At 71.3% G+C, this 110,516-nt stretch carries 120 protein-coding genes and 2 pseudogenes (1 of these 122 running past the window's edge); 47 read left to right on the forward strand and 75 right to left on the reverse strand.

Annotated elements, in window-relative coordinates:
- Window positions 1–201 (reverse strand): hypothetical protein (locus M3666_RS14485; protein ID WP_066657251.1); only part of this gene is annotated, 201 nt, incomplete at its 3' end.
- 154 nt (window positions 202–355) lie between these two features.
- Here M3666_RS14485 and M3666_RS14490 point away from each other — a divergent pair.
- The 3 genes from M3666_RS14490 to M3666_RS14500 are packed head-to-tail and all read left to right on the forward strand — an operon-like array spanning window position 356 to window position 4,379.
- Window positions 356–1,621, forward strand: a complete 1,266-nt coding sequence (locus tag M3666_RS14490; protein ID WP_251155583.1) for an ABC transporter ATP-binding protein — start codon at window positions 356–358, stop codon at window positions 1,619–1,621.
- On the forward strand, window positions 1,618–2,520 hold the full coding sequence (locus M3666_RS14495; protein WP_209684848.1) for a hypothetical protein: 903 nt from the start codon (window positions 1,618–1,620) through the stop codon (window positions 2,518–2,520). The genes M3666_RS14490 and M3666_RS14495 overlap by 4 nt, the downstream gene beginning before the upstream one ends.
- Window positions 2,517–4,379 (forward strand): methyltransferase domain-containing protein, encoded by a 1,863-nt coding sequence (locus tag M3666_RS14500; RefSeq protein ID WP_251155584.1) that lies wholly within the window; start codon window positions 2,517–2,519, stop codon window positions 4,377–4,379. The genes M3666_RS14495 and M3666_RS14500 overlap by 4 nt, the downstream gene beginning before the upstream one ends.
- 148 nt (window positions 4,380–4,527) lie before the next feature.
- On the opposite strand, the gene M3666_RS14505 is transcribed toward M3666_RS14500, so the two are convergent.
- The 5 genes from M3666_RS14505 to M3666_RS14525 form a co-directional block, all read right to left on the reverse strand.
- Window positions 4,528–4,713 (reverse strand): hypothetical protein, encoded by a 186-nt coding sequence (locus tag M3666_RS14505; protein WP_251155585.1) that lies wholly within the window; start codon window positions 4,711–4,713, stop codon window positions 4,528–4,530.
- Between the two features lie 84 nt (window positions 4,714–4,797).
- A complete protein-coding gene (locus tag M3666_RS14510) occupies window positions 4,798–6,513 on the reverse strand; it encodes a serine/threonine-protein kinase (protein WP_251155586.1) in 1,716 nt (571 codons plus the stop codon).
- Window positions 6,514–6,523: 10 nt separating this feature from the next.
- Window positions 6,524–7,408: a phosphatase PAP2 family protein gene (locus M3666_RS14515; RefSeq protein WP_251155587.1), complete on the reverse strand. Its 885-nt coding sequence runs from the start codon at window positions 7,406–7,408 to the stop codon at window positions 6,524–6,526.
- 94 nt (window positions 7,409–7,502) lie between these two features.
- Entirely contained in the window at window positions 7,503–9,197 is a 1,695-nt protein-coding gene (locus M3666_RS14520; protein ID WP_251155588.1) for a bifunctional 3'-5' exonuclease/DNA polymerase, read from the reverse strand.
- A gap of 100 nt (window positions 9,198–9,297) precedes the next feature.
- Entirely contained in the window at window positions 9,298–9,546 is a 249-nt protein-coding gene (locus M3666_RS14525) for a hypothetical protein (RefSeq protein ID WP_245172042.1), read from the reverse strand.
- 116 nt (window positions 9,547–9,662) lie between these two features.
- Between M3666_RS14525 and M3666_RS14530 the strand changes: the two genes are divergently transcribed.
- Window positions 9,663–9,884, forward strand: coding sequence for a hypothetical protein (locus M3666_RS14530; RefSeq protein ID WP_251155589.1), 222 nt, complete (start codon window positions 9,663–9,665; stop codon window positions 9,882–9,884).
- A gap of 55 nt (window positions 9,885–9,939) precedes the next feature.
- Here the strand turns inward: M3666_RS14530 and M3666_RS14535 are convergent, their stop codons facing one another.
- Window positions 9,940–11,313: an L-serine ammonia-lyase gene (locus M3666_RS14535; RefSeq protein WP_066657280.1), complete on the reverse strand. Its 1,374-nt coding sequence runs from the start codon at window positions 11,311–11,313 to the stop codon at window positions 9,940–9,942.
- Window positions 11,314–11,400: 87 nt separating this feature from the next.
- On the opposite strand from M3666_RS14535, the gene M3666_RS14540 reads away from it, so the two are divergent.
- Window positions 11,401–12,219, forward strand: coding sequence for a shikimate 5-dehydrogenase (locus tag M3666_RS14540; RefSeq protein ID WP_251155590.1), 819 nt, complete (start codon window positions 11,401–11,403; stop codon window positions 12,217–12,219).
- 53 nt (window positions 12,220–12,272) lie between these two features.
- Here the strand turns inward: M3666_RS14540 and M3666_RS14545 are convergent, their stop codons facing one another.
- The 3 genes from M3666_RS14545 to M3666_RS14555 form a co-directional block, all read right to left on the reverse strand.
- Window positions 12,273–12,716, reverse strand: coding sequence for an SRPBCC family protein (locus M3666_RS14545; protein WP_066657286.1), 444 nt, complete (start codon window positions 12,714–12,716; stop codon window positions 12,273–12,275).
- 3 nt (window positions 12,717–12,719) lie between these two features.
- Complete coding sequence (locus tag M3666_RS14550) at window positions 12,720–14,165, reverse strand: NAD(P)/FAD-dependent oxidoreductase (protein WP_251155591.1); 1,446 nt, start codon at window positions 14,163–14,165, stop codon at window positions 12,720–12,722.
- 212 nt (window positions 14,166–14,377) lie between these two features.
- Window positions 14,378–15,064: a hypothetical protein gene (locus M3666_RS14555; protein ID WP_066657291.1), complete on the reverse strand. Its 687-nt coding sequence runs from the start codon at window positions 15,062–15,064 to the stop codon at window positions 14,378–14,380.
- A 116-nt stretch (window positions 15,065–15,180) separates the two neighbouring features.
- On the opposite strand from M3666_RS14555, the gene M3666_RS14560 reads away from it, so the two are divergent.
- Entirely contained in the window at window positions 15,181–15,456 is a 276-nt protein-coding gene (locus M3666_RS14560; protein WP_209684843.1) for a hypothetical protein, read from the forward strand.
- A 48-nt stretch (window positions 15,457–15,504) separates the two neighbouring features.
- On the opposite strand, the gene M3666_RS14565 is transcribed toward M3666_RS14560, so the two are convergent.
- The 8 genes from M3666_RS14565 to M3666_RS14600 all read right to left on the reverse strand — a co-directional run bounded on the left by M3666_RS14565 (window position 15,505) and on the right by M3666_RS14600 (window position 22,729).
- Window positions 15,505–16,032 (reverse strand): GNAT family N-acetyltransferase, encoded by a 528-nt coding sequence (locus M3666_RS14565; protein ID WP_251155592.1) that lies wholly within the window; start codon window positions 16,030–16,032, stop codon window positions 15,505–15,507.
- A gap of 273 nt (window positions 16,033–16,305) precedes the next feature.
- Complete coding sequence (locus M3666_RS14570) at window positions 16,306–17,409, reverse strand: glycine betaine ABC transporter substrate-binding protein (RefSeq protein WP_081985153.1); 1,104 nt, start codon at window positions 17,407–17,409, stop codon at window positions 16,306–16,308.
- The gene (locus M3666_RS14575) at window positions 17,406–18,185 is read right to left on the reverse strand and encodes an ABC transporter permease (protein WP_374109592.1); all 780 of its coding nucleotides are present in this window, start codon (window positions 18,183–18,185) and stop codon (window positions 17,406–17,408) included. The genes M3666_RS14570 and M3666_RS14575 overlap by 4 nt, the downstream gene beginning before the upstream one ends.
- On the reverse strand, window positions 18,182–19,459 hold the full coding sequence (locus M3666_RS14580; protein ID WP_251155593.1) for an ATP-binding cassette domain-containing protein: 1,278 nt from the start codon (window positions 19,457–19,459) through the stop codon (window positions 18,182–18,184). Before M3666_RS14580 ends, M3666_RS14575 begins: the two co-directional genes overlap by 4 nt.
- Window positions 19,446–20,093: an ABC transporter permease gene (locus M3666_RS14585; protein ID WP_251155594.1), complete on the reverse strand. Its 648-nt coding sequence runs from the start codon at window positions 20,091–20,093 to the stop codon at window positions 19,446–19,448. The genes M3666_RS14580 and M3666_RS14585 overlap by 14 nt, the downstream gene beginning before the upstream one ends.
- A 298-nt stretch (window positions 20,094–20,391) precedes the next feature.
- Window positions 20,392–21,012 (reverse strand): hypothetical protein, encoded by a 621-nt coding sequence (locus M3666_RS14590; RefSeq protein ID WP_251155595.1) that lies wholly within the window; start codon window positions 21,010–21,012, stop codon window positions 20,392–20,394.
- A gap of 57 nt (window positions 21,013–21,069) precedes the next feature.
- Window positions 21,070–21,948 (reverse strand): aminoglycoside phosphotransferase family protein, encoded by an 879-nt coding sequence (locus M3666_RS14595; protein ID WP_251155596.1) that lies wholly within the window; start codon window positions 21,946–21,948, stop codon window positions 21,070–21,072.
- 115 nt (window positions 21,949–22,063) lie between these two features.
- Window positions 22,064–22,729: a ScbR family autoregulator-binding transcription factor gene (locus M3666_RS14600; protein ID WP_066657319.1), complete on the reverse strand. Its 666-nt coding sequence runs from the start codon at window positions 22,727–22,729 to the stop codon at window positions 22,064–22,066.
- A 79-nt stretch (window positions 22,730–22,808) separates the two neighbouring features.
- On the opposite strand from M3666_RS14600, the gene M3666_RS14605 reads away from it, so the two are divergent.
- Window positions 22,809–23,240, forward strand: a complete 432-nt coding sequence (locus tag M3666_RS14605; RefSeq protein WP_251155597.1) for a hypothetical protein — start codon at window positions 22,809–22,811, stop codon at window positions 23,238–23,240.
- 49 nt (window positions 23,241–23,289) lie between these two features.
- Here the strand turns inward: M3666_RS14605 and M3666_RS14610 are convergent, their stop codons facing one another.
- Both M3666_RS14610 and M3666_RS14615 read right to left on the reverse strand, forming a co-directional pair.
- The gene (locus M3666_RS14610; protein ID WP_251155598.1) at window positions 23,290–24,441 is read right to left on the reverse strand and encodes a GAF domain-containing SpoIIE family protein phosphatase; all 1,152 of its coding nucleotides are present in this window, start codon (window positions 24,439–24,441) and stop codon (window positions 23,290–23,292) included.
- Window positions 24,438–25,214 (reverse strand): ThuA domain-containing protein, encoded by a 777-nt coding sequence (locus M3666_RS14615; RefSeq protein WP_200884121.1) that lies wholly within the window; start codon window positions 25,212–25,214, stop codon window positions 24,438–24,440. The genes M3666_RS14610 and M3666_RS14615 overlap by 4 nt, the downstream gene beginning before the upstream one ends.
- 98 nt (window positions 25,215–25,312) lie before the next feature.
- Between M3666_RS14615 and M3666_RS14620 the strand changes: the two genes are divergently transcribed.
- Window positions 25,313–25,765, forward strand: coding sequence for a DUF3817 domain-containing protein (locus M3666_RS14620; RefSeq protein ID WP_209684836.1), 453 nt, complete (start codon window positions 25,313–25,315; stop codon window positions 25,763–25,765).
- A 192-nt stretch (window positions 25,766–25,957) separates the two neighbouring features.
- On the opposite strand, the gene M3666_RS14625 is transcribed toward M3666_RS14620, so the two are convergent.
- Together M3666_RS14625 and M3666_RS14630 are read right to left on the reverse strand one after the other, a co-directional pair.
- Window positions 25,958–28,168 (reverse strand): NADP-dependent isocitrate dehydrogenase, encoded by a 2,211-nt coding sequence (locus M3666_RS14625; protein ID WP_251155599.1) that lies wholly within the window; start codon window positions 28,166–28,168, stop codon window positions 25,958–25,960.
- 113 nt (window positions 28,169–28,281) lie between these two features.
- On the reverse strand, window positions 28,282–28,770 hold the full coding sequence (locus M3666_RS14630) for a hypothetical protein (RefSeq protein WP_251155600.1): 489 nt from the start codon (window positions 28,768–28,770) through the stop codon (window positions 28,282–28,284).
- Between the two features lie 162 nt (window positions 28,771–28,932).
- On the opposite strand from M3666_RS14630, the gene M3666_RS16875 reads away from it, so the two are divergent.
- From M3666_RS16875 to M3666_RS14645, 3 genes are all read left to right on the forward strand, one after another.
- The gene (locus M3666_RS16875; protein WP_285841412.1) at window positions 28,933–30,021 is read left to right on the forward strand and encodes a M23 family metallopeptidase; all 1,089 of its coding nucleotides are present in this window, start codon (window positions 28,933–28,935) and stop codon (window positions 30,019–30,021) included.
- 207 nt (window positions 30,022–30,228) lie between these two features.
- Window positions 30,229–31,545 carry a hemolysin family protein gene (locus M3666_RS14640; RefSeq protein WP_251155601.1) on the forward strand — a complete coding sequence of 439 codons (1,317 nt, stop codon included), beginning with the start codon at window positions 30,229–30,231 and terminating at the stop codon, window positions 31,543–31,545.
- Window positions 31,546–31,657: 112 nt separating this feature from the next.
- Window positions 31,658–32,563: a helix-turn-helix transcriptional regulator gene (locus M3666_RS14645; protein WP_209684832.1), complete on the forward strand. Its 906-nt coding sequence runs from the start codon at window positions 31,658–31,660 to the stop codon at window positions 32,561–32,563.
- Between the two features lie 39 nt (window positions 32,564–32,602).
- On the opposite strand, the gene M3666_RS14650 is transcribed toward M3666_RS14645, so the two are convergent.
- Window positions 32,603–32,860: a hypothetical protein gene (locus tag M3666_RS14650; RefSeq protein ID WP_251155602.1), complete on the reverse strand. Its 258-nt coding sequence runs from the start codon at window positions 32,858–32,860 to the stop codon at window positions 32,603–32,605.
- Window positions 32,861–32,907: 47 nt separating this feature from the next.
- On the opposite strand from M3666_RS14650, the gene M3666_RS14655 reads away from it, so the two are divergent.
- The 4 genes and pseudogenes from M3666_RS14655 to uraH all read left to right on the forward strand — a co-directional run bounded on the left by M3666_RS14655 (window position 32,908) and on the right by uraH (window position 35,203).
- On the forward strand, window positions 32,908–33,546 hold the full coding sequence (locus tag M3666_RS14655; protein ID WP_251155658.1) for an SAM-dependent methyltransferase: 639 nt from the start codon (window positions 32,908–32,910) through the stop codon (window positions 33,544–33,546).
- Between the two features lie 241 nt (window positions 33,547–33,787).
- Entirely contained in the window at window positions 33,788–34,270 is a 483-nt protein-coding gene (locus M3666_RS14660; RefSeq protein ID WP_209684830.1) for an FBP domain-containing protein, read from the forward strand.
- A gap of 135 nt (window positions 34,271–34,405) precedes the next feature.
- Window positions 34,406–34,864 (forward strand): annotated as a pseudogene (uraD, locus tag M3666_RS14665) (2-oxo-4-hydroxy-4-carboxy-5-ureidoimidazoline decarboxylase); the annotation flags it as partial.
- A complete protein-coding gene (uraH, locus tag M3666_RS14670) occupies window positions 34,865–35,203 on the forward strand; it encodes a hydroxyisourate hydrolase (RefSeq protein ID WP_251155659.1) in 339 nt (112 codons plus the stop codon). It abuts the pseudogene before it with no gap.
- A gap of 204 nt (window positions 35,204–35,407) precedes the next feature.
- Here the strand turns inward: uraH and M3666_RS14675 are convergent, their stop codons facing one another.
- Both M3666_RS14675 and M3666_RS14680 read right to left on the reverse strand, forming a co-directional pair.
- Complete coding sequence (locus tag M3666_RS14675) at window positions 35,408–36,811, reverse strand: nucleobase:cation symporter-2 family protein (RefSeq protein ID WP_251155603.1); 1,404 nt, start codon at window positions 36,809–36,811, stop codon at window positions 35,408–35,410.
- A gap of 197 nt (window positions 36,812–37,008) precedes the next feature.
- Window positions 37,009–37,995 (reverse strand): aldo/keto reductase, encoded by a 987-nt coding sequence (locus M3666_RS14680; protein ID WP_251155604.1) that lies wholly within the window; start codon window positions 37,993–37,995, stop codon window positions 37,009–37,011.
- Between the two features lie 95 nt (window positions 37,996–38,090).
- On the opposite strand from M3666_RS14680, the gene M3666_RS14685 reads away from it, so the two are divergent.
- The 8 genes from M3666_RS14685 (at window position 38,091) to M3666_RS14720 (ending at window position 45,693) form a co-directional block, all read left to right on the forward strand.
- Window positions 38,091–38,324, forward strand: a complete 234-nt coding sequence (locus tag M3666_RS14685; RefSeq protein WP_066657355.1) for a hypothetical protein — start codon at window positions 38,091–38,093, stop codon at window positions 38,322–38,324.
- Between the two features lie 118 nt (window positions 38,325–38,442).
- On the forward strand, window positions 38,443–38,991 hold the full coding sequence (locus tag M3666_RS14690) for an acyl-CoA thioesterase (protein WP_251155605.1): 549 nt from the start codon (window positions 38,443–38,445) through the stop codon (window positions 38,989–38,991).
- Window positions 38,992–39,033: 42 nt separating this feature from the next.
- Window positions 39,034–39,618: a YdeI family protein gene (locus M3666_RS14695; RefSeq protein ID WP_066657359.1), complete on the forward strand. Its 585-nt coding sequence runs from the start codon at window positions 39,034–39,036 to the stop codon at window positions 39,616–39,618.
- A gap of 83 nt (window positions 39,619–39,701) precedes the next feature.
- The gene (locus M3666_RS14700; protein WP_251155606.1) at window positions 39,702–40,583 is read left to right on the forward strand and encodes an aldo/keto reductase; all 882 of its coding nucleotides are present in this window, start codon (window positions 39,702–39,704) and stop codon (window positions 40,581–40,583) included.
- Window positions 40,584–40,738: 155 nt separating this feature from the next.
- Window positions 40,739–41,320, forward strand: coding sequence for a PadR family transcriptional regulator (locus M3666_RS14705; RefSeq protein ID WP_251155607.1), 582 nt, complete (start codon window positions 40,739–40,741; stop codon window positions 41,318–41,320).
- Complete coding sequence (locus M3666_RS14710; protein ID WP_251155608.1) at window positions 41,317–42,051, forward strand: ABC transporter ATP-binding protein; 735 nt, start codon at window positions 41,317–41,319, stop codon at window positions 42,049–42,051. Before M3666_RS14705 ends, M3666_RS14710 begins: the two co-directional genes overlap by 4 nt.
- Entirely contained in the window at window positions 42,048–44,828 is a 2,781-nt protein-coding gene (locus M3666_RS14715; protein WP_251155609.1) for an FtsX-like permease family protein, read from the forward strand. Before M3666_RS14710 ends, M3666_RS14715 begins: the two co-directional genes overlap by 4 nt.
- Before the next feature lie 100 nt (window positions 44,829–44,928).
- Window positions 44,929–45,693, forward strand: a complete 765-nt coding sequence (locus M3666_RS14720; protein ID WP_251155610.1) for an SGNH/GDSL hydrolase family protein — start codon at window positions 44,929–44,931, stop codon at window positions 45,691–45,693.
- Window positions 45,694–45,841: 148 nt separating this feature from the next.
- Here the strand turns inward: M3666_RS14720 and M3666_RS14725 are convergent, their stop codons facing one another.
- Window positions 45,842–46,507: an SDR family oxidoreductase gene (locus M3666_RS14725; RefSeq protein ID WP_251155611.1), complete on the reverse strand. Its 666-nt coding sequence runs from the start codon at window positions 46,505–46,507 to the stop codon at window positions 45,842–45,844.
- 131 nt (window positions 46,508–46,638) lie between these two features.
- Here M3666_RS14725 and M3666_RS14730 point away from each other — a divergent pair, with 131 nt between their 5' ends.
- A complete protein-coding gene (locus tag M3666_RS14730) occupies window positions 46,639–47,790 on the forward strand; it encodes a PQQ-dependent sugar dehydrogenase (protein WP_251155612.1) in 1,152 nt (383 codons plus the stop codon).
- Window positions 47,791–47,828: 38 nt separating this feature from the next.
- On the opposite strand, the gene M3666_RS14735 is transcribed toward M3666_RS14730, so the two are convergent.
- Window positions 47,829–48,800, reverse strand: coding sequence for an NAD(P)-dependent oxidoreductase (locus tag M3666_RS14735; RefSeq protein WP_209684822.1), 972 nt, complete (start codon window positions 48,798–48,800; stop codon window positions 47,829–47,831).
- A 144-nt stretch (window positions 48,801–48,944) separates the two neighbouring features.
- The gene (locus M3666_RS14740) at window positions 48,945–49,430 is read right to left on the reverse strand and encodes a DUF4126 family protein (protein WP_066657411.1); all 486 of its coding nucleotides are present in this window, start codon (window positions 49,428–49,430) and stop codon (window positions 48,945–48,947) included.
- A 98-nt stretch (window positions 49,431–49,528) separates the two neighbouring features.
- On the opposite strand from M3666_RS14740, the gene M3666_RS14745 reads away from it, so the two are divergent.
- The 6 genes from M3666_RS14745 to M3666_RS14770 all read left to right on the forward strand — a co-directional run bounded on the left by M3666_RS14745 (window position 49,529) and on the right by M3666_RS14770 (window position 55,598).
- Window positions 49,529–50,170, forward strand: coding sequence for an SDR family oxidoreductase (locus M3666_RS14745; protein WP_251155613.1), 642 nt, complete (start codon window positions 49,529–49,531; stop codon window positions 50,168–50,170).
- Window positions 50,171–50,324: 154 nt separating this feature from the next.
- Window positions 50,325–51,569, forward strand: coding sequence for a DUF2254 domain-containing protein (locus tag M3666_RS14750; RefSeq protein WP_209684821.1), 1,245 nt, complete (start codon window positions 50,325–50,327; stop codon window positions 51,567–51,569).
- A gap of 33 nt (window positions 51,570–51,602) precedes the next feature.
- Window positions 51,603–53,450, forward strand: coding sequence for a BCCT family transporter (locus M3666_RS14755; RefSeq protein ID WP_251155614.1), 1,848 nt, complete (start codon window positions 51,603–51,605; stop codon window positions 53,448–53,450).
- Between the two features lie 142 nt (window positions 53,451–53,592).
- Window positions 53,593–53,970, forward strand: coding sequence for a hypothetical protein (locus M3666_RS14760; RefSeq protein WP_251155615.1), 378 nt, complete (start codon window positions 53,593–53,595; stop codon window positions 53,968–53,970).
- A complete protein-coding gene (locus tag M3666_RS14765) occupies window positions 53,967–54,740 on the forward strand; it encodes an RES domain-containing protein (protein WP_251155616.1) in 774 nt (257 codons plus the stop codon). Before M3666_RS14760 ends, M3666_RS14765 begins: the two co-directional genes overlap by 4 nt.
- Window positions 54,741–54,893: 153 nt before the next feature.
- On the forward strand, window positions 54,894–55,598 hold the full coding sequence (locus M3666_RS14770; RefSeq protein WP_251155617.1) for an alpha/beta fold hydrolase: 705 nt from the start codon (window positions 54,894–54,896) through the stop codon (window positions 55,596–55,598).
- 9 nt (window positions 55,599–55,607) lie between these two features.
- On the opposite strand, the gene M3666_RS14775 is transcribed toward M3666_RS14770, so the two are convergent.
- Complete coding sequence (locus M3666_RS14775; RefSeq protein WP_209684819.1) at window positions 55,608–56,309, reverse strand: SDR family oxidoreductase; 702 nt, start codon at window positions 56,307–56,309, stop codon at window positions 55,608–55,610.
- 93 nt (window positions 56,310–56,402) lie between these two features.
- Here M3666_RS14775 and M3666_RS14780 point away from each other — a divergent pair, with 93 nt between their 5' ends.
- Both M3666_RS14780 and M3666_RS14785 read left to right on the forward strand, forming a co-directional pair.
- Entirely contained in the window at window positions 56,403–56,789 is a 387-nt protein-coding gene (locus M3666_RS14780) for a MerR family transcriptional regulator (protein WP_251155618.1), read from the forward strand.
- Between the two features lie 41 nt (window positions 56,790–56,830).
- The gene (locus tag M3666_RS14785; protein ID WP_209684818.1) at window positions 56,831–57,655 is read left to right on the forward strand and encodes a DNA-formamidopyrimidine glycosylase family protein; all 825 of its coding nucleotides are present in this window, start codon (window positions 56,831–56,833) and stop codon (window positions 57,653–57,655) included.
- Here the strand turns inward: M3666_RS14785 and M3666_RS14790 are convergent.
- Window positions 57,613–58,164 (reverse strand): AAA family ATPase, encoded by a 552-nt coding sequence (locus M3666_RS14790; RefSeq protein WP_209684817.1) that lies wholly within the window; start codon window positions 58,162–58,164, stop codon window positions 57,613–57,615. The genes M3666_RS14785 and M3666_RS14790 overlap by 43 nt on opposite strands.
- 176 nt (window positions 58,165–58,340) lie before the next feature.
- Between M3666_RS14790 and M3666_RS14795 the strand changes: the two genes are divergently transcribed.
- Window positions 58,341–58,742, forward strand: coding sequence for an arsenate reductase ArsC (locus M3666_RS14795; RefSeq protein WP_209684816.1), 402 nt, complete (start codon window positions 58,341–58,343; stop codon window positions 58,740–58,742).
- A gap of 21 nt (window positions 58,743–58,763) precedes the next feature.
- Here M3666_RS14795 and M3666_RS14800 read toward each other — a convergent pair whose 3' ends face one another.
- The 11 genes from M3666_RS14800 to M3666_RS14850 form a co-directional block, all read right to left on the reverse strand.
- On the reverse strand, window positions 58,764–59,150 hold the full coding sequence (locus M3666_RS14800; protein WP_209684815.1) for a DUF1304 domain-containing protein: 387 nt from the start codon (window positions 59,148–59,150) through the stop codon (window positions 58,764–58,766).
- Between the two features lie 22 nt (window positions 59,151–59,172).
- A complete protein-coding gene (locus tag M3666_RS14805; RefSeq protein WP_251155619.1) occupies window positions 59,173–59,430 on the reverse strand; it encodes a VanZ family protein in 258 nt (85 codons plus the stop codon).
- 27 nt (window positions 59,431–59,457) lie between these two features.
- The gene (locus M3666_RS14810) at window positions 59,458–60,174 is read right to left on the reverse strand and encodes a CoA pyrophosphatase (RefSeq protein WP_374109593.1); all 717 of its coding nucleotides are present in this window, start codon (window positions 60,172–60,174) and stop codon (window positions 59,458–59,460) included.
- Window positions 60,171–60,911 (reverse strand): copper resistance CopC family protein, encoded by a 741-nt coding sequence (locus tag M3666_RS14815; protein ID WP_251155620.1) that lies wholly within the window; start codon window positions 60,909–60,911, stop codon window positions 60,171–60,173. Before M3666_RS14815 ends, M3666_RS14810 begins: the two co-directional genes overlap by 4 nt.
- Before the next feature lie 79 nt (window positions 60,912–60,990).
- On the reverse strand, window positions 60,991–61,428 hold the full coding sequence (locus M3666_RS14820; RefSeq protein WP_066657448.1) for an ester cyclase: 438 nt from the start codon (window positions 61,426–61,428) through the stop codon (window positions 60,991–60,993).
- Window positions 61,429–61,593: 165 nt separating this feature from the next.
- Window positions 61,594–62,379 (reverse strand): DUF4097 family beta strand repeat-containing protein, encoded by a 786-nt coding sequence (locus M3666_RS14825; protein ID WP_251155621.1) that lies wholly within the window; start codon window positions 62,377–62,379, stop codon window positions 61,594–61,596.
- A gap of 57 nt (window positions 62,380–62,436) precedes the next feature.
- On the reverse strand, window positions 62,437–63,099 hold the full coding sequence (locus M3666_RS14830; protein ID WP_209684806.1) for a response regulator transcription factor: 663 nt from the start codon (window positions 63,097–63,099) through the stop codon (window positions 62,437–62,439).
- Window positions 63,087–64,295 carry a sensor histidine kinase gene (locus M3666_RS17180; protein ID WP_251155622.1) on the reverse strand — a complete coding sequence of 403 codons (1,209 nt, stop codon included), beginning with the start codon at window positions 64,293–64,295 and terminating at the stop codon, window positions 63,087–63,089. The genes M3666_RS14830 and M3666_RS17180 overlap by 13 nt, the downstream gene beginning before the upstream one ends.
- A 142-nt stretch (window positions 64,296–64,437) precedes the next feature.
- Window positions 64,438–65,289 (reverse strand): LamG domain-containing protein, encoded by an 852-nt coding sequence (locus M3666_RS14840; RefSeq protein ID WP_209684803.1) that lies wholly within the window; start codon window positions 65,287–65,289, stop codon window positions 64,438–64,440.
- Window positions 65,286–66,167 (reverse strand): S26 family signal peptidase, encoded by an 882-nt coding sequence (locus M3666_RS14845; RefSeq protein WP_209684801.1) that lies wholly within the window; start codon window positions 66,165–66,167, stop codon window positions 65,286–65,288. Before M3666_RS14845 ends, M3666_RS14840 begins: the two co-directional genes overlap by 4 nt.
- Window positions 66,168–66,461: 294 nt before the next feature.
- Entirely contained in the window at window positions 66,462–67,115 is a 654-nt protein-coding gene (locus M3666_RS14850) for a hypothetical protein (protein ID WP_209684798.1), read from the reverse strand.
- 164 nt (window positions 67,116–67,279) lie between these two features.
- Between M3666_RS14850 and M3666_RS14855 the strand changes: the two genes are divergently transcribed.
- Together M3666_RS14855 and M3666_RS14860 are read left to right on the forward strand one after the other, a co-directional pair.
- On the forward strand, window positions 67,280–67,732 hold the full coding sequence (locus M3666_RS14855) for a MarR family winged helix-turn-helix transcriptional regulator (RefSeq protein WP_308301856.1): 453 nt from the start codon (window positions 67,280–67,282) through the stop codon (window positions 67,730–67,732).
- A 75-nt stretch (window positions 67,733–67,807) separates the two neighbouring features.
- Window positions 67,808–68,791, forward strand: coding sequence for a TerC family protein (locus tag M3666_RS14860; protein WP_209684796.1), 984 nt, complete (start codon window positions 67,808–67,810; stop codon window positions 68,789–68,791).
- 45 nt (window positions 68,792–68,836) lie between these two features.
- On the opposite strand, the gene M3666_RS14865 is transcribed toward M3666_RS14860, so the two are convergent.
- Genes M3666_RS14865 through M3666_RS14880 form a run of 4 tightly spaced genes read right to left on the reverse strand, consistent with a single transcriptional unit; the run spans window position 68,837 to window position 73,392 of the window.
- Complete coding sequence (locus M3666_RS14865) at window positions 68,837–69,937, reverse strand: AI-2E family transporter (RefSeq protein WP_209684795.1); 1,101 nt, start codon at window positions 69,935–69,937, stop codon at window positions 68,837–68,839.
- Window positions 69,934–71,058 carry a Brp/Blh family beta-carotene 15,15'-dioxygenase gene (locus M3666_RS14870; RefSeq protein WP_251155623.1) on the reverse strand — a complete coding sequence of 375 codons (1,125 nt, stop codon included), beginning with the start codon at window positions 71,056–71,058 and terminating at the stop codon, window positions 69,934–69,936. The genes M3666_RS14865 and M3666_RS14870 overlap by 4 nt, the downstream gene beginning before the upstream one ends.
- The gene (locus M3666_RS14875) at window positions 71,055–72,485 is read right to left on the reverse strand and encodes a lycopene cyclase family protein (protein ID WP_251155624.1); all 1,431 of its coding nucleotides are present in this window, start codon (window positions 72,483–72,485) and stop codon (window positions 71,055–71,057) included. The genes M3666_RS14870 and M3666_RS14875 overlap by 4 nt, the downstream gene beginning before the upstream one ends.
- Window positions 72,472–73,392, reverse strand: a complete 921-nt coding sequence (locus M3666_RS14880) for a bacteriorhodopsin (protein WP_251155625.1) — start codon at window positions 73,390–73,392, stop codon at window positions 72,472–72,474. Before M3666_RS14880 ends, M3666_RS14875 begins: the two co-directional genes overlap by 14 nt.
- A gap of 191 nt (window positions 73,393–73,583) precedes the next feature.
- Between M3666_RS14880 and M3666_RS14885 the strand changes: the two genes are divergently transcribed.
- Genes M3666_RS14885 through M3666_RS14895 form a run of 3 tightly spaced genes read left to right on the forward strand, consistent with a single transcriptional unit; the run spans window position 73,584 to window position 75,304 of the window.
- Window positions 73,584–74,237 (forward strand): response regulator transcription factor, encoded by a 654-nt coding sequence (locus M3666_RS14885; RefSeq protein ID WP_251155626.1) that lies wholly within the window; start codon window positions 73,584–73,586, stop codon window positions 74,235–74,237.
- A gap of 9 nt (window positions 74,238–74,246) precedes the next feature.
- Window positions 74,247–74,726 (forward strand): MarR family transcriptional regulator, encoded by a 480-nt coding sequence (locus M3666_RS14890; RefSeq protein ID WP_251155627.1) that lies wholly within the window; start codon window positions 74,247–74,249, stop codon window positions 74,724–74,726.
- A gap of 23 nt (window positions 74,727–74,749) precedes the next feature.
- Window positions 74,750–75,304: a GNAT family N-acetyltransferase gene (locus M3666_RS14895; RefSeq protein ID WP_251155628.1), complete on the forward strand. Its 555-nt coding sequence runs from the start codon at window positions 74,750–74,752 to the stop codon at window positions 75,302–75,304.
- Between the two features lie 55 nt (window positions 75,305–75,359).
- Here M3666_RS14895 and M3666_RS14900 read toward each other — a convergent pair whose 3' ends face one another.
- The gene (locus tag M3666_RS14900; RefSeq protein ID WP_251155629.1) at window positions 75,360–75,716 is read right to left on the reverse strand and encodes a hypothetical protein; all 357 of its coding nucleotides are present in this window, start codon (window positions 75,714–75,716) and stop codon (window positions 75,360–75,362) included.
- 245 nt (window positions 75,717–75,961) lie between these two features.
- Between M3666_RS14900 and M3666_RS14905 the strand changes: the two genes are divergently transcribed.
- The gene (locus M3666_RS14905) at window positions 75,962–77,626 is read left to right on the forward strand and encodes a putative Ig domain-containing protein (RefSeq protein ID WP_251155630.1); all 1,665 of its coding nucleotides are present in this window, start codon (window positions 75,962–75,964) and stop codon (window positions 77,624–77,626) included.
- 114 nt (window positions 77,627–77,740) lie between these two features.
- On the opposite strand, the gene M3666_RS14910 is transcribed toward M3666_RS14905, so the two are convergent.
- Window positions 77,741–78,475 carry an SDR family NAD(P)-dependent oxidoreductase gene (locus tag M3666_RS14910; RefSeq protein WP_251155631.1) on the reverse strand — a complete coding sequence of 245 codons (735 nt, stop codon included), beginning with the start codon at window positions 78,473–78,475 and terminating at the stop codon, window positions 77,741–77,743.
- A gap of 77 nt (window positions 78,476–78,552) precedes the next feature.
- On the opposite strand from M3666_RS14910, the gene M3666_RS14915 reads away from it, so the two are divergent.
- Window positions 78,553–79,131 carry a TetR/AcrR family transcriptional regulator gene (locus M3666_RS14915; RefSeq protein WP_251155632.1) on the forward strand — a complete coding sequence of 193 codons (579 nt, stop codon included), beginning with the start codon at window positions 78,553–78,555 and terminating at the stop codon, window positions 79,129–79,131.
- Window positions 79,132–79,167: 36 nt separating this feature from the next.
- Here M3666_RS14915 and M3666_RS14920 read toward each other — a convergent pair whose 3' ends face one another.
- Together M3666_RS14920 and M3666_RS14925 are read right to left on the reverse strand one after the other, a co-directional pair.
- Complete coding sequence (locus tag M3666_RS14920) at window positions 79,168–79,551, reverse strand: VOC family protein (RefSeq protein WP_251155633.1); 384 nt, start codon at window positions 79,549–79,551, stop codon at window positions 79,168–79,170.
- A gap of 132 nt (window positions 79,552–79,683) precedes the next feature.
- Window positions 79,684–80,376, reverse strand: a complete 693-nt coding sequence (locus M3666_RS14925; protein ID WP_251155634.1) for a YafY family protein — start codon at window positions 80,374–80,376, stop codon at window positions 79,684–79,686.
- A 238-nt stretch (window positions 80,377–80,614) separates the two neighbouring features.
- Here M3666_RS14925 and M3666_RS14930 point away from each other — a divergent pair, with 238 nt between their 5' ends.
- Window positions 80,615–81,046 (forward strand): hypothetical protein, encoded by a 432-nt coding sequence (locus M3666_RS14930; RefSeq protein WP_144411402.1) that lies wholly within the window; start codon window positions 80,615–80,617, stop codon window positions 81,044–81,046.
- Window positions 81,047–81,294: 248 nt separating this feature from the next.
- Here the strand turns inward: M3666_RS14930 and M3666_RS14935 are convergent, their stop codons facing one another.
- The 10 genes and pseudogenes from M3666_RS14935 to M3666_RS14975 all read right to left on the reverse strand — a co-directional run bounded on the left by M3666_RS14935 (window position 81,295) and on the right by M3666_RS14975 (window position 92,255).
- Complete coding sequence (locus tag M3666_RS14935) at window positions 81,295–81,984, reverse strand: hypothetical protein (RefSeq protein WP_251155635.1); 690 nt, start codon at window positions 81,982–81,984, stop codon at window positions 81,295–81,297.
- Between the two features lie 138 nt (window positions 81,985–82,122).
- On the reverse strand, window positions 82,123–82,731 hold the full coding sequence (locus tag M3666_RS14940; protein ID WP_251155636.1) for a hypothetical protein: 609 nt from the start codon (window positions 82,729–82,731) through the stop codon (window positions 82,123–82,125).
- Between the two features lie 498 nt (window positions 82,732–83,229).
- A complete protein-coding gene (locus tag M3666_RS14945) occupies window positions 83,230–83,844 on the reverse strand; it encodes an ImmA/IrrE family metallo-endopeptidase (protein ID WP_251155637.1) in 615 nt (204 codons plus the stop codon).
- Between the two features lie 279 nt (window positions 83,845–84,123).
- Window positions 84,124–84,357, reverse strand: a pseudogene (locus M3666_RS17255) (helix-turn-helix domain-containing protein); the annotation flags it as partial.
- On the reverse strand, window positions 84,347–85,087 hold the full coding sequence (locus M3666_RS14950) for a hypothetical protein (RefSeq protein WP_251155638.1): 741 nt from the start codon (window positions 85,085–85,087) through the stop codon (window positions 84,347–84,349). The pseudogene M3666_RS17255 and the gene M3666_RS14950, both read right to left, overlap by 11 nt.
- Before the next feature lie 310 nt (window positions 85,088–85,397).
- Window positions 85,398–87,527, reverse strand: coding sequence for a TniQ family protein (locus tag M3666_RS14955; RefSeq protein ID WP_175326776.1), 2,130 nt, complete (start codon window positions 87,525–87,527; stop codon window positions 85,398–85,400).
- Window positions 87,528–87,603: 76 nt separating this feature from the next.
- On the reverse strand, window positions 87,604–88,668 hold the full coding sequence (locus M3666_RS14960; protein WP_251155639.1) for an ATP-binding protein: 1,065 nt from the start codon (window positions 88,666–88,668) through the stop codon (window positions 87,604–87,606).
- An 83-nt stretch (window positions 88,669–88,751) separates the two neighbouring features.
- Window positions 88,752–90,800, reverse strand: coding sequence for a DDE-type integrase/transposase/recombinase (locus tag M3666_RS14965; RefSeq protein ID WP_175326774.1), 2,049 nt, complete (start codon window positions 90,798–90,800; stop codon window positions 88,752–88,754).
- Window positions 90,797–91,648 (reverse strand): TnsA-like heteromeric transposase endonuclease subunit, encoded by an 852-nt coding sequence (locus M3666_RS14970; RefSeq protein ID WP_175326773.1) that lies wholly within the window; start codon window positions 91,646–91,648, stop codon window positions 90,797–90,799. The genes M3666_RS14965 and M3666_RS14970 overlap by 4 nt, the downstream gene beginning before the upstream one ends.
- Before the next feature lie 340 nt (window positions 91,649–91,988).
- Window positions 91,989–92,255 (reverse strand): helix-turn-helix domain-containing protein, encoded by a 267-nt coding sequence (locus M3666_RS14975; protein ID WP_175326772.1) that lies wholly within the window; start codon window positions 92,253–92,255, stop codon window positions 91,989–91,991.
- Between the two features lie 695 nt (window positions 92,256–92,950).
- Between M3666_RS14975 and M3666_RS14980 the strand changes: the two genes are divergently transcribed.
- Window positions 92,951–93,397: a hypothetical protein gene (locus M3666_RS14980; RefSeq protein WP_251155640.1), complete on the forward strand. Its 447-nt coding sequence runs from the start codon at window positions 92,951–92,953 to the stop codon at window positions 93,395–93,397.
- Between the two features lie 190 nt (window positions 93,398–93,587).
- On the opposite strand, the gene M3666_RS14985 is transcribed toward M3666_RS14980, so the two are convergent.
- Together M3666_RS14985 and M3666_RS14990 are read right to left on the reverse strand one after the other, a co-directional pair.
- Window positions 93,588–94,172, reverse strand: a complete 585-nt coding sequence (locus tag M3666_RS14985; protein WP_175327031.1) for a uracil-DNA glycosylase family protein — start codon at window positions 94,170–94,172, stop codon at window positions 93,588–93,590.
- On the reverse strand, window positions 94,169–95,326 hold the full coding sequence (locus M3666_RS14990; protein ID WP_251155641.1) for a TDT family transporter: 1,158 nt from the start codon (window positions 95,324–95,326) through the stop codon (window positions 94,169–94,171). The genes M3666_RS14985 and M3666_RS14990 overlap by 4 nt, the downstream gene beginning before the upstream one ends.
- A gap of 70 nt (window positions 95,327–95,396) precedes the next feature.
- On the opposite strand from M3666_RS14990, the gene M3666_RS14995 reads away from it, so the two are divergent.
- Complete coding sequence (locus M3666_RS14995; protein ID WP_251155642.1) at window positions 95,397–96,323, forward strand: LysR family transcriptional regulator; 927 nt, start codon at window positions 95,397–95,399, stop codon at window positions 96,321–96,323.
- Here the strand turns inward: M3666_RS14995 and eno are convergent.
- The 6 genes from eno to M3666_RS15025 form a co-directional block, all read right to left on the reverse strand.
- Window positions 96,308–97,642 carry a phosphopyruvate hydratase gene (gene eno, locus M3666_RS15000; protein WP_251155643.1) on the reverse strand — a complete coding sequence of 445 codons (1,335 nt, stop codon included), beginning with the start codon at window positions 97,640–97,642 and terminating at the stop codon, window positions 96,308–96,310. The genes M3666_RS14995 and eno overlap by 16 nt on opposite strands.
- A gap of 134 nt (window positions 97,643–97,776) precedes the next feature.
- Window positions 97,777–98,262: an inorganic diphosphatase gene (locus tag M3666_RS15005; protein ID WP_251155644.1), complete on the reverse strand. Its 486-nt coding sequence runs from the start codon at window positions 98,260–98,262 to the stop codon at window positions 97,777–97,779.
- Window positions 98,263–98,309: 47 nt separating this feature from the next.
- Complete coding sequence (locus M3666_RS15010; protein ID WP_251155645.1) at window positions 98,310–98,681, reverse strand: CrcB family protein; 372 nt, start codon at window positions 98,679–98,681, stop codon at window positions 98,310–98,312.
- Complete coding sequence (locus tag M3666_RS15015; protein WP_251155646.1) at window positions 98,678–99,181, reverse strand: CrcB family protein; 504 nt, start codon at window positions 99,179–99,181, stop codon at window positions 98,678–98,680. The genes M3666_RS15010 and M3666_RS15015 overlap by 4 nt, the downstream gene beginning before the upstream one ends.
- Window positions 99,178–99,924, reverse strand: coding sequence for a 2,3-diphosphoglycerate-dependent phosphoglycerate mutase (locus tag M3666_RS15020; RefSeq protein WP_251155647.1), 747 nt, complete (start codon window positions 99,922–99,924; stop codon window positions 99,178–99,180). Before M3666_RS15020 ends, M3666_RS15015 begins: the two co-directional genes overlap by 4 nt.
- Window positions 99,921–100,427, reverse strand: a complete 507-nt coding sequence (locus M3666_RS15025) for a universal stress protein (protein WP_175324845.1) — start codon at window positions 100,425–100,427, stop codon at window positions 99,921–99,923. The genes M3666_RS15020 and M3666_RS15025 overlap by 4 nt, the downstream gene beginning before the upstream one ends.
- Before the next feature lie 391 nt (window positions 100,428–100,818).
- Here M3666_RS15025 and M3666_RS15030 point away from each other — a divergent pair, with 391 nt between their 5' ends.
- Entirely contained in the window at window positions 100,819–102,003 is a 1,185-nt protein-coding gene (locus M3666_RS15030) for a permease (RefSeq protein ID WP_251155648.1), read from the forward strand.
- Window positions 102,004–102,037: 34 nt separating this feature from the next.
- Here M3666_RS15030 and M3666_RS15035 read toward each other — a convergent pair whose 3' ends face one another.
- Window positions 102,038–102,514 carry a DUF4396 domain-containing protein gene (locus M3666_RS15035; RefSeq protein ID WP_251155649.1) on the reverse strand — a complete coding sequence of 159 codons (477 nt, stop codon included), beginning with the start codon at window positions 102,512–102,514 and terminating at the stop codon, window positions 102,038–102,040.
- A 228-nt stretch (window positions 102,515–102,742) separates the two neighbouring features.
- On the opposite strand from M3666_RS15035, the gene M3666_RS15040 reads away from it, so the two are divergent.
- The 3 genes from M3666_RS15040 to M3666_RS15050 all read left to right on the forward strand — a co-directional run bounded on the left by M3666_RS15040 (window position 102,743) and on the right by M3666_RS15050 (window position 104,998).
- Window positions 102,743–103,195: a hypothetical protein gene (locus M3666_RS15040; RefSeq protein ID WP_251155650.1), complete on the forward strand. Its 453-nt coding sequence runs from the start codon at window positions 102,743–102,745 to the stop codon at window positions 103,193–103,195.
- A 107-nt stretch (window positions 103,196–103,302) separates the two neighbouring features.
- The gene (locus tag M3666_RS15045) at window positions 103,303–103,899 is read left to right on the forward strand and encodes a DUF305 domain-containing protein (RefSeq protein ID WP_251155651.1); all 597 of its coding nucleotides are present in this window, start codon (window positions 103,303–103,305) and stop codon (window positions 103,897–103,899) included.
- Between the two features lie 142 nt (window positions 103,900–104,041).
- Window positions 104,042–104,998, forward strand: coding sequence for a peptidoglycan DD-metalloendopeptidase family protein (locus M3666_RS15050; RefSeq protein WP_251155652.1), 957 nt, complete (start codon window positions 104,042–104,044; stop codon window positions 104,996–104,998).
- Between the two features lie 78 nt (window positions 104,999–105,076).
- Here the strand turns inward: M3666_RS15050 and M3666_RS15055 are convergent, their stop codons facing one another.
- The 7 genes from M3666_RS15055 to M3666_RS16895 all read right to left on the reverse strand — a co-directional run.
- The gene (locus M3666_RS15055) at window positions 105,077–106,000 is read right to left on the reverse strand and encodes a cytochrome c oxidase assembly protein (protein WP_175325089.1); all 924 of its coding nucleotides are present in this window, start codon (window positions 105,998–106,000) and stop codon (window positions 105,077–105,079) included.
- A gap of 165 nt (window positions 106,001–106,165) precedes the next feature.
- The gene (locus M3666_RS15060; protein ID WP_175325090.1) at window positions 106,166–106,894 is read right to left on the reverse strand and encodes a cytochrome c biogenesis CcdA family protein; all 729 of its coding nucleotides are present in this window, start codon (window positions 106,892–106,894) and stop codon (window positions 106,166–106,168) included.
- A gap of 40 nt (window positions 106,895–106,934) precedes the next feature.
- Window positions 106,935–107,519 (reverse strand): signal peptidase II, encoded by a 585-nt coding sequence (locus tag M3666_RS15065; RefSeq protein WP_175325091.1) that lies wholly within the window; start codon window positions 107,517–107,519, stop codon window positions 106,935–106,937.
- Window positions 107,516–108,106 (reverse strand): TlpA disulfide reductase family protein, encoded by a 591-nt coding sequence (locus M3666_RS15070; RefSeq protein WP_251155653.1) that lies wholly within the window; start codon window positions 108,104–108,106, stop codon window positions 107,516–107,518. Before M3666_RS15070 ends, M3666_RS15065 begins: the two co-directional genes overlap by 4 nt.
- Window positions 108,107–108,129: 23 nt before the next feature.
- Window positions 108,130–108,807, reverse strand: a complete 678-nt coding sequence (locus M3666_RS15075) for a thioredoxin domain-containing protein (RefSeq protein ID WP_175325093.1) — start codon at window positions 108,805–108,807, stop codon at window positions 108,130–108,132.
- Between the two features lie 15 nt (window positions 108,808–108,822).
- Window positions 108,823–110,055, reverse strand: coding sequence for a M23 family metallopeptidase (locus tag M3666_RS17185; RefSeq protein WP_251155654.1), 1,233 nt, complete (start codon window positions 110,053–110,055; stop codon window positions 108,823–108,825).
- A 23-nt stretch (window positions 110,056–110,078) separates the two neighbouring features.
- Window positions 110,079–110,516 carry the 3' portion of a copper resistance CopC family protein gene (locus tag M3666_RS16895; protein WP_175325095.1) on the reverse strand. The gene runs 159 nt beyond the window's last position, so 438 of the gene's 597 nt are visible here — the last part of the coding sequence; its start codon lies off the right edge, out of view — the gene reads right to left on this strand; the stop codon is at window positions 110,079–110,081.

Below are 110,516 nucleotides of genomic sequence, written 5' to 3' on the forward strand. Positions count from 1 at the left end.
GTCGTCGGTGGTCGGGGCGCTCGGCACCCGCACGTCGACGGGTGAGACCCGTGACGGGTCGGCCGACGCGCCGCCGACGACGTCGAACGAGATGCCGAGCTCGGCGGCGGTGTCCTCGTCGAGCTCGAGTCCGTCCTCGGTGACCTGGTCCTCTGGGATGGCGCGACCCTTCGACGGGTCCCACGCGTTCGCGAACGACATGCGCACGAGCTTGCCGTCCCCGACCGACAGGACGCCGTGAGCGCCGTCGGCGGCACCGGCACCCCCTCCCCAGAGCGGGGGACACGCCTGACATTTCATCGTATCCGCATTACGATCCTCCTCGGTTTCGGAACGCAACACAGAGGAGTCCTGATTGGACGAGCGGCAGGGCAGCCGAGCAGCAGGACTCCGCGGACGGTCCGAGGAGGTCAGGGGCGGCCCCGGCGCACCCGTGGTCGTCTCCGTGCGGGACGTGTCGAAGCGGTTCACGATCCGCAAGGACAACTCGCTCAAGGAGCGGGTGGTCACCTTCGGCCGTGCAGGCCGCCGGCACAGCGAGGACTTCTGGGCGCTCCAGGGGGTCGACCTCGAGATCCCGGCCGGCAGCACGGTCGGCCTCATCGGACCGAACGGTTCCGGCAAGTCGACGCTGCTGAAGATGATCGGCGGCATCCTCGAGCCCACGACCGGCGTCGTCGAGCGCCGCGGTCGCCTCGCCGCCCTCATCGAGCTCGGCGCCGGGATGCACCCCGACCTGACCGGCCGCGAGAACGTCTACCTGAACGCCTCGGTGCTCGGCATCCCCCGCGACGAGGTCGACGCCCGGTTCGAGGCGATCCTCCAGTTCTCCGGCATCGGTGACTTCATCGACACGCAGGTGAAGTTCTACTCGTCGGGCATGTACGTCCGGCTCGCCTTCGCCGTCGCGATCAACACCGACCCCGACGTGCTGCTGGTGGACGAGGTGCTGGCCGTCGGCGACGAGCAGTTCCAGAAGAAGTGCATCGACAAGATCAAGGAGTTCCAGGCGCAGGGCCGCACGATCGTGCTCGTGTCGCACTCGCTCGGCCAGGTCCAGGAACTCTGCGACACCGCGGTCGTCCTCCACCACGGTGAGGTCAAGTACCACGGGCCCGCCCGCGAGGCGGTGCAGAACTTCCGCGAGATCCTCGAGGGCCGCCGACTCGCCGAGGCCGAGGCCGAGGACCCCGACCAGGACCCCACGCCGGGCAGGGTCACGGACGTCGACGTCCGCGTCCCAGGACGCGAGCCGCAGGAGATCGTCCGCCCGGGAGATCCGCTGCGCATCACGGTCCGCTACGAGCACGCGACGCCGCTCGACCGCTGGAACGCCGGGTTCCTCATCGAGAACTCGCTCGGCAACCTCGTGTACGGCACCGACACGGGTCGCGTGGAGAAGGTCCTCTCGCCGCTCGACGGCTCCGCGACGGTCAGGTTCGACCTGGACGCCGTCGTGTTCGGGAACGGACCGCACTTCGTGCACGCCTTCCTGTCGGACGAGCGCGGTGAGTACATCGCCCTCCGACGCGACGCCGCCCGGTTCGTCATGGAGGACGACCCGACCCACCTCGGCACCCACCGCATCCCGACCCTGATCAGCGAGGACCACACCGCATGACCCGACCGATGGTGACCATCCAGTCGGTGCTCTACCACTCCGACACGGAGCGGGTGGAGCGCGCACTCGAGAGCCTCGACAACGCCGCACGCTGGGCACGGTTCGACGACCGCGTCGCCGGGGTCCGCGTGCGCTACGGCGACTGCTCACCGGCGGCGACCGTCGACCCGGCCCTGCTCGAGCGCTGGCGCCGGGCGACGCCGAACCTCGCCTCGCTCGACTACGTGTCCTTCGGCGAGAACCTCGGGCACGGCGGCGCGCAGAACCGCCTCGCGGCCGAGGACGACTCCGAGCTGCGCATCATGGCGAACCCCGACGTGATCATCACCGGGGACACGCTCAGCCAGTTGGTCGAGCGCATGGACGACACCACGATCGGCGCGGTCGAGGCGAAGCAGCTCCCCCTCGAGCACCCCAAGGACTACGACGTCCGGAGCGGCATCACCTCGTGGGTCGCCGGTGCCTTCTGCATGGTCCGCTCCGCGCTCTTCGACGAGCTCGGCGGGTACGACCACGAGTCGTTCTTCATGTACTGCGACGACGTCGACCTGTCCTGGCGCATCCGGGAGCGCGGCTTCGGCGTGGCGATCGTCCCCGCAGCCCTCGCGTTCCACGACAAGCGCATCGGGTCGACGAGCGGCGTCCTCGAGCCGACGTCCGCCGAACGGTACTACTCCGTGGAGTCCGCCCTGCTGCTCGCCGACAAGTGGTCCCGGCCCGACATCAGCGAGGACATCCTGCGGTTCTTCGACGCGAACCCGGAGCCGGAGGCCACGCGTGCGTGCGCCGAGTACCGGCGCCGGCGCGACGACGGTCTGCTCGCGGACCGCCACGACCCCGACCACACGACCGCCGAATTCACCGGCGGCAACTACGCGGAACACCGGTACGGACTGTGAACGACGAGGCACGCTACGACAACGCCTACTCCGAGGAGAACACCTACGGGGCCGTCCTCCGCCTCCTGCGACGCTCCGTGGTCACGTCGGGCGAGCCGGCGGTCCTCCTCGACCTCGCCTGCGGCTACGGGGCCATCGCCGCGGCGGTCGAGGACCAGCTCGGCGCGACGTACGTCGGGGTCGACGTCGACGCGGACGCCGTGACGGCGCTGCGCGACGGTGGCTTCGAGGCCCACGTCGGCGACGTCGGCGATCCCGAGGCGGTGCGCGTGCTGCTGCGCGACGTCGTCGGCGACCGCCGCGTGCTCGGGGTCACCATGCTCGACGGGCTCGAGCACCTGCCCGCCGGACGGGCCGTGCTCGCCGAGGTGTCGACGTTCCTCCGCGACCACAGCGCTCCGCTCGTGCTCAGCGTGCCGAACAACACCCACCGCGACGTCGGGTTCAAGCTGGCGTTCGGCGCATGGGAGTACACCGACACCGGGCTGCTGGACGACACCCACGTCCACCTCTACAGCGAGCCCGAGCTCGAGCGCACGCTCCGTGCCGCCGGTCTGCACCGCACGGACCGCGAGGACTTCCTGCTGAGCAAGAGCGACCAGCACTTCCCGCTCGACCACCCGGCGCTCATGCGTGGCACCACCGTCAACCAGTGGATGAACGCGCTGCGCGACCAGGCCGCGCCGAACGCCCGCGTGAACCAGTTCGTCTGGGCCTGCCTGCCCGGGCCGGTCCCCGCCGCCGCGGTCACCCGGACGTCGACCGAGGACGACCCGTTCCTCACGGTCGTGATCCGGACGCAGGGGCGTCGTCCGCAGCAGCTCGCCGAGGTGTTCTCCTGCCTGGCGGGCCAGACGGACCAGGACTTCGAGGTGCTCATCATCGGCCACCACGTCGACGTCGCGACGCAGATCGTGCTCGAGCGGTTGATCGAACGCCAGCCGCCGTCGATCGCCGGCCGCACGCGCTTCGTCAAGGTCGACCACGGCTCGCGCGCCACGCTCCTCAACGAGGGCTTCCGACTGGCGACCGGGCAGTACGTCGTGGCGCTGGACGACGACGACCTGGTCTTCGCGCACTGGGTCTCGGCCTTCCGGGACGTGCACCGCAAGCACCCGGGGATGGTGCTCCGCAGCGTCGGGTCCCTGCAGGCGGCCGACGTCGTCAGCACGAGCGGCCACTGGGGCGTCCGTACCGAGGGGCCGATCACCCGGCCCTACGACGCCGAGTTCTCGATGGTGAAGCACCTCGTGCTGAACCAGACGCCGTTCATGACGGCGGCGTTCCCGCGCGGGCTCTTCACGAACCTCGGACTGCGCTTCGACGAGTCGCTGACCACGACCGAGGACTGGGACTACCTGCTCCGTGCCGCGTCGCTCGTCGGTGTCGCGGACTCCCTGCAGCTCACCGCGATCTACCACACGTGGGTGTCGCAGGACGGCTCGCGCACCGACCACGACATCGCGGAGTGGCTGCTGAACCAGTACTCCGTCGACCGCAAGATCGACGCCCTGCCGATCCTGCTGCCGGCCGGCGAGACGCGGCGCATCCGAGAGCTGGTGAAGCTCGCCGAGCAGCCGGCTCCGCTCCCCGCACCCGTGGCGCAGGAGTCGTCCGTCGACCACGGTGAGCGCTTCGCCCTGGCGCAGCGGCTCATCTCCCTGCTGGAGTCGCGGTCGTGGCGCGTGAGCGCTCCGCTCCGGGCCGTCTCGCGCCTCCGCGGGACGAGCGGCCCCGTGCGGGCGTCGGCCTTCGTCGACCCGGCCACCGACGAGCAGATCCTGCGCGACGCGATCGACGCGGTGCTGCGGTCGCGCTCGTGGCGGTCGACCCGCTGGCTCCGGCGCGGCGGCGTCTGAGCCGAAGCACCACGACGGGCTGCCCCTGGATCGTCCGGGGGCAGCCCGTCGTCGCGTCAGCGGTCGTCAGCGGTCGTCAGCGGTCGTCAGCGGGTCGTCCGTCGTCCCCCTGCGGGCCGTCGGGGCGAGATCGGTCAGCCGTCTCGGGTCACCGGGCGACCGGGCCGCCGCCCGCCTCGTCCTCGTCCTCGTGCGGGGCCGGCGAGATCGACGGGTCGACCGAGTCCGGGCCGACGTCGGCGCCGCGGTCCTCCTCGACCTCGATCTCGGTCTGGTCGTCGCCGTCCACGGGGAGATCGGCGCCGGGCTGCTGCGGATCGAACGGTGTGCTCATCGACATACTCCGAGCGTGCTCCCGCGACGGTGGGCGTCGGCTCGACGCTGTCCGTCCACCGCGCCGGGGTCGGCAGCGACCGCGTCAGCCGCGGCCGGGGCCCGTCGCCGGCCCCTGGGTGAGCGACCCGACGGTGGTGTCGACCGTCGTGTCCGCCGCACCGGATCCCTTGCCCTTGCCGCTGTTGCTCCCGGGACCGTTGCCGTTGCCGTTGTTGCCCGCGCCGCCCTGCGGGGCCTCGACGGGGTTGGACGCCGGACCGCCCGGCTCGGGGCCGACGCTCGGATCGTCGGCGGGCTGGCTCGGCTCCTGCGCTGGCTCGCTCGGCTGCTGCTGCTCCTGGCTGGGCTCCTGCGCCGGCTCGCTCGGCTCCTGCGCGGGTTCGCTCGGCTGCTGCTCCTCCTGGCTGGGCTGCTGCTCCGGCTCGCTCGTCTGCTGCTCCGTCGGCGACGAGGGCTCGCTGGAGTCGGTCGGCGCGGGCGTCGAGTCGTCTCCTCCGCCCAGCGCGATCAGCGCGACGCCGATCCCCGCGAGGACGAGGATCCCGACGACCACCGCGGTGATGATCCCCGCACGCCGTCGCTTCGGTCCGTCCGTACCGGGACCGCCCCGTCCGGCAGCCCCCGCTGGACCACCGGCTCCTCGCGACGCGGCACCACCGGCCACCGCACCACCGCCAGCAGCAGCGGCGGCGCCCGCTCCACCGGCGCCCCGCTGCGCACCGAGGACCGTCGTCGCGACGTCGTCCTGCGCACCCGTCCGGTCGTACGCCCGGGTCGCGGCGTCGGCACCGCCGGCGGTCGGCATCGCCCGCGTGGCCTGGTCGCCGTCCGCAGCGCCCGGCATGGCCTGGGTGGCCTGGTCGGCGTGGGCTGCGTCCGGTCCCCCGGCACCGAGCGCGGCACCGGCGAGACCGGCTCCGGCACCGGCCGCTCCGCCGGCAGCACGGGTGAGCGTGCCGGGTCCGCCCGGGAGCAGCTGGGTCGCCGGTGCCGTCCCGTCGCGTTCGAGGGCACGGAGACGTCGGGCCGCCTCGGCCGCGGTCGGGCGCTCGGCCGGGTCCTGCGCCGTCATCACGTGCAGCAGCGTCCGCCACGCGGTGGGCAGGTGCTGGTCGATGTCGGGGCCCCGCGTGAGCCGCGCGGTGGCGGACTCGACGGCGGTGCCGGGGAACGGACGTGCACCCGTCAGGCACTGCAGCAGGACGAGCCCGAGGGCGTAGACGTCGGCCTGACCGGTGACCTCGCGCCCGAGGACCTGCTCCGGTGAGATGTAGGCGGCGGTGCCGATGACGGTGCCGGTCCCGGTCACGCGGGCGGCGTCCCGGAGCAGCGCGATGCCGAAGTCGGCGAGCTTGACGTGCTGGCCGTCGCTCTCGAGCAGCACGTTGGCGGGCTTCACGTCACGGTGCACGATGCCCTGCGCGTGCACGGCGGCGAGTCCCTCGGCGACCTGGGCGCCGGTGCGCGCGGTCGTCGTGGTGTCGAGCGGGCCCTCGCGCAGCCGGGTGTCCAGGTCGCTGCCGGGGACGAGCTCCATCACGAGGTACGAGTCGCCGTTGCCGTCGTCGAGTGCGGCGTCGTAGAGCGTGACGAGCGAGGGGCTGCGGAGCGCGGCCAGCGTGTGCATCTCGGCCTCGGCGCGCGCACGTTCGCCGTGGTCGACCGCGCCGATCCGGAAGACCTTGACGGCCACCTCGCGGCCGAGCTGCTCGTCGACGGCGCGGTAGACGGAGGCCATGCCGCCGTGACCGAGCGTGCCGGTGACGCGGTACCTGCCGCCGAAGACCCGTTCTTCCATGCGGGTGAACCTACCGTGACGACCTGACCGGGCGTGCCGGTCCGCGGCCGCGCACGACCGGGTCGGCACCCCGGTGGAGGGCGGTCAGGTACAGCCGGTGCGCCGTGATCACGAGCGCCAGCCACGCAAGACCGAGGGCCCACGCGGCGAGCACGTCCGTCGTCCAGTGGTGGCCCAGGAACACCCGCGAGACGCCGATCGACAGCACGAAGAGCGTGCCGATGACGATCGTCCACACCCGGGTGACCGTGCGTGACTGCCGCAGGATGAGCAGGTACACGATCATGCCGACGACGACCGTGGCGTTGAGCGTGTGGCCGGACGGGAACGACGGCGAGTGCTCGTACGGCGGCACCGCGTCCGACAGCGGCGGTCGGGCACGGCCGATCAGGTCCTTGCCTGCGATGGTCATGAGGAGCGAGCCGCCGCTCGCCGCGACGAGCAGCACGAGCGGGGTCCAGGCGCGGCGCTGCACCGTGAAGCCGATCAGGAAGCAGACCGCGACGATCGGCATCCCGATCGTCCCGGCGATGTCGGTCCACCACGTGACCGCCTGGTCGGCGAACGGCGAGCGCAGGGTGAGCATCCAGTCGAGGACGGGGCGGTCGAGCACCGCGACGTCGTCGGACGCCCGCACGGCGTCGTACACCTCCGATGCCGCCCAGGTCGCGGTCGCGGCGATGCCGACACCGACGGCCAGCGTCAGGACGAGCAGGGGGAGGGCGCCGTAGCGACGGCCGAGTGCCGCCCAGCCCTCGGCGACCGTGTGGCCGGCCCGGGACCGCCACGTCGTGAGGTCGAGGTCACCGACGCGCCGGTCCTCGACGACCGCCGCCTGCTCCGCACGGTCGACCCGACCGGCAGCCGAGGGGTCCTCGTCGTGGTGTCGCTCCATCGACCCACCCTGCCCGTCCCAGGCTGCGAGCGCGCACGCGCCGGCCCGGACACAGTCCTCACGGCGGGCGAGCACCCGCACGCGCCGGCCCGGCTCAGTCCTTCGCTGCCCCGTAGTCGCGCACCGTCGACACCGTCAGGGGGAAGACCACCGGGAAGTCCCGGAAGAGCAGCCGTCCGGCGTCGACCGCCGCGGCCCGGACCTGCTCCGCCACGAACGCGGCGTGCTCGACGGGCGTGTGCACCACGATCTCGTCGTGCACGAAGAACACCAGGTGCGGCCCGGCCGTCAGCGGGCCGGGGAACCGGGTCGCGAGCCGGGTCCGGAGCGATCCCATCCAGGCTAGTGCCCACTCGGCCGCGGTGCCCTGCACCACGAAGTTCCGCGTGAAGCGCCCCCAGCTGCGGGCACGCCCCTCGACCGCCCGCTGCTGCGCCGGCGTGCCGTCCACCGACCAGGCGCGGTTGCGCGCGGCGAACCAGGCCTCGTCGGGGACGGGCGACGTCCGGCCGAGCAGCGTCGTCACGGGCTCGCCGCGCTCGCCCGCCCGGGCCGCCCGGTCGACGAGCCCCAGCGCCGCAGGGAACGCCCTCGCCAGCCGCGGGACGAGCCGTCCAGCGTCACCCTGGGTCGCGCCGTACATCGCGCCGAGCATCGCGCCCTTCGCCTGCTGCCGCGTCTCGACCGCGCCCGAGGCGACCACCCCGTCGTACAGGTCCCGCCCGTCGCCCGCGGTCGCCATCGCCCGGTCACCGGCCATCGCCGCGAGCACCCGCGGTTCGAGCTGCGCCGCATCCGCCACCACGAAGGCCCAGCCGTCGTCGGCGACCACCGCACTGCGGACCGTCCTCGGCAGCTGCATGGCACCGCCGCCGGCCGCCGCCCAGCGCCCGGTGACGACCCCGCCGACGACGTACTTCGGGTGGAAGCGCCCGTCCTGCACCCACTCGTCGAGCCATGCCCAGCCGTTCGCGGTGAGCAGGCGGGACAGGCGCTTGTACTCGAGCAGCGGCGCGATGACCGGGTGCTCGAGCTCCTGCAGCTCCCACTTGCGCGTCGACGTCACCATCAGGCCGACGGCCCGGAGCGACCGCAGGACGTCGGCGGGCGAGTCGGGGTTGAGTGCGGGGTCGCCGAGGTGTGCGCGGATCTCCCCCGCGAGCTCCTCGAGCCGGCGCGGCCGCACCCCGGTGGGTACCCGGGGGCCGAGTTCCTCCTCGAGCAGGCGCTCGTGCACGTCCGGACGCCAGGGCAGACCCGCGGACAGGATCTCGGCCGCGACGAGGGCTCCCGCCGACTCGGCGGTGGTGAGCAGGCGCAGTGCGCCCGGCGTCGTCGACGTGGCGACCGCGTCGAGCTGGCGGCGGAACTCGGCGACCGGATCGGCTGCGTCGTCGGCCGGTGCGACGGTGAAGAGCGCGTCGTCGAACAGGCGGGCCTGCGTCGGGCGGGTGGGGCGGGTGGGGCGGGCCTCCTGGCCGGGGTCGTCCCACGTGTCGGGTGGTGCCGTCGCGAGGGCCGTCCCCCGCGCGGCGAGCGCGCCGCGCAGGATGCGACGGCACAGGCGGAGGTCGACGCAGCGGCCGACGCGTCCTCCGGCCGCCAGGACGGCCGGGTACCAGCGGGCGGTGTCGTCCCAGACCCAGCGCACGTCGGGTGCGTCGTGCGCGGCGACGAAGGCCGGGAGGCCCGGCTCGTCCAGGCGCGTCGGCTCGCCGGCCGGCTCCCCCGCGTCGGTCAGGGGCGTCGCGGTGACGCCGCCGTCGACGCGGTGGAGGACGAGGTGCACCCGACGATCATCCTCCTTCCCGCGGGACGCACCGTCGGCGGTGCTCGCAGCGGGACCGCGTTGCGAGGTGTCGCCGGGGTCGCGTCGTGCGAGGGAGGGCTCAGTCGGCGGGGTGGGGGTCCTGCGTCGCGTCGGTCCGGGGGTCGGTGCCGTCGGCGTCCCCCGGGCGGACGGCCGCGGAGTCCGCGACGTCGATGCGCACGTCCCCGTCCTCGGCGCGGGAGACCTCGACGCGCGGGTCGGCGTCGTGCTCGTCCGACCCGGACATCCTGCGGAGGGTGTCCTGTCGGCGTTCCTCGAAGGACATGTCGACGCCGTCGCCGAGGTGGTCGTGGTCCGTGTCGCTCATGCGTCCGACCGTACCCGCGGCGGCCGGAGTGCCTCCCGGCAGTGCACGTGAGCAGCGTTCAGCGATTTGGTGCGCGAATCGGACAGACGCCATGGTGGAGTGATGGAGGTGGAGTGATGGAGACGGAGCGCGCACGACCACCACGGTGGCGACCGGTCCCCGCCGACGACGTCCCGATCCACGCGGTGGTCCGCTACCGCGATCGCGGGCGACTCGTCGCCGGGACGGCGGTGGACGTCCTCGACACCCCGGGGCGTCCCGCACTCATCGTCCGCACCGACGACGGGCAGCACCACGTCGCACCGCGCGCGATCCCGCTGGAGATGCAGGTCCACTGACCGGCCCGGGCGGTCGTACCGGGGCCGTCGCCACGACGCAGCGCGCTGCGGCCGCTCAGCAGAGGGGGACGTTGACCGCCAGTCCGCCCATCGCGGTCTCCTTGTACTTCGTCGACATGTCCGCACCGGTCTGCCGCATCGTCTCGACGACCTGGTCGAGGGACACGTGGTGCACACCGTCCCCGCGCAGCGCCATCCGGGCCGCGTTGATCGCCTTGTTCGCCGCGATCGCGTTCCGCTCGATGCAGGGGATCTGCACGAGGCCGCCGATCGGGTCGCAGGTCAGCCCGAGGTTGTGCTCCATCGCGATCTCGGCGGCGTTCTCGACCTGTTCGGGGGTCCCACCGAGGACCTCGGCCAACCCGGCCGCCGCCATCGACGCGGCGGAGCCGACCTCGCCCTGGCAGCCGACCTCGGCGCCCGAGATCGACGCCCGCTCCTTGTAGATCGAGCCGATCGCCCCGGCCGTGAGCAGGAAGCGGACCACGGCGTCGTCGCGGTCCTCCGGGAGGACCTCGGAGACGTAGGTCAGGGCGTAGTACAGCACCGCGGGGATGATCCCGGCGGCACCGTTCGTGGGGGCGGTGACGACCCGGCCACCCGTGGCGTTCTCCTCGTTGACCGCCATCGCGGTGAGGTTCACCCACTCCATCGCGAAGAGCGGGTCGTGGTGCGGGTCGTCGCGGGTGAGCTGCTCGTGCCAGTTCGCCGCGCGACGCCGGACCGTCAGGCCGCCGGGCAGCGTGCCGGTGCGGCGGATGCTGCGGTCGACGCTCTCGCGCATGACGTCGTGCACGTGCAGGAGTCCGGCGCGGACCTCGGCACCGGTCCGTGTCGCGGTCTCGTTCGCCATCGCGACGCCGCTGACGGGCAGGCCGGTCGCGGCGCACGCGGCGAGGAGTTCGGCGCCGCTCGAGAACGGGTGCGGGACGGCGTCGTCGACGGGGATCGCGGCCTCGGCCACGGCACCCTCGGTGTCGCTCGTGATGAACCCGCCACCGATCGAGTAGTAGGTCTCCTCGGCGAGGACCGCCCCCGAGGCACCGGTCGCCCGCAGCCGCATCGCGTTCGGGTGGCGGGGCAGCATGGTGAGCGGGTGCAGCACGATGTCGGCCTGGCGGAACGGCACCGTCGCCCCGCCCGCGAGCCGCAGCACACCGGTGCGTTCGAGGTCGTCCAGGGCCGCTGCCATCGCGTCCGGGTCGACCGTCTCGGGGTCGGAGCCCATCAGCCCGGCGAGCACCGCACCGAGCGTGCCGTGTCCCTGCCCGGTCGAGGCGAGCGAGCCGTACAGGTGGACGTCGAGCCCGGTCACGGGGGCGTCGGCGAGCCCGGCCGCGAAGGCCGCGCCGGCACGCATGGGCCCGACGGTGTGGGAACTCGACGGGCCGATCCCGACGCTGAACAGATCGAAGACGGAGACCGGCATCCCGCCACACTAACCCGTCCGGACGGCACTGCTGTCGGGTACCGGGAGTGGACCGCTCCATCGGCACGGGCGTGGGAGACTCGTGCCATGCCCATCCTCCACAAGGACATGCAGGTCTGCATCTCGCTCGCGGCCCGACCGAGCAACATCGGCACGCGCTTCCACAACTTCCTCTACGACGAGCTCGGGCTGGACTTCGTCTACAAGGCGTTCACCACGACCGACCTGCCCGGCGCGGTCACCGGGATCCGCGCGCTCGGCATCCGGGGCTGCTCGGTGTCGATGCCCTTCAAGGAGGCGATCATCCCCCTCGTCGACGTGGTCGAGGAGTCCGCGGCCGCCATCCGGTCGATCAACACCGTGGTGAACGACGACGGTGTGCTCACCGCGTCGAACACCGACTACGAAGCCGTCGCGTCCCTGCTCCGCACGCACGACGTCGACCCGACGGCCCGCGTGGTGCTCCGTGGCTCCGGCGGGATGGCCAAGGCGGTCACGGCGGCGTTCCGCGGTGCGGGCTTCGAGCAGCTCACCGTCGTCGCGCGCAACGCGGAGACCGGTCCTGCCCTGGCCGAGCAGTACGGCTTCGACTGGGTCGCGAGCGAGCAGGAGGCGCCCGAGGCCGACGTCCTGGTCAACGTCACCCCGCTCGGCATGCGCGGTGCGGACGAGGACGCCCTCGCCTTCGCGCAGGACCGTGTCGAGGCCGCGTCGACCGTCTTCGACGTGGTCGCGTTCCCCGCCGAGACCCCGCTGGTCCGCGCCGGTCGCGCCGCGGGTGCGCGCGTGATCACCGGCGCCGAGGTCATCGCGCTGCAGGCCGCGCGACAGTTCCAGCGGTACACGGGCGTCGCCCTGACGGACGACCAGGTGCGTCGAGCGAGCGAGTTCAGTCGCGCGGAGTGACCGGGTGGCGGCACGGAGGTCCGTGGCGGTGCCGCCACGAGCCTCCATGCCGTCTACTGGGCGCCCGCGCGCCCCTCCGCGACCCAGCGGAGCCGCCGGATGCTCTCATTGTTGCGGATCCAGATGCCGGGCTGCGCGATGAACCCGGGCACGAGTGATCCGGGACCCCGGACGGGGTTCTCGCGGAGCGTCACCCGGCTCCCCCGCGGGTGCGGTTCCACCTCGACCTCGACCCGGGCCTCGCCGACCGGCCAGCCCTTCGCCTGGATGACGAGCCGCCGGGGCTCGTCGACCTCGAGCGAGATCGTCGTGTCGTTGATCAGGAACGGCCAGATGCCGAACGAGTGGTGCAGCTCCGTACCGACGGCGGGCCACCCCGGGTCCTGACCGCGCATGCGCGAGGCGCCGACCACCCAGGTCGGGTAGAGCCAGCCGTCCCGGAGGACGTCGAAGACGGCCTCCGGGCTGCAGTGCACGATGCGGACGTTCTTCGCCATGGTTCAGTCCTCCGGTGCGAGGTCGACGTGCTCGGACAGGCCGAAGGTGTGCCGCAGGGCGCTGCGGGCCGCGTGCCAGCCCGCCATGCCGTGCACACCCGGGCCGGGCGCGGACGCCTCCGAGCACAGGTACATGCCGCCGCCCATCCGCCACGGATCGGACGACAGGACGGGCCGCTTGACGAGCTGCCAGAAGCTCGCGGCCCCGGCGGCGATGTCGCCGCCGACGTAGTTCGGGTTGTACTCGCCCATCTGGACGGCCGTGCGGCTGCTCGACTGCAGGACGGTGTCGCGGAAGCCGGGCGCGAAACGCTCGACCTGCCGGACGATCGCGTCGGTCGGGTCGCCGTCGGAGCCCGCGGGCACGTGCGCGTACGCCCAGAAGACGTGCTTGCCGCGCGGGGCCCGGCTCGGGTCGACCACGGTCGGCTCGCTCCCGAGGACGTACGGGCGTTCGGCGTGCCGACCCTGTGCCACGGCGTGCTCGGCCTCGGCGATCTCCGCACGGGTGCCGCCGATGTGCACGGTGCCGGCCTTCCGCAGCTCGGTGTTGGTCCACGGCACCGGGTCGGACAACGCGAAGTCGACCTTCGCCGCCGCGTTGCCGAACCGGAAGCGGCGCAGCGCCCCGCGCTTCGGGGTGGGGATCTGCTTCCCGGCGATGTGCAGCATGCCCGGGACGCTCGTGTCGAACAGGACGGCCTTCGCCGGGGTCAGGTCGGCGAGGGACCGGACTTCGCGCCCGGTCTCGATGGTGCCGCCGTGGGCGACGAGGTCGGCGGCGAGCGCGTCGACGATCGCCTGGCTGCCCCCGATCGGCACGGGCCAACCGCGGGCGTGGGCGTAGGAGCCGAGCGACAGCGCGGCCGCGGCGGTCGACAGGGACGGCATGTGCTGGATCGAGTGCGCCGCGACGCCGGAGACCATCGCCGGTGCGACCTCGTCGCGGAACCGGGCGTTCCAGGCGGCGCTGCCCTGCTCGAGGGCGCGGAGACCGAACCGCAGGACGGTGAGCGGGTGTCGCGGGACGTGCAGCAGCGCGTCGGTGGCGAAGTCCGCGACCTGGTCGGCGCTGCCGGACAGGGGCGCCATGAGGTTCCGGAAGGCGCGGCCGTCGATGCCCAGGCCCTCGGCGGTGCGCTCGAGGTCGCGGTAGGCGATGCCGGCGCGGCCACGGTCGAGGGGGTGGCCGTACTGCACCTCGGGCAGCCGGAGCTCGATGCGGTCCTCCATGCGGAAGAGCCGGAAGAACTCGGACTGCAGCGCCATGGGGTGCACTGCGGAGCAGACGTCGTGGTGGAACCCGGGCAGCGTCAGCTGTGCCGTGCGGGCACCACCGCCGATCGTGTCGTTCCGCTCGACGACCTCGACCGACAGCCCGGCCCGCGCGAGCGTCACCGCCGCCGCGAGTCCGTTCGGTCCGGCACCGACGACCACCGCATCAACCATGTGCCCGAGCCTAGGGACCCGCGCCCCCGCGGGCGGTCAGCCGTGCCCGGCTCCCGCACTTGCCCGCCCGCACGCGCCCGTTCCTTCCCATCACGCGCGCTGTACCTGGCGGGAACGGGCGTACCGGGTGGTCCGGCGGGACCAGGTACGCCTGATCCCGCCCGGTACGCCCGGAACGACCAGGCACCTGCAGGACCTCGCAGGGTCCGTCGTCAGGGGCGTGCGGTGTCCGCGTCGGCGGGATCCGTACCGTCCTCGGCGGCGTCGCCCTCGTCGGGCTCGTCCGCATCGGCCGGCGTCGCGACCGGGGCCTCGGCGCCCGCCGGGTGCTCCGCGAGCAGCGCCGCGAAGTCCTCGTCGAGCATCTGCTGCAGACGTTCGTCGCGGCCGATCTCGTAGTCCTCGGTCGGGCGCTGCGCCCACCCGAGGCGTCCGACGACGGTCGTGCCGATGTCGTCCCACGCCCGGGCACGGGCCTGCAGCACGATGCGGTCGACGAAGCCCTGGTCGTCGCGCCGCCGGTCGAGCATGGCGGCGAGCTGCTCGTAGGTGGCCTCGCGCGTGCGGAGCTTCAGGTCGTCGCCGCGCTTGTAGTCGTGCTGGTGCTGCGAGCGCCCCCGCTTGTTGCTCGACGTGGACCGGATCTCCCGCATGCGGGCGGCGTCCCCGCGCTGCTCCTCGGCCATGCGGTGCAGTTCCTCGCGGGTGGCCTCGGCGATGACGGCGTGGTCGAAGTACCCCTGGTCGCGGAGGGCGTTCGTGATGATCCGGTTCGCCACCGCGACGGTGACGGCGGCCCTGGCGATGAGGAAGCCCTCGTCGACGGCCCGCTTCAGCTCCACCTGGCTGACCGGGCGGTCGCGAACGTCGTTCCTGGGGCGTCGTCCGAACAGGGCCATGCTCCGACGATACCGGCGTGCGGCCGTCCGTCCGCAGGAGGTCCGTCCCCGGGAGGACCCGCGGTCACACCACCGGGGGACGCGCCGCGGCAGCAGGACCCCGTAGCGTCGGGGACATGACCACCGTGCAGCACACCCCTCGGACCGGCCTCGGCACCGCGAGCCTCGTGCTCGGGGTCTGCTCGCTGCTCGCCGGGTGGACCTTCTTCGCCCCCGTCGTCGGCCTGTGCCTCGGGATCGCCTCCCGCAGTCGTGAGCCGATGGCCCGTGGCCGAGCGGGGTGGGGCATCCTCCTCAACCTCGTCGCGCTGGCGGTCTGGATCGTGGTCGGCGTGCTGCTCCTGCTCGGCGGCGCGTTCGCCGTGTGGGCGGGCGTGTCCCAGGGCCGCTGACGCAGCGTTCGTCTCGCCGGGGGCCCGGCGGAGCGCCGCCGAGGACCGTCAGGTCAACAGCCCGTACACCGCCACGTCGACCCGTCGGGGCCCGAGCGGGAGCGCGCTGCGCAGCGTCCCCTCGTGCACGAACCCGAGCCGCTCGGCCAGCGCCCGGCTCCGGACGTTGTCGACGCCGGTGCGGACCTCCACCCGGGCACTCCCCCGCTCGCGCGCGACCTCGAGCAGTGCAGAAGCGGCCCGTCGGACGATGCCGCGCCCCTCGTACCGCTCGTCGATCCAGTAGCCGAGCGACGCCTGGCCCAGGTACGGGTCGAGCGCGAGCGACACCGAGCCGACGATGCTCCCGTCCACCCGGACGACGCACGGCACCGCCCGGTCCATCGCGTACTGCCCGAGCAGCTGCTCCGTGTGCAGGACGAGCGAGTCCCGGGAGACCGGCGCCCAGGCCCACGGTTCCGCGGCCCGGAGGCGTGCGAGGTTGGCCTGCACCAGGTCGTGGACGGCGTCGACGGTGCTCAGGTCGCGCAGCGTGAGCGTGCACCCGTCGCCGAGGTCCCGTCCCGAAGCCGCCACGTGTCCGAGACTATGCACGCGGCGTGCGCGCCGTCCGGAGCCGGCCGCGCGGACACGCGGACACGCGGCCGCGCGGACACGCGGACACGCGGACACGCGGACACGCGGACACGCGGCCACGCGGCCACGCGGCCACGCGGCCACGCGATGCAGCCCGTCCGGAGCTCGCGAGCAGCGACGCGACCCCGCGGACGACGGGAGGCGCGGTGCCCACCGGCACCGCGCCTCCCGTCCGACAGGTCACCCGGTTCGCCCGGTCGACCGAGTCACCCGTCAGGGCGCCGTGATGAAGCCCTTGTCCACCATCCAGTCGAAGGCGACGTCCGCCGGCTCGCGGCCCTCGACGTCGACCTGGCGGTTCAGCTCCTGCAGCGCCTCGTCGGTGAGCTCCGGCGAGATCTGGTCGTACACGTCACGGAGCTGCGGGTACTCCTCGAGCGTCTCGGAGTCGATCACGGGTGCGACGTTGTACGCCGGGAAGAACCCGCGGTCGTCCTCGAGCACGGTCAGGCCGAGCGACTTGATGCGGCCGTCGGTCGTGAAGACCTCGCCGAAGTTGCACTTGCCCCGGTCGGTCGCGGTGTAGACCGTGCCGGTGTCGAGGATGCTGACGTTCGACGTCGGCACGCCGTTCTCGCCGGACCCGCCGAGCTCCAGGCCGTACTTCTCGAGCATCGGCTTGAAGCCGTCCGCACGCGAGTTGAACTCCGACTCGACGCAGAAGGTCCGCTGGTCGACCGGCAGCTTCGTGATGTCCGACAGCGTCTTCACGTCGTCGAGCTCGGACACCGCCTCGTCGCGCACGGCGAACGCGTAGGTGTTGTTCATCGGCGCCGGTTCGAGCCAGGTCAGCCCGTTGCCGGCGTCCTCGTCCTTGACCGCCTGCCACTGCTCGGTCTTGTCGGGGATCCCCTGCTCGTGCGCCATGAACGTCAGCCAGGCGGTACCCGTGTACTCGTACGTGAAGTCCGCGCCGTGCGAGGTCATCAGCTCGCGCACCGCGACCGACCCCGGCACGTTCGTCTCGTCGGTGACGTCGAACCCGGCCGCCTTGGCGGCGAGGACGGCGATCTTGCCGAGGACGAGCTGCTCCGTGAAGTTCTTCGACGTCACGGTCAGCTTCGCGTCGTCCGGCAGGTCGTCGATCCGCTGGATCGATCCCGGCGCGGCACCCGGCACGAAGGACGCGGCCGGCTGCAGGCCGCAGCCGGTCAGGACGAGGGCACTCGCCCCCGCGACGGCGGCGGCGGCCACCCAGCGGCGACCGGTGGACGGACGGGAGGCGCGGCGGGCGCCCGTCCCGTCGGTGCGGCGGGCGCGACGTACGCCCTGCTCGCGGGTCGTCTCGTCGGCGTGCGTCGTGTCGTCGGGCGTCATCGGAGTCCCTTCGGTCGTGCGACCGTCTCGACCACGCGGCCGATCCAGTCGATGGTCAGGGCGAGGAGCGCCACCAGGAGCGCCCCGGAGACGAGCACCTTCGGCAGGAACAGGTTCACGCCCGTGGTGATGAGGAGCCCGAGGCCACCCGCGCCGACGAAGGTCGCCAGGCTCGCGGTGCCGACGAGCAGCACCAGGGCCGTCCGGATGCCGGAGAGCATGACCGGGACCGCCAGCGGCAGTTCGACCTTGAGCAGCACGCTGAGGGCGCTCATGCCCATGCCGCGGCCGGCCTCGACGAGCCGGTCGTCGACGCTCTGCACACCGAGCATGGTGTTCCGGAGCACCGGCAGGATCGCGTAGAGCACGAGGGCGACGACCGCCGACCAGCTGTTCAGGCCGAGCCAGGCCGCGAGCAGCACGATGAGCCCGACCGCGGGGGCCGCCTGTCCGAAGTTCGCGACGGCGATGACCGTGGTGCTCGCCCTCCGGAAGGGCCCGCGGGTGAGCAGGACCCCGAGCGGGATGCCGATCACGAGCACGAGCACGGTGGCCTGGAGCGTCAGGACGAGGTGCTGTCCGGTGAGCTCGAGGATGCCCGACGGGTTGAGGGTCGAGCGCTCGGTGGCACTGAGGTCCGCGGTGTTCAGCCAGAGGACCCAGGCGGCCAGGACCACCAGGATCGCGATCGGCTGGACGAGCAGGCCCTTCCAGGGGGCGCGCTGCGCGGTGCCCGGGCCGGCTGCGGTGGGCGCGTCGGTCGCGACGGCGGTCACAGGTCCTCCCCGGACGTCGCGACCGTCGGGGCCACGGGCGAGGACGGCAGGGTCTCGATCGGGTTCGTGTTCGTACCGACCGGCGTGTACGCCTGCTCGTCCGCGGCGGCCGCACGGGACCGGGTGATGGCCTCCATGACGGTCTCGACGGTGATGACGCCGCGGAAGGCGTCACGGCGCCCGGTGACGAGCGCGGCACCGGCGCTCGAGACGAGCATGGTGTCGAGCGCGTCGTTGAGCGTCGCCCCCTCGCCCACGACGGGCAGGGCGGGGTCGATGCCCTCCGGGATGCGGTCGAGGCGCTCGAGCTGCCGCCGGGACGGCCACCCGATCGGGCGCTGACGGCGGTCGACCACGACGGCGTGCCCGTGCCGTCCGGCCTCGTCCATGCGCTGCAGGACGGCCCTCGCCTCCTCGCCCGGCGAGCAGGTCACGGCGTCGACGACGTCGACGTCCCGCACGCGGTTGAGGGTCAGCTGCTTGAGGCCGGCGCCGGAGCCGATGAAGTTCTCCACGAACTCGTTCGCCGGTTCGGCCAGGATCCGCTCCGGGGTGTCGTACTGCACGATGTGCGCACCCTCGGTGAAGATCACGATCCAGTCGCCCAGCTTCACGGCCTCGTCGAAGTCGTGGCTGACGATGACGATCGTCTTGTGCAGTTCCTCCTGGATGCGCAGGAGCTCGTCCTGCAGGCGCTGCCGGGTGATCGGGTCGACGGCGCCGAACGGCTCGTCCATCAGCAGGACGGGCGGGTCCGCGGCGAGCGCCCGGGCGACACCGACGCGCTGCTGCTGGCCGCCGGAGAGCTCGCGGGGGAAGCGGTCGCGGTAGGTGGCCGGGTCGAGCGAGACCAGGTCGAGGAGCTCGTCGACGCGGGCGGCGATCTTCTCCTTCGACCAGCCGAGCATCTTCGGGACGATCCCGATGTTCGCCGCGACGGTCATGTGGGGGAAGAGGCCGCCGGCCTGGATGACGTAGCCCATGCGTCGGCGGAGCTCGTCGGCGTCGATGCCGGTGACGTCCTCGTCCCCGACGACGATGCGGCCCTCGGTGGGTTCGATGAGCCGGTTGATCATCTTCAGCGTGGTGGTCTTGCCGCAGCCGGACGGGCCGACGAGCATGACGATCTTGCCGGCCGGGATCTCGAGCGTGATGCCGTCGACGGCGGGCTTCTGCTGGCCCGGGTACCGCTTGGTGACCTCGTCGAGCAGGATGCTGCGGCCGGTGACGTCGCCCTCGGGGGCGGTGGTGGTGGCGGAGTCAGTGCTGGACACGGATACCTCTCGGGGTGGTCAGGCGGCCGAGGCCGATGAGGAGCAGGTCGAGGACGAAGGCGAGCAGGACGACCCCGACCACCCCGACGACGACGGAGTTCAGGGCGTTGGCGCCGCCGAGGCGGGACAGGCCGGAGAAGATGAAGCCACCGAGGCCGGGGCCGAGCGCGTAGGCGGCGATCGCGGCGATGCCCATCACCATCTGCGCGGACACCCGCACGCCGCTCAGGATGATCGGCCACGCCATCGGCAGTTCGACCTGCAGCAGGGTGCGCATCCGGCTCATGCCGATCCCCCGCGCCGACTCGACGACCGTCGGCGGGATCTCGGCGAGGCCGACCACCGCGTTCCGCAGGATCGGCAGCGTGGCGAAGAACACGACCGTGACGACGGACGGCACGACGCCGAACCCGAGCGGCACGATGAGCAGACCGATCACGGCGAACGACGGCAGGGTCAGCCCGACGGCGGACACCCCGTTCGCGATCGAGGTCAGCTGCGGACTGCGGTAGACGAGTGCTGCGAGCACCACGGCGATGAGCGTGGCGAGCACGGTGCACTGGACGACCAGTGAGAAGTGCTGCCACGACGAGAACCAGATCTGGTCCCATCGCTCCACGACGTACTGGAACACGGTTGGGCGCCCCTCCCTGGTCGGCCGAACGCCCCACCGGACGGGGCACGAACTCGACCGACCGTACGCAGGGGTCGGGGTACTTGACCAACGGCAAACGTCCGATCCGTGCAGTTCCTGCAATTTCGCGCAGGAAGAAACCCCAGTTCAGCGGGCGAGGGAGCGGTGTCACCTGGGAGAACGGTAACGATGTCGAGCAGCGGTCGGCTACTGCGGGATCCTGCCCGCAGCGAGGACGACCCGCCGCACGGGGTACGACGGGTCGTCCGGTGGGACCCGGGACGGTCCGGCTCCCCGATCAGGCCGGCAGGGGGACGCGTCGGGCGGCGACCCGCTCGGCCTCGTGCACGGCGACCCGCTCCGCGGTGAGGAGCAGCGACGCGACCTCGGCAGCGCTCCGCCCGGGCCGGTCGTTCCAGGTGGTGAGGTCGCGGACCCGGGCCATCCGGACGTCCGGCGCCGGGCACCAGACCACCGGTCGCCCCTCGTCGGCGGCCAGGGCGTGCCACACCAGGTCGAGGGCCCGCTGCACCGGCTGCGAGTGCACGACCTGCGGGCCACCCGCCGCCGAGACGACGGCCCCCACCAGGCAGGCGGCGACGAGCGGTCGGCCCTGGGCGGCGAGCGCCGCAGCACTCGACGCCTTGCGCAGGCGTCCGTGCTCGTCGAGGTAGGCGAACCAGGAGTGTTGGATCCACCCCTGCTCGACGACGCCCCGTGCGCCGCTGAGCAGCCGTTGCAGGTCGTCGAGCTCGTGCAGGTGGGCGACCAGCCGTCGGTCGCGGGCTGCCGCGCGCCGGACGGCCAGGCGGTCGAGCAGACCGCGGAGACCGGTGCGACGGACGGCGTCGGGTCGGGCGGACGGGGCGGGAGAGGCGTCGGTGTCGACGTCGTGCGGGACGCGGAACTCGAGGGTCATCAGGCCCCTCCGATCTCCAGTGCACGGACAGGTGAGGGAACGGTAACCCCTGCGGGCTCAGCCGTCCAGCACCGCGTCGATCGCCCGGGCCGCGACCGTCCGGAACGCGTCGTCGTCCGTCACGGCGAGCGCCGACGCGATCGACACGGCCCACCCGCGCGCCCGGGTCCAGGTGGCGGGGTCCGCGTCGACGAGCGACGCGAACGTCCGCCCGCCGGCGTCGTCGAGCGTCAACCACCGGGTGGCGAGGTCGACCGCCGGGTCGCCCGCGGTCAGGTCACCGAAGTCGACCACGGCCGACAGGCGTCGGTCACCGAGCGGCGTCGGCTCGACGAGCAGGTTGAACGGGTGCAGGTCGCCGTGCACCCAGACGGGAGGCCCGACGTGCGTCGGCGCACCGGCAGCGGTCCGCCAGAGCGTGGCCAGCTCCACGGCGCGGGGCACGTCGTCCGTCGCCAGTCGCGTCGTCACGGCCTCGCTCCGCGTCGCGAGCGGGACGGCGCGGACCGGGTTCGCGGGGGCGTCCGCCGGTGCCGGCACGTGCAGGCGTGTCACGACGGCGGCGAGGTCCCGTGCCACCCGGACGCCCTGGGCCTGCTCGCCGGCCGGTCGCCCGGGCAACCACGGCACGATGCTCCACGCCCAGGGGTAGCCGAACGCGGGACGGCCGGTGCGGACGGGCTCCGGGACGGGTGCGGCGTCCCCCACCAGCGCAGCGATCGTCGGCAGCCACCGCTGCTCGTGCTCGACGAGGGTGGCGGCCGCGGCGCGGCGGGGCAGCCGCACGGCCAGGGCGTCACCGGCACGGACCACGACGTTGTCCCAGCCGTTCGCCACGACCCGCAGGGGCAGGTCGGCGAGGTCCGGGTGCTGGTCGCGGAGCAGTGCGACGACCAGCTCGACGTCGACGTGGAACTCGGCCGCCGGGGTGCCCATCGGGCCAGGGTACGACGTCGTCGTCATCCCCGCGAAGTGGGGCTGCTGCGGAAACGTACTCCTTGGTATCCTCCAAGAGAAGCGACGTGGGTGTCCCTGGGGGGACCCGCGTCGCTCAGACCTCCCCGGGGCCCTCCGGCCGGATGATCGCCACGAGTCGAGGCACCTCGGCCCGGGTCCGTTCGGTCGCCATCGCCGACAGCAGCATCGTCCAGAGCTCCTGCAGCCGGTCGTACAGGTCCGCCCGGTCGTGCAGCATGTCCGACACCATCTGCACACCGGCGACGGCGGGGCTCACGACGTGCCCGACGAGCTCCGGGTCCCACGACGGGTCGACCTCGCCGACCTCGATCGCCCGGCGGATGATGTCGGCCGTGTGGTCCACCCAGCGGCCGAACGGGTGCTCGCGCGGGATCTCCCGGGCGTTCGGGTCCGCGGCGAGCCGGAGCCCGGCACGCACCACGACCTCCCGCGTCATCTGCGTCGCCACGCCCTGCGACATCCACATCAGGGACTCCAGCGGCGATGCCGAACGCGTGGCGGCGACCTCCGCGTAGTGCCGGGAGATCTCGTCCTGCCGGGCGATCACCGCGCTGGCGATGTCGGCCTTCGACCGGAAGTGGAAGTACAGCGCCCCCTTGGTCATGCCGGCACGCTCCGCGACGCCGTCCATCGACGCGCCGAGGTAGCCGCGCTCGTCGAACTCGGCCGCCGCGGCCTCGATGAGGGCCGCGCGCGTCGCCACCGCCCGCTCCTGCCTGATCCGGCCGTCCTGCGCCATGTGCTCGATGGTAGCCAGCCGGCCCCGCCCGGAGGAGGCCCTCAGGGGACCCCCCGAGCGCTGCCGTACCGTGACCGGCATGGACGGATGGCGGGACCCGCGGCGCTGGGTACGGGTGGGACGGTGGCTGCTGCTGCCGATCGCCGTGCTCGACTGGGTGGCCCTCACCCCGCAACCGGTCGTCGTCATCGCCTTCCTGCTCGCCGTGGCCGGCATGGCCGGCATGGCCGCAGCCCTCGTCGTGCGGATGCTGCACCGGTCCCGTGGCGCGATGGCGGGCCTCGGCGTGGTGCTGCTCCTCGGGGGACTCGTGGTCCTCGGGCTCGACCCCTTCCCCGGCACGGTGCCGTTCCTCGACCCGTGGTGGCCGGACGCGATCACGCAGCCGCAGGTCGTCGGCAGCGCCTACTGGAAGACCGCCGGCCTCGGGGTCGAGCTCGCCGGCTTCGCGCTCCTGGCCACGCTGCTCGTCGCGGCCGCCACCGGACGACCGGCGCCCCGCGGCCACTGACGCCGCAGCACGTCCACCCGGAGGGGCACCCGCCCCCGGCTCCGCGCGGTCAGGTGCGGGCGAGCACCACGACGGCGACGTCCGCGCCGTCGCCACCGACGGGGACGAGCGACCGGACGTGCGCGACGAGGTCCTCGGGGTGGGCCACCGCCAGCGCTCCGAGCCCCTGCACGTCCCCGACGCCGTCGAGCGCCAGCGCGCCGTCGGTCGCCAGCACCACGCGGTCCCCCGGCCCGAGGTCCAGCGCGCCGACCGTGCGCGGCACGGTGTCCGGCTGCAGGCCGATCGGCAGGTCCGACGGCCGCAGCGCGGCCACCGTCCCGTCGGCCCGCACGAGCAGCGCCGGACCGTGCCCGGCGTCGACCCACTCGGCGTGACCCGTCGTCGGGTCGAGGCGCACGTGCAGGAGCGACCCGACGGCACCGCCGGCCGACAGGTCGGGGGCGAGCTGCGCCTCCAGGCCGGCGAGCGCGTCGTGCAGCGGCAGGTCCGTGCGGGCGACGACGGCGGCACGGACCGACGCCGCGAGGAGCGCCGAGGCCCGACCGCCCGCGGTGACCGTGCCGATCGTGGCCTGGACGGACCCGTCCGCGGCGGTGCGCCAGTCGACCAGGTCGCCCCCGTCCTCGTCCGGCTCGAGGAACCCGTCGACCGCGGCTCCCCCGGTCGTGACCGGGTCGGGCACGAGCCCGGTGAGGACACGTCGTACCCGGCCCCGCTCGATCGAGTGGCCGAGCTCGCGCTCCGCCCACCGGGCGAGGTCCCCGAGGAGCGCGAGGTCCTCGTCGGAGAACACCCGCGGCTGCGCGTCCATCACGCACAGCGTCCCGACCCGCGTGCCGTCGGACATCGTCAGCGGTGCGCCGGCGTAGAACCGGACCCCGTACTCGGTCACGGCGGGCGTGTCGGCGAAGCGGAGGTCGAGGAGCGTGTCCGGGACGACCATCGGCTCGGGGGTGAGCACCGTCGTCGCGCAGAACTGCCCGGTCGCCGGCACGCTCGTGCCCTGCTGGAACCCGAACGTCGACTGCGTGGTGACGAGGTCGTGGTGGACGAGGTTGAGGAAGGTCAGCGGGACGCCGAACGCCTCGTGCGTCATGCGGGTGATGCGGTCGAAGCGCTCCTCGGGCCCTGATCCGAGTACCTCGAGCGCCTCGATCACCGCAGTGCGGCGGGCCGCACCGTCGAGATGGTTGGTCACCCCTCCTGTGTACCCGCACCACCGGCGAGGAACCAGTCCCGCGGGTGGGGGTCAGCCGTCAGCTCGCGTCGCTCGGACACCGGGGCCGCCCAGGCCGCCGCGTTCGCGAGCACCCGCTGGATGTCCGGGTGGTGGTAGACGGGGTACTCCTGGTCGCCCGGCGAGAAGTAGAAGACCCGGCCGAGTCCCCGGCGGTAGGCGACACCGGAGCGGAAGACCTCGCCGCCGGCGAAGGTCGACAGGAAGACCTCCTCGTCGGGGCGCGGGATGTCGAAGTACTCGCCGTACATCTCCTGGCGGTCGATGACGATCGGGTGCGGGACGCCGGCGGCGATCGGGTGCTCGGGTGCGATCGTCCAGACGAGCTCGCGCTCTCCGTCGTTCCGCCACTTCAGCGAGCACGTCGTGCCCATCAGCCGGGTGAACGGCTTCGAGTAGTGCCCCGAGTGCAGGACGACCAGGCCCATCCCGGCGTGCACGGCCTCGACCACGCGGGTGACGACCTCGTCCGACACGTCCTGGTGCGCGACGTGTCCCCACCAGAACAGCACGTCCGTCTCCGCCAGGCGCTCGGCGGTCAGACCGTGCTCGGGCTCCTGCAGCGTGGCGGTGCCCACCGATGCCTCGGGGTGGTGCTCCCGGAGCGCGGCGGCGATCACGGTGTGCATGCCGTCCGGGTAGTGCCCGAGCACGGTCGCGTCACCGCGGCTCTCGTGCACGTTCTCGTTCCAGACGACGATGTTCAGGGGACGGCTCTCGGTCGGCGCTGACATGCCCCCGACGCTACCCGCTCCCCTGGTCGAATCGATACGACCGGCGGTGTGTCGGGGGTGTCGGGGGTTCTCCCGGACGGGTGCGCGACCATGTCGGCATGACCCCTCGCTCCCTGTTCCGTGCCGCCGCGGTGGCCGAACTCGTGACCTGGACACTGCTGATCGCCGGGATGGTGCTGAAGTACGGGCTGGACGCCGGCGACCTGGGCGTGCGCATCGGCGGGAGCATCCACGGGTTCGTGTTCCTGGCGTACCTCGTGGTGACGACGGTCGTCGCGGTGAACCAGCGCTGGTCGGTCGGGGCGCTCGTGCTCGGGTGGGCGAGCGCCGTCGTGCCGTACGCGACCGTGCCGTTCGAGGTCGCGGTCGCCCGGCGCGGCATGCTCGAGGGCCCCTGGCGACGGACCGCCGACGAGCGGTCCGGGGTCTGGGACCGCCTGCTCTTCTTCGTGGTGCGTCGGCCCGGGGTGTCGGTGGCGATCGGGGTCGTGGCGGTCGCGCTGGTGTTCTCGGCGCTGCTGGTCGTCGGTCCCCCGGTCCCCAAGGGCTGACGCGGCGCCGCCCTCGGCCGACCCGGTCGCACGACTTGCCGCCCGCGATCGTCCTGGTCGCACGACTTGCCGCTCACATCCGGCGGCGACGGCATGTCCTGCGACCAAGACAGGGTCTGAGCGCGACCGCGTGACGGACGGGAGGCGCGGTGCCAGCCGGCACCGCGCCTCCCGTCCGTCGTCGGTGCGCGCCTAGAGCGCGGCCAGCGCCTCGTTCAGGGTGGCCGACGGACGCATCACGGCGTTCGTCTTCGCCGCGTCCGGGCGGTAGTAGCCGCCGATGTCGGCCGGCTTGCCCTGGACCGCCACCAGCTCGTCGACGATCGTCTGCTCGTGCTCGTCGAGCTGCGCCGCCAGGCCCTGGAACGCCGCTGCGAGCTCGGTGTCCTCGGTCTGCCGGGCGAGCTCGTCGGCCCAGTACTTCGCCAGGTAGAAGTGGCTGCCGCGGTTGTCGATCGACCCGAGCTTGCGGCCGGGCGACTTGTCCTCGTCGAGGAACGTCCCCGTGGCACGGTCGAGCGTGTCCGCCAGCACCTTCGCCCGTGCGTTGCCCGTCACACCCGCGAGGTGCTCGAGCGACACCGCGAGCGCGAGGAACTCACCCAGGGAGTCCCAGCGCAGGTAGTCCTGCTCGACCAGCTGCTGCACGTGCTTCGGGGCCGAGCCGCCGGCACCGGTCTCGAACAGCCCGCCGCCGCCCAGGAGCGGGACGACGGAGAGCATCTTCGCCGAGGTGCCGAGCTCCATGATCGGGAACAGGTCGGTGAGGTAGTCGCGGAGCACGTTGCCCGTCACCGAGATGGTGTCCTCGCCGCGACGGATGCGCTCGAGCGAGAAGCGCATGGCGTCCTCGGGCGCCATGACCTCGATCTGCAGCCCGTCGGTGTCGTGCTCGCCGAGGTACTGCCGGACCAGCCCGATCAGGTTCGCGTCGTGCGCGCGCGTCTCGTCCAGCCAGAACACGGCGGGAGAACCGGTGGCACGGGCGCGCGTGACGGCGAGCTTCACCCAGTCGCGGATCGCCACGTCCTTCGTCTGGCAGGCACGCCAGATGTCGCCCTGCTCGACCTCGTGCTCGATGACCGTCTCACCGGAGCTCGTGACGACGCGGACCTTCCCGTCGCCGGGGAGCTCGAAGGTCTTGTCGTGCGAACCGTACTCCTCGGCCTTCTGCGCCATGAGCCCGACGTTCGGCACGGAGCCCATGGTCGACGGGTCGAAGGCGCCGTTCGCGCGGCAGTCCTCGATGACGGCCTGGTAGATGCCGGCGTAGCTCGAGTCGGGGATGACCGCGAGGGTGTCGTGCTCCTCGCCGTCCGGGCCCCACATGTGGCCGGAGGTGCGGATCATCGCGGGCATCGAGGCGTCGACGATGACGTCGCTCGGCACGTGCAGGTTGGTGATGCCCTTGTCCGAGTCGACCATCGCGAGCTCGGGGCCGGCGTCGATCCCGTCGGCGAACGCCTGCGTGATCTCCGCGCCGTTCGGCACGCTGTCGAGCCCGGCGAGGATCGAGCCGAGGCCGTCGTTCGGGTTGAGCCCGGCGGCGGCGAGGTCGGCCCCGAAGCGCTCGAACACGCTCGGGAAGAACGCGCGGATGACGTGGCCGAAGATGATCGGGTCGGAGACCTTCATCATCGTGGCCTTGAGGTGCACCGAGAACAGGACGCCCTGGTCCTGCGCGGCACGGATCTGGTCCTGCAGGAACGCCTCGAGCGCGCGGACGTGCAGGACGGTGCCGTCGACGACCTCGCCCGCGAGGACGGGGATCGACTGCTTGAGCACGGTGGTGTCGCCGTCGGCGGCCACGAACTCGATCGTCAGGGTGTCGTCGGCGGGGGCGATCCACGACTGCTCGTTCGAGCGGAAGTCGTCCTTGCCCATCGTCACGACGTTGGTCCGCGACTCGTGGCTCCAGGCGCCCATGCGGTGCGGGTGCTTGCGGGCGTAGTTCTTCACCGACAGCGGCGCGCGGCGGTCGGAGTTGCCCTCGCGCAGGACCGGGTTGACGGCGCTGCCCTTGACGCGGTCGTAGCGGGCCCGGACGTCGCGCTCCTCGTCGGTGGTGGGCTCGTCGGGGTAGGCGGGCAGGTCGTAGCCCTGCGCCTGGAGCTCCTTGACCGCCGCCTTGAGCTGCGGGATCGAAGCCGAGATGTTCGGCAGCTTGATGATGTTCGCCTCGGGCGTCCCCGCGAGCTCGCCGAGCTCGGCCAGGGCGTCGTCCAGGCGCTGCTCGTCGGTGAGCCGCTCCGGGAACTGGGCGATGATCCGACCGGAGAGCGAGATGTCGCGGGTCTCGACGTCGACCCCCGCGGTGCGCGCGAACGCCTCGACGACCGGCAGGAACGAGTGGGTGGCGAGGAACGGTGCCTCGTCCGTGAGCGTGTAGATGATCTTGGCCATGCTGGCGGGTACTCCCTTGTTCGACCGTGCCGGACCTCGGTCCGTCCACGGTACTCGCGGCGCGGTTTCTCTCGACGTCAAGATACCCGGTCGGGCCCTGCCGTGGAGTCGGGTCAGATCGTGATCCGGAACACCCGGACCCCGGCGGCCCGCAGCCCGGCGGTCCCGAGGCGGGTCCGCATGCTCCGGAAGGGGCGCTTGAAGCCCGAGCGGGCCGAGGCCACGCCGATCTGGTGGAGCACCTCGGACGTCAGCGTCCGCTCGACCTTCGGGGCGAGCCGGGTCACCCCCGAGACCGTGATGACGATGCGCACGGCGTTCGGCGCGAGCAGCGGCGCGGTGAGCTCCGCGGCCTCCTGCGCCCGGTGGAACGCGGGGTCGTCGCCCGGTCGGCGGATCGCGATCACCGCGAGGTCGGCATCGGCGTGCTCGTGGGGATCGGGGAGGTCGTCCACCCCGACGACCCGCATCCTGGCGGCGTCGACGCCCGCACGGACGGCCGACGCCCGGAGGACGGGGAGCAGTTCCTGGGTGCCGGCGAGCACGACCTCGGCGGTCGCGAGGTCGATGGGTTCGTGGCGTTCCCGCGGCGTTCGGGCCATGGCGCAGGTCCTTCCGGTCGCTGGTCTCGGACACTACCGACGCGACGTCCAGCTTTCACGCAACCGCGGTGACACGTCAGCGGACTGTCAGCCGTTCGGTAACGGGAAGATCACGATCACCCCTGTACAAAGCGACAGACTCGTGCAGAATGGTCTGCGGCCATGACGACGACACACGACACCGACCAGCAGCAGCCGGAGACCCCGGTCGTGCACCTGTCCCGTCGCGCTGCCCTCGAGGCCGAGCGCGCAGCGGCCGGCAAGGCAGCGCGTCGCACCCGCGCTCCCCGCCCGTCCCGCTCGGACGCGGCCCCGGCGGTCGCGACCGTCTCCCCCGCACCGGCGCCCGGCCGAGCACCCGAGTCGTCGGCCGCTCCGGCTCCGGCTCCGGCTCCGCACACCGTCCCGGTCGCTGCGCGGTCGGGACGTCGCACGACCGAGGCCCGGGCCACCACCGAGCACGTCGACGCGCGGATCACCCGGGTCGTCCGTCGACGGAGTGCCGCGCTGCCGGTCGCCGCGACGCCCGCGGCACGTGCAACGCGCCCGTCCCGCTCGCACCGCGCGAGCCGCATCACGCTGACCAGCGCCGCTGCCGCACTCGCGATGTTCGCCGCGTCCGCGATGCCCGCCCACGCCAGCGCCGGCACCTCGTCAGCGACGTCCACGCTCGCGCCGCAGGTCCGCACCCAGGACTACGCGGTCACCCAAGCGGTCACGGCGGCCGCCCTCGACCGCGACGACTTCACGGTCGGCGGCGGGCAGCAGGTCGTCGTCGCCGGTGACGGCGGTGCCGAGGGCGCGGTGTCGTACGGTGGCGAGGTCCGCTCGCCGTTCCCCGGCCCGGTGCGCATGAGCTCCGGGTTCGGGTACCGCTCCGCTCCGTGCGCCGCGTGCTCCTCGCTCCACCAGGGTCTCGACTTCAACCCGGGCATGGGCGCCCCGATCGGCGCTGTCGCCGCCGGCACCGTCCGCGTCTCGGGCACGTACTTCTCGTACGGCACGACGGTGATCATCGACCACGTGATCGAGGGCCGCCGGGTCTCGACCCTGTACGGGCACATGATCCCCGGGTCGTCGCCGCTGCGGGCCGGCGACACCGTCGAGGCCGGCCAGTTCATCGGCAGCGTCGGCTCCTCCGGCGTCTCGACGGGCGCACACCTCCACCTCGAGGTCCTGATGGACGGTGTCACGCCGATCGACCCCGAGGCCTGGCTCGAGGCCCGCATCGGCCGCTCGCTCACGATCTGACCCGAGCACGACCCGACCCGGGCTCGATCCGACCCGGGCGACCCGGCGGATCGTCGGGACCGCTGACGTCCCGGTCCGTGCACCCCGGACCCACAGCACTCGTGCAGCACCGGCGCGGCGGCGTCCCAGCATGGCTGTACAGGATCACAGCATGGACGATCACCACAGACCGCCCGCCCGGCGCCGACCCACGGTGGTGTCCCGCTGATGGACGCCGACACCTGGATCGCCTTCGGGCTCGTCATCCTCTTCGTGCTCGTCGGCGGTGTCTTCGCCGCAGCGGAGATCGCCCTCGTCTCGCTCCGCGAGTCACAGCTGCAGCAGCTCGAGCGACGCGGCTCCCGCGGAGCCCGGGTCGCCGCGCTCGGGCGTGACCCGAACCGCTTCCTGTCCGCCGTGCAGATCGGCGTGACCGTCGCCGGGTTCTTCTCGGCCGCGTACGGTGCGTCGTCGATCGCACCGGACGTCGCGCCGCTGCTGTCCGGCCTCGGACTCGACCAGGGGGCGGCCGAGGCCGTCGCCCTCGTCCTGATGACCCTGGTCATCGCCTACCTGTCGCTCGTGTTCGGCGAGCTCGTGCCGAAGCGCCTCGCCCTGCAGCGCGCCGAGGGCTTCTCGATGGCCGTCGCGCCGACGCTCGACCGGTTCGCGACCGCGATGCGCCCGGTGATCTGGGTGCTGTCGAAGACCACGAACGGCGTGGTCCGGCTGCTCGGTGGCGACCCGGACGCCCGCAGCGAGTCGATGAGCACCGAGGAGCTCCGCGGTCTGGTCGAGGACCACGACGCCATCGACGCGCAGGGCCGCCGCATCGCCCGCAGCGCCCTCGACGCCGGCGACCGGATCCTCCGCGAGTCGATGCGCCCCTGGTACGACGTCTCGACCATCGACGCCTCGCTCAGCATCGCCGACGCGACCGACCACGCCATCGAGGTCGGCCACACCCGGTACCTGGTCACCGAGGGCTCGCGGGACGACGTCGCGGGCTTCGTGCACCTCCGCGACCTGCTCCGCCCGACCGACCCGACGGCACCCGTCTCGACGCTCGTGCGCCCCGTGCTCGCGCTGCCGGAGACGAAGTCGCTGTCGAGTGCCATCGCGGACATGCGCACCGAGGGACACCAGATCGCGCTCGTGGTGGACGAGTACGGCGGCAGTGCGGGCATGGTCACGCTCGAGGCGCTGCTCGAGGACCTCGTCGGCCGCATCAGGGACGAGTACGACCCGCCGGCCGCCGAGTCCGACGGGATCGACGGTGCGACCGTGCTCGAGGACCTCGCGGCCGACGGCGGTCCGCTGCTGCCGGACGGCGACTACGAGACCGTCGGCGGGCTCGTGCAGGTGCACCTCGACCGCGTGCCCGAGGTCGGTGACGTGGTCGAGACCGGCGAGCACCGCCTCGAGGTCACCGAGATGGACGGGCACCGGGTGGCGCGTGTGCGCGTGACTCCCCGAGCGGCGGACGCCGCCACGGCGGCGCCGGCGGCCACCGAGCCGGTGCACGCGGTCTCGCCCGTCTCCTAGCCGGGCCACCACCGGACGGGAGGCGCGGTGCCGACCCGCACCGCGCCTCCCGTCCGTCACGGGTACCGCCGGTGCCTGTCGTCGCGACGGTGCCGCCACGTACGCTCGTGCCATGGGTATCGACGTGCGCAACGAGATCCGTGACTTCCTGTCCTCGCGGCGGGCGCGGCTCACCCCCGACGAGGTCGGCATGCCGTCGTTCGGCGGCGGCGTCCGCCGGGTGCCCGGTCTGCGTCGGCACGAGGTCGCGATGCTCGCCGGGGTGAGCGTCGACTACTACACGCGGCTCGAGCGCGGCTCGCTCAAGGGCGTCTCGGACAGCGTGCTCGAGGGACTCGCGGGCGCACTGCAGCTCGACGAGGACGAACGGACGCACCTGTTCGACCTCGCCCGTCTGGCCAACGCCGGCGTCAAGGTGATGCACCGGAACGTACCGACGCGTGTCCGACCGGGCGTGCAGCGCCTGCTCGACGCGATCACCGGCGCGCCCGCGTGGGTGCGGAACGAGCGCGGCGACGTCGTCGCGACGAACGAACTCGGCCGGGCTCTGTACGCGCCGATGTTCGCGGGCCCCGGGCGCCCCGTGAACACCGCACGGTTCACGTTCCTCGACCCGGCCGCGCGCGAGTTCTTCCCCGACTGGGCGGCCACCGCGCGCGAGGCCGTCGCCGTCCTCCGCGCCGCGGCCGTCGCGAACCCCTGCGAGCCCGGTCTCGTGACGCTCGTCGGCGAGCTCTCCACACGGAGCGAGGAGTTCCGCGGCTGGTGGGCTGCCCACGACGTCCGGGTGCACCGACGGGGCGGCAAGCGCATCGCGCACCCCGTCGTCGGGGAGCTGCAGCTGGACTTCGAGGCGCTCGAGCTCGTCGCCGACCCGGGCCTGACGATGTTCACCTACTCGGCGGAGCCGGGCAGCGAGTCCGAGCGGTCGCTCGCGCTGCTGGGGACCTGGGCCGCGACGGAGCGGTCCGAGCGGCTTGCCGCCGTGCGTGCGGGCGAGGCCGAGCTGGACGACTGACGGGCTGACCGGACGACCGCCGTGGTCAGCGGTCGGTCGTCACGGCGCGGTCGGTCCTGCGGGTCCTTCGGGGCGAGGGGCGCCGTCGGTGCCGTCGGTGCCGTCGTCGCTCCCGAGCGTGTCGACGAGCGAGTCCACGCGGAGCCGGTCGATGCGCAGTTCCTTCTCGGTCGCGGTCAACCGCAGCACGCGGATCGCGGCGAACACGAGCACGATGAGTGCGACGACGAGCACGAGCAACAGCAGCACGACCGCCAGGTAGACGATGCTGACGACGGCGAATCCCCCGGAGACCATGCGACGACGCTAGCAGGGAGCGTTCGTAGGGTGGGGCCGTGACGAGGATGCCGGTGGACGAGGACACAGCGGCGCTCCTGCGACGACACCGCCGCCCGGAGCCGACGTTCGTCCGTGCGGTCGCGGGGTCCCTGGCCGATGCCCGCACCGTGCGCGAGGAACGGCCTGGTCCGGTCTCGTACGTGCCCGCGGACCGGCAGGTCGTCTCCGACGGGGACGCCGACGCGGTGCTGCTCACCTTCCCGAGCATGGACACCGTCGCCGGGCTCGCACGGCCCGAGGACGGCCGGGTCGTCGTCCTCGCGCGCGACCCGGACCGGCTCCGCACCGGCTGGCTCGCCGAGTACGCGTCCGCGGTGGTCGCCGCCGAGGCGGACACGCTGCCGACGGTCGAGCGGCTGGCGACGCTCGTCGGGCCGTCCGTCGAGGTCGTGCGCCTCCCGGTGCCGTTCACCTGCGTGGACGGCTTCGGCGAGGGCTACTACGCGCGACCCGAACGGCTCCTCGACGCCGATGTCCGCGCCGCCGACCCGGCGTGGAGCCTGGTCGACGACCTCACCGCTCGCCGATCGGTCGCCGCCCTGCGGAGCGCGCTCGCGTCGGGCGAGTGGGACAGCCGGTACGGGGCACTCCGCCGGCGGCCCGCGCTCGACGGGTCGGTCGTCCTGCTGCGGCCCACTCCGTGACTCCCTGACCGGGTCGACGACGACTCCCCGACCGGGTCGACGACGCGACACGCCCGGCTTGACACGCCGTCGTAGGCTGGGACCGTGAGTCAGCAGGAGGTGGTCGGCGCGCAGAGCGCCGGCATCAGGGCGTGACGCCCCCGGCTGTGCCGTCCGGCACGGCCGCGTCCGTCGAACCCTGACCACACCTCCGCCCGTGCGGCGCGCACCCGCGCCCGGGCCCGTCGAGAGCGACCACACCGTGCTGCCCATCAGCGAGAAGACCATCCGTTCGTCCTTCGTCAACGCCTCCCGCAAGGAGGTCACCGACCTGACCCTGCCGACCGACCTCGAGACGCTGGACTGGGAGTCGCTCGACTTCCTCGGCTGGCGCGACCCGAAGACCGCGCGCCGCGCCTACGCCGTCGTCCCGACGCTCGAGGGCGACCTCGTCGGCATCCTGTTCCGGCAGGCCGAGGCGTCGCCGCGTGCACGGGCGCAGTGCTCGTGGTGCCAGGACGTCAAGCTGCCCAACGACGTCGTCTTCTACGCCGCCAAGCGCTCGGGGAAGGCCGGCCGGAACGGCAACACCGTCGGTACCCTCGTCTGCCAGGACTTCCAGTGCTCCCGCAACGTCCGACGCCCGGTGCCCCCGGCGTACGAGGGCTACGACGTCGAGGCCGCCCGGGTCCGCCGGATCGAGGACCTGCAGCTCCGGATCGCGTCCTTCGCCGCCGACCTCTGAGCCCGCCGAACCCGCGGGACGCGACCTTGGCGGATGCTCGCAGCGCTGTACCGCTGCGAGCATCCGCCGACGTTGCGTCCTGCGGAGGAGCCCCGGGAAACCCCGGCGTAACGCGCGGTCCCTAGGGTGTGGCGGGTGGACCTCCGCGACTTCGACTCCGCCCCCGCCGACGACGCCCGACGGACCGCCCTGCACTGGGCAGCGGTGCCGGCGTGGGCCGACGCCCTGGTGGCCGCTCGACCGTTCCGCACCGTGCCGGCCCTGGTCGCAGCGGCAACCGAGGCGGCGGCGCAGTGGACCGCGGCGGACCTCGACACCGCCCTCGCCGAGCACCCCCGCATCGGCGAGCGCACCACCGAGGCGTCGTCGGCCCGCGAGCAGGGCGCGATGGCGACGGCGGCGGACGACGTCGCAGCGGCCATCGCCCGCGGGAACGCCGCGTACGAGGACCGGTTCGGCCGGGTGTTCCTCGTGCGTGCCGCCGGGCGGACGCCGGAGGAACTCCTCGCCGAGCTCGAGCGGCGACTCGCGGGGGAGCCGGACGCCGAGGTGGCCGAGGCAACCGCCGCCCTGGCCGACATCGCCGTGCACCGGATCCGAGCGACCTTCGGCGTCCCGCACCTGACCACGCACGTGCTCGACGCCCGCACCGGCACCCCGGCCGTCGGTGTCGCGCTGACACTGCGCACCCCCGAGGGCGAGGTCCTGGCCACGGGGGAGACGGACGGGGACGGGCGTGCGGGGCTCGGACCGGACGTGCTGCCCCGTGGGGACCTGGAGCTGCGGTTCGACACCGGCGCCCACCACCGCGCCGCCGGGGTCCCGACCTTCCACCCGTACGTCGTCGTCGCGTTCACGGTGACCGGGACCGACCACCTGCACGTGCCGCTGCTGCTCAGCCCCTTCGCCCACAGCACCTACCGCGGCAGCTGACCAGGCGGTCGCCCGGCGCCCGGCGCCCGGCGCCCGGCGCCCGGCGCCCGGCGCCGAGTCTCGCCCAGGCGGACACGTTCGTGGTCCCACGACCGCGAACGTGTCCGCGGAGCCGAGTCTCGCTGGAGCCGCGGCGGCGCGGCGCGGCGGCGGCGCGCGGCGGCGGCGCGCCCGGCGCGGCACGCCCGCGCGGCGCGCGCCGCGTCAGGACCGGCCGCCGCCGACCGTCGCGACCGGCGCCGTCGAGCGCACCGCGTCGTACGACCCCACGGTGGGGTCGGCGCCGTAGCGCTCCCGCAGCCCGCGCGACCCGAGCAGCAGGTTGAGCAGGATCGCGGCGATCGCTCCGGCCGAGATGCCCGAGTCGAACACGAGCGTGAACCACGTCGGGAACGCCCCGTAGATCTCCGGCGCGACGGTCGGCAGCAGCGCGATCGCGAGCGGCAGCGCCACGACGAGCACGTTCCGGTTGTCGAACCGCACCTTGGAGAGCGTCCGGATGCCGCTCGCCGCGACCATGCCGAACAGGGCGACCCCGGCACCGCCGAGCACCGCGTGCGGCACCGCCTCGACGACCGCTGCGACCTTCGGCACGAGCCCGAGCACGACGAGCATGCCGCCGGCGGCCGTCGCCACGTACCGCGAGCGCACCCCGGTCAGGGCCACCAGCCCGACGTTCTGCGCGAACGCCGTGTACGGGAACGTGTTGAAGACCCCGCCGAGCACGGTACCGAGGCCGTCGGCCCGCAGTCCGTCGGCCAGCGTGCGGCGCGACACCGGACGGTCGACGACCTCGCCGACGGCCACCATGTCGCCCGTGGTCTCGGTCATGATGACGAGCCCGACGACGAGCATCGACACGATCGACGCGAGGTCGAACGTCGGCAGCCCGAAGTGGAACGGCGTGACGACGGCGAACCAGGCGGCGTCGCCGATCCCCGACCCGTCGACCATGCCGGGGACGAACAGCGCCGCGACGGTGCCGAGGACGAGCCCGAACAGCACCGAGACCCGCGCGAGCCCGCGCGGCGCGAAGCGCTCGACGAGCACGACGGCCAGCAGCACGCCGGCCGCGAAGGCCACGTCGAGCGGATCGGCAGCGCCGTCCTCCCCACCGTCGGTGATCCACCCGGCGGCGACGCTCGTGAGCGAGACGCCGATGATCAGGATCACGGTGCCGGTGACGATCGGCGGGAACAGCCGCACGAGCTGCGAGAACCACGGCGCCACGAGCACCATGAACACCCCGCAGGCGATCGTCGCCCCGTAGACCGCGGTGATGCCGTGCGCACTGCCGATCGCGATCATCGGACCGACTGCGGCGAAGGTCACGCCCTGCACGAGCGGCAGGCGGACCCCGAAGCGCCAGAAGCCGACGGACTGCACGATCGTCGCCAGCCCGGCGACGAACAGGTCGGCGCTGATCAGGAAGGCCAGGTCGGCCCGGTCGAACCCGAGCGCCCCACCGACGATGAGCGGGACGGCGACCGCCCCGGCGTACATCGCCAGGACGTGCTGCAGGCCCAGCGGCAGGAGCCGACCGAGCGGCGGGACCGTGTCCACCCCGTCCGGTCCGGTGGTCGTGCGTGGTGGTGTCGTGCTGGTCATGGTGCCCCCGTCGCGGTGCCGGTCACGTGTCACCTCGACGCTAGGGAGCCCCTGTTTCCGCCCCGTGACGAGCTCGGGTCGCGCGCGTCACGCACCGCGGCCCCGGAACGCGCGTTCCGGAGTGACCGCCGACACCGAGACGGACGGGAGGCGCGGTGTCGGCCGACACCGCGCCTCCCGTCCGTCTCCTGGTCGCGTCAGCGACCGATGGACGACATGTCGGGGTACCGGTCCCCGGTCGGTACGGGCAGCGCCGACAGGCGCGCGAGCTGGTCGGCGGAGAGCGTCACGTCGGCGGCGCCCACGTTCTCCTCGAGCCGTGAGACCCGCTTGGTGCCGGGGATCGGCACGACGTCGTCGCCCTGCGCGAGCAGCCAGGCGAGCGCCACCTGACCGGGCTTCGCGCCGACCTCGTCGGCGATCGCCGTGACGGCGTCGACGATCCGCATGTTCTCGGTGAACGCCTGCTCTGCGAAGCGGGGGTTCTGGCGGCGGAAGTCGTCCTCGTCCAGGTCGGACGGCTTCGTGATCGCGCCGGTCAGGAAGCCGCGGCCGAGGGGCGAGTACGGCACCAGGCCGATGCCGAGCTCGCGGAGGGTGTCGAGCACGTCGCCCTCCGGGTCGCGCGTCCACAGCGAGTACTCGCTCTGGAGCGCGGTGATCGGGTGCACGGCGTGCGCCCTGCGGATCGTGGCGGCGCTCGCCTCGGAGAGCCCGATGTGGCGGATCTTGCCCTCCTGCACGAAGCCGGCGAGCTGTCCGACCACGTCCTCGATCGGGACGGCCGGGTCGACGCGGTGCTGGTAGTAGAGGTCGATGTGGTCGGTGCCGAGGCGGCGGAGCGAGCCCTCGAGCGCCTCGCGGACGGACTCGGGTGCGCTGGAGATGCCGCGCTGCTGCGTGGGGGTCTGCTCGCCGGCCTCGTGCCGGTAGAGGCCGAACTTGGTGGCGATCACGACCTGGTCGCGGCGGTCGCCGAGGGCACGACGGAGGAGCTCCTCGTTCGTGTACGGGCCGTAGGCCTCGGCGGTGTCGAAGAGCGTGACGCCGAGGTCGATCGCGCGGTGGATCGTGCGGATCGACTCGTCGTCGTCGGTGCCGGCGCCCGTGTAGAAGGCGCTCATGCCCATGGTGCCGAGGCCGACGGAGCCGACCTCGAGGTCTGCGAGCTTGCGTGTCTGCATGGGTGCAGGTCTACTCCTGCCGGCACCTCGTCAGGGAGGTACCGGCACAGCTACGCTGAGGGCACGGACAGTGTCCGCGACGGAAGGGGAACGTCATGACCGTGGTCTGGATCGTCATCGGCCTCGTGGTGGTCGTCGCCGCCCTGCTCGTCGTGCTCGAGGTGCAGAACGCCCGGCGTCGGAAGGCCCTGGCGCACCTGGAGCCCGTCGACCCGCGCGTCGGGGAGCGCGCGATGTCCGAGGCATCGGGGGAGCACGCGATCATCGAAGGCGTGGCGAAGTCGGCGCACCCGGGGATCAGCGGCGCCGGGGGCGGCCCGCTCGGCTGATCTGCCCGACCGGGCGGTTGCAGGTTCCGCTGCACGGTGTTGCACTCGACACCGGACGCGCTCGTGCGGTTCCTCCAACGGGATCGGACGCACAGCCCGGCACTGGTGTGATCGACCCGTGAACCTGTACCTCCGGCTCTTCCTCCTCGGCCTGCGCCTCCGGCTGGCCGCCCTGCGACCGGGGCGGCGCCCCTCGCTGTGGGACGAGGCCCACACGCCCTTCCGCGTGCTGCCGACGGACCTGGACACGCTGCGGCACGTGAACAACGGCCGGTACCTGACGCTGATGGACCTCGGCCGCTACGACCTGCTGTACGGGTCCGGCTTCTGGCAGGAGTCCGCCCGCCGCGGCTGGTACGCCGTCGTCGCTGCGCAGACGATCACGTACAAGCGCTCCCTGACGCTCGGGGAACGGTTCACCCTGCACACCCGGGTGCTCGGCGTCGACGAGCGCGCCGTGTACATGGAGCAGACCTTCGTCCGGCAGGGCGCGGTCGTCGCTCGGGCGGTCGTCCAGGCACGGTTCCTGCGGCGCGAGGGCGGCCAGGTGACGCCCGAGGACGTGGTGGCCGCGGCGGGCGGCGCGGCGCGGGACCTCACGCTGCCCGGCTGGGTGCACGAGTGGGCCGACGCCGTGCGGATCAGCAGCGGCGGCGGCGTTCGCTGACCGGTCCGCCCGCGGCCGCGGTGCCCGTCCTACGATGACGGCGTGGACGACGACGACCTGGTGCTCCCCGACGCAGCCGCCTGGCGTGCCTGGCTCGACGAGCACGAGGACGATCCCGACGGCGTCTGGCTGGTGCTCGCCAAGAAGGGCACGACGGAGCCGACGTCGCTGACGTACGACCAGGCGCTCGACGAGGCCCTGTGCTCGGGGTGGATCGACGGGCAGAAGCGCGGCCGGGACACGGCGACCTTCCGGCAGCGCTTCACCCCGCGCCGCCGGGCGTCGCTCTGGTCCCAGCGCAACATCGGGCTCGTCGCGGCACTCGAGGACGCCGGCCGCATGCGCCCACGCGGTCGCGCCGAGGTCGACCGCGCGAAGGGCGACGGACGGTGGGACCGCGCCTACGCCGGAGCGGCGACCGCCACCGTGCCCGACGATCTGCGGGCCGCGCTCGACGCCGCACCCGCTGCGGCCGCGCTGTTCGCCGAGCTCGACGCGACGAACCGGTACGCCGTGCTGCACCGGGTCGTCACGGCACCGAGCGTCTCCGCACGGGCGAACCGGATCGCGAAGCTCGTCGCCGGGCTCGCGACCGGCGAGACGCCGTACCCACGCCCGGGTCGTTGACCAGGGCCCCCGCGCTGCCCGTCGCACGCGCCAGGGGGACACCGATCCAGCAACGGGTCACTCCACGGGCGTAGACCGGGGTCATGACCACTGGTACCGACACCACGAACCGTCCTGCCGCCGCCTCGGGCACGTTCCGCATCGGCGGTGACCTCGAGGTCCACCGCCTGGGCTACGGCACCATGCAGCTCACCGGCCCGGGCGTCTGGGGGCCGCCGAAGGACCACGACGAGGCCGTCCGTGTCCTCAAGCGCGCGGTCGACCTCGGCGTCGACTTCTTCGACACGGCCGACTCCTACGGCCCGTACGTCGCCGAGGAGCTGCTCCGTGAAGCCCTGCACCCCTACGGCGACGACATCGTCATCGCGACCAAGGCCGGCCTGACCCGCACCGGCCCGAACGAGTGGCCGCCGGTCGGCCGCCCGGAGTACCTCCGCCAGGAGGCCGAGATGAGCCTCCGCCGCCTCGGCCTCGAGCGCATCGACCTGTTCCAGCTGCACCGCATCGACCCGAAGGTCCCGCTCGAGGACCAGATCGGCGAGCTGAAGAAGCTGCAGGACGAGGGCAAGATCCGCCACATCGGCCTGTCCGAGGTCTCCGTCGACGACGTGAAGGCCGCGCAGGAGCACGCCGAGATCGTCACCGTCCAGAACCTCTACAACCTGCAGAAGCGCGACGCCGAGGAGCTCCTCGACTGGTCCGAGGAGCAGGGCATCGGCTTCATCCCGTGGTTCCCGCTCGCGACCGGTGGGCTGACCGGCGAGGACTCGCCGCTCACCGAGATCGCGCAGCGCAAGGGCGCCACGCCGGCACAGCTCGCGCTCGCGTGGCTGCTGAAGCGCTCGCCCGTGATGCTGCCGATCCCGGGCACCTCGAGCGTCGACCACCTCGAGGACAACATGCAGGGCGCGACGATCGAGCTCACGGACGAGGAGTTCGCTGAGCTGTCGAAGCTGGGGGAGTGACCCCACCAGGCACCGGACGGGAGGCCCGTGGCGACACCGCCACGGGCCTCCCGTCACGTCTCGTGACCACTTCGTGACCCGTCCGGGCTTGTCGGGGGCTACCCGGTATGTGCATACTCGGTATGTCCGAGACGGACCGAGACGGGGGAGTCACGATGAGCGTCAAGATGGGCGTACTCGCGCTGCTGGTGGGAGGACCCGGGTACGGGTACCAGCTCCGGGGGGAGTTCGAGCACCGCACCGGGGGGAGCTGGCCGCTCAACATCGGCCAGGTCTACACGACGCTCGACCGTCTCGAACGGGACGGACTCGTGGCCCGCGGCGACGCCGACGACGACGGACACGTCGTCTACACGGCGACCGACGCGGGCCGCGACGAGGTCGCACGCTGGTTCAGCGAGCCGGTACCCGCGAAGCGCGGTCGCGACGAGCTCGCGATCAAGTTCGCGCTCGCCGTCACGGTCCCCGGCATCGACGTCCCTCGACTGGTGCAGGTGCAGCGCGCCTCGGCGATGCGCGCACTGCAGGACCTGACGCGGTTGAAGCGCTCCGCCGACCCGTCGGAGGACCTGGCGTGGTCCCTCGTCCTCGAGTCGATGGTCTTCCAGGCCGAGGCCGAGGTCCGGTGGCTCGACCACGTGGAGAGCTCCGTCGCGCGGTACATGCCGTCGGCGGCACATGTACCGAAGGCACCGGTCGAGTCCATCGCCGACACGGCCCACGAGGGCGTCCGATGAGCGCCGCCGACACCGAGGCGCTCCTCGCCCTGGATGCCGTCAGCGTCCAGTACGGCTCCGGTGAAAGGTCCGTAACCGCACTGGCGGGTGTCGACCTGACGATCCGACGAGGAGAGATGGTCGCCGTGATGGGGACCTCCGGGTCCGGCAAGTCGACCCTCCTCGCGTGTGCCGGAACGCTGCTGCCGCCCACCAGCGGCGAGGTGCGCATCGGCGGCGAGTGGGTCTCCGACCGCCCGGCGCGGGAGCTCGCGGCGCTGCGCCGGCGCCTCGTGGGGTTCGTGTTCCAGGACTTCAACCTCATCCCGTCCCTCACGGCGGTCGAGAACGTCGCCCTCCCGCTCGAGCTCGACGGGTGGAAGGCGAGCAAGGCCCGCCGCGCGGCCGAACTCGCGCTCGAGAACGTCGAGCTCGGTGACCGCGCCGACGCCTTCCCCGACGACCTGTCCGGCGGGCAGCAGCAACGCGTCGCCATCGCCCGTGGCGTCGTCGGTGACCGGCGACTGGTGCTGGCGGACGAGCCGACCGGTGCGCTCGACTCGCAGACCGGCGAGGTGGTGCTCCGGATGCTCCGCCGGCACGTCGACAACGGAGCGGGTGCCCTGCTCGTGACGCACGACGCACGGCACGCCGCCTGGGCGGACCGGGTCGTCTTCCTGCGCGACGGTCGGGTCGTCGACGAGACGGTCTACGCCGGCGTCGAGTCGCTCGTCGGCCGAGCAGCCTCGTGAGGCTCTGGCCGGCGCTCCGACTCGGTCGCCGCCTGGCCTTCGCGAAGACCGGCCGCGCGGTGCTGATCGTGTCGCTCATCGGCATCCCCACCGCGGGGTTCGCGGCGGCGGCCGTGGTCATCCAGTCCACACTGCCCACCGTGCAGGAGCAACTCCGGTACGACCTCGGCCACGCAGCCGCCCAGATGCGCCTGTCCGGCCCGGACCTGCCCGGGATGCGGCAGGACCCCCTGCAGTGGCAGCTGACCGACTCGGCGCGGGACAGCCCGGTGACGAGGGCGGACGAGGACTCCCCCTGGGCCGACCTGCTCGACCACGTGCCGGCGGGAGCCGAGGCGATCCCGGTCCGGACCACGCAGGTCGTCGTCGCCGGCCCGGGGGTGCCCGTCGCCGTCTCCGCGGACGAGGGAGCGACGTGGTCGCCCGACCTCGACGGACACTGGCACGTGCTGTCCGGCCGTGCACCGACCTCCCCCGACCAGGCGATGGTGACCCCCGCGACGCTCGAGCGCCTCCACCTGTCCGTCGGCGACACACTGACGGTGACCGATCCGGTCCGCGAGCGGTTCACCGTCACGGGCACCATGCGCGACGCCGCCTCAGGCCCGGGTGCCCAGGGGGTGTTCCTGCCGCCCGGGTCCCTGCCGGCCGAGCTCCCGTACTCCGTGCAGCGGGGTGGGTCGGACACGACCGTGTTCCTGCCCGAGGTCGCCCCGACGTGGTCGGAGATCCGCGCGCTCAACGCGCACGGGATCGTCGTCGAGTCCCGTCCGGTCGTGCTCGACCCGCCGGCGGACCGACTCGAGGGCGTCCCGACCGAGATGACCGTGAACGCGTACCTCGGTGCCCTGGCGCTGATCGGGGTGTTCGCCGCCTTCGAGGTCGCACTGCTCGCCGGTGCCGCGTTCCTGGTCGGCACCCGGGCGGACACCCGCACGTACGCGATCGTCACGAGCCTCGGCGGTGAGCGCGGCTTCGTGCGGGCGGTCGTCGCCGGCTCCGGGCTGGTGCTCGGTCTCGTCGGCGCCGTGCTCGGGACGGCCCTGGGCACCGGGATCGGTGTGCTGGCGTTCCACCTGCTCGACGACGGCAACGTCGGGACCTGGCCGGGGCTGCACGTGCCGGCACTCGCCCTCGTCACGATCGCGGCGGTCGCCGTCGTCGCCGGGCTCGTGGCGGCCCTGGTCGCGGCACGTGCAGCGACCAGGATCGACGTCCTCGCGGCCCTCCGCGGGTCCCTGCGCCCCGCTGCACCCCGTCCCCGGGCGGAACGGCGGCGGCGGACCTGGGTCCCCGTGCTGGTCGTCAGCGGGACGGCGATGACACTAGCGTGCGGCGTCGGCGTGCTCCTGCTCAACGACCGACCCGTGCAGCAGGACCGGTGGGCCGTGCTCGCCGGCGTCGGGGTCGCGCTCGGGCCGTGCCTGGTGCAGCTCGGTGTGGCCCTCGCGTCGCCGTGGGTCCTGGCCGGCGTCGCACGGCTCTCGGCGCGCCTCGGTCTGTCCGCCCGGATCGCCGCGCGGGACGCTCGACGCAACCCGGTCCGCACGGTCCCGGTGCTCGCGAGCGTGATGAGCGTCGTGTTCGTCGCCTCGGTCGTGATCACGTGGAGCGCCTCGGAGCACGCCCGCTTCGTCCGGGGGTACGAGTACACGACCGCCGTCGGGGTCGCGACCGCGAACGTCTCGCTGACCGACCGCGACGAGTACAGCGACGGGTACGACGCCGCGGTCACCGACCGGGCCGCGCACGTGCTCTCCGGAGCGTTGGACGGCGTCCGGCTGCACGTGCTCGCCGTGAACCGCGAGGATCCGGGGAAGGATCCGACCACGATCACCACGCCGCACGACTTCGTGCAGCGGGACTGCCAGACGTACGACACGACCGGTTGCGCCGAGTTCCTGCAGAGCGTCGGGAGCGGCGAGCCGCACATCGCGGCGGGGACGGTCGACGACTACGCCCTGCTCACCGGGCACCGTCCGTCCCCCGAGGTCCGACGGGCGCTCGAGGACGGCGAGGCCGTGTCGCTCTGGCCCGAGTACGTCCGCGACGGAGCGGTCCGCATCGACACCTTCCGGAACCGCACGATCGACGACACCGCGCAGCTCGAGGACACCCGCCCCGATGCCTCGACGACGATCCCGGCCGTCGTCGACGTGCAGACGCCACGGATCAAGGTCGGGGTCTTCATGACCCGGGACACGGCAGCGGCCCACGGGGTCCCGCTGGTCGACGGCCTGCTCGCGATGCACCTGCCGCAGGACCTGACCCCGGCGCAGTACGACGCGCTGTCGTCCGCGTGGCAGAGCGGTGGCGGCGCTGACCGGGAACGGTGGGGTGGTCCGGGCTTCGCCTACGAGCGCGGTCCGGTCGACGACCAGGCCGCCGTGCAGGCCCTCGTCCTCGCACTGGCCGCCGCCGTCACGATCGGTGCCACCGCCGTCGCGGTCGGGCTCGCCCGCTCCGACGGACGCCGGGACGACGAGGTGCTCGACGCGATCGGGGCGGAACCGGTCCTGCGGCGCCGCGTGTCGGCGTGGCAGGCGGCGATCCTCACCACGGTCGGCGCGGTCGTCGGCACGCTGCTCGGGTTGCTGCCGATCCGGGCGCTCACCCTGCGGTTCGACGGCGGCCCGACGGGGACCACGCACCTGCCGTTCGTGGCGGACTGGCCGGTGCTGGCGCTGCTCGCCCTCGGCCTCCCGCTCGTCGTGACGGCGGGCACCTGGGCGACCGCCGGACGCAGCTCCCGCCCGGTGGTGCGCCGTGCCCCGTGAGCCCGAACCTGAGAACGGCCGCGAGGACCCTCAGCGACGCTGCGCGTTCCCCAGGTCTGGGGCCTGGTCCCGGCGGGCGATCCGGAGGATACCTGTACCCGTGACCCGCACCACCCGTCTCGCCGTCGTCGCGAGCATCGTCTCCGCAGTCTGCCTCGTCGGGGCCGGCGTCTTCGTCGTCGCCGCACCCCACACGGCGAGCGCCGAGGACCGCCCCGTCGCCGCAGCAGCCGACACCCGCGTCGAACGCGGCACCACGGACCTCGCTCGTCCGAGCACGCCGGACCAGGTGGTCTCCGGAGCGCTCAGCACCCCCGCGCTGCCGGACGCCGTGCCGTTCGCGTACGCCGGCGACTCGATCACCGCCCGACCCGACTCGTGGCTGCACCAGCTGGAGTCCGACGACCGGCTGCGCGCCGTCGGCGGCTACGCGCACAGCGGGTACCGTGCCGACCAGGTCCTCGCGGAGATCGGTCCGGTCCCGCAGGCGCGCGTGCTCGTGGTCGAGGTCGGCACGAACGACGTCAACCAGGCCGTCCCGCTCGACCGGACGATCGCCGGTGTGGACGCGATCGTCCGCAAGGTCGGTGCGGCGCGGGTCCTCGTCGTCGCCGGTCCGCCGTCCGACTGGACGTGGAGCCGGTGGGGTGCCGACCGTCGCTCGGGTCAGATCGTCCTGACCGATGCGCTGCACGCTGATGCCGACGCCCACGGGTGGGCGTTCGTCGACCCGTTCCGCTCGCTCCGGGCGGCCGACGGGGCCTACGTGGCGGGGACGACGCCGGACGGCATCCACCCGACGGCCGAGGCGAACCGTTCGGTCGCCGCGGCGATGGCCGACGCGATCGAGCGCACCGCGCGCTGACGCTGCCGGCTCGGGCGCAGCGACGCACCGTGCGGCGGACGGGAGGCCCGTGGCGATCCCGCCACGGGCCTCCTCGCAGGCTCGGTCGGCGCGGCCCGCGTGACGCTGGCGCGTCACCGCTCAGCGGGCCGCGCCCGTCCGTCGTCGCTCACTCCGGCAGCGGCTCGGCGTAGGTGCGGAAGTCCCCGCGCTCGGTGTGGATGCTCCAGAGCCGCTCGGCGACCGCGGCCGACGAGTGGTCGTCCTGTCCGTCGTCGATGCCGAACGGGATGATCAGCTGACCGACGTGCACGTGCTCGTCGGCCACCGCGTCGTGGAGGAGCTGCGCGTAGGCGCTCTCGCCCGCGAACGCGACCGACGTGCCCGTCACCCGGGCGCCGGGTCGGACCGCGCTGCCGCCGTTGACGAAGAGGATCGTGCCCGTCCCGATCGCCCGCATGCCCGGGAGCACCTGGCGCACGGCGTTCACCGAGCCGTAGACCGAGAACTCGACCGGGCCGACCAGGTCCTCGGCGGTGGTCTCGAGCACCGGGCGCATGTACTCCTTCGCGGGCAGCGGGCTGTACTGCAGCACCTCGATCGGGCCGAGCTGTTCGGTGGCGGCCTCGAGCGCGGCGCGGAGCGAGTCCCCGTCGCGGACGTTCGCGGCGAAGCCCTGCGCGCGGTACCCCGACGACCGGAGCTCGGCGGCGAGCGCGTCGAGCCGGTCCTGGTTGCGGGAGATCAGGGCGACGTCGAAGCCCTCGCGGCCGAAGCGGTCCGCGACGGCGAGCCCGAGGCCCTTGCCGGCGCCGACGATGGCGATGGTGGTCATGCGGTGGTCCTTCCGTGGGTGTGGCGCCGACGGTAGGCCGCCCCGCGCAGCGGTGAGGGGCTCCGCCGGGAACCCCCAGCCGTTTCCCGACGGGGCCGTGTGGACTCGGGGCACGACCCGGGAGGATCACCGTGGACACCACCCGCACACGCCGCAGCCGCCGCACCTGGTCCGCCCTCGGGCTGGCCGCCGTGGCAGCCCTCGGCCTGACCGCCTGTTCGGACGACCGCGCGCCGACCGGTCCGGGCGACCCCGCCGGGCAGGGCAGCACCGCGAGCCCGCCCGCCGACCTCGCTGCCGGCCAGCTGGCGCCGGACGGCCGGACCACGGACGTCGTCTCGGGCCTCGAGGCGCCGTGGTCGGTGGTCCCCGTCGGCGACGACGGCGACGCGTTCGTCAGCGAGCGGGACTCGGCGCGCGTGCTCGAACTCCGGGCGGACGGGTCGACGCGGGAGGTCGGGACCGTCGACGGGGTCCGGCACGGCGGCGAGGGCGGACTCCTCGGCCTCGCCCTGCACGACGGAGACCTGTTCGTCTACTCGACCGCCGACGACGGCAACCGGATCCAGCGGTACGACCTGACCGGGGACACCGGCTCGTACCGGCTCGGTGTGGCGACGACGGTGATCGACGGGCTGCCCGCGAACACCTTCCACGACGGCGGGCGCATCGCGTTCGGCCCCGACGACATGCTCTACGCGAGCGTCGGCGACGCGGGGCAGCGGTCCGAGGCGCAGGACCGCGATTCCCTGGCGGGCAAGATCCTGCGGCTGACCCCGGACGGCCAGGTACCCGACGACAACCCGTTCGACGGTTCGCCCGTGTGGTCGCTCGGGCACCGGAACGTGCAGGGCATGGGTTGGGCCGAGGACGGCACGATGTTCGCCGCGGAGTTCGGGGAGAACCGCTGGGACGAGCTCAACGTCATCGAGCCGGGGGCGAACCACGGGTGGCCCGAGGTCGAGGGCACCGGCGGCGAGGACCGCGGGTTCGTCGACCCGGTGCAGCAGTGGTCGACGGACGAGGCCTCGCCGAGCGGGCTGACCGTGATCGGCGACACCGCGTTCGTCGCGAACCTCAAGGGGGAGTCCGTCCGCGCCGTCCCGGTCTCCGACCCGTCGAGCTCGACGGTGTACTTCCAGGGCGAGCACGGGCGCATCCGCACGGTGCTGCCCGGCCCCGGCGACACCCTCTGGTTCGTGACGAACAACACCGACGGCCGCGGCGACCCACGCGACGGCGACGACCGGATCCTGTCCGTGCCGCTCACCGAGGCGGACTGAGGACCGAGCGCCCGGGCTGACGTCGGCGCGCCGCGGGATCAGGGGCGGAACGACTCCGGCACGTCGAGGTCGCCGTGCTCCGCCTGCCACCGCAGCGCATCGCGCACCGTCGCCGACGCCGTGTACGCCGGTGCGTACCCGAGGACACGCCGCGGCTTCTCGGTGCTGAACACCTGGCTGCGGGACAGGTGCTCCCAGCTCGCGTCGGCGTGCTCCGGATCCGTGGTCTGCCGGAACCGGTCCCAGTCGACGGACTCGAGCCGTGCCTCCCGGCCGGCCCACGACGCGACCAGGTGGGCGTACCCGCGCACCGTGAGCGCCGTCGGGGCGGTCGCGAAGAAGTCCTGCCCGGCGGCGGCGTCCCGCTGCTCGACCGCGAGCTGGAACAGCTGCGCGACGTCGTCGGCGTGCACGTGGGCCATCGACTCCGCGCCGAGGCCCGGGACCTCGACGACCTCGCCCGCGGCGAGCCGTTCGACCACCGTGGGGTCGAGGTTGCCGAGCGGACCGATCGGCATCCAGCCCGGACCGCTGATGTGCCCGGGGTGGATCGACGTCGTGACGACCCCGCCGTCGGCGGTCTCCTGCAGGAGCATCCGGGCGATGGCGTCCTTCTGCGTGCCGTACTCGCCGAAGGGCGGCGTGGCGGTCTCCTCGGTGATCGGCAGGACGTGCGAGACGCCGGCGCGCCAGATCGACCCGCAGTGGACCAGGTGGGTCCGGCTGCCGCGGAGCGCCCGGACGAGCTGCTCGGCCGACCCGAGCGTGAAGCAGACGAGGTCGACCACGGCGTCGGCGCCGAGAGCGGCGATCCGGTCGCCGAACGTGCCGTCCCGGTCCTCCTGCTCGCGGTCGGCGGTGATCCGCTCGACCTGCTCCCACTCGGGAGCCTCCGCGTACGGGCTGCTGGTGCCGCGCGTCACGACCCTGACGCGATGCCCGGCGCGCACGAGGCGGGGGACCAGGAAGGTGCCGATGTGGCCGGTGGCTCCGATGACGACGATGTCCATGCGGGCCACGCTAGGCGCGCGTCCCCGTGTGCGGCAGGCCCTGCCGGTGCTCCCCGGCGGACGGGACGGCGACGGACCGGACACCGGACGGACGGGAGGCGCGTGGCGGGTCCGCCACGTGCCTCCCGTCCGGTGTCGGTCCGGTCAGGACCCGCTGACCACCTTGACGGAGCCGGCGATGACCGCCGCGTCCTCGGCGAGCGCGCCGACCGGGTCGGGCAGGCCGGAGCTGCTGAGGAGCTTGCGGGCGGCCCACCCGGCGAAGCTGCCGACGATCGCGCCGACGCCTCCGAGGATCGCGCCCTCGAGTCGGAGGTCCCGCCGACCGGTCGTCCCGAGCGCCGCACCCGCGAACGCACCGGCACCGATGCGGCCGACCAGGCCGAGCGGCGAGATGCGGGCGGGGGCCTTCGGGGACTTGTCGCCGACGAGCTCGCCGATGGCGGACGCGACGAGCAGGCCGCGGCCGAGCGGCGAGCTGAAGGCCTTCCACTGCTGCCAGTCGCCCTTGACGGCCTTGTTGTCGTGGTTCAGCGCGAGGACGGCCAGCGGGGTGCTGCTCCGTCCACCGCTGAGGAACCCGAGTGCCAGAGTGCGGACCAGGGTGTGCTGCTCGTCGTGCTTGCTCATCGGTTCTCCCGTCGTGTCGCACCGGACGGTACTCGCCGGGCGCTGGGGGACGGACCCGCTCCCGCCGCTTCCGAGCCGCACCGCGTACCGTCCGGGCCATGAGCAACGTCATCCTGTTCGGCGGCCACGGCAAGGTCGCGCTCCTCGCCACCCGGATCCTCACCGAGCGCGGACACCGCGTGACCTCCGTGATCCGCGACCCCGACCAGCAGGACGAGGTGCGCGCCCACGGCGGCGAGCCCCGGGTCGCCGACGTGCAGGAGCAGTCGCTCACCGACTTCGCCGATCTGGTCCGCGGGCACGACGCCGTCGTCTGGTCGGCCGGTGCCGGCGGCGGTTCGGCAAACCGCACCTGGGCGATCGACCGCGACGCCGCCGTCCTGTCCGTGCAGGGCGCCGCGCAGGCCGGGGTCGACCGCTACGTGATGGTCTCGTGGTCCGGGTCGAAGCTCGACCACGGGATCCCCCAGGACCAGGACTTCTTCGCGTACGCGCAGTCCAAGATGATCGCCGATGCCGTGCTCCGGGACTCCGGGCTGCAGTGGACGGTCGTCGCGCCGAGCACCCTGACCGACGACGAGCCGACCGGCTCGGTCGACTGGGACGGCTCGGCGTCGCAGGTCCCGCGCGGTGACGTGGCCCACGTGGTCGCGGACGTGCTCGAGGACCCGTCGACGGCCGGTCGGACCATCCGCTTCAACGGCGGCGACACGGCGATCGCCGACTTCCTCCGGGGCTGACCGCGTGGCGGACGCCCCCCGGTCGCTCACACTGGAGATCGGGGACCACGAGCTGGTCATCGGGCTCGTGCGGCGCGTCCACCTCCGACGGATCGGGGGCCCCGTCACCGAAACGTCGCGAGACTTCTGACCACCGGGACGAACGGACCAGTCCATGCACGCTCTCCTCGTCCGCATCCGGGAGTCCTTCTGGTTCCTGCCGGCCGTGCTCGGTGTGGTGGCGATCGTCGCCGCGCAGCTGCTCGTCACCCTCGACCGCGAGGTCCTCGACGGGCGGGTCCCCGCGGTGCCGTTCCTCGACGCGCTGAGCGCCGGGGGCGGTCGGTCGATCCTGACGACGATCGGCACGGCGATGCTCACGGTCGCCGGGACGTCGTTCTCGATCACGATCTCGGTCCTCGCCACCACGTCCTCGACGTACGGCCCGCGGCTCGTGCGGAACTTCACGGCCGACCGGGCGAACCAGCTCGTGCTCGCGGCGTTCACGTCGACGTTCCTCTACGCGATGGTCGTGCTGCGGACGGTGCACACCGACGTCGACGACGGCGACCCGTTCGTCCCCGTCGTCGCGATCCACGTCGCGGTCCTGCTCGCCGTGCTCGACGTGGGCGTGCTCGTCTTCTTCATCCACCACATCGCGTCGAGCACGCAGATCACGTCGCTGCAGCGGCAGGTGCAGACCGACCTGCGTGCAGCGGTCGACGAGGCCTACCGGGACGGCGACGACGATCGACGGACGATCGCCCCCGTCGTCGTGCCCGAGGACGGGTGGTCCGCGGTCCGGGCTGCGGCCGACGGCTACGTGCAGTCGGTGGAGTGGCGGGCCCTGACGGCCTGGGCGGGCCGCAACGACCGTCTCGTCGACGTCGTCGCGACCCCGGGCCGGTACGTGATCCAGGGCGACGTCGTCGTCCGGGTCCGCGCGGACGGGGGCAGCAGGCCGACGGTCGACGCCGCCACCGCTCGGACGCTGCGCGCCGCGGTGGTCCTCGGCACCGCCAGGACGCCCGTGCAGGACGTCGAGTTCGCCCTGCAGCAGCTGGTCGAGATCGCCGTCCGCGGGCTCGCTTCCGGCTCGAACGACCCGTACACCGCGGTCAGCGCCCTGGACATGGCGACGCCGGTCCTGGTGCCGCTCTGGCGGGACCGGGCGGCCGTCACGGCGCTGCTCGGCCCGGAGGGAGCGCCGCGCGTCCTGCAGCACTGGCCGGCACCGGAGGACCTCGTGGCGGGCCTCTTCGCGACCGTCGGCCACTACGGCGCCGGGCAGCCGCTCGTCGAGCGTGCCGCCGACCGGCTGGCCGGTCGGCTCGAGCAGCAGGCGTCCCAGCGGCGGCGCGGACTCGTCGCGACGATGCGTGCGCGGACCGTCGACCCCGGCCAGGACAGCCCCGCCTGAACGGTTCCACAGCACATCAGGCACCATGGACGGATGGCCACCACCAGACCACCCGCAACCGCATCCGATCAACTCCGGCCCGGTGAGCCGGTCCGCACCACCCCCCAGCTCGCTCGTTGGGTCTTCTGGCCGGCCGCCGTGATCGTGCTCGGCTTCGTCGCCTGGACCCTCATCGCGCCGTCGTCCGCCGAGGCCGTGTTCACCGCACTGCAGAGCGGGATCGTCCGCAACTTCAGCTGGTACTACGTGCTCATCGCGGCGTTCTTCGTCGGGTTCTCCCTGTTCGTCGGCTTCTCGAGGTACGGCGACATCAAGCTCGGCAAGGACCAGGACGAACCCGAGTTCTCCACCGGCTCGTGGTTCGCCCTGCTCTTCGCTGCGGGCATGGGCATCGGCCTCGTCTTCTACGGTGTCTCCGAGCCGCTCAGTCACTTCGCCTCGCCCCGGCCCGGTGTCACGGGCACCGAGAACCAGCTCGCCCAGCAGGCGATGACCCAGACCTTCCTGCACTGGGGCCTGCACGCCTGGGCCATCTACGTCGTCCTCGGCCTCGCCCTGGCGTACGCGATCCACCGCAGGGGCCGCCCGGTCTCGATCCGCTGGGCACTCGAACCGCTGCTCGGCAACCGCGTCCGCGGCGGGTGGGGCAACCTCATCGACGTGATCGCCCTGATCGGCACGCTGTTCGGTGTCGCGACCTCGCTCGGCCTCGGTGTCATCCAGATCGGTGCCGGCCTCGAGAGCGCGGGCCTCGCCGAGAGCAGCACCGTCAGCCAGATCGCGATCATCGCGGTCATCACCGCCGTGACGATCGTCTCCCTGGTCACCGGTGTGACCAAGGGCATGAAGATCCTCTCGAACTTCAACCTCATCCTCGCGGCGGCACTGCTGCTCTTCATCCTGATCGTCGGCCCCACGCAGTTCCTGCTCCGCGACTTCGTCCAGTCGATCGGCGCCTACCTGCAGAACGTGGTCGGCCTGTCCTTCAACGTCACCGCGCAGCAGGGCGCCGCGGGCGAGGAGTGGCAGGGCGCCTGGACCACGTTCTACTGGGGCTGGTGGATGTCGTGGGCCCCCTTCGTGGGCATCTTCATCGCCCGGATCTCGCGCGGTCGCACCGTCCGTGAGTTCGTCTTCGGCGTGCTGCTCGTGCCGACCGCCCTCACCTTCCTCTGGTTCGCCGTCCTCGGCGGTGCCGCGATCCACCAGGAGACCGACGGTGCCGGCGGCCTCGTCGGCGCGGACGGCTCCGTCGACGTCGAGGGATCGCTCTTCACGCTGCTCGCCGACCTGCCCGCGGGCGTCGTGCTGACGTTCGGCGCGATCCTGCTCATCGGTGTGTTCTTCGTGACGTCCTCGGACTCGGGGTCGCTCGTCATGGCGATGATCGCCTCGGGCGGTGACATCGAGCCGAAGAACTGGCTCCGCGTCTTCTTCGCGGTCGTCGCCGCCCTGCTCGCCGTCGCGCTGCTGCTGACCGGCGGGCTGAACGCGTTGAAGACCGCGGCGATCACCACGGCACTCCCGTTCAGCGTCGTGCTGCTCATGGTCTGCTGGTCCACCGTGATCGCCTTCAACCGGGAACGCCGGGCGTACGACAAGGCGGAGCGCGAGGTCCTGCTCGAGCACGTCGGCGCGTACTACGGTCTCGAGGTCGACGCACCGGAGCAGCGGCAGTCCGGTCGCCCCTGGGACCTGGTGCGCCGGATCCGCGGCGGCCGTGGGCGTTCCGCGTCGGCCGTCGGCGAGGTCAGCACCTCGCCGGACGCCTTCCCGGTGCACACGCAGACCGTCTCGCCGGACCCCGGCATCGACGCGACCCTCGACCCGGCGCCGGCGGACACGTCCGCCGACCGCCCGGAGGAGCGCCCCGGCTCCTGACGCGACCCGGTGACGGACGGGAGGCGCGGTGCCGGCTGGCACCGCGCCTCCCGTCCGTCCGTGCGCCGTACGCCGCACGGCCCGGGCAGCTCGTCGCACTGTCTGCTGGTGGCACGGGGGACCGGGGTGTAAAACTGGGGGCATGACAGTTGCAGCAGGGATGCACCACGCGCGGTCGACGCGGCTCGACCTGCGGGAACTCGTGCAGGAACTGAACGCGGCTCTCGGCCCGACACTCGTAGCTGCCGCCACCGGGAGCAAGGACCGCAAGCTCCCGCTGAAGTGGGCCAAGTCCGACGGTCCTCGCCCGGGGAACGACTTCGAGCGGCGACTCCGGCTGCTCTCTCGCACGTGGAACGCGATCGCGGAGCACGAGGGTGCGCACGTCGCCCGCGCTTGGTTCATCGGCGCCAATCCGTTCCTCGAGGAGCGCACTCCACTGACCGCCGTCCGTGAGGACGACGCTGCGCAGCTCGGGCGAGCAGTGCAGTCGTTCATGGAGGGCACCGCGGACACGTGACGAGCCGAGGGCCACGCACCTGCACGACGACGGGGCTCCGACTCCTTCCTGCTCGGAGCGACACCGGGTACCGCATCGCGAAGAGCAACTACCCGCCGGTGTCCGCACCGACTCGAGGTCGGCACGGCGACCACGCTGCAACGGAACGCTCGAGCTGGGGTCGCTACGACGCCGCCGGTACGGAGACCTACTACACGGCCGAACTCCGCACCGGTGCATTCGCCGAGGTGCTCGCGGCGTTCAAGATCCCCCTCGGGACGGGCAGCGCGCTCGAGGTGGATGCTGCTGCTGTCGGGCTGACCCTCGAGGAGTTCCTCGCCGATGTCGCCGCCGACTGGGACGAACGGTCGTTCATGCAGACCGGAACCCTCCCACGATCGTGGCGCGATGACCGGACGGTCCTCTCGCTGGAGCACCCGAGCACCGGTTGGTTCGTCGACGTCGAGCACCCCGACACCCTGAGCGCCGTCGAACCCAGTCTCCGGTCGCACCTGCTCGTCGGCGGTTGGGCGTCGTTCACCACAGCCACCCTCCGATCGGACGACCGATCGGTGACCACCGCCGTCGCCGACCTCGTGCACGACGCCGTGCTCGACGATCAGACCCGTCCGCTCGGCATCCACTTCGGGAGCAAGCACGGCGAATCCTGGTGCCGGGCGACCTGGCTCGACAGGACTCGGGAACTGTCCGTGGTGTCCAGCCAGGCCATCGGACTCGGCGACCCCGACTTCCGTACGGCGACGCACCGATTCGGCCTTCGAGCCTTCTGACGTCAGGAGTTCCCCGGAGACCGTCCCGGTCCGGCGGCGACCAGGTGACGGACGGGAGGCGCGGTGCCGGCTGGCACCGCGCCTCCCGTCCGTCTGCGGTCGCCCTCGGCGAACACGGCGGACATGTCCGCGGGCGCTGCCTAGGTTCAGGGCATGACCGGTGCACCCGTCCTCGTCTTCGTCCACGGCGCCCTCGTGAGCGACGGCGCCTGGTGGTGGCGCCCCACCGCTGACCTGCTCCGCGAACGGACCGGCGTCCCCAGCACGGCCGTCGCCCTGCCGTCGTGCGGGGAGACGGACGCCGCCGGGGGTGACCTGCAGGCCGACGCCGCCGCACTCCGTGCCGTGCTCGACCAGCACGACGACGTCGTGCTGGTCGGGCACTCGTACGGCGGCACGGTGATCGCCGAGGCCGGCTCCCACCCCTCGATCCGCCACCTGGTGCTCGTGTCGAGCTACACACCGCCGGTCGGAGCGTCGCAGGGATCGATCATGTCCGAGGAGCCGGACCCGGTGACGGTGCGGGTCGAGGACGGCCGGGTCGCACTCGACGGGTACGACCCGGCGTCCTTCGGCGCCCGCTTCCTGCAGGACGCCGACGAGGCGACCCAGCGCGCGGCCTTCGACCGGACGACGAGCCAGGCCGCCGAGGCGTTCGGCTCCCCGACCACACGGCGCGGGTGGGCCGACGTCGACTCCACTGCGCTGGTCTGCCTCGACGACCGCAGCACCACGGCGGCCCTGCAGCGCGATCACGCATCCAGGGCGACGCGTGCCGTCGAGCTGCCGACAGGCCACCACCCGTTCGTCACTCGTCCGGACCTGGTGGTCGACGTGCTGGAACCGCTCCTGACCTGAGCGGTCCTGTCAGCCCAGCTGCGCCGCGAGCACGTCCGGCGTCTGCTGGAGCGACGCCTTGACCATCGCGCTCCACTCGTCGACGACGACCTCCGCGAGCCCCTGCTCGACCCCGTCGAGCGACGCGCGTGCGACGTCGGCCGGGTCGGTCATGTGGCCGTCGTACCCGGCCATCATGTCGGTGTCGGCCGCGCCGAGGTGCAGCCCCTGGACCGTGATCCCGGCGTCGCGCAGCTCGAGCCGGACCGCGTTCGTCATGTTCCACTCCGCGGCCTTCGCCACCCCGTAGGCACCTGACCCCGGGTACGCGAACCAGGAGAGCGCGGAGAGCACGTTGACCACCGCGCCACCACCGTTGCGCTCGATGACCGGTGCGAAGGCCCGCAGCATCGACAGGGTGCCCCAGAGGTGGGTGTCGAGCAGCCGGTGCGCGTCGGCGAGGTCGTCGCGCAGGAGCGAGCCGGTCCCGGCGATCCCGGCGTTGTTGACGAGCAGCGTGACGTCCTGCGCGGCGGCAGCCGCAGCGGCGACCGACGTCTCGTCGGTGATGTCGAGCGGCAGCACCTCGACGCCGTCGATGTCGACGAGCTCGGGGCGGCGAGCGGTCGCGTAGACCTTCGACGCGCCGCGCTCGAGCAGCTGGGTGACGAAGCGGCGGCCGATGCCCCGGTTCGACCCGGTGACGAGTGCGACGGATCCGGCGATGTCCATGGTGTCCTCCTGCCTGGCGGGTCCTTCCCGCTGCGGCTCGGCTACGGTAGGACCTCACATCGGTGTCAGGTGCAAGTGTGGATCGGAGACGACGTGCGGATCGGTGACCTCGCTGCGGCGACGGGTGCGAGCGTGCGCTCGCTGCGGTACTACGAGGAGCAGGGGTTGCTCAGCGCGGAGCGGACCGCGGGTGGCCAGCGGTCCTACGCGGCGGCGTCCGTCGAACGGGTGCAGCTCGTGCAGCAGCTCTTCGCCGCCGGACTCCCGAGCCGGACCATCGTGCAGCTGCTGCCGTGCGTCGACGCGGGGGTGGCGACGCCGGAGTCCTTCGCGCTGCTGGTCGCCGAGCGCGACCGGATCACCGCACAGCTCGCGGAGCTCGAGGCCGCCCGCGACCGGCTCGACGAGGTCATCGCGATCACCGAGCACCCGACGCCCGAGCACTGCCCGGCGCTCCGGGAGCACGCCGCCGCGGCCTGAGGGACGCCGACGCTGTCGGTGGCCCCGCCTAGCGTGAGGGCATGCCCGAGGGTGACTCCGTCCACCGCTTGGCAGCTCGACTCCGTGCCGTCGACGGGGCCCTGGTCGCCCGCGGCGAGCTCCGCGGCGGCGCCGACGCCGGCACCCCGCTCGGCGGCCGGCGCATCGTCGCCCACGCCACGCACGGCAAGCACCTGCTCACCCGGTTCGACGACGGCACGACGCTCCACACCCACATGCGGATGACCGGTTCGTGGACCACGACGGGTGCGGGGAAGCGGCTGCCGGTCCGCGCCGCGCAGGACGCCCGGGTGCGCATGGCCCTCGACGACGGACGGACGGTGTGGGGGATCGCGCTGCCCGTGGTCGAGCTGCTCCCCACCCGCGACGAGCACCTGGCGGTCGGGTACCTCGGCCCGGACCTGCTCCACGACGACTTCGACCGCGACGAGGCCGTCCGACGCTGCACGGCCGACCCGGACCTGCCCGTGCGCACGGTCCTGCTCGACCAGCGGCGCGTGGCCGGGCTCGGCAACCTCTGGGCGAACGAGCTCGGCTTCGTCCGCGGGCTGCACCCGGACCGGCCGATCGGCACGGTCGACGTCGGGACCCTGCTCGACACCGCGCAGCGGATGCTCCGCCACTCGGCGACGACACCGGACGCCCACCAGGTGACGACGGGGGTGCTCCGTCGTGGGGAGCGCCACTGGGTCGTCGGGCGGGCCGGTCGGCCGTGCCTGCGCTGCGGCACGCGGGTGCGCGCCCGCGACGACGTCGAGGTGGTCGGCTCCGCGCCCCGACGCGTCTGGTGGTGTCCCCGCTGTCAGCCCGCGGCGATCGGGCTCGCCGGGACCGCCGCGGGCTGACCGTCAGCGATGCCCCGGGCGACCTGCTCGGGCGTGCGTCCGACGGTCGACACGACCTCGGCGGCGTCGTGCAGCCAGCCGTCCGCCGCCTCGGCGTACGGGGCGAGGCGGCTCATCCGGAAGGTCGAGTAGCCGACGACGGCGTCGTCCTCGATCCGTCGGCGCAGGGTGTCCTGGTCGGCGTGCAGGACGACGTGCCGCACCGGGATCCCGTGCTGCGCGAACCCGTCGGCGATCTCCCGCCAGTAGGCCTCGACCAGCACGGTCTGCGGCATGACGAGGGTGCCGCCGACCTGGTCGAGCACCCGCCGCGCGGTCTCGACGACGAGGGGGCGCCACGGGGCCCAGTGCTGGAAGTCCCCGTGGTCGGGCAGCGCCGGTCGGACGTCCATCAGGACCTCGCCGATCTTCTCCGGGTCGAGCACGTGGGCGTCGGGCAGCATCGGCTGCAGCAGGCGGGCCGTCGTCGTCTTGCCGGCCCCGTGGGTGCCGTTGATCCACACGATCACCCCGCGGACGCTACCGCACCGACCCGCTCGGGTGGGTCACGATCTGGACGCGCCACGGGACGGACGGGAGGCACGGTGCCGGCCCGCCACGGGCCTCCCGTCCGCCGCCGGGCCCGTCCGTTCACCTCGGTGCGGCAGGATGACCCCACCCCGTCCCGACGACCCCCGGAGTCACCGTGCCCGACCAGAAGCCCGCCGTCCTGTTCGTCTGCGTCCACAACGCCGGCCGCTCGCAGATGGCAGCCGGGTGGCTCCGGCACCTCGGCGGCGACCGTGTCGACGTCTTCTCCGCCGGGTCGGAGCCCGCCGACCGCATCAACGCCGTCGCGGTGCAGGCGATGGCCGAGGAGGGCATCGACATCGCGGGGGAGCAGCCCGCCGTCCTGACCACCGACGCGGTGCGCCAGGCGGACGTCGTCGTGACGATGGGCTGTGGGGACGCGTGCCCGGTCTTCCCGGGCAAGCGCTACGAGGACTGGGCGCTCACCGACCCGGCCGGCCTGCCGATCGACCAGGTGCGCCCGGTGCGCGACGACGTCCGCCGCCGGGTCGAGGCCCTGCTCGCCGAGCTGCTCTGAACCAGCGCCGCGACCGCTCGGTCAGACCAGCGCGGCGATCCCGAGCAGGAGCAGCGCGAGGAGCGGCAGCGCGCCCTGCGTGGTGGCGGCACGGCGCTTCGTCGCGTCGCTCGTGAACAGCACCAGCGCGGCGGCCAGCATGCTCCCGGTGCCGGCGACGACGAGCGTCAGGCCGACGGCGGTGCCGCCCGACGCGACGACGACGATGCCGACCAGGACGAGCACGGCGAGGAACAGGTTGTAGAAGCCCTGGTTGAACGCGAGCGAGCGTGTGGCGGCGGCCTCCTGCTCGGAGGTGCCGAAGGTGTTCCGCGCACGCGGGGTGGTCCAGAGGACGGACTCGAGCACGAAGATCCAGACGTGCAGGAGCGCGGCGAGGGCGGCGAGCACCAGGGCGACGACGGTCATGCCCAGACCCTACGACGTCCGGTCAGCGACGTCGCGTGGCCCGGCGTCGCACGAGCCCGAGCGCCGCTGCCGCGAGCAGGCCGCCGATCACCGCGCCGATGCCGTTCGTGACCAGGTCGCTCGTGTCGCAGGCCCGGCCGATGCCGAGCACGAACGCCTGCACCGCCTCGATGCCGGCGGACAGGCCGATGCCGGCAGCCGCCGTCAGCAGTGGCCGGCTGGTGCGCAGCCCGGCCAGGAACACCACCGGGACGAGGACGCCGGAGGCGAGCCACGGCACCTCGACGAGCAGGGTGGAGAGCAGGGGTCAGGTCCTTCGGTGCGCAGGGAGCGGGAGCTCGTGCGCCGCGTCCCAGGGCTCCGTCCAGCCGAGCCGGTCGAAGAGCGCGTCGAGCAGCATCGCCGTGAACCCCCAGAGCGTGTGCACGCCGTGGTCCGACCGTACCGTGAAGGCCGGCCCCCGCCACTCCCGGCCGCCGCGGCGGAGGACGGTCACCCCGCGGTTCGCCGGGTCGAGCAGGTCGGCCACGGGCGTCCGGAAGACGGCGGCGGACTCCCGTTCGTCGACGACCCGCACGGGCGTCGGTTCGCGCCACCACCCGAGCACGGGCCGCACCAGGTGGTTCGAGTGCGCGAGCGGTACGGCGGGCAGTGCGCCGAGGACCTCGACACCGGACGGGTCGAGCCCGGTCTCCTCGCGGGCCTCCCGCAGAGCCGCAGCGGGCGCGTCGACGTCGTCCGGGTCGATGCGCCCGCCGGGGAACGCGATCTCGCCCGGGTGCGAGCGGAGGGTCGAGGCGCGGGCGAGCAGCAGGACGTCGAGGTCACGGTGCACGGCGTCGGCGACGGCGGGGCGCGTGCTCGGGGTGCGGTCGAGCACTCCGAAGAGCATGAGCACGGCCGCCGCCCGGGGGTCCGGCGTGCTCGGCATCGCGGGCACGAGCGGGACGGCGTCGGGACCGGCGACGGCGGCGAGCGCCGCGCGGGCAGCGTCGGCCGGCGGGACCTGCGCCGCCCGGGTCACCGCCGTGTGCCGTCCTCGTCCGTGCCGTGCCCGACCGTGCCGTGCTCGCCCGAGTCGTGCCCGGCGGTGTCGTCCTCGACGTCCGGTCCCGCGGCGGGGACACCGTTCCGACGGGCCAGCAGGGCGCGGACGCCGACGACGCCGGCGAACACGACGACGACCAGCGCGACGATCAGCAGCAGGATCGTGTGGTGTCGGTGGTCGACCGGGGCGGCGGCCGCCTGGGTCGCCGACACCTCGTCGGAGGTGCCGGACGCGGCGTCCGCCGTCGCCGTCGCGGTCGGCGCTGCGGAGGACGCAGCAGCGGTCGGGGTCGGCGTCTCCGCGATGCCCGAGGTCGTCGAGGAGTCGAGCGCTGCCGGGCCGCTCGACGCGAACCGGTACTCGCCGGAGATCGGGTGCCCGTCGACGGAGACGCTCCGCCACCGCACCGAGTACGACCCCGCTTCGGAGATGTCGAGGTCCTTGCCGATGGTGTTGCCCTCGACCGTGACCTCGCCGGACGTGTGCTCGGCGTCCTGGGCGTCGGTGACGCTGATCACGATGCCGGTCTGCAGGCCGTTGAGCGGCGGCTCGGAGAGGGTCAGGGTGATGCGGTCCAGGTCACCCGCGACCGTCACGTCGGCCACCGGGTCGGACGCGACCAGCACGTCGTGGGCCGATGCCGGCCCGGCGACGAACAGGACGGGCGCGAGCGCTGCGACGAGGACGGTGGCGAGGAGGGGTCGGAGACGCACGGGTGCCTTTCGACGAGGGCGGACCCGGCTGGTACCGGACGCCCCGAGCGTACCCGGGGCGTCCGGCAGAGCGGCCCGGTCAGCCCTTGCTGACGAACTGCACGTCGGACGAGCCGAGCTGCAGCTGCTCCTCGATGCCCTGCTGGTCCGTCGAGCCCCAGCGCTCCGCGATCCTGCCGTCGACGAACTTCGACACCTGGATGCCACGGACGGTGAACGAGCGTCCGGTCGGCTCGTGCCCCTGGAACGGACCCGTGTGCGTGCCGTGGATCGTGAACACCGCGGTGACGAAGTCGTCGGTGACGATCAGCGGGTCGGCCTCGAGCGTGACGTCGGGGAACGCCGTCGTGAACTCCGTCCAGAAGTCGACGATGCCGGCGAGTCCGGGCGCCTGCCCGGGTGCGGGGTCGTGGTCGACGACGTCCTCGTGCCAGGCCTCGTGCATGCGACCCCAGTCGCGGGCCTCGAGGATCCCGCCGAGCTTCTCCTGCGTGGCGGCGTTCGCGTCCTTGGTCATGTGGGTTCCTCCCGTGGTCGGACGGTGAGGGTCATGGCTACGCCGGAGACCCCGGAACGACCCGAGTGTCCGAGGGACACGCTGTCCGATCGGCGAACGACGGTGGCGACGGACGGGAGGAACGTGGCGACCCCGCCACGCTCCTCCCGTCCGTCCGCCGACCGGTCAGCGGTCGGTCCCGCGCTGGATCTCGACGTCGCCCGCCACCGCCGTGAACCGGTACTGCTGCGCGGCACCGGGATCGGTACCGAGCTCGTTGTCGACGTCGCCGACGGTGGCCTCGGCGGTGATCCGGTAGTCGCCGTCCGGCAGGCTGACCACCTGGTCGCCCGACGTCGTCTCGACCGTGATGCTCCGCGGCGCCGCAGCGAGGGTGAGCTGCACGTCGCCCGAGGTCGCCTCGACGGCGAGGGCGTCCGCCCGCCCGTCGAGCGTGACGTCACCGGCGGTGCTCGTCAGTGCGACGTCACCCCAGCTGCCAGCGAGCAGCACGTCGCCGGCGGTGGCGTCGACCTCGACCGGGACGTCCGCGGCGTCCTCAGGCACCCGCACGGTCAGGTGGGCGCCCTGTCGGACCCCGACGGAGAGGTCGACGATGCTCCACGCCGGACCGGACACCGTGAGGTCGAGCACCCCGTCGCGGACCGCGTGCCGTTCACGGAGTCGGGTGTCACCGGCGACGAAGACGACCTCCGTGCGGTCCACGTCGACCCGCTCGACGCGGACGTCGGTGGCTCCGGTCTCGATCCGGATGCGGTCGAAGGACTCGTCGACGGCACTCGTCCGTGAGTGGTCCTGCCGGTCGCTGGCGGCGACGGACTGCACCACGACGACGGCGAGCAGTGCGACGAGCAGCACGGAGCCGACCACGAGCAGGACGGTCCGCAGGGTGCGGGGACGTCGGGGAGCCGGCGGGGGCGTGGAGCTGGTGGGCGGGGCGATGGTCGTCACGGGGATCTCGTTCCTTCGGGTGCTGGTGCGGGGTGGGCGGGCGGGGCGGGTGCGCGGTCAGCGTCCCCGGCCGGCGGCCTCGGACAGGTAGCGGAGCACGGCGAGCACGCGGCGGTTGCCGGTGCCCTCGGCCGGGACGCCGAGCTTCGTGAACACGGCGGAGACGTGCTTCTCGACCGAGCTCTCGGTGATGTGCATCGCAGCGGCGACCGCGCTGTTCGACCGACCCTCGGCCATGAGCTGCAAGACCTGGAGCTCCCGCGGGGACAGGGTGTCGATGCCGTCCGTGCGGCGCGAGCGGGCGAGGATCTGCGCGACCACCTCGGGGTCGAACACGGTGCCACCCGAACCGACCCGCGCGACGTCACCGAGGAACTCGTCGACCTCGACCACGCGGTCCTTGAGCAGGTACCCGAGTCCTGCGGTGTCGCTCGTGATGAGGTCGGCCGCGTAGCGCTCCTCGACGTACTGGGAGAGCACGAGCACCGCGACCCCGGGGTGCTGCGCGCGGATGAGGACCGCGGCGCGCACCCCCTCGTCGGTGGAGGTCGGGGGCATCCGCACGTCGACGATCGCCAGGTCGGGGCGGTCGGCGGCGACGGCGTCGAGGAGGGCGGGAGCGGTGTCGACGGCCGCCGTCACCTCGTGCCCGGCGTCGGTCAGCAGGCGGACGAGTCCGGCCCGCAGGAGGACGGCGTCCTCGGCGATCACGATGCGCACGGGAGCTCCACGGTCACTCGGGTCGGGCCGCCGACGGGGCTCTCGGTCAGCAGGGTGCCGCCGGCGGCGCGGACGCGGTCGCGCATCCCGCTCAGTCCGCCGCCGGGGTGACCGTCGGTGCCGGCGCCACCGACCCCGTCGTCCCACACGACGGTCCGGACACCGCCGGGCACCTGGTCGACGGTGACGGCGCACCGCGTGGCACCGGAGTGCTTCGCGACGTTCGTCAACGCCTCGGCGACGGCGAAGTAGAGGACCGCCTCGACCTCGGGCCGCGGTCGACCGGTGAGCACCACGTCGACGGTCGTCGGGACGGCGTTGCGTGCGGCCACGGCGGACAGCGCGGCGTCGAGCCCCCGGTCGGTGAGGATCGCCGGGTGGATGCCTCGGGCGAGCTGTCGGAGCTCGGTGATCGAGTCCTTCGCGTCGCGGTGCGCCTGGTCGAGGAGCTCCCGGGTGGCCGCGGGGTCGCTGTCGAAGCGCGACCGGGCCATGCCGAGGGTCATCGCGAGCGCCACGAGCCGGGGCTGGACGCCGTCGTGCAGGTCGCGCTCGATGCGGAGTCGTTCGGTGGTCGCGGCGTCGACCGCACCCTGCCGGGCGTCGGCGAGGGCGTGGATGCGGTCCTGCAGCGCCGCGGTCCGGCTGGAGCCGAGGAGCAGCGGTGCGAGCGCCCGGTCGAGACTGCCGGCGCCCCACACGTAGAGCACGGTCACCACGAGGAGCACCACGCTCGCCGTGACACCACCGGCCGTGCCACCGGGGAGCAGTCCCGGCAGGGGACCGGATCGAGCCGTCGTCACGATGAACGGAGCGAGCGTCACGAGCGAGAGGAACCCCCACCCGAGGACGGTGGACACCAGGTGGTGCGCCAGCGCCCGCCAGGTCACCGGGTCGGCGAGGTCGACGAACGCCTGCACCACGGGACGCCAGAGCCCGGTCGTGCGGGTCGTCCGGCGGATCGGCCGTGGGATCTCGACGTCGCGGAGGGCCGCGGCGCGGCGGCGCTCGAGCTCGGCGGCCCACCGGGCCGTCAGGGTCGTGGCCACCAGCAGGAGCACCCCGACCCCGGCGGCGGGGATGCTGCCGATCGAGGTGGCGAGGAACGTGACGAGGAGGACGGTCCAGACGAGGCCGAGGAACGCGTCGAGGAGGAGGTCCACGGCGGAGCTCCAGAGGGCGATCGCTTTCTGCACGGCTTCACAGTAGGGGCGGACGCGAGCACCGCTCGACGGTGGTGACCGCACGATCGGGTGGGGGTTTCCCCCACCCGCCCACGGACGGACGGGAGGCGCGCGGCGACCCCGTCACGCGCCTCCCGTCCGCCGTGTCGGTGGGTCAGCGACCGGCGGCGTTGTGGTTCGCGACCTGCGTCGCGGACAGCTCCGTCGAGTAGACCGCGGCGTACCGCATCGACCCGGTGAAGTACTCCCTGGACGGCGCCCCCGGCCACCCGCTGATGGTGTCGTACCCGATGCGGAAGTACCCGGTGTAGTTCTCCGGGGCCTTGAACGCGGTGTTCGACGCGACGAGGGTGCCGTCCAGGTACAGGCGCATCCCGTTCGTCGGCGACATCGTCGACACGACGTGGTGCCACGCACCGTCGGTGACGGCCTTCGGGGACGTGATCACCTGCGTGGTGCCGTTGTACGAGCCGAACACGAGCTGCCCCGAGGTGTTGACGTAGATCTGCCGGTCGTGCTGCCCCGAGGTGGCGACCTGGTTGCTGCCGAAGCCGATGAGCAGTCCACCGGCCACCGTGGTGCGGAACCAGACCTCCTCGCTGAAGGTCGTCGGGTTCGCGTAGGCCCGCGGCGTCGAGACGAAGCTCGTCGACCCGTTCAGCGTGTACGCCGGACCACCGTCGCGGGAGCACGCTGCCGGGTTCGCGGTCGTGGTCATCGACCCCTGGTAGGTGCCGGCGTTGCCCTTGCCCGACGAGTCCGCCGCGGTCTTCGCGCCGGCAGCCTCGTCGAGGTCGTAGGCGAACAGCGCGCCGGAGGCGTCGGCCAGCGCTGCGGCACCGCAGGTGAAGTACGGCGCGGTCGCCGCGGTGTTGCCGGTGTTCGCGACGGTCGCGCTGTACGCGGACCGCGTCGGAGCGAACTGGTTGAGCAGCACGACCACGGCGAGGGCGACGACGAGCAGTGCGGCGACGACCCGGCCGTCGCGGAGGCGACCGGCCCTCACGAGGCACGCACCGGTTCGACACGGCCGACGGCCAGGCAGAGCACGAGCGGCACGAGGCACACCAGGACGAGCGCAGCCCAGCCGACCGGGTCGAGGTGGATGTTCGAGGTCAGCTGGTAGTGCCCGTTCGCCGTGAGCTCGTGGATGACGACGCGTCCGACCTGGCCGTCGACCAGGTGCACGGTGGTGCCGCCGTGGGCCTCGACGCGGACGGGGAACATCCCGGAGGAGACGATGGTCGCCTCGACCCCCTCGGGGCTCGAGGTGTTCGTGATCGTGGTCACGTTCACGAACGGCTTGAGGACGAAGGCTGCGTACGAGGTCGTGAGGGCACCACCGGCGATGCGCAGGCAGGTGCGGGTCACGCGGTCGGTGAAGGCGCTGGTGAGCGTCCAGATCAGCAGGGTGCCGACGAGCAGGATCGGTGCGGCGCGGAACAGCCAGCCGAGGTGGGGCACGAGGAGCACCGGTGCGCCGATGACGTCGTGCTGCGTGAGCGTCCACGGGTCGGTGGCACCGTTGATGTCCCCGCGGGTGTGCAGGCCCTGCGCGTCGATGCCGATGATGCGGTGCGTGTAGACGACGCCGGGGTTCGCATCGGTCGCGAACGAGACGACGTCGCCGACCGCGAGCGTGTCCACGTCGACCGGCATGTCGAGCACGAGGGTGCCGACCGGGGCGGCCACGCCCATCGAGGGCGTCTCGACGACGAACCAGCGACCACCGGCGGACAGGAACAGCACCGCGGCGGTCAGCAGCACGGCGGCGACCGCGGCGACCGTCCAGGCGAGGACGGTCTCGGAGCGGCTGACGGCACGGCCGCGCAGGACCGGACGGTCGAGCGTGCCGCTGAGCGGGATCGCTGCGGTCTGGCTCATCTGCTGCTCCGGTGGGGTCGGCCGCCCCGGAGGGACGGCGGGTGGTGCGGGTGCGGGGAGTGCGTGGGGAAGGGGGGCGGCGCTCGGGCGTGGGGGGACGTCCGAGCGCCGCCGGGGTGGACGCGTCCGACCGGACGGGGGGATGACGGTCGGACTGCGCCGGGGGTGACGTCACCCGGCCGGAAGGGGGGAGGCCGGTCGGGGGGCGTCGGTCTGTGGAGTTCGGTCTGGGAGCGGGGGGTACCGTGCCGGCGGGACGGGATCAGGGCGTCACGCCGGCTCGCTCCCTGCGGGTCAGGCGGTGAAGGTCCAGGTCATCGGGACGGACGCTGCGAGGCCCTGGTACGTGTTGCCGGCCGACGGGTCGAGGGTGACCGCGAAGTTGAACGGCACGGTGGCGCCGGCGGCGGGGGCCTGGGGCATCGTGAAGGACGAGGCCGGCGCACCCTTGAAGCTGGCGAGGGTGCCGCTGAAGACGGTGGTCGAGCCCGAGGTGATGACGAGGTTCATCTTCGCGCACAGGTCGGTCGCGGTGCCGTTCTGCGTGCCGTTGGCCGACTGCGTGCAGGTCGCACCCGGGGTCAGCGTGAAGGTCGCGGCGTTCGCGGTACCGGTGTTCTTGATCGAGATCGCGGTGTTGACGGTGTTGCCGGGCGTCATCGTCGTGCTGCCACCGAACTTGTTGATGGTGGAGCAGGTCGCCGCGTTCGTGGAGACCGAACCACCGTCGGTGCTGAGGCAGGTGACGGTCGCGCCGGCGTTCTGCTCCTGCATGACCAGCGTGCCGGTCGCGGCGGTGTTGCTCGAGTTGGTGATGCTCGCGGCGAACCCGGAGAGGGTGCCGGTGAGCGAGAGCGACAGCAGGACGGCGGCGAAGATGCCGGCGAGGAGTGCCACGGGGGCGAAACGGATCCGCTTCATCGCGGAGGTGCGGAGCTTGGTGGACACGGTGTACCTCATCGTTCGGTGGTGGTGCGGGCAGTCGGAGCAAGTGGTTCGGGCTCACTTGCTTCAATGATCAAGATAGTCAGTTGTTCACCAATTTGACCACTCGTATACTTACCCCAGAGCGGGGGACGCCCCGTGTCCCCCCTTCGACGGAAGCAGGTCCCGTGGCCCCCTCCACCGACGACGCCGACCTGATGGCGGCGTTCGCCGCGGTCGTCCGCGCGAACACGAGCCTGGTCGGCCAGCTCAGCGCGCAAGCCGGCATCCACGAGAACGCCCTGCGTGCGCTCGTGCTCGTCAGCGACACCGGGTACTCGACCCCCACCGAGGTGGCCGGCTACCTCGGGCTGACCTCGGGTGCGGTGACGAACATGATCGACCGCATGACGGCCGCCGGACTGATCGAGCGCGCACCCAACCCCGCGGACCGACGGGGGTCCCTGCTGCGCCTGCTCCCGGCTGGCGACGCCGTCGTCGAGGACTACCGCACGCGCTACGGCGCGATGCTGCGCGCCGTCGACGGCGCGCACGGCGGCGAGCTCCACGAGGTGCTGAACTCCCTGGCGACCAGCCTGTACGAGCAGGCGGCCGACGCGATCGGCGTCCGCGGGGACTGAACCGGGACGCGGCGGACGGAAGGGACGTCGCGGGCCCGCCGCGCGCCTCCCGTCCGCATGCCCCAGACTGGAACGATGCCCCAGCTCCCCGTCGTCTTCGAGGTCGGCTCCATCATCGCGCTCGTCGCGATCCTGCTCGTCGACCTGCTCATCGTCGCCCGCCGACCGCACGTCCCGAGCCTGCGCGAATCGGGCACGTGGGTCGGTGTCTACGTGGGGCTCGCGCTCGTCTTCGCGGTGCTCATGCTCGTCTTCGCCGGCGGGGACGCCGCAGGGCAGTTCGTCGCCGGCTGGCTGACCGAGTACAGCCTGAGCATCGACAACCTGTTCGTCTTCGTCATCATCATGGCGCGGTTCAGCGTGCCGAAGGCGATCCAGCAGGAGGTGCTGATGCTCGGCATCATCATCGCCCTGGTCCTGCGCGGGGTGTTCATCCTGGTCGGCGCGCAACTCATCGAGGACTTCACCTGGATCTTCTACCTGTTCGGCGCGTGGCTCATCTGGACCGCGATCCAGCAGCTCCGTGAGGACGACGACGAGGAGCAGCAGGACAGCGCCCTCGTCCGCCTGCTGCGCCGTCGGGTGCGCATCACGGACGAGTTCGACGGCATGAAGTTCCGCGTCTCCCAGGACGGGGCGAAGCACTTCACACCGCTGCTCATCGTGCTCATCGCGATCGGCACGACGGACCTGCTGTTCGCGCTCGACTCGATCCCGGCGATCTTCGGCATCACCGAGAGCGCGTTCATCGTCTTCACCGCGAACGTGTTCGCCCTGATGGGTCTGCGGCAGCTGTACTTCCTGCTCGGCGGGCTGCTCGAGCGCCTGGTCTACCTGAAGTACGGGATCGCGCTCATCCTGGCGTTCATCGGCGTGAAGCTCGTGCTGCACGCCCTGCACGAGAACGAGCTGCCGTTCCTCAACGGGGGCGAGGGGTTCTCGTGGGCGCCGGAGATCCCGACGTGGGTGTCCCTGGTGGTGATCCTCGTCGCGATGGCGGGCGCGACGGGGGCGAGCCTCGTCCGGATGCGACGGGACGCGGTGGTCAGCGGGCGCTGACCGTCCGGGCCGCGGTGGTCGGCCGGCGCTGACCCTGCGGCCGCGTCAGGCGGCGGGCTCGGCGCTCTGCGGGATCGGCAGGGCGATCTCGACGTCGGGGTCGTCCTGCCGGGCCGCCCGGATCATCGAGTTCGCGGTCGCGGCGAGCGGTACGGCGAAGAACCCGCCGGCGATCCCGCCGATCGTCGTGCCGGCGATCACCGCCAGCAGCACCGCGAGCGGGTGCACGGCGACGACGGACCCGGTCAGGAACGGGTGCAGCACCTGGCCCTCGAGCTGCTGCACGAGCACGACGACCCCGAGCATGACCAGGGCGACCACCCAGCCCTTGAACAGCAGTGCCAGGAGCACCGCGACGGCCCCGGCGGCGAAGGCCCCGACGACCGGGATGAACGCCCCGACGAACACCACGACACCGATCGGCCCGGCGAGCGGCACCCCGAGCAGGAACGCGCCGAGTGCGATGCCGATCGCGTCCGTCGCCGCGATGACGACCTGCACGCGGATGAAGTGCGTCAGGGTCGTCCACCCGGCCTCGCCGGCGACGCCGATCCGGTGCTGCGCGGCCCGGGGGAAGAGCGAGACGACCCACTCCCACATCCTCCGTCCGCCGGTGAGCGCGAAGATCGTCACGAAGGTCACGATGAAGAGCCCTTCGCCGAGGTGCACGAGGGTGGCGCCCGCGACGACGACGCCCTGCTGCAGTTCGGCGGCGTGCTGCTCGACGAAGGTCCTGGCGTCCGTCGAGAGCGTGTCGAGGTCGACCGACGGCAGGCCGAACGGCGGGTGCCGCAGCAGGTCCTGCACGGTGCCGATGAGCGCCACCGTGCGGTCCTCGAGGCTCGGGAGCTGCTCGCTGACGCGCCAGACGACCAGGAAGACGAGCAGGGCGATCCCGACGACGAGCGACAGCAGCGCGAGGACGATCGCGAGCCACCCCGGGACACCGTGACGCTGCAGCAGGGCACTGAAGGGCACGAGCAGCGCGGCGACGACCAGCCCGATGAGCAGGGGCACCACGACGTTCGACAGGGTGAAGGCGATCCACCCGACCAGGCCGACGGCCGCCGCGATGACGAGGATGCGACCCGCGAACACCGCGCCCGTGCGCAGGCCGGACGGGCGGGGAGCGGGTGTGGTGGTCACGGGGTGTCCTTCGTTCGGGGTGCTGGTGCCGGGCGCTCGGTCGAGCGCTCGGCACGGGGGTGCGTCACGTGGTCCGGTGTGCGTCGGGACCAGGTGCGCTGCACGTGGTCCATCCACGTGACGACGACGGTGTGCGGGGTGGTGAGTGCCGCGATGAGCACCAGGTAGACGCCGAGGTCGGCTCGGCGGACCACGACGGCGAGTGCCACGAGCATCGCCACCGCGATCGCGGTGATCGGCCACGCCTGACGGGCGAAGCGGAGGAACGGCGCGAGCAGCCGCCCGCGGTGCAGCTGTCCCGCGCTCGTCGGCTCGGTCAGCTCGAGGCGCAGGATGTGCCGGACCGCGTGCCACAGCGTGAAGTAGAGGCCGACCGCGAGCACCGGCGGCACGACGGCGAAGAACGCGACGAGCACGAGGTCCTCGGAGACCTGCCGCCAGCGCGGTCCGCCGGCACGGGCGACGACCACGACGTGCAGCACGACGAGCGCGGCGACCAGGACGGCGCCGGCGAGCCGGACCGCGCCGGGCACCACGAGCACGGCGCCGTCGAGCCCGCCGTCGACCACCGCCGCCGACTCGACGACCACGTGCGCGGCGGCACCCGGCTGCGCGACGAACGGCACGGTCATCGGCAGGGCTCCGCGCACCGCCACGGTCAGGCTGGACCCGAGCGCGCCCGGCACGCCGTCGCCGAGGAGCCGGTCGACGAACAGGTCGCCCTGCCCCCAGTGGAACCAGGTGATCCCGACGAACACCGCGAAGCCGAGCAGCGGTGCGGTGGTCCAGAGCGCGACCGTCGCCGCGCCGACGACGAGGTAGAGCGCCACGACGGTGACGACCGACCGCGCGGTGCTCGTCCCCGGGCGCAGGCGCGCGGGGACCAGGTGGTCGAGGGCGCCGTGGGGGAGCCCGAAGACCAGCACGCTCACCGCGAAGGGCACGAGCTGCACCGCCACGGGGACGGCAGCGCCGCTGAGCGTCGTGACGGCGCAGGCGAGTGCGACGAGCGCGAGCACCGCGGTCACCGGCGCGAGCACGCGGTCGGCGACCCAGGTGCGGAGCGCGGGCGGCGCCGCGAGCCCGCGGTCGGGCAGGACGCCCGCCGGCACCGCGGTCACGATCGGCCCCCGGACCGGACGGCCGTGTCCCGGTCCGTCCGGGTCCGGGTCCGGGTCCGGGTCTGGGTCCGGGTCTGGGCGATCGTGTCCGGGTCCGTCCGGGTCCGGACGACCGCGTCACGGACGGTCCGCGCCAGTGCCGCCAGGAACGGGCGCTTCTGCAGCGCCAGGACGATGCGCAGCTCGTCGATCGGGCCCGACCGCTCCGACAGGAACCGGACGACGAGGGGACCGGGCAGCGCGAAGAGCCGCCGGAACGCCTCCGCTGCCTGCTCCGGCCGGTCCCGCAGGAACCGCAGGAACACCGCGTCGAGGAAGCGCGTCCGCCACCCGTCGACGAACGGCGGCACCGCGGTCCCGGCGGCGAGGTGCTGCGCGACGACCGCGCTGTGCCGGTTGCTGCGGGCGAACCCGTAGCCGCTGCTCGGTCGGGTCGTCCCCACGACGGCGGTCGCTGCCGACCACCGGGCGTCGGGCCGTGCGGGTGCGTCGGTCATCGGGATGCACCCGCGTTCCTCGTCGACCACGCGCCACTCGTCCGGACGGAGCCCCCACCGTCGCCCGACGTAGCCGGCGACGTGGCCCTCGTGGTCGAACGGGTCGGCGGCGTCCGGGGTGAAGACCGTGCTCTCGACGAGCGCCTCGGTGGGGGAGACCGGCAGGACGTAGACGAACCGGGCAGGTCCGGCGGCGTCCTGTCCGGTGAAGTCCATGAGCGTCGCGGTCGACGTGTCGAACACGGGTCGGTCGGCGGTGACCCAGTGTCCGACGAACCGCTGGTGCAGGAGCACGCGGCCTGCGCCGACGTGGTCCGGGCACCGGGGTCCACGGGCGTCGAGCACCTGCCGTGCGCGCACCGTCCCGAGTCGGGAGGTCACGACGCACCCGTCGTCGGTGCGCACGACCGTCGAGACGGGGGCACCGCCGACGACGCGGACGGTCCCGGCGGTGTCGTGGCCACCCGCGGCGATCCGTCGCTCGGCTGCCTCCCGACGATCGGCGGCCCGGACGAGCACGTAGGGGTGTGCGGGGTCGGTCCCGGTGCTCGTCCCGTGGTCCGTGCGGACCTCCCACCGGTCCCAGCTCGCCGACCGCGCCTCCGGCAGGGGATCGCTGCCGTCGTCCCACGAGCACCACGAGCGCGGGTCGGGCGTCGAGCGCCCCTCGAGCACGAGGACGGTCGGTGCGCCCGCGGAACCGGCCTCGGCACCAGCACCGACACCGGCACCGGCCCCGGTCTCGGTCTCGGTCGCGGCCTCGGCCTCGGCCTCGGCGAGCCGGATCGCGGTGGCCAGGCCGGAGCAGCCGGCTCCGACGATCGCGACGTCGACGGTGCCGGGCAGTGCCGGACGGACGGGGCCGGGGGCCGGGACGCGGTGCGCTCCGACCCCCTGGCTGGTCGCGACCGTCGGGTCAGCGACGAGCACGCTGCGCACCGGGGGCGGCGGTGGCGTGCTGCGAGTGGTGCGCCGTGGCGGTGTTCGGGAGCGTGCCGTCGGAGAGCTTCTCGGACGAGATCCAGAGCGCCTCGGGGAGGGTGTCGACGCCGGTGCGGACGTCCTCGGCGGAGCGGAGCTTGGCGATCTTGTGGATCATCGACCCGAAGCCGACCTTCGCGACGATGTCGGCTGCCGACAGCACGATCTGCATCCACGTGATGACCGCGCCGCCGTGCCCCCAGCCCTGCAGGCCGAAGACGACCGGGTACGCCATCCACGTGACGATGAGCAGGATCCCGGCGTTGCGGAGCGTCCCGGCGGCCTCGGTCCCCTTGAGGTCACGGCCGCCCTTGACGACGACGTAGACGACGAGGACGTACAGGACCACCATGAAGATGCCGGAGATGACGCCCCAGGTCCAGAGCGCGCCCGTGTTCGTGCCGGAGTCGATGACGACGCCGCCGACGAAGCCGGTGCTGATCATCAGGAACGCGGCGGCGATGCCCACCGCACGCAGTCGACGGGCCGCGGCACCGGCGAGGGTGGCGACGGCGATGAGCTCGATCACCAGCAGCGGCACGGTGACGGTCCAGTCGAAGTAGCGCGGCGCCCAGGACAGGATCGCGTTCGCGTTCGGCACCCAGGACGCACCCTTGCGGTCGTAGCCGATCGCGAACTCGAGCACGAGCAGGACGTACGACAGGAACGCGATGCCGGTGATGCACAACCCCGCGTACACGCCGCTGCGGTACCGGCCGGTGACCTCGCTGACCGAGACCCACGACTTCACGAAGAACGCGAAGAGCGCGAGTCCCGCGACCGAGAGTGCGTAGACGATGAGCGTGTGCTCCGCGAGCGTCAGCGTCGCGTTCCACGGAGCGAGTGCATCCGACATGGGGGTCCTTCCGGGGGATCGAGGGTCAGCGGGACACCGCCGACCAGGAGAACTTGCTCCTGGGCAACCGTCGCGGTTCCCAGGCCCGGCTGCGGACGGGGTACAGCACCGTCCGTAGCGTGGTGATCCCGAACGAACCAGGGCACGATCGCGCCCGTCTCACCCCCAGGGGTGGTCCTGAGAGGATCCAGATGTCCGAGCGCATCCGCGTCGCACTCGTCAACGACTACGAACTCGTCCTGCGCGGCCTCGCCGACCTGCTCGCCCCGTTCTCGGACCGACTCGAGGTCGTGCAGCTCGACGCCCGGCACCGGGTGACCGTGGACGTCGACGTGGCGCTCTACGACACGTTCGCCCAACCGCAGCGCGACGACGAGGACGTGACCCGGCTGGCCGCGAACCCCCGCATCCGGACCGTCGCCGTCTTCACGTGGAAGATGGACCAGGACCTCATCGACGCCGCCGTGTCCCGGGGCGCGACGGGCTACTTCGCGAAGAGCTCGACCGCCGAGCAGCTCGCCGACGGGCTCCTCCGCGTCGCGGCGGGCGAGCGGGTGCTGGACGAGCCGCGACGTCGGGTGGCGAGCGGGCCGGGTGTCGACTGGCCCGGCCGCGAGCTCGGGATCTCGGACCGGCAGTCCGAGATCCTCGCCCTGATCACCCAGGGCAAGCGCAACGACGAGATCGCCGAACTGACGCACCTCAGCCCGAACACGGTGAAGACCCACATCCGCACGCTCTACAGCAAGATCGGCGCCCGGACCCGGGTCGACGCGGTGCTGTGGGGGACCGACCACGGGTTCCGGCCCGACCACCGCAGCGTCGACCGGGCCACGTCGCCGTAGGCTGGCCCGGTGGGCGACGACGATGAGCAGCAGTCACGAACGGAGTCGTCCGTCGTGGACGCGTCGGTCGTCGGGCTCGGCATCGTGCTCCGCTCCCTCGCGCCCGCGCTCGAGCAGGTGACGCTGCAGCAGTACCGGATCCTCGTCCTCCTGGCCACCCGCGGGCCGCTGCGGGCCGGGGACCTGGCCGTCGAGCTCGGGCTGCTCCCGTCCGGCATCACCCGGATGGTCGACCGTCTGGTCCGCGACGGGTGGGTGACCCGGAGGACGTCCGGTCGCGAGGTCCTGGTCACCGCCGGTGAGGACGCCCTCGCGCTCGTCGAGCACGTGCTGGCGCGCCGGGCCGTCGAGTTCCGGGCGGCGCTCCGCCGGATGACCCCCGAGGAGCGGTCCGCCGTGCGCACGGCGGCGGACGCGCTGGCGCGCACCGCGGTCGCGGACCCGGTGCTGGACGCACAGCTCCTGCTCGCCACCCCACCCGAACGGTGATCCCCGGGTCGTACCGTGGGGGCGTGACGATCACGCTGACCAGGACCGACCCGCAGGGCGCCGACCGGGAGGCCCTGGTCACCTTCCACACGTCTGCCCGCTTCCCCTTCCACGTCCGTCCGCAGCCCACCCGCGTCGACCTGGAGCGCGCGATCGACCGCGGTGCGTTCCGCGACGACGAGCACGACTCGTGGTGGCTCGACGACGAGCGGCTCGGACGCGTCGGGCTGGTCGTCCTCGAGGACCTGCAGGACCCGGCACCGCTGCTCGACCTGCGGCTCGCCCCGGCGTTCCGTGGGCAGGGACTCGGGGTACCGGCGCTCCGAGCGGTGACCGGTCACGTGTTCCGCACCATGCCCGACGTGACGCGCTTCGAGGGGCAGACGCGCGAGGACAACACCGCGATGCGACGCGTGTTCCTGCGCGCCGGGTGGGTGCAGGAGGCGCACTACCGGGAGTCGTGGCCGGTCGAGGGTGGAGCACCGCTGGCGTCGGTGGCGTACGGCGTGCTCCGGCGGGACTGGGAGACGGGTCGGGTGACGACGTTCGCGTGGGACGCCATCACGCTCGACGACTGACCGAGGAGTCGTCGCGATCAGCCCGACTCGTCGCGATCAGCCCGACTCGTCACGATCAGGACGGCTCGTCGACCAGGGCGGTGAACCGACTGCCGACGCCGTACACGAGGTGCCGCGTCGTCCCGGCCGCGGGCGGCGGCACCTCGTCGTGGTCGTCGCACACGAGCAGCGTCCAGTCCGGCCACCACTTCTTCGGCCGCTCCTGCTCGGAGAACCCGCAGACGGCGCACTCCAGGTGCGTCCAGACCTTCTTCGTCCCCGTGCGGTTGCCCCGGGACTGCACCAGCCAGGCGGGCGGGTCCTGCTCGATGCGCTCGAGCTCGGCCTCGCTGATGTGCGACGGGATGCCGTGGCGAGCGGCCATCTCGAGGGGGATGTCGAGCCGGATCGCGGCGTCACGGCGGGAGAGCATCCGTCCAGGGTAGGTCGTCCCGAGGTGTGCGGATGCGCCGGTTCCCGCGTCGCCACCCGGCCACCCGGGTCATCCGAGCGGCGGATCTTGCCTGAGCCCCCGTTCAGCCCACGGTGGAACGACCGGTGCTGACCGGGACTTTCCCCTCTGCCCCTCGGGCGGGGGACCAGCCGCGCACCCAGGATCCTCCTACTCTGCGCGAACCGACAGATTCCCGTTCTGTCACCTGACCCCTGGGGGAACCCGTGCGCCGTAGCACCTCCACCGCCCGACGCGCCTGCGCCGTCGGCACGACCATCGCCCTCGTCGGCCTCACGACCGGCCTCGGCATCATGACCGCGACGTCGGCCTCCGCCGTCGAGCCGACGACGAGCACCGCCGTCGCGGACGGCGGGACCACGTCGACGGTCGCCCCGAGCACCGACAGCCCGAGTACCGACGCGCCGGGCACGGAGGCACCCGCGACGGGGACCCCGACCTCGGACGCCCCCGCCGCCGATGCACCGTCGACGGCTGCTCCCACGACCGACGCCCCCGCCACCGAGACACCCGCCACCGACGCGCCGACCCCGTCCGAGGGCGACGAGCCGACCGGCTCCTCCACGACGACCGCCGACCGCCCCGCGGCCGCCGGCACCGTGACGATCGACGGCGTCGCCGCGGTCGGGTCGAAGCTCACGGCCGAGCCCTCGGGCTTCACCGCCCCGGCGAACCTCAGCTACTCGTGGACCATCGACGGCACGTCCGTCAGCCAGGGCCAGAGCTACGTGGTGAAGCCCACCGACGCCGGCAAGGTCGTCATGGTCACCGTCACGAACACGCAGGGCGGGATCGCCGTCGAGTCCGAGTCGGCCCAGACCGACCCGATCACGCAGGCCCCGGTCTTCGTCGACGAGGACGGCGAGCCGGTCACCGACGGCATCACGACCGAGGGCGACCTGACCCTCACCGCGACCGCGGGCGAGGCGTTCTCGTACACCTTCCGCGCGATCGGCTCGCCCAAGCCCGTGCTGGCCCTCGACTACTACAACTCCGAGGACGGCGAGGACGCGGACGGCTGGACCCCGGCCGACCAGCTGCCCGAGGGGATCTCGTTCGACCCGGCGACCGGCGTGCTCAGCGGGACGACCGTCGATGCCTCGTACTGGGACTTCGCGGTCACCGCGACGAGCGGGACCGAGACCGTGACGCAGACCGTCGAGCTCGACGTCCGGGCGGCGGCACCGGTCGGGCTCGAGGCGACCGCGGTCGACCGCGCCGACTTCATCGACTACGCGAAGGCCGGCTTCCCGGTCGGCTGGTTCGACGACGAGGCGACGAAGAAGTCCGGCTCGCTCCGGTCCTGGATCATCAAGGCCGACGGGTCGGTCGTCACCGAGCACACCGACTGGGAGCAGACGCCCTTCGGCGGGTCGGAGTTCATCGACGAGGTCCCCGGCGGCACCCCGACCGTCCCGCAGGGCGGCACGCTGCTGCTGTCCGGCACCCTGGTCGACGAGTTCGGCAACGCGGTCGAGGACGAGGAGGACGACCTCGGCGTCACCACCATCGACGTCCGCTCGAACGTCGCGTCCGACGTCGTGGAGCAGGACTCCCTGCTCGGTGACTCGGGCTTCGTCGGGGTCACCTTCCCGCACGCCTCGGTGCACCGCCTGACGGTCAGCGCGTCCGACTTCAGCACCGCGTTCGACGTGCAGGTGACGCCGACGCCGGTCGCGGCCGTCCCGGGCGGCACCACGACACCCGCTGCGGTGCAGCACGGCACCGCGTCGGCGCCGAAGGGCCACGGCCGGCTCGCCTACACCGGCGCCGACGAGACCTCGCCGATCGCGTGGGCACTCGGTCTGCTCGTCGCCGGTGCCGGCCTGATCGGCGCACGCACGCTGCGTCGTCGACTCGCCCGTTCCTGACCCGGTCCCTCCCGTCCGTCAGGTGCCCACCTGACGGACGGGAGGCTCCTCCCGCGGCCCCGCCACGTCCCTCCCGGACGCAGCGGGGCCGTCGCGCGTCCGTGGACGGGTGGGTCAGACGGCGATGCGGCCGCCGTCGACGGGCAGGACCGCGCCGTGCACGAAGGACGCCGCGTCGGCCGCGAGGAACGCGATCGCCTCGGCGACCTCCTGCGCGGAGCCCGCGCGACCCGCCGGACCGGCCGCGGCCAACTGGTCGAGTGCCTCACCCATGGCCGCGGTGCCCTCGGTACGGGTCGGTCCAGGGCTGACCGCGTTCACGCGGACGCCGGAGGGACCGAACTCGGCCGCCCACGACTTCGTCAACAGGACCAGCGCCGCCTTGGTCGAGCCGTACAGGCCCATGCCGGCGGCGCCGAACTCGGCGACCATCGTGGTCACGTTGACGATCGCACCCGTGCCACGCTCGGCCATGCCCGGCGCGAGCGCTGCGACGAGGAAGTACGGCGCCTTGACGTTGAGGTCGTAGACCTCGTCGAACCCCTCGGGCGTGGTGTCGGCGGTCGGGCCGAACGGGAAGATGCCCGCGCTGTTCACGAGCACGTCGACCCGACCGTCACCGATGCGCAGCGCCGCAGCGGCGAGGGCCCTGGCGCTCTCCGCGTCGCCGAGCTCGGCGCGCACGAAGTCTGCGGCACCGCCGGCCGCGCGGATGCCGCGGACGACCTCCTCGCCGCGCTCGGCGCTGCGGCCGGACACGACGACGTGCACGCCGCGCGAGGCGAGGAGCTCGGCGGTCGCGCGGCCGATGCCGCTGGTGGAACCGGTGATGAGGGCGGTGGTGCTCATGGGACAGTCCTAACTGCACAGATCTGTTTGGTTTGTGGTGCTGGTAACTGTACAGATCGGTGCAGTAAAGTCAAACCATGGCCGAGCCCACCAAGACACGCCGCCGTCCCGCGTACGAACGCGCCGTCGCGACCGCCGACCGGCTGTTCTACGAGCAGGGCATCCACGCCGTCGGGGTCGACCAGGTCGCGGCAACAGCGGACATCTCGAAGGCGAGCCTCTACACGCACTTCCGCACGAAGGACGACCTCGTGCTCGGCTACCTGCGCGGCCGGAGCACCGCCTGGCAGGACCACGTCGCGACCGAGCTCCCGCAGCGCGGGGCGACACCGCACGAGCGGATCGTCGCCGTGTTCGCGCTGCTCGGCGAGTGGTTCGACGAGCCCGGTTACCGCGGGTGCCCGTTCATCAACGTCGAGGCCGAGTACGGCGCCGGACACCCCACGCACGAGGTGACGCTCGAACATCGCGACTGGGTGCGCGGACTGTTCAGCGGCCTCCTGGCAGAAGCCGGCTCCGCGGACGTCGACGGCACCGCGCTCCAGCTCTGCCTGCTCTACGACGGCGCCATGGCCAGTGCGCAGGCCGACCCGTCCCGACCGTGGGCCCGGGCGGCAGCGGCAGCCGCACGGGCACTGCTCGGACCGGCGCTGTAGCCGGTCCGCAGGGAGGGGCGCGGCCCGACCTCGTGGTCACCGGGCACGGTCGGGCGCCGGCCTGCTGAACAGGTTGACGACGTTGCCGTCGGGGTCACGGACCAGCGCGGAGCGGTTGCCCCAGGGCATCGTGGTCGGCTCGAGGACGACGTCCTCCGGTCCGAGCCGGAGCTCCGCGAAGGCGCCGTCGACGTCGGCGACCGCGAACTCGATGAACACCGACCGGTTCGTGGCGGGCGCCAGGGCCCCGCCGAGCATCGCGACGGTGGCGGTACCGGCGATCGCGAGGGTCGCGCCGGGTCCGGTGAACTGCGCGAAGACGGGCGCGGGGCGTTCGGCGCGCTGGCCGGTGACCCGCTCGTAGAAGGCGACGAGGCGGTCGAGGTCGTCGGTGACGATGCGGATGGATGCGAACGACAAGGGGTTCCTCCGGTGGTGATGGTGCTGCTGTGGTCGGCGCCCAGCTTCACCGGAGGTCGCGACACCGTCCTGTCGGTGTTCGCGGGATCCCGTCGGTGTTCGCGCGATCCCGTCGTGCGGTCGCGGCCGCGGTCAGTCGACGACCGGGCGCAGCCGCCCGTACGCGATGCCCAGGTCCTCGGTCCGGAGCACGCGCCGCGGTGGTCGTTCGTCGGTGACCTCGATCGCCACCATCCGGTCGGCGCGGAACGCACGGACGCCGTCACGCAGTCGGCACCACGCGACCAGGTACCACTGACCGTCCTTCTCGATCGATCCCAGCGGTTCGACGTCCCGGATCGAGACCGCGCCGTCCGCCGCCCGGTACCGCAGGCGCACCACCCGGTCCGCACCCAGCGCCTCCGCGAAGGCGACCGGCGTGACGGGGTCCTCGTCGGCCTCCAGGAAGAGCACCCGGGACGCAGTGGCACCGGCGCGAGCCGCGTCGCGGTCCGGCATGACCGCGAGCACCTTGCGTGCCGCGGTCCGGGCGGCCTGCCGGAACGGGCTGTTGCCGAGGGCGCCGAGGCCGATCAGCACCGCGAGGGCCTCGTCCGGCGTGAAGCCGGCGGGGCCGAGCGTCGCCGATGCGTCGATGACGTACCCGCCGGTGCGGCCGGGCTCGGCCCAGATCGGCAGACCCGACTGCTGCAGCGCCGCCAGGTCCCGCTCGACGGTCCGCACGGACACCTCGAACCGCTCCGCGAGACGGCGTGCGCTCCGCGGACGGGGCGCGGCCGCCCGGAGCTCCTCGACGATGCCGTAGAGGCGGTCGGTGCGGTTCACGGACCCATCATCCGGCAGGGCGGACCGGTCCGCGGACGTCGGGTCCCCGAGCGCCCTTCGGTGCGACGGTGCTCACACGTTCGCGAGCCGACCAGGCGGGAGTCGAGCCAGCACGCCCCCCGGGCAGCGCCCCCTGCGCGACGCAGCATCTCGATCCGGCGTTCGGAGCGGCGCGAGCGGATGCTTCTCGTTGACTCAGACGACCGTCAGGCCGTCAGACCGCTGTTACCTTCAGCCCATGAGTACCGGGCATGGCAATGCACCGCTTCGCTTGACTCCGGCGGTACGGATCGCAGCGGTGCTCGCCGCCGCGTACGGCTTCTCGCTCGTCGCGCTGGCAATCGTGCTCGCCACGGATCAGGCCCTCCATCGAGGAAACGTCGGCCACCTCCACAGCCTCGCTGCGTCTCGCGGGGTCGTGTACTTCATCGTTGCGTGTATCGCCGGCGCTGCTCTGCTGATGACGGGCAGCGTCCGAGCATGGCGCGGCGCGAGGGGGCTTCCAGCGCTCATCCCCCTCGGACTCATCGTTGCCATCGGTTGTATCGGCGAGCCGATCGACATCTTGACCGGTCAGAGCTTGAGCTCCGACATCACCGGTGTGGCGATCATCTGCGCCGCCGCCCTCCCGGCAGTACTCCTGATCCTGCCCCGAAAGGACACTGCGTAGCGATCGGCTGATGAAACGGCGGCCGTCTGGCCGTCAGCCGATGCCGAGCAGCGGTCTCGCTGACCGATGGCTCATCGGAGTCCGCCGTTGATGACCTCCGACATCGCCCGCAGCGAAGTGAGGCCTACGGACCCGGCCCGGCTCGAACGGGCAGCCACCCTCGCCATGCTGCGGGCAGGACGCATCCATACCGGGTAGATGCGCCTCGGGCGGGTTCCCGTGGATGCTACCGCCCCCTCAGCGACCGGTCATTGTCTCGATGGACGGTCGTCCACGGGGTCTTCTTTGACGGTGTCGTCCTCGTTTGTCTCGAGAAGGGTGGCTTTCGCTCCGGCATCCTGAATGTACGACGCTCGGCGCAACATCAGCCCGAAGGAGAGAACCACCGCGAAGAAGGTGCCTCCAGCGATTGCTGTACTGACGTGGTCCTCGAGGGACCACGGGGCGAAGAACGAGAGCACGGTCAAGGTGAGCACAACCGCTGCGATTGCGAGGTTGACTTTCGCCATGATCTTACCGACTCGGGCCCGCTTCTCGTAGGTGTCCACCCAAGCTCGGTACGGCACACCGAGCGGGCCGATCGATTCGTCGGGCATGGCGGACGTGTCAAGGTCCACCGTGACGCTCATGAAGCTGATCCAGTTCCACCAACGGCGCGGCGGAACAGCGAGAGCCTCCGCCTCGGCGAGAACGTGGTTCTCGACGGCTTGGTACGCGGCACTGCCGGGGACGAGGAGCTTCAGTGTCTCCGCGCCGTTTCTGATCGCCTGGACCCGTGAACGGGGCCCCCGATCCTGCGCACTGACCCAGAACCCCTTGACGAGGTTGACCAGGATGGTTGCGATGCCCGCCGAGGTGACAGCGGCGAGCACCGGAATCCAGGTCGGAACCGGGTCGGCGGCCTTCTGAGCCGCGAGCAGGATGGTCGCCGAGATCATGCGGTCAGCCTAGGGAACGAAGAGCCTCGCGACAGAGATCGGCCACGGGGTCTTGTTTCCTCAGGGCACGGCTGCGCCGCTCCATCCCTTCGCAGTGCGACGGGCGGCCGATTACCGGTCATGAACTGACACCGCGGGTCAGCTGACCTTCTTCGCGATCGTCGCAAGGTGATCCCGGATCTTCCGCAGACTCTCGTCAATCGTCTTCATCCGCCCCTTCATCGACGTGGAGCTCACGCTGTACGTTGTCAGGGTTACCGTCTCAATGGTTAGGTCGAAGGAATCGCGGATCCGTAACCAGCCGAGCCCTTTGTATGACACGTCGACCCGGACCTCATCCGGGGTCGGCTCCCTATTCGTCAGTTCTGCGCCTGAGCCGGCTTCACCAGCCCACCAGGTGTTCGACAGGAGCTGCCCGGGATTGAGTACAGGGACGGCCCGCTGATACCGCTGCACCAAGTACGGCGCGACCAGTCCACTGGTCTCAGCCGGCAAGGTGATCGGGGGTGTGAAGCTGACCCGCACCTCACGCGCGGGAGTCGCGCCGAGGTTGGAAACCACGAAGTCGATGGACGAATCGCTCTCTGGTGCCGGCCGGAACTCTGCCGTCACCATCGGCTGGGACCGCGCCTTACTGTCCGACGCAGCAGAAATCAACGCCAAGATCGCCACAAGCGCTGCCACGACACCTGCTACCGCGCCGATCGCTGACCCGTATTCGTTGATCCAGTCCCACACCAGCTTCACCCCTGATCGTCGTTCTCGGATCGTACCGGCGACACAGATGAACGGGCCTAAAGAGCCGTCTCGATAGCCGGTCCACCAGTGGGTCACGGCTCGCCTGCGGGAGCTTCGGACCCCTACGGACCCACTCCGGTGCGAACCCTGTCTCACACAGGTGGTCCGCGAACCATCTCAGTTCACGCACCCCGTACGGACGCCTCTTGACGCACCAGCGCTGAGCTGGACGTTCGTCGACGTGGCTGCTCCGTGCTGCCGAACGACGTGCCCACATCCGTACTCCAGACACGTTGTCCGGCAGTCGGACAAGTCAGCTGGCGGACGACAACAACTGTCGACTGCCAGCCAACTTGTCCGATATCGATCTTGGCTGACATGAAAGGCGCCATGACGGTCCAGAGCTACTGCCAAATTACGTGTCCGTTCTGGACGTGAACCTCAGAGACGGCAGGACCAATTGGAACTGAAGACGTTCGGCTCGCTTCGGCCCGAGTGCCGTCCATCTCAGAGGGAGACGACAGGTCGGTGCTCGCTACCCGCAAGGACGACGTCCCGGAATATGGACTCTGGGAGTTGACTAGCTGCTGCGAGTCGGTCGACCCCGAATCCAGCCTCTTCGAGCATCGCCACCGCACGTCCGACCGCGACCGGCTGCTCGCGCGGACCCAGGGGCCCTCGCTCGGGTAGTCCCTCCGCGGAAAGACGCTTATTCGCGCGCAAGTATGTTGCATCGGACCAGAGCCCTAGGCGATGGGCACGGAAGATCAAAGCGCGGAGACTGATTTTCCATTTTCGTTTCGCCGCAAGTAGCGCTTCCCAATCCGCCTTTTCCGGGAGATCCGGGAGCAGATCGTTGTCTGGCGCTAGAAACTGGGACGCGAACGTGTGTGCCTGGTCCTCAACGATCTTCGAGCCGGGCTCGACGTCCGGGTGCATGACAAGGTGCCCGAGCTCGTGAGCCGCGTCGAATCGACTGCGAGCCTTGTCGTCCTTGAAGGGCGAGAGCAGGACGAGTGGCCGGCGTCCGATGTCGGTTGAGAACGCGTCCACCTCGCGAACGTCGCTTTCCGGTGGCATTGTCAGCACTACGACGCCGGCCGCTTCGAGGGTACGAATCATGTGCGCGATCGGTCCCCGGGGAACTCCCAGAGCAGCACGCGTCGACGCTGCGATGCTGGCAATTTGGTCGACCGTCACCGCACTATCGACGAGGTGCGTTGGTACACGAAGTTCTGGAAAATCGACGTAGTCCTCGAGAACGTTGACCACAGCAGCGCCGAGCTCAGCAAACGCTAATGCTCGTTCACGAGATATTGCAGGGGTTGAGCGGAGGGAACGGAAGTGAGCGGCTTCCGTTGGAATCCGCGGGATCTCCGCACCACGCTGGAAGAAGGCAATGGGCAGTCCGAGGTTCAAAGCGAGTTGCGCAGCAACAGCGGTCGTTGGCCGGCTCTGGTTCCGCTCAAATTGAGTGATAGCCGCCGCAGACACGTCCGCGCTTCCCGCGAGGCTTGTTCGAGTGAGCCGGCGGAGTCGTCGCGCCAAGGACAGACGACCACCGTCGAAATCCTGCATTACCCCGCCAGCACGGCGGGCTCGGGCACGTCGGAGCGCGTCCGACTCAGCGCCCATTGTTGCCCTCTCGGATGTTCTTCTTCAGACGGATGTGGAGCTTCGGCTCTTCGCCGACGTTCGGCCCGAGGGGAACGTCAGGGCGGGCGTCAACGCTGTCGCCCGCGGCTTCGTCACGCCAAAGGGGCTCGGCCGCAACCACGTGGTCGGACCGCAACGTCGGGATCGCGAGCCATCCTGCAGTAAGCGGCGTTTCACTGAGGAGCCCGTTCCAAACGAGGAAGAACTCGTTCAACGACCCGGATGCCCCAAGGCCAGAAGCGGGGAACAGTGCCTCATGCCCGTGCTCCTGATGAGGGGCTCGGTAAACATTGTCGTTACGAGACGCTGATTCGCGGCGAACGTTGCTCTCCCATTCGAGGTCTGTTGACCAGTCCGGGTGCAGACCACTGGTGGAGGGTGCTTTCACCAAGCGGATCGTCACCTCCCCGAACGAGCAGAACACAACGCCGCTGCGACGCCCGACCGTCAGGCCGGCGTCGAGGAGCACGTCGTCCCGCCGAGAACGGTAGAGCCGCTTGCCAAGGTTCTCAGAGCACTGCATGCCAAGCGACCGAGCCGTGTCGCCAAGTGCATCGTCGTAGCGAGCGACGTTCGTCGTCCACATCGACGCGACCAGATCGTGGAAGAACGCCAGAGCGCCCGCTTGCTGCAGCCGCTCGGCGACAGCCGCCGCACGAGTGGCGGCCTCAGTGTCGAACGTCATCGTCTCCCCTTCAAGCAGAATCATGCCGAGGGGCTACCCCTCCTCAAGTAGGATACGCACGAGCCCGTCGGAAAATCAAGTAGCACGCCAAGATCGGCTCCGCTCACTTCCGTGAGCCCCAGACGACGCGCTCTTGAGTGCTCTCTCTCATCCCGGCATGGACTAGGCCATGCGTACCCTTCGTCTCCCTTGGCTGAGCGTCGAGTATCGCTGCGCTGAACTTCCAGCGGACTCGCTCCGAGCGTTGAGGACGCGCCACTCGCTGATGAACGGTACGTCTGAACATCGTTGTTCTCCTCCGCGAAGGCGCGTCACCCGCCGCGACCGCTGATTATCAGTGCCAGTCGATGAGGTGATTGCCGAGCGCTCCGCGGTAGACGCGGGCGCCGTGCCAGCCGTAGGGCACCAGCACGGTCACGTCCTGGTCGGTTTTGTTTTCGTTTCGCCGAGTCATTCGCATGACCGGAAGGTACGGCTGCCACGGAACCTCGCGTAGATGCGGGTTCCAGTCGATGGGGAAGATCGGCCGGTCGGACGGGATTGGGTGCCTGCGGAGGGCCCAGCGGACGTGCTGCGGCGTGCGGTGCACTGCTGCGGCGAGGGCTCTGACGGTTGTGACGCCGGAAGTGACGTGATCGTGGAGCACCGAGACGTCGATGTCGTCAATCTCGGGGCCGAGGTTGACCCCTTCTCGTCCAGCCCATCGCTGGGGCTCCCAGACAGCGGCTGATGATGTGCCGTTGCCTTGGTCGTACGCGTTCACGGCATCGATCGCGACCGCAAGCCAGGCCTCTAAGTACGCGTCGAGGGCTGCCTGCAGCTGAGCCGTCATGCGGATCTGAAAGTCCGTGTACTCAGCGGCATCTCGTCCGTTCGCGACGATCGCCCAATGAGCGGGGAGAGCGCTGATCGGTTGTGCTGTGGCTCGAAGGTAGAGGTATCGGCGTGCGTTGAGGAGCCGTCGGGGGCCGCCGGTAAAGGTGCTGACGCTGGCGCAGATCATGTCCCAGTGCGTCGGCTTGAGGAGTTGCCACCACGGCAGGTGTTGGCGCCGGGTCGCGTAGTTGATGTGCGGTGTGGACGCTGCGAGGTAGCGGGCGAGTTCGCCGAGTTGACGCAGGATCGCGGTGGTCTGCGCGGGTGCCCCGAGCATGGTCGGCCTGAGTCTTCTTCCGATGCCGGCGATCACCTCCGGTTCGGGTGCGTCCCGGTGGGTGCCGGCGAGAGCAGCGGTAAGTCCTAAGGCGAGTGATCGTTGGAGCGTTTCGGGATCGGCGCCGCCGGCCACGCTCAACGGTACCGCCCAATTCGTCCAGAGCAGTGGTGGGATGTGGTCCGCGGTCCACTCTGGGGTCCGGAGGGAGTCGCGGGGCATCAGGAAGTCGACGTAGGCCGCGACGGCTGGTTCATCGAACTCTGCTCGCACTGCGCTACCAGTCACGAGACGTTGCATCGCGGGGAGGTCCTGATCGACGGCGCGGAGGACGCGGCCTCGGAATCGCGGTCCGACGCCCGGCCAGTAGCCGAGGAGGGTCGCGGCGCTCCCGGGACCGCGTGCGCTCTGCCCCCGCTCGGAGGGCCGCGCGAACGTGAGCCGCCGGATGATGTGCCGGACCTTCTCCTCCGGGTCGAACATGAGTGCGAAGGCGGCGGCCATGAGCGCCCCCATCGCCAACGCGTTTTTCGGAGGCGCGGTTCCGATACGTGCCGTCTCGTCGAAGAGACCGTGCAGCTGGGAGGGGTCGAGCGTGGCGAGCTCGGCGATGAGAGGGACGTCGTTCGCGGCGAGGAGTGCGATGCCGACGCCGCGCAGCGTGGGGAAGAGGTGCTGTGCGTCTGGGATGAATACGTCCAGCGTGTCCCGGTCACGTCTCCAGGCGGCTGAGATCGCGGCCTGTGCGCGGACGATGGGAGCGCTTTCGTCGAAGGGTGCCTCGTCCCAGGTGATCCGCAAGTCGTGACCACACCTGCCAGCGCCGGCGATGCGTGCACGGCAGCAAGAGGGGTCGACGGGGTGAGCTTCCATGAGCGCAGGATCTGGGATGCCTTGCCCGCAGGCAGGGCATGCGTCGTGCAGTGGCACGAGGTGCGTTTCGCAGAGGAACGACCACCACAAACGCCAATGGGCGAGGAAGACGGCTGGCCGCTCGGTGAGGCACTGTGGGCAGTATCGGGTCCCGGAACCTCGGGTCCAGTTCTTCGCATGCGCGGGGAGACCGTCGTCGCCAGGCGCGAGCGCGTCGTTGACAAAGGACCGCATCATCCCGTCCAGAAGTTCGCTCGTGTCGCAGCCGACGGCGGTTGCGATGGACTGCGCGATCTCGTTCGGAAGGATCATGTCAAGGCGTCGACGATCTTCGGATCGAAGTGCACCGAGCCCGCACCATCGACTGATCGCTGCCGGGGGCTCGCCGACGTAGGCGGCGATCCGCAGCAACAGGCTCGGCAGGTGCTCTCCGGGCACGACGGTCGTCCGAAAGCCGAAGGGGACCGCGTCGTCCGGGTCGGAGGCACCCGCTCTTGGCGGCGACGCCTTCATCTCAGCGCCAGCGCTGCCGGAACGAGAACCGGCCGGCGTCCCACAGTTGCAGGCGTTGCGCGCGGCCGTCCTGGGCGCGTTTCTCCACAGCGACCAGGTCGAGAATCTTCCGGGTGATGCGCTGGTCAGCGGTCGCAGCCGCGACGTTGATGGCGCCGGATACGAGTGTCGACACGTGGCTCATGTATCCGAGGGTCGACACCCAGAGGTATTCCTCGAATTCGCTGCTGAGTACTGCTTCTCCTGGCTCGTGTCCTCTGAGCCGGATCCGTTGCTCGATGCGTTGCAGGAGCTTCCTCCATTCGGTGATCTCGCCCTTGGTGCTGCGTCGGTACGGCTCGAGCTCGATGAGCATCCAGCGCGCTTCAGACTGGACCCGTGCTGCTTCTCGAGCGCCGCTGCGCTGTGCGGCGAGCTGCTGTCGCATGTCATGGCCGGTGAGGACGACTCGGACGCCCATGTTCTGCAGTGATTTGAAGCCGTCGTGGACGTACTTGCCTATTTGCCCGTCGAAGTTGATGAATTGGATCTCATCGACGAATACCCACCGGATTCGGTGACGTTCGACTGCGCGGCCGAATGCCGCGCGAGCGTCCTTGTCGAACGGCGCGCCAACCTGTTGGCAGAGCAACGCGAACAGCTGCTGCTCCGCCTGCTTTTTCGGCAGGTCCACGATGACGACGTCCCTGCGGGGTGCGGTGAACAAGCCGTCGTCGTAGAGCGGTGCGCTGATGCCGATCCGAGCTTCCCAAGCCGCTTGGCACATCGTCTCCGCCGCGATGCGACGCATCAGCTTGGTTTTGCCAGTTCCGGGCGGCCCAGTGATGAGTGTGATCGGGATCAGGTCGGCGGTGCGGCGGGGCCGCGGGCTACGGACGGTCCGGTACTGCATTTCGGCCTCCGCTGTCTGGAGCGTGCGTGAGTAGGGCCACGAGTGGTGCCAGTCTTCGAGTGCGATGCCGTAGCGCCGCCGCTCGTCGGGCCCGGCATCGAGTTGGGGTCGGCCGGGATCGGGAACATCTGCGCCGGTGACACCGCGGACAAACGCTTGATCCTGCGCCGTCATGAGCGCCCAGCTTTGCTCGGGGTGTGGATCTGCGCCGAAGAGTCGCCGGACCGTGGGCGGGAGGCCCAGTTCGTGGTTGAGAGTCATGCGAACCGGCCGAAGAGGTCGTCGATGTCGTCTAGATCATCGTCGAGTTCGGCGCCGTCGCCCGCGTCATTGTGGCCAAGGACTTCCTCGAGGTCGTGATCCATGTCGGCCGGGATCATCGTCCCTGAGTCGAGCGCTTGCAGCCGCTCGTAGGCAGCCGCGGTCATCTCGTCAGTCCGCGACAGCTCCGACCGGCTCCCACGGATCAGGGCATCATCAGCGCGCCACCGAATGAGCAGCTGCAGCATCCGGTCCTGGAACTCCGCCCGCCGCAAGGTGAGATCGCCAACCTGCCCGCCGAGGACGGTCAGAGAGTGGTCCGAAAACTGGGGCGTGTCCTCCGTTCGGAGCACCCAGGGCACCTCCCATGCGGCTCCGTCGGGGTCGAAGCAGTACACCTGCCGCAGGTCGGACGGGTTGTAGTGGAACGTCCAGTAGCCATCACGGGAAGCACCCGGGGTACGCAGCAGGGTTTCGATGATGGGTGCGTTGAAAACCTCGTATCGGCGGGTGATGCCGTACTTCCCGAGCTTGGCGCGGAAGGTCGGCAGGAAGCGGATCCACTCGTTCTCCCATTTAGGCATCTCGACGAACCCGGTCTCGCCGACGAGTTCCGCCCATCGCTGGTACGGACTGATGCGCCGTCCGAGCTCAGCGCGAAGGCCCCGGTGCTGACGGAAGTTGTAGAGGTCCGTCCATTGCTGGTCGCGTTCCCAAAGCTGATCCCAGGTGAGGAGGGCCTCGGTGTGGAGGCCGCGTTCGTCGATCGACCCGCCGACATAGCCGGCGCAGAGTTCCTCGAACTCGGTCTTGTAGCTGAGGAAACTGCGCTCGATGAAGGCTTTTGCGCGCGGGTCACGAACGCGAGCGAACTCGACCTCGCACCCCAAGCGGGCGAGCTGGCCGACGTGGAAGTTGGAGAGGAAGTCCTTGCCGTTGTCGGTGATCAGGCGGCGAGGCGGGATCGGCCACCGAGTGAGAGCGCGCGGCATCCCAACGAAGGGACGCGGGTATACGCGGCCATCGACCGTGACCGTCTCGCGGTCGTCGACCATCGACGCGAACGCGTCGGCCACGGCGAGGACGACACCAACGCCGGAGGAGTGCTCGCTGATGGAGCGTCCGACGATCATGCGGGTGGCGGAGTCGATGATCTTCACCAGCGTGACCCGGTATGTGCGGGTCCTTCCGGTGCGATCCTTCGGGTCCCAGAGCATCACGTTCGAGGTGGTGGCGTCGATCTGCCAAAGCGACCCGGGGCGTTCCAGATGGCGCGGCGCGAAAGACTGCTTGGGTGCTTGTGCGGTGCCGTGCTTCGTCTTCGACTTGGTCTTCAGATGCGGCATCCGCTTGTGCACTCGCCCGACGAGACGGTAGAACGTCCGCTCCGACGGCGGCTTCGTGATGTCTGGAGCGGTACCGAGGAGCCAGAGGCGGAACTCGAGGTACTGCGTCTGCGTGTGCAGGGCCGGATCGAACACGCGGTCGAGCAGGAACTTCTCCACGAGGACGGGGATGTCAGCGTCGCGGTTCTTCCGACGTTCCCGCGTGTAGCGACCGTCGACCGTGGCGGTGGGGCCAGCCGCTTCTCGCTTGATAGCGCGGCTGACGCGCTTGCGAGCCGTCTCGTAGGGGATCTCGTCGTGCTCGGCGATGCGTCTCGCGATCGCGGCGATACGTTTGCGTTCGTTGTGGATCACGTCCGGGTCGACGTCCCGTAGGGGCTTGTCGTTCTCGCCTTGCCAGGGCGCGATGCCGGTATCGATGTAGCGGATGAGCGCGCGGTGGTCGTCGCGCTTGTCGATTGCGTGGTCGCTGAGCCGGTCGTCGAGGTCGTGCAGCAGCATCGACGCCGGTGGCGGGTTCTCCGGGCTGGCGATCGCTTTCACGACCGCTCGCAGCGGTCGTGGGGTCACGGGTCTGTTCGCGGCGTCGAGGAACTGCACCCACCCGTCACCCCACGACTGCACGAAGACTTGCTCGCCGTCGAACACCACCGGCATGCCCACACGCAGCTTCAGAACCCACTCTGAGTCCTTCGTCACGATGCCACCGTCCAGACGATCGACGTTGACCGGAATGGCAAGCGCATGTCGGTACGGAGGTCACGCCGCCAGAGCATCCTGCGGATCAGCATCATCGCAAACCCGGGCTCATAGCCCCGAGCCGCGACGCGCGTCACGAGCTCGACGACGGGCATGGGACGAGAACACAGCTCCGCAGCGACCGGCGCCCAACGCAGGTACGACGGCTCAGGGACGCGTGCTTCAGTGAAGTTCTCGAGATTCGCCTGCATCAGCCGCGGCATCCCCGTCCACACCTCGTAACCGATGCCGGCTTCGGCAAGGACGTCCCGGATAAGAGACGCGCGAGCCCGCCACTTCGGCGTCGACGCCTGCTCAGCGTTCTTCACGTCCACAACCAGCGGCGGCAGCCCGTCCCCAAGAAGGACCAGATCCGGCGTGTGCAGCTTGCACAGCGCTCCTGGCTCGAACGCCAGCGTGAATGGTTGCCCGCCGATGTACCTCACGGCCGGGTGGAAGTCGGCGAGGGTGATGAAGTCGCGTTCGAGATGCGACTCGGCACCGATGAGTGAGCCAGTCGTGTGCGTCCAAACCGCTACGGGTTTGTGCGCCTGCGTTAGCCGGCGGGAGAATTCCCTCATCGGATGAGCGGCGGATAGCATCTCCGCCGTCAGATCAGCCACCTGAACAGTGCGGACGGTGCGCCCGTCCGCCGAGTACCCGGCGACCACGCCTTCGGAAGGGCTCGCTGGCTTCAAGCGGTACGTCGACCACGGACGGTGAAACCGCATCCGTAAGCCCCGCACCGAGCCGCTGACTCGCACCGTCCGGCCACGGGGATGAGCCGCCCACGAGTTGAGGATCGTCATGGGGTCGGTGTCCCACTCGGCGACGCGTGTCCGGCCGCGATGTACAAGCCGTTCGCTGTCCCGAAGAAGCGTTCTAGCAAGGTCGCCTGCCCATGCAGGAAGCACGCTAGCGATTCGTACGCGTGGCGGTCGTTGAGGTCGACTGGGTTCTTCAGACGAATTGCACACCGGTGGGCGCGATGTCATGCTCCGTTACCCCCGAGCGAAGGCGCGACCACATGGTGGCCGCGCCTGGAAGGGTGCCCCTGCACCCACGACGCGACGGGAGGGATGGACAAGGGTGCGGTCATGGCGGCACACTAATCTGACTCCGAGACAAAAAACAACCTCGGCGAGAGGATCAGTGCTGTTGCGACTTCGCCTGCTCTTTCGCCGCCCGGACCCATCTTCCGACCGCCACATTGCTCACACCGAGCGCGTCTCCGATGGCGTCCAACGTGAACCCTTCCTCGTGAGCCTGGAGCGCCAGCCGTACGCGTTCCTCGGTCGTCTCACGAAGCACACGTTCGGCGTTCCGCATTGCCTCGAGGAGAGCGTCCGCCCGCTCCTGATCCTTCACACGCTTCGGGGGACGACCCGTCCTGCGGGCAGGGGTCGATGCGTTCATAACTGCGTTCCTACGGTCGGTTCGAGCGTCGGAACGGCGCTTGCACGGCCTATGGACACGTGGAATGATCCGACGCGAACCTCGCTCGGATCAGACAGGCAGTCTCGAATTGTGGCGGGCACCACACGCGGTTTGCCGATCGCGTGCCGAGGGGTCAAAGACGACCCCTGCGAGTCGTGCCTGCCGGTCATCGTAGCTCCCCGATCTCTCCAACATCTCCCCGGCACAGAGCCGGACCAACCTCGCCATTCTCCCTCGTTTACGAGGCGAAACACCGATTTGAAGACTCTAAGAGAGGGCAAGCGGCTCGATCCGTCGCTCACCGCACCCGCAACGCGCCGGGACGTCCACGGACCCGTCAAAGCTCGTCGATCGGCAACTCAGTGACCCGCCCAGAACCAGACTCCGGTGAACCTGCTTCAGACGCCCGGATCCAGATGATCCGCGCAGCCGCCCTGCGGCTGACGGACTCGGTCCTGCGTCGGCTGCTCGAGCAATTTGCTGACGGGACGGTGTCTGCGTCCGACGCCGTCGAGAGTGCCATGAACCACGTTGATCGCAATCGTCGGAGTGACACTCATGGCGGTGACGTCAACCGGGCGATGTCGCTTGCTGATGCGGCGCTTGGCGCGGAGGGCTTGCAGGTCAGCGGCACTGCCGTTCGGGAATTGGGCCGACGAGTTGCCGAGGGGCGCATGACGGGCGACGAAGCTTCCGCCCTCATCCACGTACTCCTCGCATACGGCACCCCAAGGACGGAGGGGCCGGCTTCTGTCGCCACCCTCGACGATCGAGTCGGACCGTTCTTAGACAGCACCTCGCTACTCGACCTACTTCGACTGAGCGCCGACGCACTCGCTGCGTCGGTCGAAAATCGTGACGTGCTAGCGGTCGTTACAGCTGATGGCTTCCTCCTCTACCCCTCGTTCCAGTTCAACGAGAACGGTGAGCCCCTACCCCGACTCACGGAGGTGCTCGCTGACCTTGACCCAGACCTGGTCGACCCGTGGGGAGACGCCGTTTGGCTCAACGCTCCAGGCGATGATCTGGACGGCATGAGTCCAGCAGCTGCCCTTCGGAACGGGCGAGCTGAGGACGTGATTCGTCTGGCCGGCCAGTCGGCGTTCCGCCGCGCCCGATGAAGGCCGACGCGCAGCTCAGCTCCTCGGCCGTCTCGTTAAGCGGACCTTCATCGGAACCTATTCCGGACCACTCATCCGGACTGTGCGGCGGCGCAGTCCTTGAAAGACCCCGCCCTCACAGCTGAGCGTCCGGTTGACGACCGGTTACCGGTTCACTCGTGCCTTGCCGGTGAAGGCAGCTGAAGCCTCGCTACATCCGACGCGTCCCTGCGGCGAGTCGGAGTGCCTGGACGGAACGTCGGTGCTGTTCCGCGCGGTGGCGGCCGTTGGCGGGAGAGGGGTGTGGTGCCGCGATGACGGGGACGAGTCGGGCGTGCTCGTCCAGGGTGAGGTGTCGCATGACTCCCTCGAGAGCGATGCTCCCGTACGTGACGATCGCCTCGACGGAGGGAAGCGCCCTGAGGAGAACGCCGAGGGCATGTCGTCCCTCGTCGATGTCTGCGGGTCGTCCACGGCCGGGGAGTTCCCACGGGATGAGGTTCCAGCGGAGGTACTCGTTGCGTGCAAGTCCGGACTCGATGCGGGCTGCGCGGAACGCGGCCGCGGTCGGCCCCGGGTTGTCCTCGCTGCAGACCGCCGAGTGCGCTGCGGCAATGGTCTGCGGGCCGGGTGACTGCATGAGGACCAGCACTCGGCTGGACGTGCCGCCGGATCGTGGGTCGAAGCTCGGGACGAACCGTCGCGAGCCGTCGGGTGCGGTGCGCCATGCCTCCGCGAGGACGTTCAGCGATCGAACGTCCGCGACCTCATCCGCGAGTTCGTCAGGGGTGCTCACGCCGGCTGTGGTGGTGCGAGGAGCGTGCCGCGGATGACGGAGCCGTGGAAGGTGCGGACGGCAACGGTGATCCACGCGGCGACGAGGCCGGCGTAGTAGACGACTGCGAGGACGGCGACGACGGTGAGTCCGGAGTGCAGGGCCAGGCCGTTCAGCCCGGTGACGCAGGTACCGACGGGGAACGTGAACGACCACCACGTCAGGCTGAAGGGCAGGTGTTCTCGAGCGGTGCGGATGGTGATGGCGAGGGCGATGACGGTCCACAGCAGCGCGAAGCCGAGCATCGCGAACCCGTACACGAGCGCGACGACGAGGAGCGCGTGGGCGGTCGACGCATCAACCACGGTCGGCGCGTTCGAGGCGAGGAGGTTCACTGCGGTGATCGACTGCCCGACCGGTCCGAGGACGATCCACAGGGTCGGGACCATGCCTGCGGCGCCGACCTTGTGCTGCGCGAGTCGGTTCCAGATCAGCGTGATCACGACCAGGGACGTGACGAGGCTGAGGCCGAAGAATCCGTAGCAGGACCACAGCAGCGTCTCCCGCACTTGCCCGGCGGGTGCGTACGGCAGCAGGAGCGCGCCGGTGGAGGCGGACACCATCGGCGGGACGATCGGCATCAACCAGCCGCCGAACGCGGAGTCGGGTCCGTTCTCGTGACGGGTGAACGCCAGGTACGGCACCAGGACCGCGGTGAGCAGGCCGCCGATGGTGCCGATGCTCCAGAGGACCCAGTCGATGTGGACGGCGGCGGGGAGGCCGATCCAGTCCTTGCCGAGGAGGATCGTTCCGGCTCCGACGGTCAGGAACGCCATCGGCGGTGCCCCATAGAAGTGCGAGATCACCGGATGGAGGTGGTGCTTGGCTGCGGTACTCCGGTACCGGACCCAGTGCAGCACCATCGCGACCGTGAGGGCGACGAGCAGCACCGCCGCGATCGCCCAGACGAGTGTTGCGGCGGTGCGGAGCCCCGGGAACTGCAGCGGCAGCGACGCAGCCGCGACGGCGACGATCCCGGTGCCCATGATCGACGCGAACCAGTTCGGGGTGAGGTTCGACACGATCAGGCCGGGCCGCTCCAGCTCTCGGAACAGCCGCCGGTCGCGCACACCGTGCTCGGACGTTGCGGGTGCGTGGGCGGGATGAGCGGACATGCATCAAGCGTGCGCAAGTTGCCCACGGTTCGGGAACGGCGAACTCGTTGGCAGGGCACAATGGTCGTTTGTGGCACTGCGGCGGTTGACGGACCGGACTCTGGACCTCGACACCCTCGAGGTCCTCGTCCGCGTCGCGGAGACCGGTTCGTTGACCCGCGCGGCTGAGGTGTTGGGGGTGACGCAGCAGGCGGTGTCTGCGCGTTTACGTGCCGCGGAGCAGGCGGTCGGTCAGCCGCTGGCGCTCCGGGCGGCATCCGGGACCGCGCTGACCGACGCCGGTCGGGTGGTGCTCGGTCTGGCTGTTCCGGTGTTGGAGACCTCCCGGCGGCTCGAAGCAGGAGTCGCCGCACTCGGAGAACCCGTGGGGTCCCTCGTGGTTGCGGCGTCGCAGACGATCGCCGAACTCCTGCTGCCCGGATGGTTGCTCGCCCACCGGGCCGTGACACCCGAGGCGTCGGTGCGCCTGATCGCGGGGAACTCCGCCGCGGTGACCGACCTCGTTCGCTCCGGCGCTGCCGACGTCGGATTCACGGAGACCCCTGCTGCGCCACCTGACCTGTCCTCGCTGGTGGTCGACGAAGACGAACTCGTGGTCGTCGTCGCTCCGCATCATCCGTGGGCAAGCGCTTCGGTCATCACCGCGGATGAGCTCGCGGAGACGCCGCTGCTGCTCCGGGAGGAAGGGTCCGGCACCCGCGCCACGGTCGAGGCATGGCTCGACGACGCGGGACTGACCCTAGCGCCGCCGGCGGCGGTGCTGGAGACGACGGGCATCATCCGCGCCAACGCTCGGGCAGGCATCGCGCCCGCGGTGATGAGTCTCCGCACGGTCGACACTGACCTCGCCGACGGCGCCCTCGTCCGGGTGCCGCTGCTCGGCCCGCCACTGATCCGGTCGCTGCGTGCGATCTGGTCGGGCCACCCGAGGCCTGCTGTGACGGCGTTCCTGGACACCGCCCGCAGCTCGAGCGTCGGTGGTCAGATCAGTCCGTAGGGCAGATCCGGGTGCTGCTCGGCGATCTCGGTGAGCCGGTTGTACTTCGCGACCCGTTCCCCCCGGGCGGGTGCGCCGGACTTGATCTGCCCGGTGCCGGTTCCGACAACGAGGTCCGCGATGAACGTGTCCGTGGTCTCCCCGGATCGGTGCGACACCATGCTGCCCATCCCGATGCTGGTGGCGGTGGCAATCGCTTCGAGGGTCTGTGAGACGGTGCCGATCTGGTTCGGCTTGATCAGTGCCGCGTTCGTCAGCTGCTGTTCGCCGCCGTCGCGGATCCGTTGCGGGTCGGTGACGTAGAGGTCGTCGCCGACGGTCTGGATCCGGCCGCCGAGCGCTGCCTGCATGCGGCGGAACCCCTCATGGTCGTCCTCCGCGAACCCGTCTTCGACGCTCCGGACCGGATACGTGTTGATGAGGTGTCGGTAGTAGTCGACCAGTCCGTCCCGGTCGAGGCTTTCGTCGAGCATCCGGTAGGAGCCGGCGCCCTGGTGGAACTCGTTCGCGGCCGGGTCGAGGGCGATCGCCACCTGATCGACGCCCGGCTCGTGGCCGGCGGCGCGGATCGCGGCGACGAGCAGGTCGAGCGCTTCCTCGGGTGCAGCGATCGAAGGGGCGAAGCCGCCCTCGTCGCCGAGGCCGAGGCTGCCGAACCGGTCCCGCACCAGGCTCGCGAGGGCGTGGTAGACGTCCGCGCCGGTTCGGACGGCGTCGGCCATCGAGCCTGCGTTGACGGGGGCGATCATGAACTCCTGGAAGTTCAGCTTGTTCGCTGCGTGCGCGCCGCCGTTGAGGACGTTGAAGTGCGGGACCGGCATCCGCGGCGTCGAGCCGGTGATCTCGGCGATCCACTGCCAGAGCGGGAGGTCCGCGGCGTGGGCGAGAGCCCTGGAGGCGGCGATCGAGGTGGCAACGACGCTGTTCCCGCCGAGCCGACGGTACCCGGTGGTGCCGTCGAGGTCGGCGAGGGCGGCGTCGATCTGCCCGATCGCCGACCAGGACCGGCCGGTGAGGAGCCCTGAGATGTCGGTGTCGATCAGGTGCAGCGCCTGGGTGACGTCGCGGCCGCCGAACGCGGAACCGCCGTCGCGCAGCTCGACGGCTTCGTGGGCGCCGGTGGAGGCGCCCGCTGGGGCGTCCCCGGTGACGGTGCTGCCGTCGTCGAGTTCGAGGGACACGCGGACGGTCGGGTAGCCGCGGGAGTCGAGGATGCGGGCGGCGTGGACGGCGTCGATGGTGATCGGGTGGTCGTGGTGGGTGACGTACTCGCCCTGATGGGCTCCGTGATGGTGGATGCCGCTGATGTAGTCGTTCATGGTGACGCTCCTTCGGTTCGGGTCATACGTCGAGCTGGCGGGTGGTTGCGGGAAGCCGCGGGGAAGCGGAGGGACAACCTGCTGGCGATCACTCGGCGCCAGTGCCTCCCCGCGGCAGTCTGTGGACCCGTAGGTCACGGGTGTCGGGTGTGGGCGTCCTGTGCGGTGCGGATGATGGCTTCGGCAGCAGCACGGTCGGCCCACCCATTGGTGGTGACGTGCTTGCCGTGCTCGATCTCCTTGTAGTGGGAGAAGAAGTGCTCGATCTCCGCCAGCGTGTGCTCCGGCACGTCGGTGATGTCCTGCAGCTGCGCGAAGCGGTCGTCGTTGGCGGGGACGGTGAGGATCTTGTCGTCGCCGCCGTTTTCGTCGACCATGCGCAGCATCCCGACCGGCCGGACCGTGATGACGACGCCGGGGAACGTGGGACGGGGTAGGAGCACGAGGGCGTCGAGGGGGTCGCCGTCATCGCCGAGGGTGTTGTCGATGGAGCCGTAGTCCTGGGGGAACACCATGCTGGTGAACACCGCCCGGTCGAGCCGGATCCGGCCGGTGGCGTGGTCGACTTCGTACTTGTTGCCGCTACCGCGGGGAATCTCGATCGTGACGTCGAACAGCATGGATGCCTCCGGTTCTGGAGCGGGTGTGTGGTCCGTGGGCGGGGTGGTCACAGGGCGCCGCCGAGGAGGATGCCGGCGGTCGCGGCGGTGACGGAGACGACGAGCATTCCGAGACCGTTGATCGCGGCGGCGGTGATGCGGCCGCTGCGGGCGAGGCGGACGGTTTCGAAGCTGGCGGTGCTGAACGTGGTGTAGCCGCCCATCACCCCGGTGCCGAGGACGGCGACCGGCACCGCGCCGAGGTGGGTGGCGGCGCCGACGGTGATCCCCAGCAGCAGCGACCCGGTGATGTTGATCGTCAACGTGCCGACAGGGAGCCGGAACTCTCGGCCGGTGTTGATGAGCCCGTCGAGGAGGAACCGGCCGGCAGCGCCGGCACCGCCGCCGAGGGCGACGGCGAGGACCAGGAGCGGGCTCATGCTTCCTCCGTGCGGGGTCGGAACCAGCCGGCGACGACGAGACCGACCGCGGTCGCGATCGCGCCGGACAGGACGGTTAGGAGTGCGTAGCCGGTGCCGGCGAGGCCGTGCCCGTCGAGGAACAGGGCGGCGGTGGACTCGGCGAGGGTGCTGTAGGTGGTGAACCCGCCGAGGACCCCGGTGCCGAGGAGCAGCCGCAGCACGCGTCGGCGGCCGGCGTCGGGCCCGCGGTGCGCGAGCGCTTCCAACAGCCCACCGAGGGCCAGCGCTCCGGTGATGTTGATCCAGAAGATCGACCAACTCGCCCCGCCTTGGGCGGGGAGCAGGCTACTGATGACGTCGCGGAGAGCAGTACCGGCTGCCCCACCGATGGCGACGAGGCCGACGTACCGCCACCGCAGATGCACCGGCCGCATCGCCGTTGACGGGTCGGAGACGTCGACGTCGGGGTCGGAGGGGAGCTGGTCGTCGGGCATCGGGGTGTCCGTTCGGGTGGTCATGTTCCGCCTTCTGCCGCGACCAACGCCGCGGCGTGCTGTGCTGCTACCGGATCGAGGAACGCCCCACCCCGAGGGACGAGAGCACCCGTCGGGGCGAGGTGGTACTGCACGGGTTGCCCGGTCGGCAGGTTGAGCTGCTCGAGCTCCGGGTCGGTGAGGTCGTCGATGCATGCGCAGAGTGCGCGGAGCGAGTTCCCGTGCGCGACGACGAGGACGCTCCGCCCTGACCGCACCATCGGCAGGAGCCGGTCGTGCAGCACGGGACGGACCCGCTCGATGACGTCCGAGAGCGCCTCGGTGCGTCGGAGGGCACCGTCGGGCAGGCCGTGCAGCGCGGAGCTCGACCGCAGTTCCTCCCACAGCTGCAGCGACATCGGTGGCGGTGTGCCGGTACGGGACCTGCGGAGCCGCATGTACTCGTCGTCACCGAGCGTGTGACGGGCGTCGGTCTTCGTCATCCCGGTCAGGGCGCCGTAGTTGCGTTCGTTGAGCTGCCACACCGCTTCCGTGGGCAGCTGCGTCCCGAGGGCGTCGCAGACCAGTTCGGCGGTGCGGACGGCACGGCGCAATGTGGAGGTGACCACGACGTCCGGCGTGATGTGGTTCGACCGGAGGAGCCATCCGGCTGCGGACGCTTGCCGTCGTCCGTGGGGCGTGAGCGGGACGTCGAGGAGCCCGGTGAAGGTGCCGGCTTCGTTCGCGGTGCTCTCCCCATGCCGCAGGAGCGTCAGCGTGCCAGTCACGGGGCTTCCGACGGGAGGAGGACGGTGGCGCCGACCGGGTCGTGCGGGACGACCAGCACCGGCCGGTGCTGCTGATGCGTCAGATGCGCGGCGACGGACCCGGTGAGCAGTTCCGCCATCCGGCGTCGGCCAGCCTGGGATCCGACGACGATCATCACCGCGTCACGTTCCTCAGCCACCGCAGCGAGTGCGTGACTCGGATCTCCGACCCGGGAGAGAATCTCGACGCCCACTGACCGCGCCGCAGCAAGACCGTGAATGACCCGCACGTCATCGTCGGGAAGCTGCTGCGGGTCGCTGTCCGCCGTGTCCGGGTCGATCGGTTCGATGATCTCCGACCCGTCCGCACGCATCCCCGCTGACAGCAGCGCCGGATCGACGACCACACACACCATCGGGGCGCTGAAGCGTTCAGCGACGGCAGCCGCGACACCGACGACGTCGTGCGCCTGCCCGGACTGCACACCGACGACGACAACACCGGCAGTGTTCGATTCGACCATGACATCTCCCTACCTCAGGCGTGCAGAAGCGCGACCAGCTGAGATAGGGACTGTTGTCGACGAGTGTCGAGGTTGGGTCCGGCAAGCCCCACTGCCGGGTCCGAAGACACCACCAGTATGCACCCACCACCCCATGCCCGCACCGACGATCTTCCGCACCTCGAGAACCGGTCCGCTTCGTGACGCGGGACGACAGGGAAAGAAGCTTGAAGGGCGACACTGAGCGGAGCTGCTCACAGCCGACGCGGACCGCCTCCGAGGGCCCAAGTGTCCGGTTGGGGATCGTCTAGTGAGACATCGTCTGCCTTGCGCGTGCGTGCTTTCACACGTTCGCGCCAATACCGAGATCGTTGCAGCGGAGCAAGGTTGAATTCCGACGAAGGAGGGTCCCGTGTTCGTGCTGCGAGGAGTTGGTGATGCGCTGGCGGCTGCTGGCTCGATGGGGTGGGAGATCCTCTGGCCCCTCGTGCTCGGCTTCACCCTGTCCGGCATCATCCAGGCGATCGTCCGTACGGATCAGATCACCAAGCTGATGCGCGACGACTCGCCACGCGCGATCAGTGTCGCGACCGGGCTTGGCGCCCTGTCATCGTCGTGCTCCTACGCCGCGGTCGCGCTCGCGCGGGCCCTGTTCCGGAAGGGTGCGAGCCTGAGCGCCGCGATGGCGTTCGAGGTTGCGTCGACGAACCTCGTTGTCGAGCTCGGGCTGATCCTGGCGTTCGTGATGGGGTGGCAGTTCACGGTCGCGGAGTTTGTCGGCGGGCCGATCATGATCATCCTCATCGCCCTCGGCTTCCGGCTCTGGATGCGCGGCAGGATCCTCGACGCCGCCCGTGAGCAGGCCGACAAGGGGCTCGCTGGGTCGATGGAGGGGCACGCGGCGATGGACATGTCGGTGCCGGGCGATCAGGGGTTCTGGCGACGGTTGTTCTCGAAGCCTGGGCTGACGAGCGTGTCGCAGTACTTCGTGATGGACTGGGCGTCCGTGCTCCGCGACATCATCATCGGTCTGCTCATCGCCGGCGCGTTCGATGCCTGGGTGCCGAAGGCTTGGCTGCAGGCGGTCTTCTTCGAGGGACATCCGACGTTGGCGTTCATCATCGACCCGATCATCGGGCCGGTGCTGGCGATGGTGAGCTTCGTCTGCTCCGTGGGGAACGTGCCCCTCGCGGCGGTGTTGTGGAACGGTGGGATCAGCTTCGGCGGGGTGGTCAGCTTCATCTTCGCGGACCTGATCATCATCCCGATCATCGTCATCTACCGGAAGTACTACGGCTGGAAGGCAGCCCTCCGGATCACCGGGATCTTCTACGGGGCGATGGTCCTCGCCGGCTACGCCGTCGAACTGCTGTTCACCCCGCTGGGCCTGATCCCTACGAACCGGCATCTGAGCATCGTGGCGACCTCTATCAGCTGGAACTACACCACCTGGCTCAACATCGTGTTCCTGCTGATCGCGTCGTTCCTGCTGGCCGTGTTCATCCGCAGCGGCTCCTGGTCGATGCTACGGATGATGAAGGGCGCACCCGACGACGGCGGCCACGACCACCCCGCACACGAACACTCACACGCCTGACCGCGCGCCGCGATCGAGTTGACTAGCGGACCGGTCAGTGGTGGCCGTGGACGACGGCGTGGCCGAGGCCGCGGCTGATCATCCACCGGTTCACGGGCGTGGTGATCACGAATGCGATCGCGAGGGAGAACAGCAGCGCCGTCCAGAACAGCCAGTCGCTGAGCTGCGCGTCCATCGCGCCGGGGATCGCAACGATGACGGTGTTGTCGATCAGCTCCATGACCGCGATCGACACGGTGTCCGCGGCGAGAGCGACCTTGAACGCAGCGCCGAGGCTCAGACCCGACTTGATGACGCCGCGCATGGTGAGGGCGTAGCCGAAGATGAACGCGAGGACGATTGACAGGACGATCGTGCCGGCGTTGTGGAAGCCGGCAGCGGTGCCGATGACCATGCCGAGGACCTCACCGATCGCGCAGCCGGTGAGGCAGTGCAGCGTCGCTTGCGCAGCCATCGACCACGTCGTCGCCCCGTGCCCGCCGCTGTGGCCGGCGTGCTCGTCTCCGCTCATCTGATGGTGCTCGTGCGTGTCCATGCTGCTCCGATCTGGCGCGGTCGACGCCAACAGTTCACATATACCCCTAGGGGGTACCATGCGCTGTAACGCGAAACTCCACGCGATGTTCCCGGTTCGGCCGGTCGCGGCGGGTTCGGTGTGAATCCGGACACCAGGTTGCCGCCGCCGTTCGGGGTACCGCACCATAGAAGCGCTCCTCCGACCCGTCTGCTCGAAAGACTGATGCTCACCACCGCCACCTCCCCGCGTCGCCGGCTGCTGTTGCAGGCCACGGCGACGCTGGCGTTGCTGCTGCTGGTCGGGTTCACGGTCCTGATGCACACGATGGCCGGGCACACCGCCGGCCACGAGCACCCGATGGCTGCTCCCGCAGCCACCGCCGAGCACAGCCACGTCGCCGCCGGCCACACCGAGCACGCGGCTCCTGCGACTGCGGTGATGACCGTCCTCACCGATGCGGGCTGCGACAGCGGCCTGTGTGCGCTGATGTGCTCGCTGATGGGGATGGCGTGCGCGCTGACGATCGCCCTGTTCACGTGGGCGCTGCTGCGCGCACGGACCGGCGGCATCCTCTACCTGCTCGCGCGGCTTCTCGCGCTGGCTGACCGGCTGCCGCGCCGCATCGCGGCACCGAAACCGCCATCACTGACGGCGTTGCAGATCATCCGCATCTGATCCGCCCCCAGCGGGATCCCACCCCCGATGGGTGGCCTCCGCATGCCCAGAACCGGGAGGCGTCCGCCTGCCCGGAACGCCTGACGCATTCACGGGAACGGAAGATCATGCACACCACCACCACGCGCACGCTCGCGATCGCTGCCGCGCTGACCCTCGGCCTCACCCTCGCAGGCTGCTCCACCAGCAATAGCGGCTCCGACGCGGGCTCGTCGTCCTCGTCGACGTCGGCGGCGTCGGCGCACAACGACCAGGACGTGATGTTCGCGCAGATGATGCTGCCGCACCACAAGCAGGCCGTCGAGATGAGCGACATGCTCCTCGCCAAGGGCTCGGGCGTCGATACCGACGTCGCTGGACTCGCGAAGCAGATCAAGGCCGAGCAGTCCCCGGAGATCAACCAGCTCACCGGTTGGCTCAAGGGTTGGGGCGAGCCGGTCGAGTCGGAGCACTCCGGGATGGGGCACTCCATGTCCGGGATGATGTCCGACTCCGACATGACCGACCTCGACAAGGCGTCCGCGAAGGACGCCGGGAAGCTCTACCTCGAGCAGATGATCCAGCACCACAAGGGCGCCGTCGACATGGCCAAGACCGAAGTCGACAAGGGCAAGAACACCGACGCCGTCGCGATGGCGAAGTCGATCGTGTCCAGCCAGACCGAGCAGATCACCCAGATGCAGGACATGCTCGCGTCCCTCTAAAGCCCCGGCGTGGGTCGCGGCGGGCTCCCCCCTTTCCTGCCGCGGCCCACGACCGGCCCGCCCTCTCCTCCCTGCTCGACTTGCGTTCGGGTCACCCCTCCCGTTTCGGCCTGCCGGCCACCACCACTCTTGGAGCCTGCCCGTGCCTCAGCAGCATCCCCTGACCCCCGCCATTCCCGCACCCCGGACGCGCCGCGAAGCCCTCGCCGCCGAACGCTCCGCCTCAGCCCCGACCGCCAGCCGCACCCGAACCGCGACGATCACTGCCGCTGCCCAGCCGGCGCTGCGGCCGCTACCGACCGTCGCGGCTGCACCCGCAACACCGGTCCGCTCACTGCGGTCACGCGTTCTCGCCGCGGTCCCGATCACTGGTGCCGCGGCCGCGATGGCGCTGTTCACCGCTGCCGCGGCGCTGCCCGCGCAGGCGACGACCGGCTCCGCCGCAGTCGTGTCCAGTGTCGCTCCTGCCGCCGCCGGGCAGAGCTTCACCGCGTCCGGGCTGGCCCTCACGGTCGACCGCGATGGGTACACGATCACCAAGCCGGCCCCGAAGCCCGTGATCACCAAGACCGCACCCGCCTCGCAGGCCGCGCCAACGGGGGCCACACCGGCCTCGACGAAACAGAGCGTTCCCACGACCACGGGCGGCACGATCGTGAACACCGGAATCGGCGACATCCGATGGCCTGTCGCCGGAACTATCACCGTCAGCTCACCGTTCGGTCCGCGAAGCGCCCCATGCGCGACCTGCTCGTCGATTCACCAGGGCGCGGACCTCACCCCCGGCGCCGGCACCCCCATCGGAGCTGTCGCTGCCGGCACTGTCCGAGTGTCGACAACGCACCCCGAGTACGGGCAGTACGTCATCATCGACCACCAGATCGACGGTCGCCTCGTGTCCACCCTGTACGCGCACATGATATTCGGCTCCTCGCCGCTTCGCCCAGGCGACACCGTCGCCGTCGGGCAACTCGTTGGCCTCGTCGGCAACACCGGCGCGAGCACCGGTGCGCACCTGCACCTGCAGGTCATGCCTGGCGGCACCACACCCATCGACCCGATCCCGTGGCTCACCGCCAACGCCGGACGCACGCTGTAGCACCTAGCCCCAGCGGTGTCCAACCAGCCATCGGCTATTAAGACGGGTGGAGGGGGCGCCCTCGTATAACAATGCGAGTCAGCGCCCACTGCCTTGTCGGAGGCCTTGGAGGTAGGCGTTGTAGTTGTCGAGCTCAGTGTCTCCATGCCGGTCGGCTTCGCGAGTGGCGCGAGCGGCTTTTCGGGAGTCCTGTCGCTGCCAACGGATGATGCTGGCGAGCAGGATGATGGCGACCGGTAGCTCGCCGTACGTCCAGACCAGACCTCCGGCGAGTTGCTGATCGCGAAGTGCGGTGGTCTCGAACTCGGCGCTCGGCGAGGCGAATGTCGCCACAAGGGGTGCGCTGCTGAACATCAGGGTGAGCCCGAATGCGGCATGGATCTGCATCTCGACGAACGCATCGACGATGCGGATGACGTACGACGTGCGCCGGGGAAGTGGGTCAACGGTTGCGAGCGGCAGCATGATCACTGTGCCAAGAGCCACGAACGTCAGTTGGAGCGCGATTCGACCTGCTTCCGTGGAGAGAAGCGCATCCGCTGCCCCGGTGAGGTAGAGCCCGAAGAGGGGCACGACGAGCAGCGGCACGACTGCCAGCGGATGCAGGATCAGCCGGGCGAACGGGGATCGGAGAACGCCGACCGCCAGCCTGAGCACACGGCGGCCGAATCCGCGACGCGGCATGCCTCGCAGGAGCACCGTTCCCGGGGAACCGAGAATCAGCAGCGGCGGGACGATCAGCAGCAGAGTCAGCTGCTGGAACATGAACGCTGAGAGCAGCTCGCGGCTGTAGGTCTGGAGGCCGGTTGTCGTCGCTGTGAACATGACCGCGCACCCGAGGATGAACACCACGGCCCGACCGAGAGCTGGGGCACGCGGTCCGCGCCGGGCGTTGACGTACAGGACGAGGTAGGTCGTCGCTAGGAGAACAGCGACGACCGCTACGGGCGACAGCGGTCCCGTCGCCCAGGACCAGAGGACGTTCGAATCGAGACGGGGCATCGTTACAGTCGCTCCTGCTGTTCAACCGGGCAGCTCCGTCGAGCTCGTTCTCGGTGAACGCTGTCGGTGAGTGGCGGTTGCATCGTTTCCTCGTCTGCGGTGGTGACGGCTGATCGCGTTGAGTCGGCGACTCAGCGGGGGGAACTGGGTCGTCGTGGCTTGGTCTCAGATCGGCATCGTGGTTCCGGAGATGAGGGCTTGCATGGCGTACATGATGCGTGTCCATACGCCGGTGACCATGGCCGCGCCGGTGAGGATGAGGATCGCGCCGCCGATGATGTTGACCGCGCGGATGTGGGTGCGTAGGAACCGGACGGTGTTCTTCGCCCAGCCCAGTCCGGCTGCGATGAGGACGAACGGGATCCCGAGGCCGAGGCAGTAGGCCAGGCCGAGGAGTGCGCCCCGGCCCGCGGTGCCCGCGTCGAGGCTGAGTGCGGTGATGGTGGCGAGGGTGGGGCCGAAGCACGGGGTCCAGCCGAGACCGAAGGTCGCGCCGAGGAGCGGTGCGCTGGTGAGTCCCGTGGGTGGCCGCCAGGACGTCCGGACGGTGCGCTGCAGTGGGCGCAGTAACCCGATGAAGGCTGCTCCCATCACGATGACGATGACGCCGAGGAGCCTGATGATGAGGTCCTGCCATTGCACGAGCCAAGTACCGAGGGCGCCGAACAGTGCACCGTAGGCGATGAACACTATGCCGAATCCGGTGACGAACAGCAGCGCGCCGATGATGGTGCGTCTGGTCGTGGATGCGGCGACGGATCCGGTGACGTAGCCGAGGTAGCCCGGCACGAGTGGCAGCACGCACGGGGATGCGAAGGAGATCAGGCCGGCGAAGAGCGCGATCGGGATCGCTGCAATCATCTGCCCGCTGAAGACGGCTTCCTGCCAGTTCATCGTTCCAGCTCCTCACGTGGGCAGGCTGCGTCGAGCGAGGTCATCGCAGCTTCTCTGACGTCGAGGTCGCCGCGTTGGTGGTGGCGGTGGTAGCTCCGCGGTGGCGGCGTTTGGACGGCGAGGTGCGTGCGTAGGTGAGGGCGAGGAGGCCGACGCCGACCGCGATGGCGATATCGGCGATGTTGCCGATGGCCAGATTGGCGTAGTTGATCATGTCGACGACGACGCCGCTGCCGAATTGGTCGCCGCGGGCGAGCCGGTCTAACAGGTTGCCGACGGCGCCGCCGAGCAGCACGCCGACTCCTGCGGTGTATTTCGGCGGGATGCCGAGGACGGTTCGGGTGAGGAGTCCGATGACGACAACGGTCGAGGCCAGCGACAGGATCCAGGTCGTGTCGCTACCGAGGGAGAACGCTGCCCCGGTGTTGAAGGCCAGCCGCAGGCCGAGCAGCTCTCCGACGAGGGGGATCGTCCGGTGCGGGTCGAGGTGCCAGAGGGCCCACTGCTTACTGATCTGGTCGAGGACCGCGATGGCGGTACCGGTGACGATGACCGCGATGAGTGTGCGCCGGGATCGCCAGCGTGATCGTTGTCGGTCAGCGCCGACGGGTGCGGGCTGCGTCATCGGCGCAGCTCGTCGTCGATGAGTGTGGACAAGGTGCCGGGTCCATCGATCGCGCCGACGATGCGAGCGGCGACGCGACCCTTGGTGTCGAGCACGATGGTGGTGGGGACAGCGTTCGGGGCTACTTCACCGGAGAGCGCCAACTGCATCCGGGCCTGATCATTGTCGAGCACGCTGGGGTAGGGGATGTTGAAGCGCCGTTCGAAGGCGTCCGCTGTGCCCTTCGCGTCGCGGACGTTCACGCCGATCATTTGCACGTTCTGGTCCTGGTAGCGATCCCAGACGGTATTGAGGTGCTTCGCTTCCGCGCGGCACGGCGGGCATGCGGCGTACCAGAAGTTGAGCACGACGACCTTGCCCTGAAGGTCGGCGGAGCGCATCGGTTCTCCGTCCGAGGAGACCTCGTCGAAGTCGATGACGGTTTTCCGGTTCGCAGTGGGCACTTGGGTGACAGTGCCGTCCCCGGAGACGTAGTTTTTCGTGCCGCCGTCACGGTATTGCGCGCTCAGACCGGTGTTGGTGTCGCTGTTGGAGGAGCAGCCGGTGAGCACGAGCGCGCTGCTGACGGCGAGCACAACGGTTGCCACGATGATCCGGGTTTGCCGGGGCCTCATTGGGCTTCCTCGAGTGCTGCGTCGACGGCGTCCTGCAGGTCGGTGTACGACTGCAGCGTGACCGGTTTGCCGTTGATGAAGAACGTCGGGGTGCTGCTCACACCGAGCTGGGTGCCGAGGTTGACGTCGTCCTGGATGAGCTTCTGCACGCTGGAGCTGTCGACGTCGCGGTCGTACTGTCGCATGTCGAGGCCGAGGTCTTCGGCGTAGCCGCGGAACCGGTCGGCCTGGGAGTCGGTGCCCCGCTCACCCCACTCGGCTTGCGTCTCGTACATCCGCTGGTACATCGGCTCGAGCTGGTTCTGGCGAGCTGCTGCTTCGACTGCGCTTGCGGAGGTGCGGGAGTTGCCGTGTCCGGGGAGCGGGAAGTAGCGGAACCCGAACGTGATCTTGCCGGCGTAGTCCTTCCGGAGCTGTTCGACGTAGGGGTAGAACGCACCGCACGCTTCGCATTCGAAGTCGAGGAACTCAACGACGGTGATCGCTCCGTCGCCTTCCTCGCCGAGTACGTGCGTCGGCGTGAGCGCTTCAGCTGTGGCCGCTGCCGTGCTGGCTGGAGTACCAGCACGGGTGTTTTCGATGTTCGCCCGGATGACGAACACGGCGATGAGGATGATGACGAGCGCTCCGGCGATGACGCCGGAGATGATGCCGATGCGGGCGCTTTTGGTCATGTGCTGGCCTTTCAATCACGCGCCGCGCGCGTTGAGGAACGGTGTCGGGGGGACGGGGGTGCCGTTCTGACGGATCTCGAAGTGGAGGTGACAGCCGGTGGACAGGCCGGCGTTACCGACTGCGGCGACGGTCTGGCCGGCGCTGACTTTCTGGCCAGCTCGCACGAGCACCCCCGAGGAGAACATGTGCGCGTAGTTGCTGGTGACGCCGCCGCCGTGGTCGATGGTGATGAGGTTGCCGTAGTCGCCATAGGGGCCCGCGTAGGTGACGGTGCCGGCAGCGACGGCGTAGAGGCCGGTGCCGCACGCGGCTCCGAAATCGTCGCCGGCGTGCAGCCGGTAGTAGTTGAGAATTGGGTGGAGGCGGTTGCCGTAGGCCTGGTACGACGAGTACGACCGGATCGGTTTCGTCCATCCGGACGACGACGCGGCCCCTGGGTTCCCGCCTGGTGCAGCCGCTGAGTCTGCAGTGCTTGGTGGGGTCTGTGCTGCGCGGGCCGCAGCTGCTGCTGCGGCGATCCGGGCAGCTTCCGCTCGGGCTGCTGCGACGCGGCGCCGTTCCGCTTCTGCGTACGCCGACTCGGTGTTGAGCGTGTGGTCCCGCAGGACTGCAAGCTGGTCGGTGAGTTCCTGCTTCCGGGATCGTTGCGCCGTCTCGGCCTCGGCAGCCTCTGTGGCGGCTGCCGTAGCGGCAGCGAAGGTGTCAGCTGCCTTCTGCTGCAACCGGTCCCGTTCGCGGCGGGCGGCGGCTGCTTGCTTGGTTAACGCCTCCGCGGTTCCGGCGCGGGTTGCCGCGTCCTCGAGCGCAGCGTTCATGGTGTCGGTCACCTTTGACGCGGTGCCGAGCCGCTCGAGGAGGGTGTCACTATCCGCGGTGATCGATGCGGTCAGGTCACGCCCGGCCGACCGGGACAGGTACGCCGACCACGCCGCGATCTGCTCCTCAGCGCCTGCTGCTTCTGAACGGGCGGTGCTGGCTTGCTTGGTGAGGGTGTCGTACTTGCCGGTTGCGGTGTCCGCTGCATCTTGCGCAGTTTGCAGCTCCTTGCCGCGGGCTGCTGCAGTCTGCTTCGCTGCGGCGGTCGCGGTTTCGAGCTGCTGCACCAGGGCAGTGATCTCCGCGGCTTTCGATTCCGCGGCCGCTTCACTCTTCCGCGCCTCGAGCACATCAGCCCATGTCGGCGCGGTCGCCGCGGCGGCGGGGACGGCTATGACAAAGCTGGCGACGGCGACAGTGAGGGCAGTCACGGCGGCGAGGACATGCCGGCGCATCACTCGGGTGCCTTCGGGCGGCGGCGAGTGAGGAGAAGAATCCCGACGATTGCCACGATGAAGAGGGCGGTCAGGCCGGCAAGGACCCAGATTCCGGCGCTGTTACTCGGGGCCGATTCCGCGCCGGAGGCGGCAGGAGTCGCCGCGGATGACGCTGCAGCTGTCGGAGTGGGGGTCTCCTGCGGGGTTGACGCGGATGGGGTGGGGGAGGGTGTGCTGCCGGTGGAGGTGAACTGGTAGCTGCCGGAGATGGGGTGACCGTCGACAGACACGCTCCGCCAGGTGACGGTGTAGGAACCGGGCGTGGTGATGGTGATCGGCTTGGTGAGGGTGCTGCCGTCCACGGTGATCTGGCCGGTGGTGACTTCTTCATCGTCCGGGTCGACGACGCTGATGATGATGCCGCTCTCCAGCGCTGCGAGCGGCGGCTCTGAGTA

It is taken from the genome of Curtobacterium sp. ODYSSEY 48 V2, assembly GCF_023712625.1.
Taxonomy (GTDB): domain Bacteria; phylum Actinomycetota; class Actinomycetes; order Actinomycetales; family Microbacteriaceae; genus Curtobacterium.

What these genes read in the sequence shown, in the direction of transcription:
- M3666_RS14495 (WP_209684848.1), top strand. Translation starts at nt 1,618, where the DNA reads ATGACCCGACCGATGGTGACCATCCAGTCGGTGCTCTACCACTCCGAC.
- M3666_RS14505 (WP_251155585.1), bottom strand. Translation starts at nt 4,713, where the DNA reads ATGAGCACACCGTTCGATCCGCAGCAGCCCGGCGCCGATCTCCCCGTG.
- M3666_RS14510 (WP_251155586.1), bottom strand. Translation starts at nt 6,513, where the DNA reads ATGGAAGAACGGGTCTTCGGCGGCAGGTACCGCGTCACCGGCACGCTC.
- M3666_RS14515 (WP_251155587.1), bottom strand. Translation starts at nt 7,408, where the DNA reads ATGGAGCGACACCACGACGAGGACCCCTCGGCTGCCGGTCGGGTCGAC.
- M3666_RS14525 (WP_245172042.1), bottom strand. Translation starts at nt 9,546, where the DNA reads ATGAGCGACACGGACCACGACCACCTCGGCGACGGCGTCGACATGTCC.
- M3666_RS14530 (WP_251155589.1), top strand. Translation starts at nt 9,663, where the DNA reads ATGGAGACGGAGCGCGCACGACCACCACGGTGGCGACCGGTCCCCGCC.
- M3666_RS14535 (WP_066657280.1), bottom strand. Translation starts at nt 11,313, where the DNA reads ATGCCGGTCTCCGTCTTCGATCTGTTCAGCGTCGGGATCGGCCCGTCG.
- M3666_RS14540 (WP_251155590.1), top strand. Translation starts at nt 11,401, where the DNA reads ATGCCCATCCTCCACAAGGACATGCAGGTCTGCATCTCGCTCGCGGCC.
- M3666_RS14545 (WP_066657286.1), bottom strand. Translation starts at nt 12,716, where the DNA reads ATGGCGAAGAACGTCCGCATCGTGCACTGCAGCCCGGAGGCCGTCTTC.
- M3666_RS14550 (WP_251155591.1), bottom strand. Translation starts at nt 14,165, where the DNA reads ATGGTTGATGCGGTGGTCGTCGGTGCCGGACCGAACGGACTCGCGGCG.
- M3666_RS14555 (WP_066657291.1), bottom strand. Translation starts at nt 15,064, where the DNA reads ATGGCCCTGTTCGGACGACGCCCCAGGAACGACGTTCGCGACCGCCCG.
- M3666_RS14560 (WP_209684843.1), top strand. Translation starts at nt 15,181, where the DNA reads ATGACCACCGTGCAGCACACCCCTCGGACCGGCCTCGGCACCGCGAGC.
- M3666_RS14570 (WP_081985153.1), bottom strand. Translation starts at nt 17,409, where the DNA reads ATGACGCCCGACGACACGACGCACGCCGACGAGACGACCCGCGAGCAG.
- M3666_RS14590 (WP_251155595.1), bottom strand. Translation starts at nt 21,012, where the DNA reads ATGACCCTCGAGTTCCGCGTCCCGCACGACGTCGACACCGACGCCTCT.
- M3666_RS14595 (WP_251155596.1), bottom strand. Translation starts at nt 21,948, where the DNA reads ATGGGCACCCCGGCGGCCGAGTTCCACGTCGACGTCGAGCTGGTCGTC.
- M3666_RS14600 (WP_066657319.1), bottom strand. Translation starts at nt 22,729, where the DNA reads ATGGCGCAGGACGGCCGGATCAGGCAGGAGCGGGCGGTGGCGACGCGC.
- M3666_RS14605 (WP_251155597.1), top strand. Translation starts at nt 22,809, where the DNA reads ATGGACGGATGGCGGGACCCGCGGCGCTGGGTACGGGTGGGACGGTGG.
- M3666_RS14615 (WP_200884121.1), bottom strand. Translation starts at nt 25,214, where the DNA reads ATGTCAGCGCCGACCGAGAGCCGTCCCCTGAACATCGTCGTCTGGAAC.
- M3666_RS14620 (WP_209684836.1), top strand. Translation starts at nt 25,313, where the DNA reads ATGACCCCTCGCTCCCTGTTCCGTGCCGCCGCGGTGGCCGAACTCGTG.
- M3666_RS14625 (WP_251155599.1), bottom strand. Translation starts at nt 28,168, where the DNA reads ATGGCCAAGATCATCTACACGCTCACGGACGAGGCACCGTTCCTCGCC.
- M3666_RS14630 (WP_251155600.1), bottom strand. Translation starts at nt 28,770, where the DNA reads ATGGCCCGAACGCCGCGGGAACGCCACGAACCCATCGACCTCGCGACC.
- M3666_RS16875 (WP_285841412.1), top strand. Translation starts at nt 28,933, where the DNA reads ATGACGACGACACACGACACCGACCAGCAGCAGCCGGAGACCCCGGTC.
- M3666_RS14640 (WP_251155601.1), top strand. Translation starts at nt 30,229, where the DNA reads ATGGACGCCGACACCTGGATCGCCTTCGGGCTCGTCATCCTCTTCGTG.
- M3666_RS14645 (WP_209684832.1), top strand. Translation starts at nt 31,658, where the DNA reads ATGGGTATCGACGTGCGCAACGAGATCCGTGACTTCCTGTCCTCGCGG.
- M3666_RS14650 (WP_251155602.1), bottom strand. Translation starts at nt 32,860, where the DNA reads ATGGTCTCCGGGGGATTCGCCGTCGTCAGCATCGTCTACCTGGCGGTC.
- M3666_RS14655 (WP_251155658.1), top strand. Translation starts at nt 32,908, where the DNA reads ATGCCGGTGGACGAGGACACAGCGGCGCTCCTGCGACGACACCGCCGC.
- M3666_RS14675 (WP_251155603.1), bottom strand. Translation starts at nt 36,811, where the DNA reads ATGACCAGCACGACACCACCACGCACGACCACCGGACCGGACGGGGTG.
- M3666_RS14680 (WP_251155604.1), bottom strand. Translation starts at nt 37,995, where the DNA reads ATGCAGACACGCAAGCTCGCAGACCTCGAGGTCGGCTCCGTCGGCCTC.
- M3666_RS14685 (WP_066657355.1), top strand. Translation starts at nt 38,091, where the DNA reads ATGACCGTGGTCTGGATCGTCATCGGCCTCGTGGTGGTCGTCGCCGCC.
- M3666_RS14700 (WP_251155606.1), top strand. Translation starts at nt 39,702, where the DNA reads ATGACCACTGGTACCGACACCACGAACCGTCCTGCCGCCGCCTCGGGC.
- M3666_RS14705 (WP_251155607.1), top strand. Translation starts at nt 40,739, where the DNA reads ATGAGCGTCAAGATGGGCGTACTCGCGCTGCTGGTGGGAGGACCCGGG.
- M3666_RS14710 (WP_251155608.1), top strand. Translation starts at nt 41,317, where the DNA reads ATGAGCGCCGCCGACACCGAGGCGCTCCTCGCCCTGGATGCCGTCAGC.
- M3666_RS14725 (WP_251155611.1), bottom strand. Translation starts at nt 46,507, where the DNA reads ATGACCACCATCGCCATCGTCGGCGCCGGCAAGGGCCTCGGGCTCGCC.
- M3666_RS14735 (WP_209684822.1), bottom strand. Translation starts at nt 48,800, where the DNA reads ATGGACATCGTCGTCATCGGAGCCACCGGCCACATCGGCACCTTCCTG.
- M3666_RS14740 (WP_066657411.1), bottom strand. Translation starts at nt 49,430, where the DNA reads ATGAGCAAGCACGACGAGCAGCACACCCTGGTCCGCACTCTGGCACTC.
- M3666_RS14745 (WP_251155613.1), top strand. Translation starts at nt 49,529, where the DNA reads ATGAGCAACGTCATCCTGTTCGGCGGCCACGGCAAGGTCGCGCTCCTC.
- M3666_RS14750 (WP_209684821.1), top strand. Translation starts at nt 50,325, where the DNA reads ATGCACGCTCTCCTCGTCCGCATCCGGGAGTCCTTCTGGTTCCTGCCG.
- M3666_RS14755 (WP_251155614.1), top strand. Translation starts at nt 51,603, where the DNA reads ATGGCCACCACCAGACCACCCGCAACCGCATCCGATCAACTCCGGCCC.
- M3666_RS14760 (WP_251155615.1), top strand. Translation starts at nt 53,593, where the DNA reads ATGACAGTTGCAGCAGGGATGCACCACGCGCGGTCGACGCGGCTCGAC.
- M3666_RS14770 (WP_251155617.1), top strand. Translation starts at nt 54,894, where the DNA reads ATGACCGGTGCACCCGTCCTCGTCTTCGTCCACGGCGCCCTCGTGAGC.
- M3666_RS14775 (WP_209684819.1), bottom strand. Translation starts at nt 56,309, where the DNA reads ATGGACATCGCCGGATCCGTCGCACTCGTCACCGGGTCGAACCGGGGC.
- M3666_RS14785 (WP_209684818.1), top strand. Translation starts at nt 56,831, where the DNA reads ATGCCCGAGGGTGACTCCGTCCACCGCTTGGCAGCTCGACTCCGTGCC.
- M3666_RS14800 (WP_209684815.1), bottom strand. Translation starts at nt 59,150, where the DNA reads ATGACCGTCGTCGCCCTGGTGCTCGCCGCCCTCGCCGCGCTCCTGCAC.
- M3666_RS14820 (WP_066657448.1), bottom strand. Translation starts at nt 61,428, where the DNA reads ATGACCAAGGACGCGAACGCCGCCACGCAGGAGAAGCTCGGCGGGATC.
- M3666_RS14845 (WP_209684801.1), bottom strand. Translation starts at nt 66,167, where the DNA reads ATGAGCCAGACCGCAGCGATCCCGCTCAGCGGCACGCTCGACCGTCCG.
- M3666_RS14860 (WP_209684796.1), top strand. Translation starts at nt 67,808, where the DNA reads ATGCCCCAGCTCCCCGTCGTCTTCGAGGTCGGCTCCATCATCGCGCTC.
- M3666_RS14880 (WP_251155625.1), bottom strand. Translation starts at nt 73,392, where the DNA reads ATGTCGGATGCACTCGCTCCGTGGAACGCGACGCTGACGCTCGCGGAG.
- M3666_RS14885 (WP_251155626.1), top strand. Translation starts at nt 73,584, where the DNA reads ATGTCCGAGCGCATCCGCGTCGCACTCGTCAACGACTACGAACTCGTC.
- M3666_RS14900 (WP_251155629.1), bottom strand. Translation starts at nt 75,716, where the DNA reads ATGCTCTCCCGCCGTGACGCCGCGATCCGGCTCGACATCCCCCTCGAG.
- M3666_RS14910 (WP_251155631.1), bottom strand. Translation starts at nt 78,475, where the DNA reads ATGAGCACCACCGCCCTCATCACCGGTTCCACCAGCGGCATCGGCCGC.
- M3666_RS14915 (WP_251155632.1), top strand. Translation starts at nt 78,553, where the DNA reads ATGGCCGAGCCCACCAAGACACGCCGCCGTCCCGCGTACGAACGCGCC.
- M3666_RS14930 (WP_144411402.1), top strand. Translation starts at nt 80,615, where the DNA reads ATGAGTACCGGGCATGGCAATGCACCGCTTCGCTTGACTCCGGCGGTA.
- M3666_RS14935 (WP_251155635.1), bottom strand. Translation starts at nt 81,984, where the DNA reads ATGATCTCGGCGACCATCCTGCTCGCGGCTCAGAAGGCCGCCGACCCG.
- M3666_RS14945 (WP_251155637.1), bottom strand. Translation starts at nt 83,844, where the DNA reads ATGATTCGTACCCTCGAAGCGGCCGGCGTCGTAGTGCTGACAATGCCA.
- M3666_RS14950 (WP_251155638.1), bottom strand. Translation starts at nt 85,087, where the DNA reads ATGATTCTGCTTGAAGGGGAGACGATGACGTTCGACACTGAGGCCGCC.
- M3666_RS14960 (WP_251155639.1), bottom strand. Translation starts at nt 88,668, where the DNA reads ATGACGGCGCAGGATCAAGCGTTTGTCCGCGGTGTCACCGGCGCAGAT.
- M3666_RS14970 (WP_175326773.1), bottom strand. Translation starts at nt 91,648, where the DNA reads ATGACGATCCTCAACTCGTGGGCGGCTCATCCCCGTGGCCGGACGGTG.
- M3666_RS14975 (WP_175326772.1), bottom strand. Translation starts at nt 92,255, where the DNA reads ATGAACGCATCGACCCCTGCCCGCAGGACGGGTCGTCCCCCGAAGCGT.
- M3666_RS14980 (WP_251155640.1), top strand. Translation starts at nt 92,951, where the DNA reads ATGACGGGCGACGAAGCTTCCGCCCTCATCCACGTACTCCTCGCATAC.
- M3666_RS14990 (WP_251155641.1), bottom strand. Translation starts at nt 95,326, where the DNA reads ATGTCCGCTCATCCCGCCCACGCACCCGCAACGTCCGAGCACGGTGTG.
- eno (WP_251155643.1), bottom strand. Translation starts at nt 97,642, where the DNA reads ATGAACGACTACATCAGCGGCATCCACCATCACGGAGCCCATCAGGGC.
- M3666_RS15005 (WP_251155644.1), bottom strand. Translation starts at nt 98,262, where the DNA reads ATGCTGTTCGACGTCACGATCGAGATTCCCCGCGGTAGCGGCAACAAG.
- M3666_RS15010 (WP_251155645.1), bottom strand. Translation starts at nt 98,681, where the DNA reads ATGAGCCCGCTCCTGGTCCTCGCCGTCGCCCTCGGCGGCGGTGCCGGC.
- M3666_RS15015 (WP_251155646.1), bottom strand. Translation starts at nt 99,181, where the DNA reads ATGACCACCCGAACGGACACCCCGATGCCCGACGACCAGCTCCCCTCC.
- M3666_RS15025 (WP_175324845.1), bottom strand. Translation starts at nt 100,427, where the DNA reads ATGGTCGAATCGAACACTGCCGGTGTTGTCGTCGTCGGTGTGCAGTCC.
- M3666_RS15035 (WP_251155649.1), bottom strand. Translation starts at nt 102,514, where the DNA reads ATGAGCGGAGACGAGCACGCCGGCCACAGCGGCGGGCACGGGGCGACG.
- M3666_RS15040 (WP_251155650.1), top strand. Translation starts at nt 102,743, where the DNA reads ATGCTCACCACCGCCACCTCCCCGCGTCGCCGGCTGCTGTTGCAGGCC.
- M3666_RS15045 (WP_251155651.1), top strand. Translation starts at nt 103,303, where the DNA reads ATGCACACCACCACCACGCGCACGCTCGCGATCGCTGCCGCGCTGACC.
- M3666_RS15055 (WP_175325089.1), bottom strand. Translation starts at nt 106,000, where the DNA reads ATGCCCCGTCTCGATTCGAACGTCCTCTGGTCCTGGGCGACGGGACCG.
- M3666_RS15060 (WP_175325090.1), bottom strand. Translation starts at nt 106,894, where the DNA reads ATGAACTGGCAGGAAGCCGTCTTCAGCGGGCAGATGATTGCAGCGATC.
- M3666_RS15065 (WP_175325091.1), bottom strand. Translation starts at nt 107,519, where the DNA reads ATGACGCAGCCCGCACCCGTCGGCGCTGACCGACAACGATCACGCTGG.
- M3666_RS15075 (WP_175325093.1), bottom strand. Translation starts at nt 108,807, where the DNA reads ATGACCAAAAGCGCCCGCATCGGCATCATCTCCGGCGTCATCGCCGGA.